This window comes from Microbacterium sp. ARD31, from assembly GCF_031844425.1.
The window spans coordinates 452,027-563,309 of the sequence record NZ_JAUZVE010000002.1 but is presented as its reverse complement, the minus strand read 5'-3'; the positions used below and the strand labels follow the sequence as shown (position 1 = coordinate 563,309).

General features: G+C 71.1%; 106 protein-coding genes, 2 tRNA genes, 1 other RNA gene and 2 pseudogenes (2 of these 111 cut by a window edge). 60 read left to right on the top strand and 51 right to left on the bottom strand.

The genetic code is table 11. The features are described from left to right. The 3 genes in view from Q9S36_RS09400 to Q9S36_RS09390 are tightly spaced (at most 35 nt apart) and all read left to right on the top strand, a layout consistent with a single transcriptional unit that may run on beyond the window. Positions 1 to 1,432, top strand: partial view of an SDR family oxidoreductase gene (locus Q9S36_RS09400; protein ID WP_311284880.1) — the 3' portion only. Its footprint begins 149 nt before the window's first position; only the last 1,432 of its 1,581 coding nucleotides appear in the window; its start codon lies beyond the left edge, outside the window; its stop codon occupies positions 1,430 to 1,432. Between the two features lie 35 nt (positions 1,433 to 1,467). Next, on the top strand, positions 1,468 to 1,944 hold the full coding sequence (locus Q9S36_RS09395; RefSeq protein ID WP_251451091.1) for a molybdenum cofactor biosynthesis protein B: 477 nt from the start codon (positions 1,468 to 1,470) through the stop codon (positions 1,942 to 1,944). Then, on the top strand, positions 1,944 to 2,369 hold the full coding sequence (locus Q9S36_RS09390) for a molybdenum cofactor biosynthesis protein MoaE (protein ID WP_396653736.1): 426 nt from the start codon (positions 1,944 to 1,946) through the stop codon (positions 2,367 to 2,369). Before Q9S36_RS09395 ends, Q9S36_RS09390 begins: the two co-directional genes overlap by 1 nt. Before the next feature lie 34 nt (positions 2,370 to 2,403). On the opposite strand, the gene Q9S36_RS09385 is transcribed toward Q9S36_RS09390, so the two are convergent. From Q9S36_RS09385 to Q9S36_RS09360, 6 genes are all read right to left on the bottom strand, one after another. Continuing rightward, positions 2,404 to 2,637, bottom strand: coding sequence for a MoaD/ThiS family protein (locus Q9S36_RS09385; RefSeq protein WP_311284879.1), 234 nt, complete (start codon positions 2,635 to 2,637; stop codon positions 2,404 to 2,406). After that, positions 2,637 to 2,969 (bottom strand): DUF6457 domain-containing protein, encoded by a 333-nt coding sequence (locus tag Q9S36_RS09380; RefSeq protein WP_311284878.1) that lies wholly within the window; start codon positions 2,967 to 2,969, stop codon positions 2,637 to 2,639. Before Q9S36_RS09380 ends, Q9S36_RS09385 begins: the two co-directional genes overlap by 1 nt. 147 nt (positions 2,970 to 3,116) lie before the next feature. Beyond that, complete coding sequence (locus tag Q9S36_RS09375) at positions 3,117 to 3,746, bottom strand: NTP transferase domain-containing protein (RefSeq protein WP_311284877.1); 630 nt, start codon at positions 3,744 to 3,746, stop codon at positions 3,117 to 3,119. Continuing rightward, positions 3,743 to 4,225: a cyclic pyranopterin monophosphate synthase MoaC gene (gene moaC / locus Q9S36_RS09370; RefSeq protein ID WP_311284876.1), complete on the bottom strand. Its 483-nt coding sequence runs from the start codon at positions 4,223 to 4,225 to the stop codon at positions 3,743 to 3,745. Before moaC ends, Q9S36_RS09375 begins: the two co-directional genes overlap by 4 nt. Next, entirely contained in the window at positions 4,222 to 5,457 is a 1,236-nt protein-coding gene (gene glp, locus Q9S36_RS09365) for a gephyrin-like molybdotransferase Glp (protein ID WP_311284875.1), read from the bottom strand. The genes moaC and glp overlap by 4 nt, the downstream gene beginning before the upstream one ends. Next, positions 5,454 to 6,551 carry a ThiF family adenylyltransferase gene (locus Q9S36_RS09360; RefSeq protein WP_311284874.1) on the bottom strand — a complete coding sequence of 366 codons (1,098 nt, stop codon included), beginning with the start codon at positions 6,549 to 6,551 and terminating at the stop codon, positions 5,454 to 5,456. The genes glp and Q9S36_RS09360 overlap by 4 nt, the downstream gene beginning before the upstream one ends. A gap of 117 nt (positions 6,552 to 6,668) precedes the next feature. On the opposite strand from Q9S36_RS09360, the gene Q9S36_RS09355 reads away from it, so the two are divergent. The 4 genes from Q9S36_RS09355 to Q9S36_RS09340 are packed head-to-tail and all read left to right on the top strand — an operon-like array spanning position 6,669 to position 9,866. Then, a complete protein-coding gene (locus tag Q9S36_RS09355; RefSeq protein ID WP_311284873.1) occupies positions 6,669 to 7,061 on the top strand; it encodes a TOBE domain-containing protein in 393 nt (130 codons plus the stop codon). Positions 7,062 to 7,084: 23 nt separating this feature from the next. Next, positions 7,085 to 7,894 (top strand): molybdate ABC transporter substrate-binding protein, encoded by an 810-nt coding sequence (gene modA / locus Q9S36_RS09350; RefSeq protein ID WP_311284872.1) that lies wholly within the window; start codon positions 7,085 to 7,087, stop codon positions 7,892 to 7,894. Further along, positions 7,891 to 8,721: an ABC transporter permease gene (locus Q9S36_RS09345; protein ID WP_311284871.1), complete on the top strand. Its 831-nt coding sequence runs from the start codon at positions 7,891 to 7,893 to the stop codon at positions 8,719 to 8,721. Before modA ends, Q9S36_RS09345 begins: the two co-directional genes overlap by 4 nt. After that, positions 8,718 to 9,866 carry an ATP-binding cassette domain-containing protein gene (locus Q9S36_RS09340; protein WP_311284870.1) on the top strand — a complete coding sequence of 383 codons (1,149 nt, stop codon included), beginning with the start codon at positions 8,718 to 8,720 and terminating at the stop codon, positions 9,864 to 9,866. The genes Q9S36_RS09345 and Q9S36_RS09340 overlap by 4 nt, the downstream gene beginning before the upstream one ends. On the opposite strand, the gene Q9S36_RS09335 is transcribed toward Q9S36_RS09340, so the two are convergent. The 5 genes from Q9S36_RS09335 to Q9S36_RS09315 are packed head-to-tail and all read right to left on the bottom strand — an operon-like array spanning position 9,850 to position 16,369. Further along, entirely contained in the window at positions 9,850 to 10,395 is a 546-nt protein-coding gene (locus Q9S36_RS09335) for a GNAT family N-acetyltransferase (RefSeq protein ID WP_311284869.1), read from the bottom strand. The two genes, Q9S36_RS09340 and Q9S36_RS09335, sit on opposite strands and share 17 nt — an antisense overlap. Positions 10,396 to 10,404: 9 nt before the next feature. Beyond that, positions 10,405 to 12,153 (bottom strand): thiol reductant ABC exporter subunit CydC, encoded by a 1,749-nt coding sequence (gene cydC, locus Q9S36_RS09330; protein ID WP_311284868.1) that lies wholly within the window; start codon positions 12,151 to 12,153, stop codon positions 10,405 to 10,407. Beyond that, complete coding sequence (gene cydD, locus Q9S36_RS09325; protein ID WP_311284867.1) at positions 12,150 to 13,841, bottom strand: thiol reductant ABC exporter subunit CydD; 1,692 nt, start codon at positions 13,839 to 13,841, stop codon at positions 12,150 to 12,152. The genes cydC and cydD overlap by 4 nt, the downstream gene beginning before the upstream one ends. Positions 13,842 to 13,900: 59 nt before the next feature. Then, on the bottom strand, positions 13,901 to 14,932 hold the full coding sequence (cydB, locus tag Q9S36_RS09320; protein ID WP_311284866.1) for a cytochrome d ubiquinol oxidase subunit II: 1,032 nt from the start codon (positions 14,930 to 14,932) through the stop codon (positions 13,901 to 13,903). 9 nt (positions 14,933 to 14,941) lie between these two features. Next, positions 14,942 to 16,369, bottom strand: a complete 1,428-nt coding sequence (locus tag Q9S36_RS09315; protein WP_311284865.1) for a cytochrome ubiquinol oxidase subunit I — start codon at positions 16,367 to 16,369, stop codon at positions 14,942 to 14,944. Between the two features lie 235 nt (positions 16,370 to 16,604). Between Q9S36_RS09315 and moaA the strand changes: the two genes are divergently transcribed. From moaA to fdhD, 3 genes are read left to right on the top strand one after another with little or no spacing between them, the layout of a single operon-like run. Further along, on the top strand, positions 16,605 to 17,669 hold the full coding sequence (gene moaA, locus Q9S36_RS09310) for a GTP 3',8-cyclase MoaA (RefSeq protein WP_311284864.1): 1,065 nt from the start codon (positions 16,605 to 16,607) through the stop codon (positions 17,667 to 17,669). 55 nt (positions 17,670 to 17,724) lie between these two features. Next, complete coding sequence (locus Q9S36_RS09305; protein WP_311284863.1) at positions 17,725 to 19,185, top strand: MFS transporter; 1,461 nt, start codon at positions 17,725 to 17,727, stop codon at positions 19,183 to 19,185. 23 nt (positions 19,186 to 19,208) lie between these two features. Beyond that, positions 19,209 to 20,051, top strand: a complete 843-nt coding sequence (fdhD, locus tag Q9S36_RS09300) for a formate dehydrogenase accessory sulfurtransferase FdhD (RefSeq protein WP_311284861.1) — start codon at positions 19,209 to 19,211, stop codon at positions 20,049 to 20,051. Positions 20,052 to 20,121: 70 nt separating this feature from the next. Here the strand turns inward: fdhD and Q9S36_RS09295 are convergent, their stop codons facing one another. After that, positions 20,122 to 20,703 (bottom strand): Dps family protein, encoded by a 582-nt coding sequence (locus Q9S36_RS09295; RefSeq protein ID WP_251451054.1) that lies wholly within the window; start codon positions 20,701 to 20,703, stop codon positions 20,122 to 20,124. A 451-nt stretch (positions 20,704 to 21,154) separates the two neighbouring features. Between Q9S36_RS09295 and Q9S36_RS09290 the strand changes: the two genes are divergently transcribed. The 5 genes from Q9S36_RS09290 (at position 21,155) to Q9S36_RS09270 (ending at position 26,497) form a co-directional block, all read left to right on the top strand. After that, positions 21,155 to 21,718, top strand: a complete 564-nt coding sequence (locus Q9S36_RS09290; protein WP_251451048.1) for an NYN domain-containing protein — start codon at positions 21,155 to 21,157, stop codon at positions 21,716 to 21,718. A gap of 2 nt (positions 21,719 to 21,720) precedes the next feature. Then, a complete protein-coding gene (locus tag Q9S36_RS09285) occupies positions 21,721 to 22,515 on the top strand; it encodes a hypothetical protein (RefSeq protein ID WP_311284860.1) in 795 nt (264 codons plus the stop codon). A gap of 111 nt (positions 22,516 to 22,626) precedes the next feature. Beyond that, positions 22,627 to 23,292 carry a deoxyribose-phosphate aldolase gene (gene deoC, locus Q9S36_RS09280; RefSeq protein ID WP_311284859.1) on the top strand — a complete coding sequence of 222 codons (666 nt, stop codon included), beginning with the start codon at positions 22,627 to 22,629 and terminating at the stop codon, positions 23,290 to 23,292. A 60-nt stretch (positions 23,293 to 23,352) separates the two neighbouring features. Beyond that, positions 23,353 to 25,740: a phosphoketolase family protein gene (locus Q9S36_RS09275; RefSeq protein WP_311284858.1), complete on the top strand. Its 2,388-nt coding sequence runs from the start codon at positions 23,353 to 23,355 to the stop codon at positions 25,738 to 25,740. 10 nt (positions 25,741 to 25,750) lie between these two features. After that, positions 25,751 to 26,497: a sulfurtransferase gene (locus tag Q9S36_RS09270; RefSeq protein WP_311284857.1), complete on the top strand. Its 747-nt coding sequence runs from the start codon at positions 25,751 to 25,753 to the stop codon at positions 26,495 to 26,497. A 58-nt stretch (positions 26,498 to 26,555) separates the two neighbouring features. On the opposite strand, the gene Q9S36_RS09265 is transcribed toward Q9S36_RS09270, so the two are convergent. Beyond that, on the bottom strand, positions 26,556 to 28,535 hold the full coding sequence (locus Q9S36_RS09265) for a 5'-nucleotidase C-terminal domain-containing protein (protein WP_311284856.1): 1,980 nt from the start codon (positions 28,533 to 28,535) through the stop codon (positions 26,556 to 26,558). Between the two features lie 261 nt (positions 28,536 to 28,796). Here Q9S36_RS09265 and Q9S36_RS09260 point away from each other — a divergent pair, with 261 nt between their 5' ends. Together Q9S36_RS09260 and Q9S36_RS09255 are read left to right on the top strand one after the other, a co-directional pair. Continuing rightward, on the top strand, positions 28,797 to 29,729 hold the full coding sequence (locus Q9S36_RS09260) for a diacylglycerol kinase family protein (protein WP_311284855.1): 933 nt from the start codon (positions 28,797 to 28,799) through the stop codon (positions 29,727 to 29,729). 53 nt (positions 29,730 to 29,782) lie between these two features. Continuing rightward, positions 29,783 to 30,283, top strand: a complete 501-nt coding sequence (locus Q9S36_RS09255; RefSeq protein WP_311284854.1) for a GNAT family N-acetyltransferase — start codon at positions 29,783 to 29,785, stop codon at positions 30,281 to 30,283. 7 nt (positions 30,284 to 30,290) lie between these two features. Here the strand turns inward: Q9S36_RS09255 and Q9S36_RS09250 are convergent, their stop codons facing one another. The 3 genes from Q9S36_RS09250 to Q9S36_RS09240 form a co-directional block, all read right to left on the bottom strand. Next, positions 30,291 to 31,025, bottom strand: a complete 735-nt coding sequence (locus tag Q9S36_RS09250) for a DUF2071 domain-containing protein (RefSeq protein ID WP_311284853.1) — start codon at positions 31,023 to 31,025, stop codon at positions 30,291 to 30,293. A gap of 16 nt (positions 31,026 to 31,041) precedes the next feature. Continuing rightward, positions 31,042 to 31,260, bottom strand: a complete 219-nt coding sequence (locus tag Q9S36_RS09245) for a DUF2945 domain-containing protein (protein ID WP_311284852.1) — start codon at positions 31,258 to 31,260, stop codon at positions 31,042 to 31,044. Between the two features lie 139 nt (positions 31,261 to 31,399). Then, positions 31,400 to 31,603, bottom strand: coding sequence for a cold-shock protein (locus tag Q9S36_RS09240; protein ID WP_251451530.1), 204 nt, complete (start codon positions 31,601 to 31,603; stop codon positions 31,400 to 31,402). Between the two features lie 619 nt (positions 31,604 to 32,222). Between Q9S36_RS09240 and Q9S36_RS09235 the strand changes: the two genes are divergently transcribed. From Q9S36_RS09235 to Q9S36_RS09220, 4 genes and pseudogenes are all read left to right on the top strand, one after another. Further along, positions 32,223 to 34,016, top strand: a complete 1,794-nt coding sequence (locus tag Q9S36_RS09235; RefSeq protein ID WP_311284851.1) for a glycoside hydrolase family 15 protein — start codon at positions 32,223 to 32,225, stop codon at positions 34,014 to 34,016. Continuing rightward, positions 34,006 to 34,917 (top strand): SMP-30/gluconolactonase/LRE family protein, encoded by a 912-nt coding sequence (locus tag Q9S36_RS09230; RefSeq protein WP_311284850.1) that lies wholly within the window; start codon positions 34,006 to 34,008, stop codon positions 34,915 to 34,917. The genes Q9S36_RS09235 and Q9S36_RS09230 overlap by 11 nt, the downstream gene beginning before the upstream one ends. A gap of 1 nt (position 34,918) precedes the next feature. Then, the gene (locus Q9S36_RS09225) at positions 34,919 to 35,719 is read left to right on the top strand and encodes an SDR family oxidoreductase (RefSeq protein ID WP_311284849.1); all 801 of its coding nucleotides are present in this window, start codon (positions 34,919 to 34,921) and stop codon (positions 35,717 to 35,719) included. A gap of 87 nt (positions 35,720 to 35,806) precedes the next feature. After that, positions 35,807 to 36,392 (top strand): annotated as a pseudogene (locus Q9S36_RS09220) (SDR family oxidoreductase). A gap of 54 nt (positions 36,393 to 36,446) precedes the next feature. Here Q9S36_RS09220 and msrA read toward each other — a convergent pair. Beyond that, complete coding sequence (gene msrA / locus Q9S36_RS09215) at positions 36,447 to 36,995, bottom strand: peptide-methionine (S)-S-oxide reductase MsrA (protein ID WP_311284848.1); 549 nt, start codon at positions 36,993 to 36,995, stop codon at positions 36,447 to 36,449. Between the two features lie 201 nt (positions 36,996 to 37,196). Between msrA and Q9S36_RS09210 the strand changes: the two are divergent. Further along, positions 37,197 to 37,661 (top strand): annotated as a pseudogene (locus Q9S36_RS09210) (Pr6Pr family membrane protein); the annotation flags it as partial. Positions 37,662 to 37,702: 41 nt separating this feature from the next. Here the strand turns inward: Q9S36_RS09210 and Q9S36_RS09205 are convergent. From Q9S36_RS09205 to Q9S36_RS09190, 4 genes are all read right to left on the bottom strand, one after another. After that, positions 37,703 to 38,320: a hypothetical protein gene (locus Q9S36_RS09205; protein WP_311284847.1), complete on the bottom strand. Its 618-nt coding sequence runs from the start codon at positions 38,318 to 38,320 to the stop codon at positions 37,703 to 37,705. Next, positions 38,317 to 39,144 (bottom strand): endonuclease/exonuclease/phosphatase family protein, encoded by an 828-nt coding sequence (locus Q9S36_RS09200; protein ID WP_311284846.1) that lies wholly within the window; start codon positions 39,142 to 39,144, stop codon positions 38,317 to 38,319. The genes Q9S36_RS09205 and Q9S36_RS09200 overlap by 4 nt, the downstream gene beginning before the upstream one ends. Next, complete coding sequence (locus Q9S36_RS09195; RefSeq protein ID WP_311284845.1) at positions 39,141 to 39,935, bottom strand: glycosyltransferase family 2 protein; 795 nt, start codon at positions 39,933 to 39,935, stop codon at positions 39,141 to 39,143. The genes Q9S36_RS09200 and Q9S36_RS09195 overlap by 4 nt, the downstream gene beginning before the upstream one ends. 72 nt (positions 39,936 to 40,007) lie before the next feature. Continuing rightward, the gene (locus Q9S36_RS09190; RefSeq protein WP_311284844.1) at positions 40,008 to 40,916 is read right to left on the bottom strand and encodes a hypothetical protein; all 909 of its coding nucleotides are present in this window, start codon (positions 40,914 to 40,916) and stop codon (positions 40,008 to 40,010) included. 88 nt (positions 40,917 to 41,004) lie between these two features. Here Q9S36_RS09190 and Q9S36_RS09185 point away from each other — a divergent pair, with 88 nt between their 5' ends. Then, positions 41,005 to 42,450, top strand: a complete 1,446-nt coding sequence (locus tag Q9S36_RS09185; protein WP_311284843.1) for a cryptochrome/photolyase family protein — start codon at positions 41,005 to 41,007, stop codon at positions 42,448 to 42,450. 38 nt (positions 42,451 to 42,488) lie between these two features. On the opposite strand, the gene Q9S36_RS09180 is transcribed toward Q9S36_RS09185, so the two are convergent. Then, positions 42,489 to 42,674, bottom strand: a complete 186-nt coding sequence (locus Q9S36_RS09180; protein WP_311284842.1) for a hypothetical protein — start codon at positions 42,672 to 42,674, stop codon at positions 42,489 to 42,491. A gap of 217 nt (positions 42,675 to 42,891) precedes the next feature. On the opposite strand from Q9S36_RS09180, the gene Q9S36_RS09175 reads away from it, so the two are divergent. Next, positions 42,892 to 43,476 (top strand): PadR family transcriptional regulator, encoded by a 585-nt coding sequence (locus tag Q9S36_RS09175; RefSeq protein WP_311284841.1) that lies wholly within the window; start codon positions 42,892 to 42,894, stop codon positions 43,474 to 43,476. A gap of 36 nt (positions 43,477 to 43,512) precedes the next feature. Further along, positions 43,513 to 45,204, top strand: coding sequence for an AarF/UbiB family protein (locus tag Q9S36_RS09170; RefSeq protein WP_311284840.1), 1,692 nt, complete (start codon positions 43,513 to 43,515; stop codon positions 45,202 to 45,204). Positions 45,205 to 45,274: 70 nt separating this feature from the next. On the opposite strand, the gene Q9S36_RS09165 is transcribed toward Q9S36_RS09170, so the two are convergent. Both Q9S36_RS09165 and Q9S36_RS09160 read right to left on the bottom strand, forming a co-directional pair. After that, the gene (locus tag Q9S36_RS09165; protein WP_311284839.1) at positions 45,275 to 45,523 is read right to left on the bottom strand and encodes a helix-turn-helix transcriptional regulator; all 249 of its coding nucleotides are present in this window, start codon (positions 45,521 to 45,523) and stop codon (positions 45,275 to 45,277) included. Position 45,524: 1 nt separating this feature from the next. Continuing rightward, positions 45,525 to 46,010, bottom strand: a complete 486-nt coding sequence (locus Q9S36_RS09160; protein ID WP_311284838.1) for a DUF2975 domain-containing protein — start codon at positions 46,008 to 46,010, stop codon at positions 45,525 to 45,527. A gap of 84 nt (positions 46,011 to 46,094) precedes the next feature. Between Q9S36_RS09160 and Q9S36_RS09155 the strand changes: the two genes are divergently transcribed. Genes Q9S36_RS09155 through Q9S36_RS09140 form a run of 4 tightly spaced genes read left to right on the top strand, consistent with a single transcriptional unit; the run spans position 46,095 to position 48,713 of the window. Continuing rightward, positions 46,095 to 46,829: an aminoglycoside 3'-phosphotransferase gene (locus Q9S36_RS09155; protein WP_311284837.1), complete on the top strand. Its 735-nt coding sequence runs from the start codon at positions 46,095 to 46,097 to the stop codon at positions 46,827 to 46,829. Beyond that, positions 46,829 to 47,275 (top strand): DUF3054 domain-containing protein, encoded by a 447-nt coding sequence (locus tag Q9S36_RS09150; protein WP_311285075.1) that lies wholly within the window; start codon positions 46,829 to 46,831, stop codon positions 47,273 to 47,275. The genes Q9S36_RS09155 and Q9S36_RS09150 overlap by 1 nt, the downstream gene beginning before the upstream one ends. Continuing rightward, the gene (locus Q9S36_RS09145) at positions 47,272 to 48,126 is read left to right on the top strand and encodes an aminoglycoside phosphotransferase family protein (protein ID WP_311284836.1); all 855 of its coding nucleotides are present in this window, start codon (positions 47,272 to 47,274) and stop codon (positions 48,124 to 48,126) included. Before Q9S36_RS09150 ends, Q9S36_RS09145 begins: the two co-directional genes overlap by 4 nt. Continuing rightward, on the top strand, positions 48,123 to 48,713 hold the full coding sequence (locus Q9S36_RS09140) for a GyrI-like domain-containing protein (RefSeq protein WP_311284835.1): 591 nt from the start codon (positions 48,123 to 48,125) through the stop codon (positions 48,711 to 48,713). The genes Q9S36_RS09145 and Q9S36_RS09140 overlap by 4 nt, the downstream gene beginning before the upstream one ends. 14 nt (positions 48,714 to 48,727) lie before the next feature. Here Q9S36_RS09140 and Q9S36_RS09135 read toward each other — a convergent pair whose 3' ends face one another. Then, a complete protein-coding gene (locus Q9S36_RS09135; RefSeq protein ID WP_311284834.1) occupies positions 48,728 to 50,368 on the bottom strand; it encodes an IS1096 element passenger TnpR family protein in 1,641 nt (546 codons plus the stop codon). Positions 50,369 to 50,550: 182 nt separating this feature from the next. On the opposite strand from Q9S36_RS09135, the gene Q9S36_RS09130 reads away from it, so the two are divergent. Both Q9S36_RS09130 and Q9S36_RS09125 read left to right on the top strand, forming a co-directional pair. Continuing rightward, positions 50,551 to 51,837 carry a M18 family aminopeptidase gene (locus tag Q9S36_RS09130; RefSeq protein WP_311284833.1) on the top strand — a complete coding sequence of 429 codons (1,287 nt, stop codon included), beginning with the start codon at positions 50,551 to 50,553 and terminating at the stop codon, positions 51,835 to 51,837. A 15-nt stretch (positions 51,838 to 51,852) separates the two neighbouring features. Beyond that, a complete protein-coding gene (locus Q9S36_RS09125; protein ID WP_311284832.1) occupies positions 51,853 to 53,415 on the top strand; it encodes a DUF222 domain-containing protein in 1,563 nt (520 codons plus the stop codon). Between the two features lie 7 nt (positions 53,416 to 53,422). Here the strand turns inward: Q9S36_RS09125 and Q9S36_RS09120 are convergent, their stop codons facing one another. Next, positions 53,423 to 54,004: a DUF2510 domain-containing protein gene (locus tag Q9S36_RS09120; protein WP_311284831.1), complete on the bottom strand. Its 582-nt coding sequence runs from the start codon at positions 54,002 to 54,004 to the stop codon at positions 53,423 to 53,425. Positions 54,005 to 54,057: 53 nt separating this feature from the next. Here Q9S36_RS09120 and Q9S36_RS09115 point away from each other — a divergent pair, with 53 nt between their 5' ends. The 3 genes from Q9S36_RS09115 to Q9S36_RS09105 all read left to right on the top strand — a co-directional run bounded on the left by Q9S36_RS09115 (position 54,058) and on the right by Q9S36_RS09105 (position 56,468). Further along, positions 54,058 to 54,837 (top strand): CoA pyrophosphatase, encoded by a 780-nt coding sequence (locus tag Q9S36_RS09115; RefSeq protein ID WP_311284830.1) that lies wholly within the window; start codon positions 54,058 to 54,060, stop codon positions 54,835 to 54,837. Positions 54,838 to 54,858: 21 nt separating this feature from the next. Then, entirely contained in the window at positions 54,859 to 55,203 is a 345-nt protein-coding gene (locus Q9S36_RS09110; RefSeq protein WP_251450970.1) for a DUF2200 domain-containing protein, read from the top strand. A 62-nt stretch (positions 55,204 to 55,265) separates the two neighbouring features. Beyond that, entirely contained in the window at positions 55,266 to 56,468 is a 1,203-nt protein-coding gene (locus Q9S36_RS09105; RefSeq protein WP_311284829.1) for an FAD-dependent oxidoreductase, read from the top strand. A 31-nt stretch (positions 56,469 to 56,499) separates the two neighbouring features. Here the strand turns inward: Q9S36_RS09105 and Q9S36_RS09100 are convergent, their stop codons facing one another. Then, a complete protein-coding gene (locus tag Q9S36_RS09100) occupies positions 56,500 to 57,465 on the bottom strand; it encodes an LLM class F420-dependent oxidoreductase (protein WP_251451529.1) in 966 nt (321 codons plus the stop codon). Positions 57,466 to 57,695: 230 nt separating this feature from the next. Here Q9S36_RS09100 and Q9S36_RS09095 point away from each other — a divergent pair, with 230 nt between their 5' ends. After that, complete coding sequence (locus Q9S36_RS09095) at positions 57,696 to 58,187, top strand: metallophosphoesterase (RefSeq protein WP_311284828.1); 492 nt, start codon at positions 57,696 to 57,698, stop codon at positions 58,185 to 58,187. Between the two features lie 34 nt (positions 58,188 to 58,221). On the opposite strand, the gene Q9S36_RS09090 is transcribed toward Q9S36_RS09095, so the two are convergent. The 3 genes from Q9S36_RS09090 to Q9S36_RS09080 form a co-directional block, all read right to left on the bottom strand. Beyond that, positions 58,222 to 59,178 carry a lytic transglycosylase domain-containing protein gene (locus Q9S36_RS09090; protein ID WP_311284827.1) on the bottom strand — a complete coding sequence of 319 codons (957 nt, stop codon included), beginning with the start codon at positions 59,176 to 59,178 and terminating at the stop codon, positions 58,222 to 58,224. A 233-nt stretch (positions 59,179 to 59,411) separates the two neighbouring features. Then, positions 59,412 to 60,686, bottom strand: a complete 1,275-nt coding sequence (locus Q9S36_RS09085; RefSeq protein WP_311284826.1) for an RNA polymerase sigma factor — start codon at positions 60,684 to 60,686, stop codon at positions 59,412 to 59,414. A 41-nt stretch (positions 60,687 to 60,727) separates the two neighbouring features. Continuing rightward, positions 60,728 to 61,147 (bottom strand): YciI family protein, encoded by a 420-nt coding sequence (locus Q9S36_RS09080; RefSeq protein ID WP_311284825.1) that lies wholly within the window; start codon positions 61,145 to 61,147, stop codon positions 60,728 to 60,730. Between the two features lie 123 nt (positions 61,148 to 61,270). Here Q9S36_RS09080 and Q9S36_RS09075 point away from each other — a divergent pair, with 123 nt between their 5' ends. From Q9S36_RS09075 to Q9S36_RS09065, 3 genes are read left to right on the top strand one after another with little or no spacing between them, the layout of a single operon-like run. Beyond that, positions 61,271 to 61,636, top strand: coding sequence for a bleomycin resistance protein (locus Q9S36_RS09075; RefSeq protein ID WP_311284824.1), 366 nt, complete (start codon positions 61,271 to 61,273; stop codon positions 61,634 to 61,636). Beyond that, entirely contained in the window at positions 61,633 to 62,346 is a 714-nt protein-coding gene (locus Q9S36_RS09070; RefSeq protein ID WP_311284823.1) for an NAD-dependent deacylase, read from the top strand. Before Q9S36_RS09075 ends, Q9S36_RS09070 begins: the two co-directional genes overlap by 4 nt. A gap of 57 nt (positions 62,347 to 62,403) precedes the next feature. After that, positions 62,404 to 63,102: a hypothetical protein gene (locus tag Q9S36_RS09065; protein ID WP_311284822.1), complete on the top strand. Its 699-nt coding sequence runs from the start codon at positions 62,404 to 62,406 to the stop codon at positions 63,100 to 63,102. Here Q9S36_RS09065 and Q9S36_RS09060 read toward each other — a convergent pair. Both Q9S36_RS09060 and Q9S36_RS09055 read right to left on the bottom strand, forming a co-directional pair. Beyond that, a complete protein-coding gene (locus Q9S36_RS09060) occupies positions 63,063 to 64,373 on the bottom strand; it encodes a glycosyltransferase (protein WP_311284821.1) in 1,311 nt (436 codons plus the stop codon). The two genes, Q9S36_RS09065 and Q9S36_RS09060, sit on opposite strands and share 40 nt — an antisense overlap. Further along, positions 64,370 to 66,550: a glycosyltransferase gene (locus tag Q9S36_RS09055; RefSeq protein ID WP_311284820.1), complete on the bottom strand. Its 2,181-nt coding sequence runs from the start codon at positions 66,548 to 66,550 to the stop codon at positions 64,370 to 64,372. Before Q9S36_RS09055 ends, Q9S36_RS09060 begins: the two co-directional genes overlap by 4 nt. Before the next feature lie 157 nt (positions 66,551 to 66,707). Between Q9S36_RS09055 and Q9S36_RS09050 the strand changes: the two genes are divergently transcribed. Further along, complete coding sequence (locus tag Q9S36_RS09050) at positions 66,708 to 67,892, top strand: polysaccharide pyruvyl transferase family protein (protein ID WP_311284819.1); 1,185 nt, start codon at positions 66,708 to 66,710, stop codon at positions 67,890 to 67,892. A 9-nt stretch (positions 67,893 to 67,901) separates the two neighbouring features. On the opposite strand, the gene Q9S36_RS09045 is transcribed toward Q9S36_RS09050, so the two are convergent. The 3 genes from Q9S36_RS09045 to Q9S36_RS09035 form a co-directional block, all read right to left on the bottom strand. Further along, on the bottom strand, positions 67,902 to 68,918 hold the full coding sequence (locus Q9S36_RS09045; RefSeq protein ID WP_311284818.1) for a CNNM domain-containing protein: 1,017 nt from the start codon (positions 68,916 to 68,918) through the stop codon (positions 67,902 to 67,904). Beyond that, positions 68,915 to 70,342 (bottom strand): hemolysin family protein, encoded by a 1,428-nt coding sequence (locus Q9S36_RS09040; protein ID WP_311284817.1) that lies wholly within the window; start codon positions 70,340 to 70,342, stop codon positions 68,915 to 68,917. The genes Q9S36_RS09045 and Q9S36_RS09040 overlap by 4 nt, the downstream gene beginning before the upstream one ends. A gap of 149 nt (positions 70,343 to 70,491) precedes the next feature. Then, a complete protein-coding gene (locus Q9S36_RS09035) occupies positions 70,492 to 70,857 on the bottom strand; it encodes a helix-turn-helix transcriptional regulator (protein WP_311284816.1) in 366 nt (121 codons plus the stop codon). A 3-nt stretch (positions 70,858 to 70,860) separates the two neighbouring features. On the opposite strand from Q9S36_RS09035, the gene Q9S36_RS09030 reads away from it, so the two are divergent. Continuing rightward, the gene (locus Q9S36_RS09030; RefSeq protein ID WP_311284815.1) at positions 70,861 to 72,231 is read left to right on the top strand and encodes an FAD-binding oxidoreductase; all 1,371 of its coding nucleotides are present in this window, start codon (positions 70,861 to 70,863) and stop codon (positions 72,229 to 72,231) included. Between the two features lie 26 nt (positions 72,232 to 72,257). Here Q9S36_RS09030 and Q9S36_RS09025 read toward each other — a convergent pair whose 3' ends face one another. The 4 genes from Q9S36_RS09025 to Q9S36_RS09010 all read right to left on the bottom strand — a co-directional run bounded on the left by Q9S36_RS09025 (position 72,258) and on the right by Q9S36_RS09010 (position 74,850). After that, the gene (locus Q9S36_RS09025; protein WP_311284814.1) at positions 72,258 to 73,286 is read right to left on the bottom strand and encodes an LLM class flavin-dependent oxidoreductase; all 1,029 of its coding nucleotides are present in this window, start codon (positions 73,284 to 73,286) and stop codon (positions 72,258 to 72,260) included. Positions 73,287 to 73,357: 71 nt separating this feature from the next. Continuing rightward, positions 73,358 to 74,020, bottom strand: coding sequence for a hypothetical protein (locus Q9S36_RS09020; protein WP_311284813.1), 663 nt, complete (start codon positions 74,018 to 74,020; stop codon positions 73,358 to 73,360). Further along, a complete protein-coding gene (locus tag Q9S36_RS09015; RefSeq protein WP_311284812.1) occupies positions 74,004 to 74,468 on the bottom strand; it encodes a MarR family transcriptional regulator in 465 nt (154 codons plus the stop codon). Before Q9S36_RS09015 ends, Q9S36_RS09020 begins: the two co-directional genes overlap by 17 nt. 4 nt (positions 74,469 to 74,472) lie before the next feature. Continuing rightward, a complete protein-coding gene (locus Q9S36_RS09010) occupies positions 74,473 to 74,850 on the bottom strand; it encodes a hypothetical protein (RefSeq protein WP_311284811.1) in 378 nt (125 codons plus the stop codon). A gap of 78 nt (positions 74,851 to 74,928) precedes the next feature. On the opposite strand from Q9S36_RS09010, the gene Q9S36_RS09005 reads away from it, so the two are divergent. Beyond that, complete coding sequence (locus tag Q9S36_RS09005; protein ID WP_311284810.1) at positions 74,929 to 75,402, top strand: GyrI-like domain-containing protein; 474 nt, start codon at positions 74,929 to 74,931, stop codon at positions 75,400 to 75,402. A 7-nt stretch (positions 75,403 to 75,409) separates the two neighbouring features. Here the strand turns inward: Q9S36_RS09005 and dinB are convergent, their stop codons facing one another. Then, positions 75,410 to 76,606, bottom strand: a complete 1,197-nt coding sequence (dinB, locus tag Q9S36_RS09000; RefSeq protein ID WP_311284809.1) for a DNA polymerase IV — start codon at positions 76,604 to 76,606, stop codon at positions 75,410 to 75,412. Between the two features lie 103 nt (positions 76,607 to 76,709). On the opposite strand from dinB, the gene Q9S36_RS08995 reads away from it, so the two are divergent. Beyond that, positions 76,710 to 77,387: a GNAT family protein gene (locus Q9S36_RS08995; protein ID WP_311284808.1), complete on the top strand. Its 678-nt coding sequence runs from the start codon at positions 76,710 to 76,712 to the stop codon at positions 77,385 to 77,387. Here the strand turns inward: Q9S36_RS08995 and Q9S36_RS08990 are convergent. Beyond that, a complete protein-coding gene (locus tag Q9S36_RS08990) occupies positions 77,350 to 78,573 on the bottom strand; it encodes an MFS transporter (RefSeq protein WP_311284807.1) in 1,224 nt (407 codons plus the stop codon). The genes Q9S36_RS08995 and Q9S36_RS08990 overlap by 38 nt on opposite strands. Positions 78,574 to 78,689: 116 nt before the next feature. Here Q9S36_RS08990 and arsA point away from each other — a divergent pair, with 116 nt between their 5' ends. Next, the gene (gene arsA, locus Q9S36_RS08985) at positions 78,690 to 80,453 is read left to right on the top strand and encodes an arsenical pump-driving ATPase (RefSeq protein ID WP_311284806.1); all 1,764 of its coding nucleotides are present in this window, start codon (positions 78,690 to 78,692) and stop codon (positions 80,451 to 80,453) included. On the opposite strand, the gene Q9S36_RS08980 is transcribed toward arsA, so the two are convergent. Next, the gene (locus tag Q9S36_RS08980) at positions 80,428 to 81,321 is read right to left on the bottom strand and encodes a helix-turn-helix transcriptional regulator (RefSeq protein WP_311284805.1); all 894 of its coding nucleotides are present in this window, start codon (positions 81,319 to 81,321) and stop codon (positions 80,428 to 80,430) included. The genes arsA and Q9S36_RS08980 overlap by 26 nt on opposite strands. A gap of 126 nt (positions 81,322 to 81,447) precedes the next feature. Here Q9S36_RS08980 and Q9S36_RS08975 point away from each other — a divergent pair, with 126 nt between their 5' ends. Beyond that, the gene (locus Q9S36_RS08975; protein ID WP_311284804.1) at positions 81,448 to 82,434 is read left to right on the top strand and encodes an aldo/keto reductase; all 987 of its coding nucleotides are present in this window, start codon (positions 81,448 to 81,450) and stop codon (positions 82,432 to 82,434) included. Positions 82,435 to 82,440: 6 nt separating this feature from the next. Here Q9S36_RS08975 and Q9S36_RS08970 read toward each other — a convergent pair whose 3' ends face one another. Together Q9S36_RS08970 and Q9S36_RS08965 are read right to left on the bottom strand one after the other, a co-directional pair. Further along, positions 82,441 to 83,001, bottom strand: coding sequence for a GNAT family N-acetyltransferase (locus Q9S36_RS08970; RefSeq protein WP_311284803.1), 561 nt, complete (start codon positions 82,999 to 83,001; stop codon positions 82,441 to 82,443). An 83-nt stretch (positions 83,002 to 83,084) separates the two neighbouring features. After that, positions 83,085 to 83,169, bottom strand: a tRNA-Ser gene (locus tag Q9S36_RS08965). A 203-nt stretch (positions 83,170 to 83,372) separates the two neighbouring features. Between Q9S36_RS08965 and Q9S36_RS08960 the strand changes: the two genes are divergently transcribed. Beyond that, positions 83,373 to 84,821: a dicarboxylate/amino acid:cation symporter gene (locus tag Q9S36_RS08960; protein ID WP_311284802.1), complete on the top strand. Its 1,449-nt coding sequence runs from the start codon at positions 83,373 to 83,375 to the stop codon at positions 84,819 to 84,821. A gap of 266 nt (positions 84,822 to 85,087) precedes the next feature. On the opposite strand, the gene Q9S36_RS08955 is transcribed toward Q9S36_RS08960, so the two are convergent. Genes Q9S36_RS08955 through Q9S36_RS08945 form a run of 3 tightly spaced genes read right to left on the bottom strand, consistent with a single transcriptional unit; the run spans position 85,088 to position 89,682 of the window. Continuing rightward, complete coding sequence (locus Q9S36_RS08955; RefSeq protein WP_311284801.1) at positions 85,088 to 87,370, bottom strand: DUF3488 and transglutaminase-like domain-containing protein; 2,283 nt, start codon at positions 87,368 to 87,370, stop codon at positions 85,088 to 85,090. Next, on the bottom strand, positions 87,357 to 88,664 hold the full coding sequence (locus Q9S36_RS08950) for a DUF58 domain-containing protein (RefSeq protein ID WP_311284800.1): 1,308 nt from the start codon (positions 88,662 to 88,664) through the stop codon (positions 87,357 to 87,359). The genes Q9S36_RS08955 and Q9S36_RS08950 overlap by 14 nt, the downstream gene beginning before the upstream one ends. A gap of 7 nt (positions 88,665 to 88,671) precedes the next feature. Then, a complete protein-coding gene (locus Q9S36_RS08945; protein WP_396653735.1) occupies positions 88,672 to 89,682 on the bottom strand; it encodes an AAA family ATPase in 1,011 nt (336 codons plus the stop codon). A gap of 229 nt (positions 89,683 to 89,911) precedes the next feature. Between Q9S36_RS08945 and Q9S36_RS08940 the strand changes: the two genes are divergently transcribed. The 9 genes from Q9S36_RS08940 to recR all read left to right on the top strand — a co-directional run bounded on the left by Q9S36_RS08940 (position 89,912) and on the right by recR (position 101,909). Then, positions 89,912 to 90,370 carry a hypothetical protein gene (locus Q9S36_RS08940; protein ID WP_311284799.1) on the top strand — a complete coding sequence of 153 codons (459 nt, stop codon included), beginning with the start codon at positions 89,912 to 89,914 and terminating at the stop codon, positions 90,368 to 90,370. Further along, the gene (locus Q9S36_RS08935) at positions 90,370 to 92,052 is read left to right on the top strand and encodes a DUF5671 domain-containing protein (RefSeq protein ID WP_311284798.1); all 1,683 of its coding nucleotides are present in this window, start codon (positions 90,370 to 90,372) and stop codon (positions 92,050 to 92,052) included. The genes Q9S36_RS08940 and Q9S36_RS08935 overlap by 1 nt, the downstream gene beginning before the upstream one ends. A 23-nt stretch (positions 92,053 to 92,075) precedes the next feature. Next, positions 92,076 to 92,172, top strand: an RNA gene (gene ffs, locus Q9S36_RS08930) — signal recognition particle sRNA small type. 72 nt (positions 92,173 to 92,244) lie between these two features. After that, positions 92,245 to 94,377, top strand: a complete 2,133-nt coding sequence (gene pta, locus Q9S36_RS08925) for a phosphate acetyltransferase (RefSeq protein WP_311284797.1) — start codon at positions 92,245 to 92,247, stop codon at positions 94,375 to 94,377. Beyond that, complete coding sequence (locus Q9S36_RS08920) at positions 94,374 to 95,594, top strand: acetate kinase (RefSeq protein ID WP_311284796.1); 1,221 nt, start codon at positions 94,374 to 94,376, stop codon at positions 95,592 to 95,594. Before pta ends, Q9S36_RS08920 begins: the two co-directional genes overlap by 4 nt. A 102-nt stretch (positions 95,595 to 95,696) precedes the next feature. Beyond that, entirely contained in the window at positions 95,697 to 96,482 is a 786-nt protein-coding gene (locus Q9S36_RS08915) for an HAD-IA family hydrolase (RefSeq protein WP_311284795.1), read from the top strand. Next, positions 96,479 to 98,992: a glycosyl hydrolase family 65 protein gene (locus Q9S36_RS08910; protein ID WP_311284794.1), complete on the top strand. Its 2,514-nt coding sequence runs from the start codon at positions 96,479 to 96,481 to the stop codon at positions 98,990 to 98,992. Before Q9S36_RS08915 ends, Q9S36_RS08910 begins: the two co-directional genes overlap by 4 nt. 64 nt (positions 98,993 to 99,056) lie before the next feature. Continuing rightward, the gene (locus Q9S36_RS08905) at positions 99,057 to 101,312 is read left to right on the top strand and encodes a DNA polymerase III subunit gamma and tau (RefSeq protein ID WP_311284793.1); all 2,256 of its coding nucleotides are present in this window, start codon (positions 99,057 to 99,059) and stop codon (positions 101,310 to 101,312) included. 3 nt (positions 101,313 to 101,315) lie between these two features. Continuing rightward, positions 101,316 to 101,909 (top strand): recombination mediator RecR, encoded by a 594-nt coding sequence (recR, locus tag Q9S36_RS08900; RefSeq protein WP_251450824.1) that lies wholly within the window; start codon positions 101,316 to 101,318, stop codon positions 101,907 to 101,909. A gap of 20 nt (positions 101,910 to 101,929) precedes the next feature. On the opposite strand, the gene Q9S36_RS08895 is transcribed toward recR, so the two are convergent. Then, positions 101,930 to 103,324, bottom strand: a complete 1,395-nt coding sequence (locus Q9S36_RS08895) for a threonine/serine exporter family protein (protein ID WP_311284792.1) — start codon at positions 103,322 to 103,324, stop codon at positions 101,930 to 101,932. 181 nt (positions 103,325 to 103,505) lie between these two features. On the opposite strand from Q9S36_RS08895, the gene Q9S36_RS08890 reads away from it, so the two are divergent. Genes Q9S36_RS08890 through Q9S36_RS08865 form a run of 6 tightly spaced genes read left to right on the top strand, consistent with a single transcriptional unit; the run spans position 103,506 to position 110,187 of the window. Further along, positions 103,506 to 104,789, top strand: a complete 1,284-nt coding sequence (locus Q9S36_RS08890) for an aspartate kinase (RefSeq protein ID WP_251450822.1) — start codon at positions 103,506 to 103,508, stop codon at positions 104,787 to 104,789. Positions 104,790 to 104,845: 56 nt separating this feature from the next. Further along, complete coding sequence (locus Q9S36_RS08885) at positions 104,846 to 105,922, top strand: aspartate-semialdehyde dehydrogenase (protein WP_311284791.1); 1,077 nt, start codon at positions 104,846 to 104,848, stop codon at positions 105,920 to 105,922. Positions 105,923 to 105,973: 51 nt separating this feature from the next. Further along, positions 105,974 to 107,407, top strand: a complete 1,434-nt coding sequence (gene mqo / locus Q9S36_RS08880) for a malate dehydrogenase (quinone) (RefSeq protein WP_311285073.1) — start codon at positions 105,974 to 105,976, stop codon at positions 107,405 to 107,407. A 35-nt stretch (positions 107,408 to 107,442) separates the two neighbouring features. Further along, the gene (locus Q9S36_RS08875; protein ID WP_311284790.1) at positions 107,443 to 108,096 is read left to right on the top strand and encodes a thymidine kinase; all 654 of its coding nucleotides are present in this window, start codon (positions 107,443 to 107,445) and stop codon (positions 108,094 to 108,096) included. A 59-nt stretch (positions 108,097 to 108,155) separates the two neighbouring features. Further along, entirely contained in the window at positions 108,156 to 108,875 is a 720-nt protein-coding gene (locus Q9S36_RS08870; RefSeq protein WP_311284789.1) for an FCD domain-containing protein, read from the top strand. Between the two features lie 13 nt (positions 108,876 to 108,888). Continuing rightward, positions 108,889 to 110,187 carry an alpha-hydroxy acid oxidase gene (locus Q9S36_RS08865; RefSeq protein ID WP_251450815.1) on the top strand — a complete coding sequence of 433 codons (1,299 nt, stop codon included), beginning with the start codon at positions 108,889 to 108,891 and terminating at the stop codon, positions 110,185 to 110,187. A 28-nt stretch (positions 110,188 to 110,215) separates the two neighbouring features. On the opposite strand, the gene Q9S36_RS08860 is transcribed toward Q9S36_RS08865, so the two are convergent. From Q9S36_RS08860 to Q9S36_RS08850, 3 genes are all read right to left on the bottom strand, one after another. Continuing rightward, positions 110,216 to 110,989 (bottom strand): HAD-IIB family hydrolase, encoded by a 774-nt coding sequence (locus Q9S36_RS08860; RefSeq protein WP_311284788.1) that lies wholly within the window; start codon positions 110,987 to 110,989, stop codon positions 110,216 to 110,218. Between the two features lie 66 nt (positions 110,990 to 111,055). Next, positions 111,056 to 111,129, bottom strand: a tRNA-Pro gene (locus Q9S36_RS08855). A 17-nt stretch (positions 111,130 to 111,146) separates the two neighbouring features. Then, positions 111,147 to 111,283, bottom strand: the end of a protein-coding gene (locus Q9S36_RS08850) for a hypothetical protein (RefSeq protein WP_311284787.1). The gene runs 1,417 nt beyond the window's last position; only the last 137 of its 1,554 coding nucleotides appear in the window; the start codon falls outside the window, past its right edge; the stop codon is at positions 111,147 to 111,149.

Below are 111,283 nucleotides of genomic sequence, written 5' to 3'. Positions count from 1 at the left end.
CGTGCGGGTCCTCGCCCGCGACCCCGCCCGCGTCGCGGCGTTCTCCTGGGGCGCCGACGTCGAGATCGAGGAGGGATCCGCCGACGACGTCGAAGCGGTCGCGGCGGCCGTGGCCGAGGTCGACGTGCTGTTCTACCTCGTGCACTCGATGGCCGCCGGGCGCGGGTTCGAGGACGCCGATCTGCGGGCCGCCCACACCGTCGCGAGCGCCGCCGCGTCGGCTGGGGTGGGCCGGATCGTCTACCTCGGCGGCCTGCACCCGGACGGTGTCGACCTGTCGCCGCACCTGCGCTCGCGGGTCGAGGTGGGCGAGGTCTTCCTCGCCAGTGGGGTGCCGACCCTCGTGCTGCAGGCCGGTGTCGTGATCGGGTCGGGCTCGGCGTCGTTCGAGATGGTGCGTCACCTCACCGACGTCCTGCCGTACATGCCCGCGCCGAAGTGGGTGCGCAACCGCATCCAGCCGATCGCGGTGCGGGACGTCATGCACTACCTCCTCGGAGCCGCCCGCGTCGATCCCGACGTCAACCGCGCCGTCGACATCGGCGGACCCGATGTCCTGCGCTACGGGCAGATGATGAACGGCTACGCCGTCGAGGCCGGGCTGCACCAGCGTCCCATCGCGTCGCTGCCCGTCTTCACGCCGAATCTCGCCTCGCACTGGGTGAACCTCGTCACCCCCATCCCGCGGTCGATCGCGCGTCCTTTGGTCGCATCGCTGCAGAACGAGTGCGTCATGAAGAACCACGACGTGGACGCGCTGATCCCGCAGCCCGCGGACGGGCTGACCCCGTACCGCCGGGCGGTGCAGCTGGCCCTGCGCCGGGTGCGCGAGGATGCGGTCGAGACGAGCTGGGCCGACGGCGAGGTCCTGGGCGTCCCGAGCGATCCGCTCCCGAGCGACCCCGACTGGGCGGGCAAGGTCGTCTTCGTCGACGCGCGGACGGCGTCGACCCACGCGCCGGCCGAGGCCCTGTGGCGGGTGATCGAGGGCATCGGCGGCGAGAACGGGTGGTATTCATCGCCCGTGCTGTGGGCGATCCGCGGCTGGATGGACCGGCTCGTCGGCGGCATCGGACTGGCCCGCGGACGCCGCAGCCGCGACCGTCTCACCGTGGGCGATGCGCTGGACTTCTGGCGGGTCGAGGCGCTGGAGCCCGGCTCGTTCCTGCGCCTGCGCGCCGAGATGAAGGTGCCGGGGCTGGCATGGCTCGAACTGCGCGCCTCGCCCGAGAACGGCGGCTCGCGATACGAGCAGCGCGCGGTGTTCTTCCCCACCGGACTGGCCGGGCGACTGTACTGGATGGCGGTGGTCCCGTTCCACGGCTTCGTCTTCGCCGGCATGGCGAACCGCATCACCGCCGCGGCCGAGCAGCTGGCTGAGGACGAGGGGACGTCGACGGCGCCGGATGCCGTCGCGACGGCATCCGAGTGAGCACCGTGCCCGGGGTCGGGCTCTAGGGTGGAAGGATGCCGCACACCGCAGCCGTCGTGACCGTGTCGGACCGGTCGGCGGCCGGTGAGCGTCCGGACTCCAGCGGGCCGATCGCCGTGGCGGCTCTGCGCGCGGCAGGGTTCGCTTGCGAGGACGCGCTCGTCGTCCCGGATGGCGCCGACAGCGTCGAGCGGGCGCTGCAGGCACTCGCCGCCGGCGGCGCGCGGGTGATCGTGACCACCGGGGGCACCGGGGTCGGTCCGCGCGACCAGACCCCCGAGGGGACGCTGCGCGTCATCGACCGCGAGCTTCCCGGCATCGGCGAAGAGCTGCGCAGACGGGGCGTGAGCGAGAAACCCGCGGCGATGCTGTCGCGCGGCGTGGCGGGGATCGCCGCCCGCAGTCTCATCGTCAACCTGCCGGGGTCGACCGCGGCCGTCCGCTCCGGGATGCCGGTGATCCTCGCCGTCGCCGGTCACGTCATCGATCAGCTGGACGGGGGAGACCACTGATGCCCGTGCGCGTGGCCCGCATCTCGAACGACGCGCTCGAGCTCGACGCCCACATCGCAGCCGTCGAGGATCCCGCAGCGGGCGCCGTGACGACCTTCGTCGGGCGTGTTCGCGACCACGACCCCGACGCGCAGGGCGCGGTGGTCGCCCTGGAGTACTCCGCCCACCCGGATGCCGAGACCGCACTCGCGCGGATCGCCGAGCGCGCCATCGGCGACACCGACGCTCTGGTCGCGGTGAGTCATCGTGTCGGGCGACTCGCCGTCGGGGATGCCGCGGTGGTGATCGCGGTGGCCTCGTCGCATCGGGCGGAGGCGTTCGAGGTCTGTCGCGCGGTCATCGAGACGATCAAGACCGACCTGCCGGTGTGGAAGCGCCAGGTCGAGGCGGACGGCTCGACGGCGTGGAAGGGCCTCGGCGGCTGAATCGCGGCCCCGCGGGAGGCGCGGTCGGGTCGGCTCAGCCGCCCGCGAACGGGGGCAGGACGTCGACGACGTCGGTCGCCGCCAGGGCGGTGTCATCGGCGACGCGCTCGCCGCCCACGAGCACGGCGCAGCGCGGCAGGATGCCGCCGAGCTCCGGATGCTCGGCGGCGACGGCCCGCCGCAGCTCGCCCAGGGTCGTTTCGTCGCGCGACTCCTCGTCGCGACCCACGGCGTCTTCCGCCGCGGCGAAATAGCGGACGGTGGGCATCAGGCGATCCCGCCGATGCCGGGCTCGGGGTCTTCGGCGGCAGACTCCGCGGGCGGGGTGTCGACGTGGTCCACCGTGCCGGCAAGCGCGACCACCGCGGCGAGGGCGTCGCGGATCGCAGCGTCGTCGCCCCCACGCAGGCCCGCCGCCAGGCCGGCGGCGAACGCGCCGACGGGGGCGGCCGGCCGGGCGACGGCGGTGGCGACGTCGCGCGCCAGATCCAGGATGCCGGTCACCGGCACCTGCGCGGGGTCCAGGTCGAACCGCTCGCGGAGCGCGTCCGCCCACGCGTCGAGGGCTTCGGGGGGAAGGGTGCGGGACTGCTCGCTCATGATGTCTTCTCCGACCGGTTGCGGCTCGTGGCGCGGCGCGCCGGCCGCGTCATGATGATCTCACGCGCGGGCGCGGATCTCACGCGGGCAGGGATCTCATGCGCGCGGGGGTCTCACGGCAGCGGCGATGTCACGGCAGCGGCGATGTCACGGCTCCGAGGCGCCGAAGCGTCGGGCGTCGTCCCACGTGTCGATGTCATCGGTCAGGTCGGGCGCCCGCACCACGGTGATGGCCAGATCGGCCATGAGCTCTCGGACGGCGGCGTCGCGACCGTCGTCGGCGAGGGCGGATGCCGCGTCCTGCAGCGACCGGGTGCGATACATCCCGATGAGCCACTGCGGTCGGCTGCCGGCGTCTCCGAGGCACACCCCGTCCGCGTCGGCGGGGAGCAGACCACGGTCGGCCGACAGTCGCGCGACGGCATCGGTCACGCGGGGGAGGTCGGCGCCGACCAGCAGCGTCCAGCCGGGGGCGATACCCGAGGCCGCCCACTCGCGCAGCGCCGCGACGACACCCGCCGCCGGCCCGCCGAAGGGCGGATCCTCGCGCACCCAGTCGACCTCGAGTGCCGGGTCGAGCATCGGCCCGACCACGGTGACGGGCTTGGCCCCCGCGTCCAGGGCCGCGTCGACGGCCGCGCCCAGCAGGGTGCGACCGTGGACCACCAGCTGCGGCTTCGCCGCACCGCCCATACGCGACGCCCGACCACCCGCCAGCACGATGGCGCCGAGCGCCTCATCCGCGGCCGTGTGCCCCGTCGCCGTCCGTGCCGTCATGCGGGATCCTCGCCCGGGCGCACCCAGTCGCCGCTCTTGCCACCGGTCTTGGCGATGATGCGGACGCTCTCGATGGAGGTCGCCTTGTCGAGGGCCTTCACCATGTCGACCACGGCGAGCCCCGCGACCGTCACGGCCGTGAGCGCCTCCATCTCGACGCCGGTGCGGTCGGCGGTGCGGACGGTCGCCTCGATCGCGACGCCGGTGTCCTCCACCTGCAGGTCGACCACGGCGCCGTGGACGCCGATGACGTGTGCGAGAGGAAGCAGCTCGGGCGTGCGCTTGGCCGCCTGGATGCCCGAGATGCGGGCCACGGCGAGCACGTCGCCCTTGGGCACGGTCCCGTCCCGAAGCGCGGCGACGACTTCGGGTGCGCAACGGACGAATGCGCGGGCGGTCGCCGAGCGGACCGTGGGCTGCTTCAGGGTGACGTCGACCATGCGGGCGTGGCCCGCGGCATCCAGGTGGGTGAAGCTCATGAGATCAGCATGACATCGACCAGGTCGCCGGCTCCGACCATCTCGACCTCGGCGGGGACCACCGCGTACGCGTCGGCGCGCCCGAGTCCGCCCGCCAGGTGGGACCCTCCCGACGTCGCCGGCACGGCACGCCAACCCGCCGGATCGCCGCGATCGATCGAGACGGGCAGGTACTGACGGCGCCCGGGCGGCGTCCGCCAGCCGCGGGCGGCGGGGATGCGCAGCATCGGGCGGGCGAGGGTAGACCGTCCCTGCGCGGCGAGCAGAGCCGGCCGCACGAAGACCTCGAACGAGACGGCGGAGCTGACCGGGTTGCCGGGAAGCCCGAAGAGCAGGGTGCCGTCGTGCAGGGCCCCGAAGCCCTGCGGCTTGCCCGGCTGCATGGCCACCCCGGCGAACGACATGGCGCCGGCGAGCGATGTCTTGACCACCTCGTAGGCTCCGGCGCTCACGCCCCCGGAGAACACCACGACGTCGGCCCCGAGCTCCTGCGCCTGCGCGACGACCTCGGCCGGACCGTCGCCGTCGTCGGTGACGGTCGTGCGCAGCACGATCTCGGCGCCGCACTCGACGGCGAGACCGGCGAGCAGTTCGCCGTTGGACTCGGGGATCTGACCGCGCTCGAGCGGTCGGCCCGGCGGTACGAGCTCCGACCCGGTCGAGACCACCACCACCCGCGGGCGTCGCGACACCCGCACCCGGTCCACCCCGGCGGCGGCCGCGGCGGCGCGCTGCAGCGGGCCGAGCAGCACACCCGGGGGCAGGACCTCGTCGCCGGAGCGGGCGTCCTCGCCGCGGCGGCGGATGTGTGCGCCGGATGCGCGCGGTGCGCGCTGCACGTCGATCCGGTCGAGCGAGTCCGCCAGCCCCCGCGCGGTGTCTTCGAAGGGCACGATCGCGTCGGCATCGGTCGGCACGGGCGATCCGGTCATGATGCGCGCGGCCTCGCCCGTCGCCAGAGCGGGATCGTTCCCCGTGCCCGCCGGCAGATCCGCCACGACGCGCAGCGGGACCGGCGAACCCGGGGCTGCTGCAGCGACATCGGTGAAGCGCACGGCGAACCCGTCCATCGCCGAGTTGTCGAACGCCGGCAGGTCGACGCGGGCCCGCACGCTCTCGCGGAGCGTCAGACCGGCGGCGTCCGCCACCGCGACCTCGATCGCGTCGACAGAGCGCACACGGCCGAGCACGTCCTCGAGGTGCTCCTCGACCGTGCGCAACGGCGAGCTCATGCGCGCACGCCCCGTCCGCCGTGCGCGCCCTCGGCGGCATTCCATGCGCGCATCCCCCCGGCGAGGACGGATGCCGGGATGCCGGCTGCGCGAAGGGCCTCGGCCGCGCGACGGGCACGCATGCCGACCTCGCACACGATCACGAGGTCCTCGGCGCCGGCGAGCGCGCGGGGATCGGCCAGCAGCCGACCGAGAGGCACGTGGCGGGCGCCGGCGATCATCCCGGTCGACACCTCGTGGTCCTCCCGGACGTCGACGATCGTGGCACGCGCGAGGTCCACGCTCTCGGGCGTCACCTGGGGGACGGGCTGGACGGCGGCGGGGCGCACGCTCGTCCGCCGCAGCGCCACCTCGCGCTGACGGGCGCGCAGGCCGTCGATGACGAGCACGCGGCCCAGGAGCGGCTCTCCGATACCGGTGATGAGCTTCACCGCCTCCATCGACAGCAGCGATCCCACCTGCAGGCACAGCGCGCCGAGAACCCCGACCTCCTCGCAGGTCGGGACCTCGCCGACGCTTCCGGGCGGGTACAGGTCGGCGAGCCGCACGGGGGCCTCGCCCGCCGGCGGCGACGACCAGAACACCGTCACCTGTGCGTCGAACGCCTGAACGGTGCCCCACACCAGCGGCACGCCGAGTTCCTCGCAGGCCGCCGCGACCGCCTCACGGGTGTCGAAGGTGTCGGAGCCGTCGATAACGAGGTCGGCCCCCTCGAGCAGACGTCGAGCGTTGGAGGGCGAGAGCCGTTCGCGGACGCCGTGGACGAGCGTGTCGGACAGGTCCGCTGCCGCCCGAGCAGCACTGGCCACCTTCGGTTCGCCGGAGTCCTCGCGTCGGTGGATGACCTGACGCTGCAGGTTGGAGATCTCCACCACGTCGTCGTCGATGACGGTGAGGACGCCCACGCCGGCCGCCGCGAGGGCCAGGACCACGGGCGAGCCGATGCCGCCCGCGCCCACGACGGCGACGTGCGCGGCGGCGAGCCGTCGCTGCCCGAGGTCGCCGACTCCGGCGAGTGATCGGTGACGCGCCGTGCGGGCGCGCTCGGCCTCGCTCAAGGCGGCGACGGGCTCGACGAGCGGCGGCAGCGGCATCCTCCCAGGCTACCGCCGCGGCCTGGAGGCAGCGCGGCCGCTGACGCACCGCGCAGCGACCGCAGATGCGGTCGATGAAGCGGGTCAGCGCCGCAGATGCGGTGATACGGTGACGACATGGCGAGCTACAAGATCGCGCACGCCGCGCGGCTTCTCGGAGTGAGCGACGACACCGTGCGGCGGTGGGTGGACGCCGGCATCCTCCCCGTCACGCAGGCGAGCCCGGCCGAGATCCCCGGCGAGGCGCTCGCGGCCCGCGCCGTCGACCTGGCAGCCGACGGCGCCGACTCCTCGGACGCCCTCTCGAGCGCCCGCAATCGCTTCACCGGCCTGGTCACGCGCGTGCAGCTGGACGGGGTGATGGCGCAGGTCGACATCCAGTCCGGTCCCCACCGCATCGTCTCGCTCATGTCCGCCGAGGCGGTGCGCGAACTGGGCCTCGAGGTCGGCGCGCTCGCCGTCGCCGTCGTCAAGGCGACGACGGTCATCGTGGAAACACCGAGACCCTGAGTCCGCGAACCCCTCGGCTCCGAATGACTTCCGTGCGACATTCCTCCTCCCTGCGACCGCTTCTCGCGGCGCTGACGGTGGCCGCATCCGTCGCCGTCGGCGGGTGCGCCGCCGCCGGCGATCCGGATGCCGCGACCGGCGCGCCGACCGGGAGTGGGCTCTCGGGCGAGCTCACCGTCTACGCCGCGGCCTCACTGGGCGGCGCGTTCGATGAGATCGCCGCGCGTTTCGCCGAGCGGCATCCCGGGCTGGAGGTGCGCCCCATCGTCTACGACGGCTCGACGACCCTCTCGACGCAGATCCTCGCCGGCGCCCCCGCCGACGTCTTCGCCGCGGCGGACGAGGCCGCGATGGGCGTCGTCGTCGACGCCGGTCTCGCGTCGACCCCCACCGTGTTCGCCGCCAACACGCTGGTGATCGCGGTGCCGTCGGGCAACCCCGCCGGCGTGACGGCGCTCGAGGATCTCGCGCGTCCCGCCACCACCGTGGTGCTCTGCGCGCCGGAGGTGCCCTGCGGCGCCGCATCCCGGCGACTGCTCGACCGGCAGAACGTCGACGTCTCGCCGGCCAGTGTCGAGCAGAACGTCACGGCTGTGCTGACGAAGGTCGCCAGCGCCGAAGCGGACGCCGGTCTGGTGTACGCCACCGACATCGCCCGTGCGCGCGGTGTCCGGGCCGTTGCAGCCGAGGGGGCCGACCAGGTCGTCAGCCGCTATCCGATCGCCACCCTCGCCGACGCGGGGAACCCTGCGGCCGCTGCGGCCTTCGAGGACTTCGTGACCGGCCCCGAGGGGCGGCGCGTGCTCGCCGACGCCGGATTCGGGGCGCCATGAGTCTCGTGACCTCGACGCGCGCCGGCACGGCGCCGGCGAGCGGTTTCGTTCCGCGCATCCTCGCCCTCCCCGCGCTGCTCGGGCTGGCACTGCTCGTCGTTCCGCTGATCGCCCTGCTGAGCCGGGTCGAGTTCTCGACGCTGTGGCGGGACGTGACCTCGCCCGAGGCGCTCGCGGCGCTGGGCCTGTCGCTGCGGACCGGGCTGATCGCGACGGGCCTGTGCGTCCTGCTGGGCGTTCCGCTCGCGCTCCAGATGGCACGGATGCGGGCGCGGGGAGCCGCCGTGGTGCGCGCCCTCGTCACCATCCCCCTCGTGCTGCCTCCGATGGTCGGCGGCGTCGCCCTGCTGTTCCTGTTCGGACGTACCGGCTGGGCGGGTGCCGCTCTGGCGGAGTGGGGGATCCGTGTGCCGTTCACCACCTTCGCGGTCGTGCTGGCGCAGACCTTCGTCGCCCTTCCGTTCCTCGTCCTCGCCCTCGAGGGGTCGCTGCGAGCCACGGGGATCGGGTTCGAGCAGACGGCCGCAGCGCTGGGGGCGAGCCGGTGGACGATCCTCCGCCGCGTGACGCTGCCGCTGGCCGCACCGGGGCTCGTCGCCGGAGTCGTGCTGTGCTTCGCGCGCGCCATCGGAGAGTTCGGGGCGACGGCGCTGTTCGCCGGCAACGCACCGGGGGTCACGCAGACCATGCCGCTCGCCATCTACACCGCGTTCAACGGCGCGGGTGTGTCGCAGGGCACCGCCGTCGCGCTGTCGCTCCTGCTGCTCGTCGCCGCCGTCGCCGTGCTGGTGCTGGTGCGGGCATGGCGGGCGGAGGCGCCGCGGTGACCGGGCAGTCGCTCGACGCGCGGGTGACCGTGCATCGCCCGGGCTTCGATCTGGATGCCGCGATCGCGGTGTCCGCGGGCGAGACCGTCGCCGTGATGGGCCCGAGCGGCGCCGGCAAGTCCACGCTCCTCGCGACGCTCGCGGGGCTGGAGCGGCTGCACGCCGGACGCATCCGCGTGGGGGAGCGCACCCTCGACAGCGCGTCACGACCCCGGGTGCGGACCTCGCCCGACCGCCGCGGCGTCGTCCTGCTCGGTCAGGAGCCCCGTCTGTTCCCGCACCTCACCGCCCTCGAGAACATCGCCTTCGGTCCGCGTGCGGCCGGCACCGCGCGCACCGTGGCCGAAGCCGACGCCGACGAGTGGCTGTGGCGCGTCGGCCTCGACGGACTCGGCGCGCGGCGTCCGGTGCAACTGTCGGGTGGACAGCAGCAGCGCGTCGCCCTCGCCCGGGCGCTGGCGACCTCGCCGGCCGTGCTGCTCCTCGACGAGCCGCTCACCTCGCTCGACATCGAGACGGCCGCCGAGATCCGGGCCGTCCTGCGGGATCAGCTCAGCGCGACGCGCACCACCGCGGTCGTCGCCACGCACGACGCCGTGGACGCCGTCGCCCTGGCATCGCACCTGGTGGTGCTCGAGAGCGGTCGGGTGACCCAGTCCGGCTCGGTGCGCGAGGTCCTGGCCGCGCCCGAGACGAGGTTCGTCGCCGCTGTGGCAGGCCTCAACCGCGTGGTCGGCGCGGTGCGGGACGGGGTGTTCACCGCCGACGACGCCGAGATGTCGATCGCGGTCGGGCCGGCGTCCGGTGGGCGCGACGGGCCGGCCGTCGCGGTGTTCCGGCCATCGGCGACCGACATCGCGCGGGCCGACGCCGCCACCTGGACGGCGGCTCTGCGGCTGCCCTCGCCGACCGCGCCGGGCGAGTGGCTCGCGCGCGTCGTGCGGCTGGAGCCGACGCCGGCCGGTGTCCGGGTGCGCACGGCCGCACCCGATGTGGCCGTGGATCTGCCGGCGGACGGAGCGGCCGCTCTCGACCTCGCTCCCGGGACGCCCGTGCACGTGCGTGTCGGGGCGCGCGACGTGCGGGTGGTGGCAGCCCCCGGGGGGCCGACCGCCGCCGAGACCGGCGCTATCGCACGCGGCTGAGCGAGGTAGTCCGGCGTCGTTCGTGCAGCGTGTACCGGCGGCCGTCGGCGCCGGTGCGGTGATCGACGAGCACCCCGCCGTCCTCACTCCAGCCGTTCCGCTCGTAGAAGGTCGCGGCGCGTGCATTCCCCTCGAGCACCCACAGGTGCGCGTCGGTGAAGCCGGCATCCCGCAGTCCGCGCTCGGCCGCCGACAGCAGGGCCGCGCCGACCCCGGTCGACCAGTGGGAGGGGAGGGCGTAGAGGGCGAACAGCTGACCGCTGCCGGGACGCTCCTCGTCGACGGAAGGGCCGTACGCCGCCCATCCGACCACGCCGCCGTCGAGCTCGGCCACCAGCTCGGCCCCGCGCGGGTCGGCGTGCGTGCGGTCCCAGACGTCTCGCCGACGAGCCGCCTCGCGCTCCTCGTCCATGTGCGCGAGCACCTCGTCGTCGATGAGGCCGTCGTAGGCGGCACGCCACGTCGTCACACGGACGTGGGCGATCGCCGCCGCGTCGTCGCGGACGGCGGTGCGCACGGTGAGGGTCATCCGACGATGCTAGCCAGCGGACCCCGCCGCGGGCGTGGCCGTGGGCGCAGACCGGACGTGCCCGTCCTCGATGCGCACGACGCGGTCGACGAGGCCGTCGGGCGGCGCGACGTGGGAGATCAGCACCACGGACTGCTCCGGGCCGACCGCGGTCAGAAGGTCTCGCAGCAGGGCGTCCGCCGCGGCCGGGTCCACGCCGGCCGTCGGCTCGTCCAGCACGAGCACCGGGAAGTCGCGCAGAAGCGCCCGAGCGAGGGCCATGCGCTGCGCCTGCCCGCCTGAGACGAGGGCCCCGCGCTCGCCGACCCGCGCATCCAGACCACCGCGGTCGCGAAGCCACGCCCCCAGTCCCACCCGCTCGAGTACGGCCATGAGCTGCTCATCGGTCGCGGTGTCGCGGGCGAACAGCAGATTTTGGCGGATGTCCTCGTCGAAGAGCATGGGGTGCTGCTCGCACAGTCCCACCGTCAGCCGGACGTCGTCCGCGGCGAGAGCGGCCACATCGGCCCCTCCGATCTCATATCTGCCGTCGACGTCGAGGAAGCGCACCAGCGCGTGAGCCAGTGTCGTCTTGCCGGCGCCGCTCGGTCCCTCGACCAGCACGCGCTCGCCCGCCCCGATGCGCAGTCCGTCGACCACGAGAGAGGGTCGCGGCTGGGCCGCGCCCGGATCGCCCGGCCAGCGGATGACCGCTTTCTCGATGCGGAGGCCGTCGCCGAGCGGCGGCGCGAGCCCGGTGGGCGCGGGCCCGCGAGCCACGAGCTCGGCCGGCACGTCGTCGGGTACGGCATCGGCGACGCGCGCGGCGGCCGAGCGCACCTGGCGCCAGGCCGAGGCCGCGAGGGGGACGGCGGCGAACACCTCGAAGACCGCGATCGGCACGAGCACGGCGACGGCGAAGGCGGGGGCGCTGACAGTGCCGTCGGATACCTGGGGTGCGACCACCGCGATCGCCGCGATCGAGGCCGCGCCGGCGAGGAGCGACACGACGGCGGCCGTCCCCGCCTGCGCCGCCGTGCGACGGATCACGGCTCTGCGGAGCGCGGCATCGGCGTCGCGGATGCGACCGGTGCTGGTCTCGGCCGCGCCGTAGGCCTGCAGCACATCCAGACTCGCGAAGTGGTCGAGGACGGCGTCGGCCAGGCGGCCGCGGAGGGGAGCGATCGCCCGTTCCCACCGGGCGCCCGATGCCCAGCCCCACACGGTCGCCGCCGCGGCCGCCGCGGCGAGGCACGCCAGGAGAGTCAGTGCGGCCGGCACCGAGACGAAGCCGACGAGTACCACGGCGCCCACCGCGACCGCAGCCGAGGCTGCGAGTGGCTGCACGACGCGCAGCGGCAGGTTCTGCAGTTCGTCGACGTCGTCGACGAGGGTGCCCAGAACGGATCCGCGGCGCGTGCGGGCGAGGCCGTCGGGCGCGAGGGGGACGAGCCGGCGGACGAGATCGCCCCGGGCGGCAGCCAGGCGCCGGAGTGCGGCGTCATGCCCGCTCAGGCGCTCGAGATAGCGGAAGACCGCGCGCGACAGGGCGAAGAAGCGCACGCCGACCACGGCCGCGGAGAGGAACAGGACGGGAGGCTGCTCACTGGCCCGCACGATGAGCCAGGCGCTCACCGCCAGCAGGGCGACCGCCGAGGCTTCGGAGGCGAAACCGCTCGCGAGCGCGGGCCACAGCCGGCGGGCCGGCGGGAGCGCCCGACGCAGCACAGCGCGCTCGCGGGCGCGGGAGGAAAGAATCGAGGGCTCGGAACGAGTCATGCCGGAACCTCCGCCGGCTGCACCGGCACGACCGTGTCGGCGATGTCGCGCGCGGTCGCACGGTGAGAGACCAGCAGGACGATCGCGCCGGCATCCGCCAGGCCGCGCAGCGATGTCCACAGCCGCCGCTCCGTGGCGGCGTCCAGCGCCGAACTCGGCTCGTCCAGCGCCAGGACCGGCGCGCGACCCCGCAGATGCCGGTAGATCGCCCGCGCGACGGCCACGCGCTGCGCCTGACCGCCCGACAGCCCCGTCCCCTGCACACCCAGGTGCCGTCGGGGGTCGATGCCGTCCGCGCAGGCCAGTGTCAGCGCTCGGAGGACGAGGGACTCGTCGACCTCGGCATCGCCCAGCGCGACGTTCTCGCCCACGGTCCCGGCGATGAGGCCCGGATGCTGACCGGCCCACGCGAGCCAGCCCGCCGGTGCCAGCCCGCCCACCTCGGCGCCGCGCCATCGCGCCGATCCGTCGTAGGCCGCCGCGCCGCGGAGCGCGGCGAGCACGCTCGACTTGCCCGCTCCGCTGGCGCCCTCGATGAGCACCAGCTGACCCGGAGCCGCGTGCAGATCGACGGGGCCCAGGACGCGGTGGCCGCGCCGCACCCGCAGTCCGTCGACGGCGAGTGTCCGCTCTCCCGTCGCTCCCGACGGCGAACCGGTCCCGGTGGTGTGGAGTGGGCGCGCGCCGTCGGCACGCGCGGCGTCGAGGACGCCGAAGACATCCTCGGTGGCGGCGACCCCTTCGGCGGCCGCGTGGAACTGGACGCCGACCTGGCGCAGCGGCAGGTACGCCTCGGGGGCCAGGAGCAGCACGAACAGACCCACCGTCAGGGCGAGCGAACCGTCGATCAGCCGGAAGCCGATCGAGACGGCCACGATCGCCACCGATATGGACGCCAGGAACTCCAACGCGAATCCCGACAGGAACGACACGCGCAGCACCTTCATCGTCTCGCGTCGATAGCGATCGGTGACGGCCTCGATAGAGGCGGCCGCGCGATGCTGGCGCCCGAACACGGTGAGGGTCGCCAGGCCCTGCACGGTGTCGGCGAATCGGGTCGCCAGGTGCTGCAGCGTGCGCCACTGCCGGTGCTGGACCGCGCGCGTGGCGAGGCCGATGAGAACCATGAAGATCGGGATGAGGGGGAGCGTCAGAGCGACGGTGAGCCCCGAGATCCAGTCCTGCCACCACATCACCAGCACGAGCAGCGGCGTCGCCACGACGGTCTGCACGAGTTGGGGCAGGTAGCGGCCGAAGTAGGCCTCGAGGGCGTCGAGTCCCCGGCCGGCCGTCACCGCGAGGCCGGCTGTGCTGCGACGGGCCAGCCAGTCGGGCCCGAGCGCCCCGACCGCGTCGACGAGGCGTGAGCGCAGTTCGGACTGCACGCGCGCCGCGGCGCGCGCCGCCACCCACTCCCGCGCCCACAGCAGCACCGCGCGCGCCGCGACGGCGACCGCGAGGAGCGCCAGCGCGCGGGCGATCTCGCCAGGAGGAGCCGCGTCCACGACACCGACCAGCGCCTGCGTGAGCAGCCAGGCGATCGCGACGATCGTGGCCGTCTGGGCCAGGGCGACGAGCGCGATCGCCGCGAAGAAGCCGCGCGAGGCGCGAGCGTAGCGCAGCAGTCGCGGGTCCACCGGCCGCACACGCTCGGGGCGCGCGCCGGTCGCGGCATCCGTTTCGATCATCGCTTCTCGACCCTATCCGCCACGCGCGCCTTGATCCCGGCGCGACCGGAGACCGGTGCTCAGTGGGCGGCCGCGCCGGCCTTCTCGATGTGTGTGCGGGTGACGCGCTTGCGGAAGACCCAGTACGTCCAGCCCTGGTACAGCAGAACCAGCGGGAGGAAGATCACCGCCGCCCAGGTCATGATCGTGAGCGTGTAATCGGTGCTGGAGGCGTTCTCGATCGTGAGGGAGAACGCCGGGTCGGTCGACGACGGCATGACGTTGGGGAACAGCGCCAGCCACAGGGTCAGCACCGCCGCCACGATCGTCGCCGCGCCGAAGCCGAAGGCCCAGCCCTCACGGTCGCGCATGTTGAACACGAGCGACATGATCAGGGTCACGGCGGCGATCGCCGCGCACGCGATGACCCCGGCGATGAGCGGGGCTCCCGCGCCGACGGCGTTGAAGACGGTCCACACGAGGAAGACCGCGGCCACCGCGACGGCGGCGAGACCGGACGTGCGCGCCAGCACGCGGGCATCCGTGTGCACCTGCCCGTCGGTCTTGAGCGCGACGAAGTAGACGCCGTGGGTGAAGAAGAGCAGCAGGGTCGTCAGCCCGCCGAGGATCGCGTACGGGTTCAGCAGGGTCAGCAGGGTGCCGGTGAACTCGAACTCCGCGTCGATCGGCACGCCCTGCACGATGTTGGCCACCGCGACGCCCCAGAGGAAGGCCGGCACCGCCGAGCCCACGATGATCATGAGGTCGAATCGCTTCTTCCAGCGGAGGTCGTCACGCTGATGGCGGTACTCGAAGGCCACGCCGCGCGCGATGAGGGCGAGCAGGATCAGCAGCAGCGCCAGGTAGAAGCCGCTGAAGAGCGTCGCGTACCACTCCGGGAAGGCGGCGAACAGGCACGCGCCCGCGACGATCACCCATGTCTCGTTGAGGTCCCACACCGGCCCGATCGTGTTGATGATCTGACGGCGCGACACCTCGTTGCGGCCGAGGAAGGGCAGCGACATGCCCACGCCGAAGTCGAAGCCGTCGAGGACGAAGTAGCCGACGAAGAAGACGCCGACGATGAAGAACCAGACGTATGCGAGATCCATGGCCGTCTCCTAGTAGACCGTCGTCGGGGTGTCTTCGATCGCGCGTGAACGCGGATCGGGGTCGTCGGGGCCGGGCAGCGGATCCGGGCCCTGCTGGGCGGCCTTGAGGATGAGGCCGAATTCCACCACGGCCAGGGCCGCGTAGACGAGCGTGAAGGCCACGAGCGAGATCAGCACCGTCCAGCCGGGGACGTTCGGCGAGACGCCGTCCTCGGTGAGCATGAGGCCGAAGACGATCCAGGGCTGTCGGCCCATCTCGGTGAACACCCACCCGACGAGGCTGCCGAGCAGCGGCAGCGGAGCGGACCAGATCGCGATCCGCCACATCCAGCCGGCGACGGGGCGGGTCGCCTTCTTCCGCGTGACCCAGAGCCCCGCCACGGCGATGAGGGCCGCCGCGCCGCCGAGACCGATCATCCAGCGGAAGGACCAGTAGGTCACCCACACGATGGGCATGTAGTCCACGCCCGCACCGAACTGCTCGCTGTACAGTGCCTGCAAGTCGTTGAGTCCCTCGACGCAGCCGTCGAGCGAGTGGGTCGACAGCAGGGACAGCAGGTAGGGCACGCGCAGCGACCAGATCTCCTCGGAGCCGTCGGGGGTGCCGAGCGAGAAGATCGAGAACGACGCGTCCGCCCCGCACGCGGTGTTCCACATCGCCTCGGCGGCCGCCATCTTCATCGGCTGGGTGGCCACCATGACCAGGCTCAGCTGGTCGCCCGACAGTGCCACGCCGGCGAACGAGACGAGCATGCCCCACAGCCCGAAGCGCAGCGACGAGCGCATCGTCTCGAGGTGCTGCCCGCGAGAGAGGTGCCACGCCGAGACGGCGATGACCACGGCGGCCGAGAACATCCACGCCGCGAAGATCGTGTGCGGGAACGCCGCCAGCACGACCGGGTTGGTGAGCACCGCGCCGAAGTCGATGAGTTCGGCCCGTCCGCCGTCCGCGGCCATCTGGTAGCCGACCGGGTTCTGCATGAACGCGTTCGCGGCCAGGATGAAGTACGCCGACAGGGTCGAGCCGAGCACCACCATCCAGATCGACGCGAGGTGCAGGGCGCGGGGGAGCTTGTCCCACCCGAAGATCCACAGCCCGATGAAGGTCGCTTCGAAGAAGAAGGCCATGAGGCCCTCGAATGCCAGGGGTGCGCCGAACACGTCGCCCACGAAGCGCGAGTACGCCGACCAGTTCATGCCGAACTGGAACTCCTGCACGATGCCGGTCACGACGCCCATGGCGAAGTTGATGAGGAAGATCTTGCCGAACAGGCGTGTCAGGTGCAGCCACTTCACGTCGCCGGTGCGGTGCCACACGGTCTGGAAGATGGCGACGACCAGCGCCATGCCGAGGGTGAGCGGCACGAACAGGTAGTGATACAGGGTCGTGAGACCGAACTGCCAGCGGGCGAGCAGTAGCGGGTCCAGCAGCTCCACGTGCGGTCTCCGATCGGTCGAGCGATCCTGTGGTCAGGCCACAGAATACCATGTGGTCTGACCACGTGGTAGGGCGAGAGGGGAACGAGCCGGAGGGCCGGTTCGTTCCCCTCCACGATCGCAGTCACGGCGAGCCGGATCCGGCCGTTTCGGGGGACTTTGGTCCCGCGGCGACAGCGGCGGGTAGCCTCGAAGACATGGTGCTCGAGACCCCCGAACGCCGCGGCGGCCCCGCATGACGGCCGTCCCGGTGGTGATCGGGGTGCGAGCGGATGCCGCCCCCCGTCGTCAGGGCGACGCATCCGGTGCCCTGGTCGACACCTTCGGCCGCGTCCACCGCGACCTGCGCATCTCGCTGACCGACCGCTGCTCGCTCCGATGCACCTACTGCATGCCCGAACAGGGGAACGAGTGGCTCGCCCGCTCCAGCATCCTCACCGTCGATGAGATCGTCGAGGTGGCGCGGGTGGCCGCAGCCGCCGGGATCACCACGTTCCGCCTCACCGGCGGCGAGCCGCTGCTGCGCACCGACATCGTGGACGTGGTGCGGCGTCTGGCCTCGCTGGCCGGTCCCGATGGCCGGCCCGTCGAGCTCGCGATGACGACCAACGGCATCCGGCTGGGTGACGTGCTCCCCGACCTCATGGCCGCGGGGCTGAGACGGGTCAACATCTCCATCGACACCCTCCGGCGCGACCGCTTCCACGAGCTCACCCGTCGTGATCGCCTGCCCGAGGTGCTCCAGGGGATCGCGGCGGCCGCGGCATCCGGGCTCTCGCCGCTCAAGCTCAACGCCGTCGCCATGCGCGACGTCAACGACGACGAGCTCGTCGACCTCGTCGCCTTCGCGATCGCCCACGACGCGCAGCTGCGGTTCATCGAGCAGATGCCGCTGGACGCCGGGCACACCTGGGACCGCGCCCGCATGGTCACGCGCGACGAGATCCTCGCGACGCTGTCCACGAGGTGGGACCTCACGGCGGTCCCCGGACGGGGCGGCGCGCCGGCCGAGCGGTGGACGCTCGACGGCGGACCCCACACCGTCGGCATCATCGCCTCGGTCACGGCACCGTTCTGCGGCGACTGCGACCGCCTGCGACTCACCGCCGACGGGCAGCTGCGCAACTGCCTCTTCTCGACCACCGAATACGACCTGCTGCCCACCTTGCGGGCGCCGCACGCTGACGGCGACATCGATCGGATGCTGCGCGCGTGCGTCCGGGGAAAGCTTCCGGGGCACGCGATCAACGACCCGTCGTTCCTGCAGCCGGCGAGAGGGATGAACGCCATCGGGGGCTGAGGAATCCGTCGGATTCGCGCCCTCGCGGCTGTGAATCACGGCAGAGTGGTCAGCGATGACCTCCACCGCCACCCCCACCGGCACGATCAGTCTCAGCCATGCGCAGCGGTGGCGCGCGTACTGGGTGTGCGTGAGCGTGGCCGCAATCACCATCCTCGACATGTCGAAGGTCAACGTCGCGCTGCCCTCGATCGAGCAGGCGCTGGGCGCGGGCTCCACGGAGCTGCAGCTGATCGTGTCCGGGTACGTGCTCACCTTCGGCCTCGTGCTCGTCCCGGCCGGGCGGCTCGGCGATCAGCGCTCCCGGCGCGCGCTCTTCATCATCGGGCTGTCGCTGTTCACGGTGACGAGCCTGCTGTGCGCCATCGCGACCTCGCCGCTGCTGCTCATCGCCGGCCGTCTGCTGCAGGGCGTCGCCGCCGGCATCCAGATGCCCCAGGTGATCGGCCTCACGCAGCAGCTGTTCCAGGGCGAGGAGCGCGGGCGCGCCTTCGGGCTGTTCGGAGCGACCATCGGGATCGCCACCGCGTTCGGTCCCACCCTCGGCGGCCTGCTCATCGCGGTCGGCGGCGACACCGACGGCTGGCGACTGGTCTTCTGGATGAACGTGCCGCTCGGCGTCCTCGCCATCGCCGCCGCGATCTGGGTCCTGCCGCGCACCCGGGAGCGCGCGAGTGCCCCGCTCGCCCTCGATCCGGTCGGTGTCGTGCTGTTCGGGCTCGCCGTGCTGGCGTTCCTGTGGCCCTTCCTCTTCACCACCGGCGCTCCCACCGACGACCCGCGGCGGTGGTGGCTGCTCGCGGCCTTCGCCGCGTTCGCGGTGGCGTTCTTCGTGTGGGAGCGGCGGTACGCGCGGGCGGGTAAGGCGCCGCTCGTGCCTTTCGGGCTCTTCCGCATCTCGTCCTACCGGAACGGCACCCTGCTGCAGACGGCCTACTTCACCGCAGCGCCGGCGATGTTCCTGCTCACCACGCTCTTCCTGCAGCAGGGCGTGGGGCTGGCCGCCGTCTACGCCGGGATGGTGACCATCGGCTTCGCCCTCGCCAGCGCGGTCTCGTCGTGGATCGGCGGGAACCTCGTCGGACGCTACGGGCGCCCGGTGGTCGTGTGGGGGCTCGTGGCGATCCTGCTCTCGGTCATCGGCCTGGCCGTGTGCGCGGTCGTCCTTCCCGCCGAGGTCGTTCCGTGGGCGATGGCGGCGGTGATGACGGTCGGCGGCTTCGGCGGCGGTCTCGTCATCGCGCCGAATCAGACCCTGACCCTGCAGGACATCCCGGTGCGCCAGGGCGGCATCGCCGGATCGGTCGGCCAGCTCGGCCAGCGCATCGGCGCCGCGGTCGGCACGGCCATCGGCCTCTCGCTCTTCTACTCCACGATCTACGCCGAAGCGGGGGAGGAGCGGTACGTCGTCTTCCACGATGCCTACGGGTACGGCATGATCGCCGTCGGCGGATTCCTCGCCGTCGCGCTGGTGGTCGGGATCGTCGACCTCGTCGGGCGCAAGCGCCACGAGTGAGCGCGCGGCGTTAGCCTCGGGGGATGGGTCGCATCACCGCTCGACGTCCCGTGGTGAAGATCACCCTGGGGGGCGAGCCGGTGCGCCGCAGCGACACCCTCGCCGTCGAGGAGCCGCTGGAGCTGCGGGTCGGCGGTGTTCCCCTCGCAGTCACGATGCGCACCCCCGGCGCCGACGTCGACCTCGCCGCGGGCTTCCTCGTGTCGGAGGGGGTGCTCACGCGCGCCGAGCAGTTCCGCGCCGCGGTCCACTGCGGTGGGCCCGGCACCGGCGGCGAGGCCAACACCTACAACGTGCTCGACATCGGCCTCGCCCCCGGCGTTCGCCTGCCAGACGCGGTGACGACGCGGGCTTTCTACACGACGAGTTCGTGCGGGGTGTGCGGCAAGGCGTCGATCGACGCCGTCGAGACGGTGTCGCAGTTCGACGTCTCGACGGATGCCGCCACGGTCACCGCGGACTTCATCGCGTCGCTGCCCGATCGGCTCCGCGCGGAGCAGGCGGGGTTCCGCACGACCGGTGGCCTGCACGCGGCGGCGCTCTTCGATGCCGCGACGGGGGAGCTGCTCGTCGCGCGGGAAGACGTCGGACGGCACAACGCGGTGGACAAGGTCGTCGGATGGGCGCTGCGCGAGGATCGGCTGCCCCTCGCCGGCACGGTGCTGCAGGTGTCGGGCCGGGCGAGCTTCGAGCTCGTGCAGAAGGCCGTGATGGCCGGCATCCCCATCCTGTCGGCCGTCTCGGCGCCCTCGTCGCTGGCGGTCGAGCTCGCGGCGCGGTCGGGCCTGACCGTCATCGGGTTCGTGCGCGGGGAGACGATGAACGTCTACACCGCCGCCGAACGGGTTCGTTCCGACGGGGCGTGAGGCGCGCCGGGAACAGCACGACGCCGCTCGCGACACGAAGTCGCAAGCGGCGTCGAGAGAGCGCCTGGGATCACCGCTGAGGCGTGCGGTTCTCCGCGCTCACCATCCACGACAGCTGCTCGAGGCGCTCCAGCACGGCGTGCAGGATGTCGGCGCTGGTGGGGTCTTCGTCGTCGACGTCGTCATGGACGTCGCGGCACGTGTGGACGACGGCGTCGAGCCGTTCGGTCATGAGGTCGACGACCTCGCTGGTGTCGATCTCGCCCTGGGGGAACTCCGGCAGGGTCGTCGTCTCGGCGACGGTGTCGCTGCGGCCGTCGGGAAGCGCGTGCAGAGAGCGCATCCGCTCGGCGACGGTGTCGCTGAACTCGCGAGCGGCTTCGATGATCTCGTCGAGCTGGAGGTGGGTGTCGCGGAAGTTGCGTCCGACGACGTTCCAGTGCGCCTGCTTGCCCTGCAGCGAGAGCTCGATGAGGTCGACGAGCACCTTCTGCAGGCTTTCGCCGAGCTCCTTCGACGCGGTGAAGCCGGATTCGGCGTTCTGCTCGTCGGTCAGCTCGGCTCCGGTGCCGCCCTTCGCGGGGCGCCGGCGGTTGCGTGCCGGGGTGGCGGTGCTCTTCGCAGTCGACTTCTTCGCGGTCGTGGTGGCCATGGTGGCTCCTTCCCGTTCAAGCGTGTGGCTCGTGGATGTGCGAGCAGGATCGACCGTACGCGGCACCGCGGGCGCGGGCGCGGGCCTTGCACGCCGCCTCCGCGAGTGCTACGCGCGGGCGGACGGGCGGCGTCGACACCGAGTGCTACGACGAAAACCTGCCGCGCGCAACCCCTTGGCGCGACCGGAACGGGTGCGGGACGGTGACCGCCGCGATTCCTGTCACTCGGACCCGAGGCGGCCGCCCTCATCTACCGCGCTCGCGCCTATTCGGCGGACGGGCAGCCGGTGCTCTCGGCCGCGATGTCGAGTGTCTACGTGCGGCACGAGGGCGCCCTCCGGCTCGCGCTCTACCAGCAGTCGCACGAACTCGCCGCCTGACGGTGCGCGGGCGCCGTCGCGGCCTAGGCTGGTCGCAGGCCGTACCGCGCGGCGAGGTGGGCAGGGTGAGATGACAGGCGACGACGACGGCGTCACATGGGTGCTGGTGGACGGCGAGAACATCGACGCGACCCTCGGGTCGTCGATCCTGGGACGTCGCCCCCAGCCCGAGGAGCGCCCCCGCTGGGACCGTCTCATCGCCTTCGCGGCCCGCAGATGGCAGCAGCATGCGCAGGGGCTGTTCTTCCTGAACGCCTCCAGCGGCATCCCGATGTCGTTCGTGCAGGCGCTCAAGGCGATGGACTACCGGGTGGTCCCGCTGTCGGGAGCACCCGATGAGAAGGTCGTCGACATCGCCATCCAGCGAACGCTCGCGGCCCTGCGCGAGCGCGGCGGCGACGTCATCCTCGTCAGTCACGACGGTGACTTCCTCGACGACCTCGGCGCGCTCGTGGGCGCGGACCGTCGGGTCGGGCTGCTGGCGTTCAACGAGTTCCGCAACGTCGGCTACGCGGCGCTTCCGGGCATCGAGAAGTTCGACCTCGAGTTCGACGCGGGGGTCTTCGACGCCCCGCTTCCACGCGTGCGCGTGATCCCCATCGACGAGTACGACCCGAGCAGCTTCCTGGGCTGATCATGGTGCTGCCTCCTGTCTCGCCCGGCATGTCGGCGGACATCGGCGGCCCCGACGGACACTCCTACGGGGCGGTGCTCCTGCGCTCGGAGGCGTCGCATCCGATCGCCGCGTCCGGTGCGGATGCCGCACCGGACGTGGCGGGGATCCTGCACGGACTCCGCTTCTCGGGCTGGGTGGCACCCCCCGACCGGGGCTGGACGGTGATCCTCGGAGACCCGGGCGCGGGCGTCGTGGCGCGGGGGCGCCGCGGGATCGTCGAGGTCGCGGGTGCGATCGCCGCCGCCGTCGCCGGTCCTGTCGTGGCGGTGCAGGTCCGGCGCGACCGTCAGCTCGGCATCGTGGCGTGGCTCGACGGCGTCGAGATCGCCCGATACTGCAGCGATCCGTCCGTCGAGCCCGGCGCCGACCGCGAGGTGCTGTCGGATCCGGTCGGCGAGGACGACGCCGAGGCGCTCGCCACCGCACTCGGACGCTCCGCCGCCGCCGAGGAGCTGCGGGCGCTCCTGGCCGAGGAGCTCGATCCTGACAGCGTGTTCGAGTCGGAGCGGCTGCGATCCGTGCTGCGGGTGATGGGCATGCCCGAATGGCTGGTGGCCGCAGGCTCGCTGCCGCACGACATACCGACCGGCCCGCGCGCGGCCGAGCTGACCCGGCTGCGCGCCGGCGAGACCGGGCCGGCGGCACTCGCGGCCCACGGTCTGATCAAGAAGGGGCGCCGGCGCCACGCGCCGCCGCCGATCATCGACGACCCGCCTCGTCAGAACGACGGTGGAATGGATCCCTGGCTGCTCTAGCGGCGTCAGGATGTGCTCAGGTGCATCGGGCAGAATGAAAGGTCGTGCCGCGTTTCGAACGCGGCGTTCCTTCGTCTCTGACTTCCCATCGCACTTCGTCCCTGGAGGACCATGTCCATCGCACACCTCGCACGCGCCGTCGACCACACGCTGCTCAAGCCCGAGGCCACCCGCGGCGACATCGCCGCCGCGGTCGCAGAAGCTGCGGAGCTCGGCGCCTACAGCGTGTGCCTGTCGCCGACGGCGCTTCCGGTCGAACTGCCCGAAGGTCTGAAGCTGACCGTGGTGTGCGGCTTCCCGAGCGGCAGGCACCACTCGGAGATCAAGGCGGCCGAAGCCCGTCTCGCGGTCGCGCAGGGCGCAGACGAGATCGACATGGTGATCGACATCGCCGCCGCCATCGACGGGCGGTTCGACGCGATCGAGGCGGACATCCGCGCGGTGCGCGAGGCCGCCCCCCGGCCGGTGGTGCTGAAGGTGATCGTCGAGTCCGCCGCGCTCGACGACGAGGCCCTCGTGGGCGCGTGCCGGGCCGCCGAGGCCGCCGGGGCGGACTTCGTCAAGACCTCCACCGGCTTCCACCCCGCCGGCGGCGCCACCCTCCACGCCGTGGAGCTGATGAAGCGCACCGTCGGCGACCGCCTCGAGGTCAAGGCCTCGGGCGGCATCCGCACCCTGGCCGATGCCAAAGCCATGGTCGCGGCGGGCGCCACGCGACTGGGACTGTCCAGCACGCGCGCGATCGTCGGCGACCGCGTGGCGGTCGGCGGCTACTGAACCGGTCGCGCCTGCGCAAGCCCGTCGTCGCGCGCGGGACGCTCGCGTAGCGTGAGCGCCATGACGGCGAACGACTTCTCGACCGAGCGCCCCATCGACGACGAGACCGTCGACGCCCTCGATGCGTGGTGGCGGGCGGCGAACTACCTCTCGGTCGGCCAGATCTACCTGCGCGACGACCCCCTGCTGCGCGGATCCCTCACGCGGGAGAAGATCAAGCCCCGGCTGCTCGGCCACTTCGGCACTGTTCCCGGGCTCACTCTCGTGTACGCGCATATGAACCGCGCCATCCGCGAACGCGACCTGGACGCGCTGTACATCGCCGGGCCCGGCCACGGCGGACCCGCGATGGTCGCGGCGGCATGGCTGGACGGCACCTACACCGAGCGCTACCCGGACGTCGGCCGCGATGAGGAGGGGATGCGGCGACTCTTCGGGCAGTTCTCCTGGCCGGGCGGCATCCCGAGCCATGCGGCGCCCGAGACGCCCGGCTCCATCCACGAGGGCGGTGAGCTCGGGTACTCCCTCTCGCACGCCTACGGTGCGGCGTTCGACAACCCCGATCTCACCGTGGTGTGCGTGGTCGGCGACGGAGAAGCCGAGACCGGACCGGCGGCCACCGGCTGGCACGGGAACAAGTTCCTCAATCCCGTCACGGACGGAACAGTCCTGCCGATCCTCCATCTGAACGGCTGGAAGATCGCGAACCCCACGCTCCTCGACCGCATCCCCGATGACGAGCTCCTGCAGCTGTTCCGCGGTTACGGCTACGATCCGCTGCTGGTCGAGTTCGCGGCATCCGATGAGCCGGACCGGATCCACCGGACGCTCGCGGGCGTGCTCGACCAGACGCTCGACCGGATCGCCGCTCTCCGCGCGGCCGCCCGCGCGGGGGACGAGATCCGTCCGCGCTGGCCGATGATCATCCTGCGTTCTCCCAAGGGCTGGACGGGACCGGTCGAGGTGGACGGCGATCCCGTCGAGGGCACGTGGCGCGCGCACCAGGTGCCGCTCGATCAGGTGCGCGACGACATCGCCCATCGCGAGATGCTCGAGGCGTGGCTGCGGTCGTATCGTCCGCGCGAGCTCTTCGACGATGCAGGAGCGCCGGTGTCGTCGATCGCGGCGCTCGCTCCCGAGGCCGGCAGGCGGATGAGCGCTTCGCCGCACACCGTCGGGGGTGCCCGGCGTGATCTGACCGTGCCGTCTGTCGAGCGCTTCGGGTTCGACGTCGACCCGACCGCACGCGGATCCTCGGATGCCGGGTCGACGGGTGTCCTGGGCCGCATGCTCGCTGCGGTCATCACCGACAACCCCTCCGATTTCCGTCTGTTCGGGCCGGATGAGACCGCGTCGAACCGTCTCGCCCCGGCCGTGTACGAGGCCACCGCAAAGCAGTGGCTCGGCGAGATCCGCCCCGTCGACCGCGACCTCGCCCCGCGCGGCCGGGTCATGGAGGTCTTGAGCGAACACCAGTGCCAGGGCTGGCTCGAGGGTTACCTCCTCACCGGTCGCCACGGCCTGTTCACCACCTACGAGGCCTTCGTGCACATCGTCGACTCGATGTTCAACCAGCACGCCAAATGGCTCGAGGCCGCTTCGCAGGTGCCGTGGCGGGAGCCGATCCCGAGCCTGAACTATCTGCTCTCGAGTCACGTCTGGCGGCAGGACCACAACGGGTTCACCCACCAGGATCCGGGGTTCCTCGACGTCGTCGTCAACAAGAGTCCCGACGTGGTGCGGGTCTACCTGCCGATCGACGCGAACACGCTGCTGGTCACGGCCGACCACTGCCTGAGGTCGAGGGGGTACGTCAATGTGGTCGTCGCGGGAAAGCAGGAGCAGCCCCAGTGGCTGACCCTCGACGAAGCCCGCCGTCATGCCGAGCGGGGTCTCGGTGTCTTCGACTGGGCCGGCTCCGAGGTCGCAGGCGAAGCGCCGGACGTGGTCCTCGCCGCCGCCGGCGACGTTCCCACGCTCGAGGTGCTGGCCGCCGCGGCGCTGCTTCGCGAGGGGGCGCCCGAGCTGCGCGTGCGGGTGGTGAACGTCCTGGACCTGATGCGACTGCTCCCTGAGGACCGGCATCCGCACGGACTGACGGACGACGACTACGACGCCGTCTTCACTGCGGACAGGCCCGTGATCTTCGCCTTCCACGGCTACCCCGCCCTCGTCCATCGGATGACCTACCGTCGCCGCGGACACGACAATCTGCACGTGCGCGGCTACCTGGAGCGCGGGACGACCACGACCCCGTTCGACATGGTGATGCTCAACGATCTGGACCGGTACCGGCTCGCCGCCGACGCGATCGATCGGGTGCCGGGAGCCCGGGAGCGACATGCCGCGTTCCGGGACGAGCTCGAGCAGCGGCGCGATCGGGCGAGGGCGCACACTCGCGCGCACGGCGAGGACATCCCCGAGGTCGCGCAGTGGCGGTGGTCCTAGGCTGGTGGCCGTGCTCTCCGTCCTCAACATCTCGGCCTACCTGTTCACGCATCTGGATGACGTCGCCGCGCAGCGTGCGATCCTGCGGGAGCGTGCCCTCGAGCGTTCGTTGAAGGGCACGATCCTGCTCGCCGAAGAGGGGATCAACCTCTTCCTCGCTGGTGAGGCCGATGCGGTGCGGGGCTTCGTCGCCGACCTGCGCGCCGACGAGCGGTTCGCGGCATTGACGACCAAGGAGAGCTGGTCCGAGGCGCAGCCCTTCCGCAGGATGCTGGTCAAGGTCAAGCGCGAGATCATCCGCATGGATCATCCGACCATCCGCCCCGAGGCGGGCAGGGCACCCGCCGTCGATCCGCTCACGCTCAAGCGCTGGCTCGATCAGGGTCACGATGACACAGGGCGCGAGGTCGTGCTGGTGGACACCCGGAACGCCTTCGAGGTCGACGCCGGCACGTTCGCGGGCGCCCACGACTGGCGCCTCGAGCGCTTCACCCAGTTTCCGGATGCCGCGACCGCCCACCGCGGCACGCTGACGGACAAGACCGTCGTGAGCTTCTGCACGGGCGGCATCCGGTGCGAGAAGGCCGCGCTGTACCTGCGCGACGCGGGGATCGACGCGTGGCAGCTCGACGGCGGCATCCTCGGCTATTTCGAGCAGGTCGGTGGAGACCACTTCGCGGGAGAGTGCTTCGTCTTCGACGAGCGCGAGCTGCTCACGCCCGAACTCGCGCCCGCCGGGAGTGCACCCGGCGCCTGAGACGCGGAACGGCCCCGGGCGGGAGCCCGGGGCCGTTCCGATCCTGAGGGGGGTCGACTCAGCCGGTCACGTTCAGCGTGAACGACGTGGTCGTGCCGGTCGAGGGCACCGTCAGCTCGAACGTCGTCGGCCCGCTCGCGGTGTCCGGCACCGAGAAGCTGACCGTCGCCGTGCCCACCTCGTCGGTGGTCGGCGTGTACGAGGTGTCGATGCCGGCCGATCCCAGCACGGCGCCGCCGAGCGAGACGACGGCGGTGTCGGCGTCGGTCTCGTCACGGGTGAAGTCCAGCGACGAGAAGTCGACCGTGACCGACGACCCTGCCGCGACCGTGGTGCCGCCGTCGACGTGAACGCCCACGGCCCGCTGCGTGAGGTCGGGCGTCGCCGTCTCGAACGTGTCGAACCAGTCCACCATCGACTCGAGGTCGATCTTTCCGCTGTCGGCCTTCGCCGTACCCGCGCGGAAGACGGTGAAGTTGTCTCCGCCCGACGCCAGGAACGAGTTGGCGCCGACCGAGTAGACCTGGTCTGCCTGGATCGCGACCCCGTCGAGCCACATCTGGGTGATGCGGCTGCCGGCGGCGGCGGTCGGGTCGTACGTGTAGCGGAACTCCGAGTTGACGCCGAGCTTGAGGAACGGACGCGACGCCGAGGCCGGCTGCCACTGCTGCTCGAGCACCTGGCGGATCTGGTCGCCGGTGAGGTTCATCGACACCAGGGTGTTGGCGAACGGCTGCACCGCAGCCGCCTCCGCGTACGTGACATCGCCCGAGGCGATGTCGGCACGCAGGCCGCCGGGGTTCATGAACGTGATCTGCACGTCGCGGGTGCCCTCGGCGTTGAGCGACCACTTCTGCACGTCGGCGACGAAGTTGCCGAGCGTGGATTCGCCGCCGCGGTTCTCGGGGAAGTCCGTCACGGTCGCCGGGTCGGCGAAGACGGCGCGGCCGAAGCTCGCGGCGGCGTCGCCGAGCACGACGCTGCCGAGCTCGTCGGCGATCTCCTTGGCCTCGGCCACCAGAGGCTCGAGCGCCGGGTCGGGCTCGAAGTGGTAGCCGATCACGTCGCCGCGGGCGTTGCGGATGGCCATCGTGTAGATGGTGTTCTCCATCGAGGTGATCGCCTTGGCCTTGCGGTCGTAGACGATCTCCATGTTGGAGAAGCGCTCGCCGTACTGTCCCGACGAGATGACCGGACGGTCGTCGATCACCAGGTTGTACGCCAGGTGGGTGTGGCCCGAGACGATGGCGTCGATGTTGTCGCTGGCGTTGTTCACGATCTGCCCGAAGCGCGTCTCGGGGTCGGTAGCCGACTCGACGGTCGGCTCGGCGGCGCCCTCGTGGACGAGCAGCACGACGATGTCGGCCTCGCCGTTGCTGCCCTTGCCGTCGCTCAGTTCCGCGGCGACCCGGTTGGCCGCATCGACGGGGCTGCCGACGGTGATGTCCTCGATGCCGGCCGGCGCGACAAGAGAGGGCAGTTCATCGGTGACGGCGCCGACGAAGCCGACGCGCACACCGTTGACCTTCTCGATCCAGTACTCCGGCAGGGCGGGCTCCATCGTGTCCTTCAGGTACACGTTCGCCCCGACGTATTCCCAGTCGGCCAGCGGCATGACCCGGTCGGTGAGGTCGGCGAAACCGCGGTCGAACTCGTGGTTGCCCACCGCACTGACGTCCAGCCCTGCGAGGTTGAGTGCCTCGATCGTCGGAACGTCGTCCTGGATGAACGAGGTGAACGTCGACGCGCCGATCATGTCGCCGGCGGCGGCGAACAGCGTGTTCGGGTTCTCGGCTCGCAGCTCGTTGACCGCGCCGGACAGGCGCGCGATGCCGCCTGCCGTTCCCGACTCCTCGATACGACCGTGGAAGTCGTTGACGGTCACCAGATTGATCTCGACCGTGCGGCCGTTCGCGGGAGGGTTCTTCGGATCCTTCGGGGCCGCCTGAGCGGCACCCACACCGCCCAGGGTGAGCGCGAGGACCGTGGCTCCCGCGAGTGCTCCGGCGGCGACGCGGCCGCGCGTTCGTTGCTGCATTCCGTTGTCTCCTCTGCAAGACGGATGCCGGCGGCCGACGGATCGCCGATCGTCCGGTGTCGCACGTGCCGACCTCGGGTTCGAGCGGGCACGGGATCGAGCCTATGTTCGGGCTGTGCGGCAGGGAAGAGTCCGCCGACGTTCCCCGGTCCGCTCATCATGAGAGTTCCTTCATCTGCGTGCATGCCGTCATCCGGATGCACAGTCGGACACGGTGCGCCAGTGCTTGCATTCCCTGCGGCCGAGCCCGAGAGTGAGCGCATGACTTCAGCGAGTGTCGGGATCGTATGGAACCCGAGCAAGATCGATCAGGACGAACTCCGCGACGCCGTGGACAGCGTCGACCCGGATGCCGCGGCCACCGCCCAGTGGTTCGAGACCAGTGTGGAGGACCCGGGGCGCGGAGCCGCCGAGGCGGCCCTGGCAGCAGGGTGCGACCTGGTGCTGGTGGCCGGCGGTGACGGGACCGTCCGTGCCGCGGCCGAAGCGCTCGCCGGGAGCGGCGTGGCGATGGGGATCGTGCCGCAGGGCACGGGGAACCTGCTCGCCCGCAATCTCGACGTACCCCTCGGCAATGTCAGGAAGGCGCTCGAGCGCGCTCTCGATCCGGGCCAGGAGCGCACGATCGACATGGGGTGGGTCGAGATGGACAACGGAGAGCCTGAGCGGGCCTTCACCGTGATGGTCGGCTTCGGGCTCGACGCGCAGATGCTGTCCGAGACCGACGACGACCTCAAGGACAAGGCCGGGTGGCTCGCGTACGTCGAGGCCATCGGGCGTGCGGTATCGGCATCCGAGGTCGTGGACGTGACGATCACGCTGGACGACGGCGAGCCGCAGCAGCTCAGCGCCCACACCCTTCTCATCGGCAACTGCGGAACGCTGCAGGGCGGCGTCGCGCTGCTGCCGGATGCGCTCTTCGACGACGGTCGGCTCGACCTCCTCGTGGTGAGCGCCGAATCGCCGGCCCAGTGGCTCGAGACCCTCAAGACGTTCGTGTGGGACAACGGCGTGCGCAAGCTCTTCGTGCAGGACGCCTCGGCGGTCAGTTCCGACACCGCCGTGCACCTGAGCGGGGAAGCGGTCCGCGTGGACTTGCCCAAGCCCATCCTGTTCGAGATCGACGGCGAAGAGGTCGGCGAGATCTCGCGGTTCGCGGTCCGCCTGGAACCGGGCTCGCTCACCGTGCGCTGATCGCTCGGAGGCTCGGAGGCTCGGAGGCTCGGAGGGCTCGCTACGCTCGTGCGATGACCCTTCGAGTCCTCTCCGACGGCGCGGTGCTGCGCGCAGCGCGCCCGGGCGATGAGCCCGGCATCCTCTCGTGCATTCAGGCCCTGGCCGACTACGAGCGCGAGCCCGACGCTGTCGAGAACACGGCCGACGACCTCACGCGTACGCTCTTCGGCGCCGACCCCAAGGCGTTCACCCACGTCGTCGAGCGGGACGGCGCGGTCGTCGGCATCGCCATCTGGTTCCTCACGTACTCGACCTGGACGGGCACGCATGGCATCTGGCTCGAGGATCTATACGTCCACGACGAGCAGCGCGGGCGCGGGTACGGCAAGGCGCTCATCGCCTCGCTGGCCGAGGTCTGCGTGGAACGCGGCTATCGGCGCCTGGAGTGGACCGTTCTCGACTGGAATGCGCCCTCCATCGCCTTCTACCGGTCGATCGGGGCGGACCCGATGGCGGAGTGGACCACGCAGCGCCTGAGCGGTGACGCGCTGTCCGCACTCGCGGCGGGCTGACCGGTGCTCAGATCGTCTCGCCCCGTCCGAATCGTGACGACACCCCGGGACTGAACAGCACCGAGTCGGGCGCTCGCGAGGTGACTCCGGGAAGCCCCGCGGCGGCGCACAGATCGTCCCGCAGGCTGTCGACCCGCGCGGGATGGAGCACCCAGGGCTCGTGCTCGTTGGGCAGCCAGCGGGTGCGCCCCAGGCGGCTCTCGAACAGACCCCAGCGCGCGGTGAGGAACCGAGCCGTGTCGTCGTCGACGACCTGCGAGGGATCGACCGTGACAGCCAGTCGGAAACCCGGTCCGAGCTGGTCCGGGCGCACCGCGATTCGGCGGGAGGCGTACTCCCAGCCGCCGGGGAGTGGTCGCTGCGCGGTGCGTGCCCACATATAGGGGAGGGAGAACACCGCACGAGCGGCCAGCACCGCGGGGAGGCTCGCTGCCTCGAGCGAGCGGAACACCACACCGCGACGGCCGCGTGAGTCCACGGCGTACAGGCGGACGTTCACTTCGGTGAACGAGCCCCACCTCGTCATCGCCGGGAACGGCCCGATGCGGGCGTCGCGAAGCTCGAAGGCGATCAGCCCGACCCAGCTGGTTCCGTCGTGGACGTCGGGCGCCAGGCCCGGCGGCAGCAGGGGAGCGACCGCTTCGGGTGGCACCCGCCAGTGGACGAAGGCGACATCGCGCCAGCCCTGGGCGGCGACCACACCCCCGCGCAGCGGAGGGGCCGAGGTCGAGATCACGTCCATGACCCGATCGCCCGGGTCAGTCGCTCTTCAGCTTTCGCAGCGACGCACCCTTGTGGGCTGCGCGCCGACCGCTCTTCTCGGACTCCACGATGAACGACGGCTCATCGTCCGAGGCGGTGAACGTCTGACCCTCGAACTCGAAATCCCTCGTCCGGCGCTCGACGACCTCGCCCTGCGTGCGTCCCTGCGGTGTTCCCCAGCTGACGCGGTCGCCCTTCCGGAGGTTCTCGGTCATGATCTGCCCTCGCATTTCTTCGGATGCCGCAAGAGTAGATCCGCGGCGGGCGACGTGGCCGGGCTTGACAGCGAGTGCGGACGCGCGAAAGCCGGGGCAGCGCTGCGGCTGCCCCGGCTTTCGCGGTGGAACGTGTGGGTCAGAGCGGCCGGATGTTGGCTGCCTGCATGCCCTTGGGTCCGCGCTCGGCGTCGAACTCCACCTTCTGGGTCTCACGGAGTTCCTTGAAGCCGTCGCCGGCGATCGCGCTGAAGTGCGCGAAGAGATCGGCCGAGCCGTCGTCGGGTGCGATGAACCCGTAGCCCTTCTCGGAGTTGAACCATTTCACGGTGCCAGTGGCCATCGTGTCTTTCCTTCTACTTTTCGGGCCGCCTGAGCGACCGGGGGTGCCGCGCCGACGTGTGCGGAGCGGACGTGTGATGTGCGGTGCGCCGGCCGGAACCGGAGCCACGCGGGTGGTGGATGCCGCGACCGCCGCCGAGGCGAGTTCGCGGGAGTCGTAGCGGCCGAGAGCGTCGCCGCGGGCGCTGTGCGCCTGGTAGCCGTCGGGCTCGACGGCGATGAAACCGGCGTACTCGCCGGCCAGGGTGGCGACGAACACGTCGTCGTCGGCCTGACGCCAGTCGAGCGTCGGCCGGGACGAGCCGGTGATGGGGGTGGTGACGAGTGTCAAAAGAGCTTTCAGCAGGAGTCGCAGGCGAAAGGCGATGTCACGTTCGCTGTGCGGAAGTCGGTGGTTTCTATAGGGAGCCGCGATCTGCGGCGGGCGTCCGGCGGTCTGCTTCTCCACAATGAGGCAGAAAAGTATCGACGCGTGCGGCCCGAAGGGCGAAACCCACCCTAGCACGTCCTCCCGGGTGGTCGATGCGCGGGCCAGGTTCGCCGACTCCGTCCGCGTTGTCAACCCTCGGCGTCGACGCCCTGCGGCGCCCACACTGGAGGCACAGCGCTAGGAGCCCCACGTGACCTCTGATCCCATCGAGTCCTACGCCCCCATCGGGGACGGTCGGACCGTGGCTCTCGTGGGCCGTGGGGGCCGTATCGACTGGCTCCCGCTTCCGGAGCTCACCTCCACGCCCGTGTTCGCGCGGCTCCTCGACGACGAGACCGGTGGATACGTCGAGCTCGCCCCCGTCGAGGAGCACACGGTGAGCCGCAGGTACCTGCCGCGCACCAATGTGCTCGAGACCGAGTTCACGACCGCCGGCGGCCGGGTCACCGTGACCGATGCGCTCGTGTCGGGGGTGGCGGGGCGCCTGCCGTGGGCGGAGCTGGCCCGCCGCATCGACGGCGTCGAGGGCAGCGTGCGGATGACCTGGGCCGTGCGCCCGGGAACCTCCTTCCACACCGGAGCGCCCTGGATCGAGCAGACGCCGCACGCCGCCATCATCCGCTGCGGGCACACCGCGCTGGCCGTGGTCGGTGACGGGCACGGTCCGAAGCCGCCCGAGCCCGACGGTCCGGGAGGACCGGTTCTGGCCGGCGAGTTCGAGACGCGGCCGGGGACCCGCCACGTGCTGGTGCTCGTCTCGACGCACCGCGAGCCGCTGCACCTGCCCGACCCGCTCAACGTCGACGTGGGCATCGACCGGACCGTGGAGAACTGGCGGCACTGGTCTCGCGTCTTCTCGTACGACGGACCGTGGGCGCGCCACGTGCAGCGCAGCGCCCTCGTGCTCAAGCTGCTCATCTACAGCCCCACGGGGGCGATCGCCGCCGCGGCGACGACGTCGCTTCCCGAGAATCCGCGGGGCGGCAAGAACTGGGACTACCGCTTCGCGTGGGTGCGGGATCTCGCCTACACGACCGAGGCGCTCGTGCGATTCGGCCTGCGCGAAGAGACGCATGCGGCGCTGTCGTGGATGCTGCGCACGATCGGCGAGCAGGGGCCGGAGCTCCACGTGATGTACACCCTCCAGGGCGATCTCGTCCCCGCGCCGCAGCAGTACGAGGTTCCCGGGTGGAACGGCATCCCTCCGGTGGTGACCGGGAATCCCGCGAACCGGCAGCTGCAGCTGGGCGTCTACGGCGACCTGATCGCCATCTGCCGGACCTACGTGCAGGCGGGCAATCTGCTGGATCCCGCGACCGCGCGCATCCTCGTCGATGTCGCCGACCGCACCTGCGATGTCTGGCGCAACCCCGACTCCGGCATGTGGGAACTGCCCGAGATCGCGCACTACACCTCGTCGAAGATGGGGTGCTGGAAGGCCCTCGACGATGCGGCCGCGCTCGCCGACGCGGGGGTCATCCCCGGAAGCGCCGACCGGTGGCGCGCCGAGCGCGATCGCATCCGCGCCTGGATCGACGAGCACTGCTGGTCCGAGGAGCTGGGGGCATACGTCGCCATCGCCGGCGGGACCGACCTCGATGCCTCCGTCCTGCTCCATGCGCCCACCGGGTTCGACCGCGGAGAGCGCATGTCGCGGACGATCGATGCCATCACCGCCGGGCTCGGCGCCGGCGCGCTGGTCTACCGCTACACCGGCGTCGAGCGCGAGGAGAAGACCTTCGTCGCGTGCGCGTTCTGGCGCGCGCACGCCCTGGCGTGCGTGGGACGCCACGACGAGGCGCTCACCCTGATGGACGAGCTTGTCGGCATGGCCAACGACGTCGGTGTGTACGCCGAGATGATCGACGAGCACGACGGATCGGCGTGGGGGAACACGCCCCAGGCGCTCAGCCACCTCGCCTTCATCAACGCGGTCTTGACCATCCGCGAACTCGTACCGGAGGAGAAGCTCCATGGCCGCTGACCTGTTCCGCGACACCCGCGGGATCCTGATCGAGAGCATCTGGTGGGATGCCCGCACCGACGAGGTCGTGTGGGTCGACATCACCGCCGGCACGATTCACCGCGGGCGCTGGGACGGAGCCGTCGACGGGAGCGATGATCGCGTCATCGAGCTGCCGCCGCCCGTGAGCGCCGTCCAGCCTGCGACCGGCGGTGGATACGTCGCCGCCCTCAAGGACCGGGTGGTCCTGCTCGACGCCGCCGGCGGCATCACGCGCGATCTCGCCGCACTCCCGCACCGGCACGACGGCATTCGCCTGAACGAGGGCAAGGTCGACCCGTTCGGGCGCTTCGTCGTGGGCGCGATGGACCTCAGCGCCGACGATCCGGATGCCGGGCTCTACGCCGTCGGCGCCGACGGCTTCCCGCGCACCCTCCTAGGCGGGTTCGGCATCACCAACGGGCTGGAGTGGAACGACGACGGCTCTGTCATGTTCGTCACCGACACCATGACCCGCACCGTCTATCGCGGTGCGTACGGACCCGATGGCGACCTCGGCGAGCTGGAGCCGTTCCTCGTCGGGCGGATGAGCGACGGGCTCGTCCGGGCGGCCGACGGCTCGTTCTTCAACGGCATCTACGGCGACGGCGTGGTCGTCCACTGGGGAGCGGACGGCGGCGTGCTCGGCGAACGGACGATCCCGGTGCCGAACGTCACGTCGGTGGCGTTCGCCGGGCCGGCGCTCGACGTCCTTCTGGTCGGCACGGCCCGCGAGAACCTCTCGGAGGACGCGTTGTCGCAGCATCCGCTCTCGGGTGGCATCTTCCGCCTCGACACCGGCGCAACCGGACTCCCCGTCCACACCTTCGGTGAGGACCACTCCGCTTCCGACGACGACCTGCACGACAGCAAGGAGAACTGACATGGACCTCGGCATCACCGGAAAGAAGGCGCTCGTGACCGGCGGCGACTCCGGCATCGGCTGGCACACCGCCCGCATGCTCCTCGACGAGGGGGCGACGGTCGTGATCAGCGACCAGGATCAGGAGTCACTGGATGCCGCGGCCGCCGAGCTGCGCGCACCCAAGGGACGGCTTCACGCCTTCGCCGCCGACATCACCAGCCTGGACTCGCTGTCCGCCCTGCACGAGCAGGTTCAGCAGGCGGTGGGCGACATCGACATCCTCGTGCAGTCCGCCGGCGTCACCGGTGCCCAGGGACTCTTCCACGAGATCACCGATGAAGGATGGACCAAGACCATCGACATCGACCTGCTCGGCCCGGTGCGTCTCGTGCGGCAGTTCCTTCCGTCGCTGCGCAAGGGCGGGTGGGGGCGACTGGTCTTCCTCGCGTCCGAGGACGCCGTGCAGCCCTACGACGATGAGCTTCCCTACTGCGCCGCGAAAGCGGGGATCCTCGCCCTCGCGAAAGGGCTGTCGCGCTCGTACGCCCGCGAAGGCCTCCTCGTGAACTGCGTGTCGCCCGCGTTCATCCACACGCCGATGACCGACGCCATGATGCAGAAGCGGTCGAAGGAGCTCGGCGTCTCGACGAAGCAGGCGATCGCGTCGTTCCTCGACGAGGAGCGGCCCTACATGGAGCTGAAGCGCCGCGGCGAGCCCGAGGAGGTCGCGGCGGTCGTCGCGTTCCTGTGCTCCGGACTGGCGTCGTTCGTGAACGGATCCAATTACCGCGTCGACTCCGGCTCGGTCGCGACCATCTGAACCCGGAGAGGGTCCGACTCGACCCGACCGACCGATCGATCGATCACCCACCGACCATCCGACCACACCCACCCACGAGAAGGAATCATGACCCGCGACCAGTACACCTTCACCGACCCGGCGAAGCTCTACGCCGACATCGAGCCCGAGAAGCAGGAGATGCCCGAGCCGGGGCTCGACGCCGACCTCTCGCCCCGCGCCGATCTGGGCGAGAAGTCCTACCGGGGCACCGGCCGGCTGGCCGGCCGCAAGGCCCTCATCACCGGAGGCGACTCCGGCATCGGAGCGGCGACCGCGATCGCGTTCGCCCGCGAGGGTGCGGATGTCGCGCTGTCCTACCTGCCCGAAGAGGAGGAGGACGCGCAGCGGATCGCCGGGATCCTCCGCGACGCGGGCGCGACGGTGCTGACCCTCCCCGGTGACCTCAAGGACGCCGCCTACTGCCGCGACCTCGTCGCCTCGACCGTCGAGGGTCTCGGCGGACTGGACATACTCGTCAACAACGGCGGGAAGCAGACCCGAGAAGCTGGAGTCGTTCGGCGAGCAGACGCCGCTCGGCCGGATGGGACAGCCGGCAGAGCTCGCTCCCGCCTACGTGTTCCTGGCGTCGGCGGAGTCCAGCTACGTGCTGGGCGAGACGCTCAACGTCAACGGCGGGATGCCCACGCCCTGACGAGGAGGCGGCGCGCGCGCCCCGCGATCGCTTCGGCGACCGCGGGGCGCGTCGTCACGCGGTCGCCGTCTTGTCGCGTGCCGGAAGCACCCATCCCGCGCGCGGGAAGTGGCAGGTGTACCCGTTGGGGTAGCGGATCAGGTAATCCTGGTGCTCGGGCTCGGCCTCCCAGAACGGTCCGGCCGACTCGATGGTCGTGACCGCCTTGTCGGGCCACAGCCCCGACGCGTCGACGTCGGCGATGGTCTCGCGTGCCACGCGCTCCTGCTCGGGGGACAGGGGGAAGATCGCCGACCGGTAGCTGGAGCCGATGTCGTTTCCCTGGCGGTTCAGGGTCGACGGATCGTGGATCTGGAAGAAGAAGGCCAGGATGTCGCGGTAGGACGTCTGGGCGGGATCGAAGACGATCTCGACGGCCTCGGCGTGACCGGGATGATGGCGGTAGGTGGCGTGGTCGTTCGAGCCGCCCGTGTAGCCGACGCGGGTGTCCACCACGCCCGGCTGACGGCGGATCAGGTCCTCCATGCCCCAGAAGCAGCCGCCCGCGAGGACGGCGGTCTCCATGCCGGGGACCTGAGTGACGGTGCCGGTGTCGGTGCTCATTGTGTGCTCCTTCTGCGGTGCGGAGATTCCAGTTTCGCCGATCGTCGCGGAGCCGGGGCCGTGGTGAGCCTCTATCGTCATGTCGTGGCCATCCCGTTCCGTCCCGTCGCCCTCGCCTTCCGCGCCGTCGCGGTCGTGGTGGTCGCGACGGGTGTCATCCGACTCCTCGATCTGTTCACGCCCGACCCGAGTTGGCGAACGATGCTGTACTTCACCGCGGTGACGAACGTCATCGTCCTGGTGTGGCTCACGATCGTCGCCGTCGCCACCGCGCGTGATCTGGTCCGCCGCGGGGCGCGGGGACTGACCAACCCCTCGCCGGAGTTCCACGGCGCGGTGCTGATGGCGGTCACCGTGACGATGCTCGTCTACACCGTCGTGCTCGTCCCCACGCTCACCCAGGACCCGACGTACGAGGCGTACACGCTGACCGACTCGCTCGTCCACGTGGTCGCCCCGGTGCTGGTGGTGCTGGACTGGCTGCTGTTCACCCCGAAGGGGCGCATGCGCTGGCGCGACCCGCTCCTGTGGGCGCTGCTGCCGCTCGGCTACCTCGCGTTCGCCTTCGTCTTCGGTGCGCTGGGCGGGGAGTTCGAGCCCGGGGTCTCGTATCCGTATCCGTTCATGGACGTGGCGACGCTTGGGGTGGGCGGGGTCGCACTGTGGATCCTGGGGCTCGCGGTCGCGCTGGAGCTCGTGGGATTCGGCTACGTGGCGATCGACCGCGCGCTCGGTCGGCGCTCGCGCGACGCCTCCGGCTCGCGCAGCGACGCCGACGCCAGCAGCACACCTGCGCACACGGCGCCGAGTCCGCCCACGGCCATGTCGCCGATCGTGTCGGAGTAGGCCACGAAGATGTCGTCGGTGATGAAGGCCCAGCCCACCCACTCGACCATCTCCCATACGGCGCTGACCGCGAGCCCGAGGACCACCGCCAGCACCACGGGTGCCCGGCGCGGCGTGTCCGGCGCGCGGGGCGGAGCCACCACGCGCAGGTCGGCCAGACCGAGATACGCGACGACGGCGATGACGCCGGTGCACACGAAGTGGATGAGCAGGTCCCACCCGACGACGGTGGTGTAGAGGTCCAGCACGTTGCTCCACGCGGCGACGAGGACCGTGATCCCGTAGAAGATGTCGAACCACGCCCGTACGCCGAGGAAGCGCGGCACGAGGAGCGCCGGAAGCGACAGGGCGAGCACGCCGACGTGGGTGGGAGTGCCCCAGACCGCGACCGCCAGAACGCTCACGAGGCCGAGGACCCGAACGAGGTCGGCGGCGTATTCGCCGGGGGTGCCCGGTGGCCGCAGGAAGTTGCGCCTCATGGATTCGTCCGTTCGCGTAGCTGCACGATCGCCTGGACCGGCAGATGGTCGGAGGGCCACCCTCCGAGAGCCCGGCGGGTGTTGATGCCGATGCCGCGGACGCGGACCTCCGCGGTGGCGGCGATCCAATCGATGCGCCCGGTGCCGGCCCGCGGTCGACGATACCCGCCGAAGGTGCCCCATTCGCTCGTCAGCCGCCGCTCGGCGCTGGTCCACGCGTCGCGCAGGACGTCGTCGGCGAACAGCTCGTCCAGCGCCGTGGTCCCCGGCCGGTCGTTGAGGTCGCCCGTCACCAGGGCGGGCAGGGCGGCCGCCTGCACGAGGCCGCGCACGTGGGCGGCGCCGCGCGCGCGGGAGCGCCGCGAGAACGGGTCGAGGTGGGTGTTGAAGACGGCGAAGCGCGTCCGGGTCTCTCGGTCGCGGAACACCGCCCGCACGACGATGCGGGGAATCAGGTTGCCCCATGTGCGCGAACCCGGTTCGTGCGGGCGGTCCGACAGCGCGGTCTGGGACCACTCCATCAGCTCGAGCCGGCCCGCGTCGAAGAACACCGGGCAGCCCTCGCCGGCTCCGTCCGCACGCCTCCCGCGTCCGATCCGCTCGTACCGATCCCCGAGGGCATCCGAGATCGCGTCAGCCTGATCGGGCAGCGCCTCCTGAACCCCCAGCAGGGTGGGGAGCTCATCGCGCAGCAGCGACTGCAGCCGCGGCCGACGCCGGTGCCAGCTGTCCGCGGGCGGCCACGTGCGCCGCAGTCTGCGCCGCACGTTGAAGGTCATGACGTGCAGGTCGGGGGCGATGACCGGTCCGATGAGGGCGCTCACGACACGCCGCCTCTCGACCGGCGCGCGCGCGCCCGCATCCGTCGCATCCCGTGCCGCGACCAGCGGATCGGAGGAAAGTCGGCGGGCCAGTGCACCAGAACGCTCCGCCAGCCCGCGGCGCTCCGCCGCGCGAAGGACCGGGCGCTCGCGAACGGGCGCATCGACATGCCCATGGTCCTGGCCGGGACGAGGCGGATGCGCGCGTACTCGCCGAGGTGGAACGCCAGGTCGAGGTCGTCATGCACGCGCGGGTCGTCGCGGTGCACGCGCTCCCGGATGCCGCGCCACAGGGTTCGCCGCATGCCGAGGTTCGATCCGAACAGCGGCAGGTGACCGAGGGCGGCGGCCGTCGTGCCGGCGTACGCGCCGAGGTAGATCACGGCGAGGGGAGTGCGCAGCCACGTCGGGCCGTCGATGAAGCGGGCACCGCCCGTGAACGCGCCGACGTCCGGGCGGCGCTCGAAGGCGGCGACCATGTCCGCCACCCACGTGGGTGAGGGCACGCAGTCCGCGTCCAGCCGCAGGATCAGATCGCTGCGGGCGTGGTCGTAGCCGTGCGACGCGGCGGCGGGGATGCCGGGGCGGGCGCAGTGCTCCACGCGGGCGCCGGCCGCCCGGGCGACGTCGGGTGAGGCATCCGAGGAATCGTTGTCGACGACGATGATCTCGTCCGGAGCGAGGGTCTGCGCGTGCAGGGCGCGGAGGCATCGGCGCAGCTCGGTGTCGTCGTCCTTCACCGGGATCACGACGGACACGGTCATCCGTGTGCCCGGCGGGGCTGCTGCGGTCACGGTTCTCCTCTCGGGCTGCCTCTGCGCCACGGTAGCGGGCGCGCGGGGGAGGGCCCGCGCCTTGACGCGGTGCTACCGGGCCGGTATCGCGCGGCGCCGCAGCACGGCACGGATGACCAGCCCGATGGCGGCGACGACGAGCGTCGCGACCACGGGACGCAGGGCGAGTTCGGGGGTCAGCAGCGCCATGCGGAAGACGCCCAGTCCGTAGTCGGCGAGGTCGCCGGGTGAGCGCAGCAGCACGCGGGTTCCCAGGGCGTTCGCGATCCCCGTCACCAGCGCGGGAGCGATCCACACCAGGGCGACCGAGACCAGTGCGGCCAGCACGCGTCCGACGGTGTTGAGGCCGGCCCACGCGATGGCCGCTCCGGTGAGGATCGGGGCGATCCACGGCAGGAGCGGCATCACCGCCGCGAACGCGTCGTGGCCGAGACCACGGCTGAGGACGGCGCCGAGCCACGCGCCGGTCGCGATCGCCGCGACGGCGAGTCCCAGCAGGGCGCCGGCGCGCGGGGCTCGTGCGATGAGGATCGTGACCGTCATCCCGACAAGGACCGACAGGGACGTGCCGACGACCAGGCCTGCGAGGTACAGCGTCGATTCGAGGCGGTCCTGGAGGCCGTCGCGGACGACGAGCGCCGTCTGGACGGTCGCGGTCACCTGGACCAGCAGGATGCCGGCGAGGAGCAGTGTGAGCCCCCACCCGCGCACCCGCAGGGCACGACCGGCGATGCCGGCGAGGGCCGACCCGACCACCAGGTACGCGAAGACCTGGACGACCGTGTACTGGCTGAAGGGGAGGAGCACGACGGGCATCTGCGCGGCGGTCGCGGTCTCGGCCCACAGGTTCTGCAACGGCAGGCGGGCGCCGGTCAGCCACCACGGGGCCAGCGCGATCGCGGCTGCGGCGACACCGAGGGGGAGGAGGGCCCACGCTCCGACTCGAGGGTCGTCCTCGGTCCGCGTCCGGGTTCTGATCACGGCTTCTCCTCGCCTCGTCGCGGGCGGGGCCAGCATAGATCGTGCGCAGCTCGAACCCCCCGCGCACCGCCGGTGCGAGGATGAGGGGATGAAGGCCGCGCTGGTGCTCGCGACGCAGCTGTTCGACCGGCATCCGGCCGAGGACGATCCCGACATCGACGTCTTCGTCCTCGTCGAGTCGGCGGCGGTGTTCGACCGGCGGCCCTATCACTCGCACAAGATCGTGCTGCTGCTGGCCGGCATGAGGCACGCCGCGGCGCGGCTCGAGGCGGCCGGTCGACGAGTCGTGCGCGTGCCGCTCGGCGACGGGGCGGGATTCGCCGAGGGCCTTCGCGGAGTGCTCCGGCGCGAGCGCGTCGAAGGGCTCGCGTGGATGAGCGCCACCGATCGCGACGTCGATGCGCGCCTTCGCCGCATCTGCGCCGACGAGGGCGTGGCAACGCGCGTGTACGCCGACGAGCTGTTCCTGACCCCGGCGGACGATGTCGACCGGTGGTTCGCCGAGCACCCGGGTGCGCGCATGGAGGACTTCTACCGGTGGCAGCGCCGTCGCACCGGCATCCTGATGGACGGATCGAGCCCGGTGGGCCGCCGCTGGAACTTCGACGCCGACAACCGCGAGCCGCTGCCTCGGACCGGGGTCGCCGTCCCGGCGCTTCCCGAGGTGCCGCGCGACGAGATCGTGCGCGGCGCGATCGCCGAGACCCGGGCGATGTTCGGCGACCACCCGGGCGACCCCGAGGACTTCTGGCTGCCGGTGACGCCCGAGCGGGCGCGATCATGGCTCACGGCGTTCGTGCGCGACCGGTTGGCGTCGTTCGGGCGGTACGAGGACGCCATGAAGGCCGACGAGCCCTTCCTGTTCCATTCAGTCCTGAGCCCGCTGCTCAACGTCGGGCTGCTGCGCGTGGAGGAGGTGGTGGATGCCGCCACCGCCCACGCCGGGGACGTCCCGCTCGCCTCGCTCGAGGGGTTCATCCGCCAGATCATCGGATGGCGCGAGTACATGCGCGGGGCGTACCGTGCGTGGCCCGCGCTCGAAGGGGCCAACCACTTCGCCCTCGCGCGTGAGCTGGAACCGTGGTGGTACACCGGACAGGGGATCCCCGACGAGGTGCCCGTCCCGGTCAGGACCGTGCTCGAGCGCGTGCACCGCTGGGGGTACGCGCATCACATCGAGCGGCTCATGGTACTGGGCAACTGGTTCCTGCTGCAGGGCTACCACCCGCGCGAGGTGTTCGACTGGTACAGCGCGCTGTTCGTCGACGCGTACGAATGGGTGATGGTCCCCAACGTGCAGGGCATGAGCCAGTATGCCGACGGCGGGCGGGTGGTGACGAAGCCCTACATCTCGGGCGGTGCCTACCTGCAGAAGATGGGTTCGTGGTGGAGGTCGGCGCAGGAGGCGCGGGATTCGGTCTTCACCGACGCGTACTGGAGATTCCTCGACGAACACGAGGACGCGCTCGTGGGCAATCCCCGGCTCACGATGCCCCTGGCGCAGATGCGACGGCGGCGCGAGCAGGAGGGATGACGTCGACGGGGTCGTCGCCCGTCGACGTCACCCCGTCCTCAGATCGACGGTTCGTCGGGGCTCGGTGCGAGCGGCTCCGAGGGCGACGGCGCCGATGGCTCCTCGGGGGAGGGGGCGAGCGGCTCTTCGGGCTCGGGGACGATCGGCTGGCTCGACTCCGGCTCCACGCCTTCGTAGCCGGTGGAGTCGGGGGCGTCGGGCGAATCGCTGGGAAGGTGGCTCATGATGCTCCTCGATCGCGGTGGTGATGGGTGGTTCCAAGCCTGCGCGCGTCGGGCTTGCGTCATCACCCCCTTGACCGGGGACGCCCCGGCACGATAGCCCCTCGCGGCTGCTGAGAACGCGGTGTGAAAGAGAGCGGATACCTTGTGTGGCGGCATCCCGAACGATATATCGGTAACTATCGCTTGCGTTGTGCGGGCGGATCGCGAGGAGGACATCATGAACGCATCGGACACCGGCAACCCGTTCGGTCCGCGGCACCGGGGCGCGGGGCGACCCGGCGGGGCGAGCGGATTCCCCGGAGCGGGCCTGTGGGAGGCCATGGACCAGCTGTGGGGCGGCTTCGAGCAGAAGTTCACGGGGCGGATGGGTCGCGGCGACGTCCGCTCCGCCGTCCTGTCGCTGTTGAAGGAACAGCCCATGCACGGGTACCAGATCATCCATGAGATCGAGCAGCGCAGCGACGGCATGTGGAAGCCGAGCCCCGGCTCGGTGTACCCGACCCTGCAGATGCTCGCCGATGAGGGTCTGATCGTCGCGGAGGAGTCGGCGGGGAAGAAGACCTACTCGCTCACCGAGGCCGGTCGCGCCGAGGCGGAGCAGGCCGAAGACGGTTCGGCGCCGTGGGAGATGCCGGGGATGCGCGAGGCGTCGCGCGCGACCGCGCTGCCGAAGTCCGGGGCGAAGCTCGCCCAGGCGGCCGCGCAGGTGGCGAAGGCGGGCTCGCCCGAGCAGGTGGCCGAGGCTGTGGCGGTGCTGGACGAGGCGCGGCGTAAGCTCTACTCCATCCTCGCCCAGGGCTGAGGGATGCCGTCGGAACGTCGGCATCAGGGAGATTCGATGTCCGACGCCGACGGTTCCCGCGCGCGCTATCGCCGCATCATGCGCTTCGCGATGCGGTACATGGCGCAGGCGTGGTGGTACGAGCTGTTCCTGCCGCGCATCGGGCTGGAGCGCTTCTCGGCCCTCGGTCGTCGGCGACGCCTGCAGGGGATCGCCCGCAACTTCCACGGCCTGGCGCTCGGCCTCGGCGGTCTCATGATCAAAGTCGGCCAGTTCATGTCGTCGCGGCTGGACGTCCTCCCGCCCGAGATCACGAAGGAGCTCGAGGGGCTGCAGGACGAAGTCCCGCCCGTCGACTTCGCGGCCATCCGGGCGCACGCCGAGAGCGAGCTCGGGATGCCGCTCGATCGCGCCTTCGCGTTCGTCGACCCGGTGCCCCTTGCGGCCGCGTCGCTCGGCCAGGCCCACCGGGCGCGCCTGCTGCCCGCCGACGCCGCCGACGCCGGATTCGCCGACGCCGTCGTCAAGGTGCAGCGACCGGGGATCGACCGGATCGTGGACGTCGACCTGGCGGCACTGCGGAAGGTGGCCGGATGGCTCCATCGCGTCCACGTCATCCGTCAGCACGTGGACCTGCCGACCCTCATCGAGGAGTTCGCGGTCACGAGCATGGAGGAGATCGACTACCTGCACGAGGCGCGCAACGCCGAGCTGTTCGACGCGAACTTCGCCGGGGACGGCAGAGTGGCGGTGCCCGATGTCGCGTGGGAGCGGACCACGCGCCGCGTGCTGACGCTCGAGGACGTCACCGCCATCAAGATCAACGACATCGACGCGCTGCGGGCGGCGGGGATCGACCCGGGCGAGGTCGCCACGGCGTTCGCCAATGTGATGTTCGACCAGCTCTTCGTCGACGGGTACTTCCACGCCGACCCGCATCCCGGCAACATCTTCGTGACACCGGTGCCGGATGCCGCGCCCGGCGCCGCGGGATGGCGGTTCAGCTTCGTCGATTTCGGCATGATGGGCGAGGTTCCCGACCGCCTCCGTCACGGTCTGCAGCGCTTGATCATCGCGGTGGCCGCGCGCAACAGCCGGCAGATGGTCGAGGGCATCCGAGATGTGGGCGTGCTCCTGCCCACGGCGGACGCCGCGGAACTCGAACGAGCGCTCTCCGCGCTGTTCGCCCGGTTCGGAGGGATGGGGTTCGCCGAGCTGCAGCGGGTCGACCCGCGCGAGTTCCGGGACTTCGCCACGGAGTTCGGCGACGTCGTGCGGTCGCTGCCCTTCCAGCTGCCCGAGAACTTCCTCCTCATCATCCGCGCCGTCTCGCTGACCTCCGGAATGTGCAGCTCACTGCAGCCGGAGTTCAACATGTGGGATGCGGTGGAGCCGTACGCTCAGCAGCTCATCCGCGACGAACGCGGCAGCTTCGTGCAGTCGATCGGGCGCGAGGCGGTGTCGTTCGCGGGCGTCGCCGCTCGGCTTCCCCGCCGGCTCGACGACCTGGTGTCGCGAGTGGAGGAGGGGCGCCTGCAGGTCGACACCCCGCGATTGGATCAGCGGCTGCGCGGGCTGGAGCGCATGAGCCGCCGCGTCGTCTCCGCCGTGCTGTTCGCGGGACTCCTCATCGGCGGTGCGGTGCTGCGGCCCGAGGAGCCCGTGACCGGCACGGTGCTGATGGCGGCCTCGGTGCCCCCGCTCCTCCACGCCCTGTTCGCCGGGTTCGCCGGACGCCCGCGAGGATGACCGAGAGCCGGGCGTGCGGTGCGGTGCGGGTGCGATGCGGTGCGGGTGGTGCGGTGTGGGTGCGGTGCGGTCAGTCAGCCGTCGGCGTGGCGCGCTCGGGGCTGCGGTCGGCGTCGGCGGGCTCCCAGCGCAGGACATCGCCGGGCTGGCACTCCAGCACTTCGCAGATGGCGTCGAGGGTCGTGAAGCGCACCGCCTTGGCGCGGCCGTTCTTGAGCACCGCGAGATTGGCCGGGGTGATGCCGATCCGATCGGCGAGGGCGCCGACCGACATCTTGCGGCGGGCGAGCATGACGTCGACGTCGACGACGATCGGCATGTCAGATCACCTCGTCGAGTTCGCTGCGAAGGGTGCGAGCCTCGTTGTCGCGCTCGATCGCCTGGCGCAGGAGGGCCTTCATGACCACGACGAGCAGGGCCATCCCGCCCAGGACGAGCGCGGCGCCGCAGATCAGGCCGACGACTCCCGGTGCGACGTCCCCGGGAGCCAGGAGCACGGCGAGGGCGAAGGTGAGGACGGCTGCGGTCGCGATCGACCCGATGATCACGTCGACGTAGCGGAACGTCGAGACCGAGAACACCGACCCGCGGCTCACCCGCGTGAGCAATTGCCATACGCAGATCGCGAAGACCTGCATCGTGGCCACGCCGAGGACGGCGATGGTGACGAACGCGATCCGGCCCCACAGCGCCTCACCCTCGAGGTCGTACCAGAGCAGCGGGACGATGACGGTCTGCACCAGGAGCGATCCGAGAACGGCGAGCACGATGATGATGCGAAGGGTGAGGATGGTGGCTTTGCCCATGACGACTCCTATCGAAGAACGTGTGCAATCTATCGTTATTCGATAGTTTGGGCAAGATGGCCGCCTGTTGGGCAGGATGAATAGATGAGCATCCCCGCCGCCGGCGCCCCGGTTCCCGCACGCGTGCGAGAACTCGCCGCAGGCGCGACGCTCGAGCCGGTATGGCGCAACGAGCTCGGCGGCGTCACCTTCCGCGCCGAGGGTCGCGACGGCATCCGCTTCATCAAGCACGGTCCGAAGAACCTCGAGACCACGAGCGCGGGCGAGGCTGAGCGTCTGTCGTGGGCACGGGAGTACACGCCCGTGCCGCGCGTGATCGAGGCCGGCGCTGACGAGACCCACGAATGGCTGGTGACGGTGGCCTTGCCCGGCGCGAGTGCCGTCGCTCCGCGGTGGGTCCGAGACCCGGCCACCGCAGTGCGGGCGATCGGACGCGGTCTTCGCGCGTTCCACGATCGGATGCCGGTAGCGCAGTGTCCGTTCGACTGGCGGGTCTCGGCGCGGACGGCGGCGGCGGAGGTCCGCGGCATCCGTGTGCCGGACGACCTGCGCGTTCCTCCCGCGGAAGAGCGCCTCGTCGTGTGTCACGGCGATGCGTGTGCGCCGAACACCCTCATCGCCGACGACGGTTCGTGGGCGGGGCACGTCGACCTGGGTGCTCTGGGGGTCGGCGACCTCTGGGCCGACCTCGCCGTGGCCGCCATGAGCACGGTCTGGAACTACGGCCCGGGGTGGGAGGAGGCGGTCGTCGACGCCTACGGCGTGCCGATGGACGCCGAGCGGATGACCTACTACCAGCGATTGTGGAACGCCACGTGATGCGGCTCGACCCGGCAGCCCGGGGGGCTGACCCACGCGCGGGATCGCCCTCCTCCGCGCGGACCATCGCGGGGGCGTATGTCGCTGACGTCGCCCTGGTGACGCTCTTCGCGGCGACCGGTCGGGCCAGCCACCGGGAGGACGTGATCGGCGGGCTGATGGTCACCGCCTGGCCGTTCGCCGTCGCACTGACGGTCGGGTGGCTCGTCACGCGAGCGTGGCGGCATCCGTTCGCGCCCCTGCGCACGGGGGCCATGCTGTGGGTCGTGACGGTCGCGGGCGGCATGCTGCTGCGCGTCGTGAGCGACCAGGGCGTGCAAGCGGCATTCGTGACGGTTGCGGCGACCGTGCTCGGTGCTCTCCTCATCGGGTGGCGCGCGGTGGCCACGCTCGTCGTCCGTCGACGTAGACGCCGCGGTTCGCGCCGGTCGGTCGGTCGTCGATGACGTGGGACGGCGGGCTGCTGGCTCCCGCACAGTCGGCGATCGTTCGCGGGTGGCTCGGTGCGCCGACCCTCATCGAGGATCATTCCTGGGGGCTGGTCGACACCGTGGTGCTGCACGTCCGCGCCTCGGACGGCAGTGACGTCATCGTGAAGGCGGGTGGGCGCGACAACCACCACATCCGCCGCGAGATCCGTGCGCACGCGCGGTGGACCGCACCGCTGGTCGCGCTGGGCCGCACCGGACGGATGCGCCACGCGAGCGACGAGGCGAATGCGCTCGTGCTCGACCGGCTGCCCGGCGTGCTCGTCGAGGGGGCGGCATCCGAACACGACGTCGCGCTGCACGCGCAGGCCGGTGCGGTGCTGCGCGCCCTGCACGACCAGGAACGTCACGTCGACGACGCGTACGAACGCCACGTCACCGCGAAGGCCCGGGCGTGGCTGGACCGTGAGCACCGCATCGCCCCCGCCCTCGAGAAGACCGTGCGGCGCCTGCTGGAGGGATACCGGCCGCGTGCGGTGGAGGTGGTCCCGACCCACGGCGACTACCACCCGCGCAATTGGCTGGAGGACGGCGGGGAGCTCCGCGTCATCGACTTCGGTCGATTCGATCTGCGCCCCGCCGCCACCGACCTGTGTCGACTGGCCACCGGCCAGTGGCGTCGCGACACGCGCCTGGAACGGGCGTTCCTCGAGGCGTACGGTGAAGATCCGCGGGATGGCGAGGTGTGGCGCATGGACCTTCTGCGCGAGGCCGTCAGCACGGCGGTATGGGCGTATCTCGTCGGCGATCGCGCTTTCGAGCAGGAGGGACATCGGATGCTCGACGAGGCGGTGGGCCTCTTCCGATGAAGGTCGATCTCAAGAAGCAGATCGCGGCGTACTCCGCGCGGCGCGGGGTGTTCGACGTGGTGGACGTGCCCTCGCTCACGTACCTGATGGTCGACGGGCACGGCGATCCCAACGGCACCGCGTTCGCCGTGGCCACAGCCGATCTCTTCTCGGTCGCGTACAAGCTGAAGTTCCTCAGCAAGCGGGAGCTCGACCGCGACTACGTCGTCATGCCGCTCGAGGGGCTGTGGTGGTCCGACGACATGGCCAGCTTCTCGACCGCCCGTGACAAATCGGCATGGTCGTGGACCCTGATGAACCTCGTGCCCGAGTGGGTCGACGAAAAGCTCGTCGAGCGCGCCCGCACGGCGGCGGGTGTGTCTTCCGACCGTGTCCGGTGCGAGCAGTACGCGGAGGGCCGGGTCGTCCAGACCCTCCACGTCGGTCCGTTCGACGATGAAGGACCCGTCCTCGAGCAGATGCATCGCGAGGTCATCCCCTCTCGCGGACTCGCCCTCGCCGGCCGACATCATGAGATCTACTTCAGCGACGTGCGCCGCACGGATCCGGCCAAGCTGCGCACGATCCTGCGGCAACCGGTCCGCTGAGGCGCGGCCCGTCCTCACCAGAGCCCGCCGCCGAGACCACTGCCGTGCCCGTGGCGGGGTGCGGTGCGGGGGCGCAGCGCCGCACGTGCGAACTCGCGCAGAGCCGACGAGACCAGCCATGAGCCGTCGTCTGCGCGCTCCAGCCCGAGCAGATTCAGCACACCGATGAGCTCGTCGGCCTCGCGCAGCATGACGGCCTGCGCTTCGTCGGCCGAGACGACGGAGTCCGTCGACGCCCGCCGAAGCGCGCCCGCTCGCCATGTCGGGGGGCTGTCGAGGCCGACCCAATCCGCTCGAACCGCGGCGCTGCGCAGATCGCCGTACTCCGCGAGTGACGCGACAGTTCGTGCGCCCTCCGTCGACGCCGCGGTGGCGGCATCCTGGATGGCCTGCGCGACGACGTCGTGCCAGGTCGAGCCGTCGATGGGCGGGCAGTCGCACCGCGCGTCGCAGTCGTCGTCCGCGTCGCTGTACCCGCGGTTCCCGTACGGTCCCCACGCGCCGCGGTCGTGGCGCCCGGCCAAGACGAGGGTGCGTGCGACGCGATCGAGCCCGATGGCGGGGTCGGAGAGGCTGCCGTCCGCGATGGCCAGCAGGAGCAGGTCGGCGGCGCGCCACCCGGCGCCGCACAGCCGCAGGCTCTCGGCGAGAAGCGACCACAGCTCGGTGGCCGAGCCCGATGCGGACAGGAAGGACTTCTTCACCACGAGCCGTCGACTGCGCACGTACATCAGGCGCATCCTGCGAGCGGCGGCGAAGAGCGCCCGCACGTGCGCCTCGGTGCACGACAGCGCTGCCGAGCCCTCCCGCACCGCGTCCGGGTCGACCGCGCCGTCGATCATCGGGATGCCGGTTGCGCCGGCGCGGCCGAGGATCCACCGGAACCCTCGCGTGAGCCGTTCCGCTTCGTCCTCCGTGACCACGGGCGGAAGGTGCAGCCCGGCGTCGTCGATGTGCGCGCGCACGCCCGGTCTGGCGAGGCGGGGGAGCGCCTGCACGACGTGGTCGAGCGCCGTCGGAACGACCTGCTCGGCGGGAACCAGGCCGGTGAGTGCGGCGTCGATGCGGCGCTGCGCCGCGTCGAGGTCGACGACGTCGGGAGCGTAGGAGCCCCACGGGCCGACGGTCCAGGCCAGCCGCTCCCGCAGATCTTCGTGGAGCGCGTGGGAGGGATCCGCGAGTATGCCCAGGAGGACCTCGCGCTCGAACGGGCCTCGCGAGCAGGCGAACGGTTCGATCCCCTCGCCCTCTGCGACCCGGAACGGGCCCGTCGAGGCGGCGACGATGTCGCTCACGCCCGACTCGATCGCCACCGCCCAATCGCTGTTGCACGTGTGGGCGAAGACGATCGACTCGTCGCGGAAGACGTGGGCGACCCTCGCCGTGGACTCATCGACGACCGTCGGGTCGCGGAAGTCGATCATCGTCCACCGGTCGCCCCAGCGCCGGCGCTGCGGCGACCACCCCGCATGGTCGAGGTCCTCGGCGAAGACGTGGTGGCGGCACTCCGGTCCTCCGAAGAGCGCCCGCGTACCCTCTTTGAGCGTGGCGAGGGTGAGCTCGCGGTCGACCCACGCCTCACGCCACACGGACGGGCCGGTGCCGAGAAGGGTGAAGCGGAGCTTGACGACGTGTCGGAGGTCGGGGTTGCGCATGCAGCGACGCTAGAGAATCCGCCGAGGCGCGTGGACGCGCTCAGCCGAGGCTGTGGACAGACGCCGGCGGGCTGCCGCTGGGGAGGAGCCGGTGCAGCCCCGGCTCGCGATCGGTGCGCGAACGGGCTGTCGCGGCATCCGCCTACGATCGAAGCACCGCCTCACCTCTCAGGAGTCCGTCCGTGTCTGCCGCTTCCGCCTCGCTCGACCACGCCGCCGACCTCGCGGCGTTCGTCGACGCCTCGCCCTCCAGCTTCCATGCCGCCGCGGAGGTCGCCTCCCGGCTCGAGCAGGCGGGTTTCGTGCGCCTTTCCGAAGGCGAGGCCTGGCCTTCGGCCGCCGGCGGTCGTTTCGTGGTGGTGCGCGACGGGGCCGTCATCGCGTGGGTGGCACCCGCTTCGGCGACGGCGGCGACCGGAGTCCGCATCTTCGGGGCCCATAGCGACTCACCGGGCTTCAAGCTGAAGCCGAAGCCCACGACGGGTCGACTCGGGTGGCTGCAGGCGGGTGTCGAGATCTACGGGGGGCCGCTGCTCAACTCGTGGCTCGACCGCGAGCTGCGCCTCGCCGGCCGACTGGTGCTCGACGACGGAACGATGGCGCTCGCCGCGACCGGGCCGCTCCTGCGGCTGCCGCAGTTGGCGATCCATCTCGATCGCGAGGCCAACGACCACCTCGCGCTGCACAAGCAGGCGCAGACCCAGCCGGTGTGGGGCCTCGGCGAGGCCGACTCCGCCGATCTGCTGGGAGAGCTCGCCGCGGCTGCCGGTGTCGACGCGTCGCGCATCCGCGGATACGACATCGTCACGGCGGATGCTGCGCGCGGGGCCGTCTTCGGGCGGGACGACGTGTTCTTCGCCGCGGGCCGCCTGGATGACCTCGCCTCGGTGCACGCCGGGGTCGTCGCGCTGGAGCGGGCCGCCGGCAGCGGCGACGCCGAGCACATCGCCATGCTGGCCGTCTTCGATCACGAAGAGGTCGGCTCCGCGACGCGGTCGGGGGCGGCCGGACCGTTCCTGGCCGACGTGCTCGAGCGGGTGTGGCTGTCGCTCGGCGCCGACCGCGAAGAGCAGCTGCGCTCGCTCGGCTCGTCGTGGTGCGTGTCGAGCGATGTCGGACACTCCGTGCATCCGAACTATCCCGACAAGCACGATCCGGTGGTCCAGCCTGTTCTCGGCTCCGGCCCGATCCTGAAGATCAATGCCAACCAGCGCTACGCGACGGATGCCGAGGGTGCCGCTGCCTGGAATGCCTGGTGTCAGGCGGCGGGCGTGTCGACGCAGGAGTTCGTTTCGAACAACGCGGTGCCGTGCGGGTCGACGATCGGGCCGATCACCGCGACGCGCCTGGGCATCCGCACGGTGGATGTCGGCATCCCGATCCTGTCGATGCACTCCGCTCGGGAGCTCGCGGGTGTCAGCGACCTCTGGGACCTGACGCGGGTGGCGGAGGCGTTCTTCTCGGCGTGAGCTGACGCGGGTGGGGTGGTGGTTCTCGTCGAAGTGGCCCCGCGGCCGCCGGGTGCGGAATCCGCGGCCTCCGACGTCGCGTCGGCGATGTCGGAGGTTCGTTCTAATATTGAGGCCATGACATTCGATGATGCGTTCGATGCAGAGGGTACGCCTTCGTCCGCAAATCCGCCGGATCCGGTCGGCCCCGCCCCGGGGAGCTCGTCACCTCCGACAGGGGTCGCCGGTGCCGGGATGTGGCCCCTCCCCGACGAGGCGTGGTTCGACTCCGATCCGTCGGGGCTCGGCCCGGATGAGGATCAGTGGTGGGACATGGTCGCGGCCAGCGAGTTCGTGCCCGAACCGCCGGACGAGCTCGAGGTGGTCCGAGGACTGTCGACACTGCTCGCTTCGTACGCCGCCGATCGCTTCCGGGCCGTCCACGCCCTCTGCGTGGAGTGGCGGGAGGATGCCGCTCGGCACGGCCGCGGACTGACGGACGTCGTGGATCGTGCGCTGCGGCTCGAGCTGGCAGCCGGCCTCGGCATCACGGAACACGCCGCAGCGGACCTGATGACCCTCGCGGAGGCGGTGGTGGCGACCTTCCCGAGCGTCGGGGAGTCCTTGTCGAAGGCGCGGATCACCGAGCAGCACGCGAGGGTGTTCGTGTCGTTGATGTCTCCGCTCGAGCCCGCGATCTCGGCCGGCCTGGCGAAGGAGGCGCTGGCGCTGGCCGAGGCGCACCCGGTCGGTGTGTTCCGCCGTCTGCTGCGGGCGCTGATCGACCGGACACGGGTGCAGACGGCGCCGGAGCGGTTCCACGCCGCCCTGCAGGAGCGCCGGGTCTACACCGAATCGGGCGCTGACGGGATGGCCTGGCTGCACCTCTACGCTCCCGAGGTCGAGGTGCACGCCGTGCTCGGCCGGATCACCCGCACCGGCAAGGCCGTGCGCAAGAGCGTGCCCGGCGATCCCCGCTCGCTGGATCAGGTCCGGGCCGACGTCGCGCTGGATCTGCTGATCGATGGTGACACCACCGTGCTGCCGGCAGCCGCGCGGGGGATCCGCCCGCAGGTCGTCGTGACCGTCCCGGTGCTGTCCCTGCTTGACGACCGGAGCGCGACCGCCGGGGATCCGGCGGTGGTGGAAGGAGTCGGGCCGATACCGATCGCCCGGGCGCGGGAGCTGTGCGGTTCGGCCTCATCGTGGATGCGGGTGCTGACCCACCCCGAGACCGGAATGGTGCTGTCGGTCGGACGGGACAGCTACGAGCCTCCGGCGGCGCTGCGGAGGCTGGTGATGTGGCGAGCGGATCGGTGTGTGGCCCCGGGGTGCAGCATGCCCGCCTCCAGATGCGATGTGGACCACACGATCGCGTTCTCGGACGGAGGTGAGACGTCGATCGGCAATCTCGCCCCGATCTGCCGCGGGCACCATATGGTCAAGCATCACGGGGGATGGAGCGTCACCCAGCACGCCGGTGGGGTCATCGAATGGGTTTCGCCGTCCGGGCGCAGCTATCTCGTCGAGCCCGAGCGGCGGGTTCCCACCTTCCGGCCCGAACCCGAGCCCGAAGAGGTGACGCCCGCGCCCTTCTGACACACGTTCAGCCGAATCGGTAGTGGGCAGAGCTCGCGTTCACCCACGCCACGAAGTCCCGCGCCTGCGCCTCCTGACCTGCGCTGACCGGCGCGACCCACGTCTGCGCCGGCGCGCTCACGACCACATACGACTGCGACCGGGCGATGACGCGGTTGAGGGTGCGCGGGGTGATCAGTCCCGCAGGTCCGAGCAGGCGACGGTCCACGGCCGTGCGGGTGAAAGCGGGACGCCTGAGCAGCGCATCGCCCGATTCGTGCGACGCCTGAACCGCACCCACCAGCTGGCTGGCTTCGCCGAAGTGGATCCACCGGCCGTCGATGACGATGCCGGAGAATTCCCGCTCTTCACCGCTGTAGCGGACTGCGTCCGTCCACTGGCGCCCGTTCCACCACCGCGAGCGCCCGTGCTGGTCGTCGTACCACCCCGCCTGTGCGGCGGCGACGGACGGGGGACCTGCATCCGTGTGAAGGTCGATGGTCTGCTCGCGAAGGTCGATGTACTGCTCGGTCCAGCGCGCTCCGTCCCACCAGCGCTGTTTTCCTGTGCCGTCGTCGTACCACCCCGGAGCGGCCTCGGTGCCCGTCATGTTCAGAGGATAGTTCGCGGCGATACCCGTCCGGGCGGGCGTAACCTGGGGCGATGCCCGCTGAGCCGCCGCCGTCCGCCGCGCGCGAACAGCTGCAGGCGCTGGCCCGCGCCGCAGCCCGCGGTGAGGACCGACGCGGTATCGGGGCACCCGACCTTCCGCCCGCCCTCGATCCGCGCCCGGCGGCGGTGCTGATCCTGTTCGGGGTCCTCGACGCGCTGCCCAGCAGCCACCATGCGCACGAGAGGTCGGTGTCGCGCGACCTCGATGTGCTGCTGCTCGCGCGCGCGACGACGCTGCGCTCGCACCCCGGACAGGTCGCCTTCCCCGGTGGTCGTGTCGACGGCGACGAGAGCCCCGTGGCGGCAGCCCTCCGCGAAGCCCAGGAGGAGACGGGTCTCGATCCCGCCGGCGTCGACGTGCTCGGCGCCGTCGAGCCCGTCCCGCTGGCCTACTCCCGGCATCTCGTCACCCCGGTGCTGGCGTGGTGGCGGCATCCCTCGCCCGTCGGGGTCGTCGACGAAGCCGAGTCGTCCGCGGTCTTCCGTGCGCCTGTGGCCGACCTGCTCGACCCCGCGCGCCGGGGCGTCACGGTGATCCGCCGGGAGGGGCGGGAATGGCGCGGGCCCGGATTCCTCGTGCCGCGCCACGACGGTCACGGGGCGCACATCGTGTGGGGTTTCACCGGGATGCTGCTGAACGGACTGTTCGACCGGCTGGGGTGGACCGAGCCGTGGGACCGGGAACGCGAGCTGCCCCTCACCGGTCCAGGCTTCGACGAGTCCGAGCTGAGCTCGTCGCCGGGCTCGTCGGCGGGCTCGTCGACCGACTGACGGCGGAGTACGCTTGCGCTCGTGCACCGGATCTTCTCGCAGAGCTTCGCCTCGGTCTATCCGCTGTACGTCGCGAAAGCGGAGCGGAAAGGCCGGACCAAGGACGAGGTCGACCGCGTCATCGAATGGCTCACTGGCTTCGACGACCAGGCCCTCGCGCGGCACCTCGATGAGCACACCACCTTCGAGGATTTCTTCGCCGACGCCCGCCTGAACCCGAAAGCCGAACTCATCACCGGAGTCGTCTGCGGTGTGCGGGTGCAGGACATCGAGGACCCGTTGATGCAGAAGATCCGCTACCTCGACAAGCTCGTGGACGAGTTGGCGAAGGGCCGGCCGATGGAGAAGGTCCTCCGCGTCGCGTAGCCCGCGCCCGCGCGCGCCGCAACCCCTGCGATGCACGGCGGCGGCGGACGTACGGTAGCGCTATGTCCGACTCAGCGACCCATCACCGCGTCCTCGTCATCGGGGGCGGGAACGGCGGCGTCTCGGTGGCCGCCCGCCTGCGCCGCGCCGGCGTCACCGACATCGCGCTCGTCGAGCCGCGGGAGCACCACTACTACCAGCCGCTGTTCTCGCACGTCGCGGGCGGAACCGCCCGCGCGAGCATCACCGTCCGCCCGCAGCAGACGGTCATCCCGCGAGGGGTGCGCTGGATCCGGGCCGCCGTGACCGGCATCCACCCCGACGAGAATGCGGTGAGTCTGGACGACGGCTCGCGCGTCACGTACGACCACGTGATCGTGAGCCCCGGCCTCCAGAACGACTGGTCCCGCATCCCCGGTCTGGTCGAGGGGCTCGACTCGCCCACGGTCGCCTCGCACTACGAGCACGCCCTCGCGGCAAAGGCGTCGCTGCTGCTGCGCGACCTCACGAGCGGGACGGTCGTCTTCACCGAGCCCGCCGGGCCGGCATCCTGCGCGGGAGCCGCGCAGAAGCCGATGTACCAGGCATGCGACTACTGGAGAGCGACCGGGGTCCTCGATGACATCCGCGTCGTCATGGTCGTTCCCACGGACACGGTCTTCGGCATCCCCGCCATCGACCGGGAGCTCGAGCGCAGCATCGACGCGTACGGCATCGAACTGCGCACCGGCAGCGAAGTGATCGACGTGGATGCCGCAGCCGGCGCCGTCGTCATCTCGGGACCCGGCGGGGACGAACGGCTGTCGTACGACGTGCTCAATGCGGTTCCCCCGCAGTCGGCCCCCGACTGGCTCAAGACGTCGACACTGCCGCACGAGGGCGATGGGGGCGGCTTCGTCGAGGTGGACCCCGAGACCCTGCGGCACCCCCGCTACCCGAATGTGTGGGGACTCGGGGATGCCGCGGCGACGCGGAACTCCAAATGCGGGGGCGCGCTGCGCAAGCAGACCTTCGTACTGGCGAAGAATCTGTCCGCGGTCCTGCGCGGCCAGGAGCCCGCGCACCGCTACGACGGGTATGCGGTCTGCCCGTTCACCGTTTCGCGCTCGAGCGTGGTGTGGGCCGAGTTCGACGACACCGGCGCGCTGAAGCCGACGATCCCGTTCCTGCCGACGATGTATCGCGAGAACCGGCTCTCGTGGATCGCCGACCGGTACGTGCTGCCGTGGGTCTACTGGAACCTGATCCTCACCGGTCGGGTCTGAGACCCGGCGCGAGTACCGCGTCGGGCGGGGGTCACAGCTTCCGCAGCTTCTCCAGCAGGGGACCGGCGGCTTCGGCGAGGAACCGGTCCTGCAGCTCGTCACCGACCTGCACGATCGCGACATCGGTGAACCCGGCCTCGATGTACGGGCGCACGCTCTCGGCGATCTCGTCGAGATCGGGGCCGCACGCGATCGACTGGGCGACGTCCTCGGGGCGTACGAACTGGCTCGCCGCCTCGAACCCGGCGGGTGTGGGGAGGTCCGCGTTCACGGCCCACCCGCCCCCGAACCACCGGAACTGCTCGTGGGCGCGTTCGATCGCGGCATCCTTGTCGGGGTCCCATGAGATCGGGATCTGACCGATCTTGCGCGAGCCGGCGTCGTGCGCCGAATCCCACTGCTGCACGAGCTCGGCATCGGGCTGCACCGCGATGAGGTGGTCGCCGAGGGGGGCGAACATCGCGATCGACTCCTCACCCGAGACGGCGACGCCGATCTCGACCGGGGTGTCCGGCGTGTCCCAGATGCGTGCGGAGTCGACGTGGAAGTGCTGGCCCTTGAAGGTCACCAGTTCACCGGTGTGGAGGTCGCGGATGATGTCGATCGCCTCGGCCAGCATCTCCTGGCGCGTCGTGACGTGCGGCCACCCGCGTCCGACCACGTGCTCGTTCAGGCTCTCTCCCGAGCCGAGACCGAGCAGGAACCTGCCCTCGCTGAGGATCTGCAGCGTCGCCGCCTTCTGCGCGACCACCGCGGGGTGATACCGCATGGTGGGGCAGGTGACATAGGTCATCAGCTCGACGCTCGACGTGGCCTGGGCGACGGCGCCGAGCACCGTCCACGCGTACGGGGAGTGACCCTGGTCGACCAGCCACGGCGAGTAGTGATCGCTCTGCACCTCGAAGTCGAAGCCGACGTCCTCCGCCGCCTGCGCGTAGCGCACCAGCTCGCGGGGGCCGCTCTGCTCGGACATCAGGGTGTAGCCGAAACGGGTCATGCCGCGCCTCCAGTCGTCGTCGGCGCGGGTGAGCGCCTGCACGAGACGTTAGGCGAGGTGCGGGGGCCCGGGCGGGGGATTGCGGCCGGTCCCGGTGGGTGCTAGCCGGCGGGTGCTCGCCGGCGATGCTGGCCGGCGATGCTGGCCGGCGATGCTGGCCGGCGATGCTGGCCGACGGTGCTCGCCGGCTGTGCGGAGCCCCCATGGCGGCTGCGCGGGATGATGGGCGGATGACGCGACTGCTCCTCATCTCGGACACGCACATCCCCGGCCGCGCTCGTACGCTCCCCGACGCGGTGCGACGATCGGCGGATGCCGCGGACCTCATCATCCACGCCGGCGATTGGGTCGCGGCATCCGTCCTCGATGACCTGCAGCGACACGGCGAGGTCATGGGAGTGTGGGGCAACAACGACCCCGACGACCTGCGTGCGCGTCTGCCCGAGGTCGCGTATCGGGTCATCGACGGAGTGCGGTTCGCCGTCGTGCACGAGACCGGCGATGCCCGTCGGCGCGAGACGCGCATGGACGAGGCGTTCCCCGACACCGACGTGCTCGTCTTCGGCCACAGTCACATCCCGTGGGACACCACGACCCCGCGAGGGATGCGGCTGCTCAACCCGGGGTCGCCGACGGATCGCAGACGCCAGCCCCACCGCACGATGATGACGGTGCGGGTGGAGGACGCAGACGTGCGAGAGGTCGGGCTCGACACCGTGTGACGGAGCCCGACCTCTCGTGTCGTCTGCTGCGGGGTCAGTACCAGTTGACCGCCTGCGAGTGCGACCACGCGGCGCACGGCGATCCGTAGCGGCCGTCGATGTAGCCGAGCCCCCACGCGATCTGCGTCGCGGCGTTGGTCTGCCAGTCGGCGCCGGCGGTGGACATCTTGCTGCCCGGAAGCGCCTGCGGGATGCCGTACGCGCCGCTGGACGGGTTCATGGCCTGGTAGTTCCAGCCCGACTCCTTGTTCCACAGTGACACCAGGCACGAGAACTGGTCGCCGCCCCAGCCGTAGTTTCCGAGCATGCCCTGCGCGATGGCCTGAGCCTCGGCGGGGCTGGCGCCGCCGCCGGTCGATGCCGGCGCGGCGGGAGCTGCGGGAGCAGTAGGGGTGGAAGCTGAGGACTGCTCGGCGGACTGAGCCTCGGCGGCTTCCGCGGCGGCGGCTTCGGCGGCAGCTGCCTCCTCGGCGGCCTTCTTCTCGGCCGCGGCCTTGGCGGCTGCTGCGCGCTTGGCCTTGGCCTTGGCCTCCTGCTTCGCCTTCCGCTCCTTGGCGTCCTCGAAGCGCTCCTGCAGTCCGTCGACCTTCCCGTCGACCGCTGCGGTCTCTTCGGTGACCCTCTCGGTCAGGCTCGGCACGAGGGGGGCGGGCATGGTGCGCGCGGCTTCGAGGCGCTCAGCGGCGGCCTCGAGATCGCTGGTGTCGACCGTGGTCTCCACGTCGCCGACGTCCAGACCGGACTTCTCGATGACGGCGGAGATCTTCACGGATGCCGCGACGGCGGCCTCCGCATCGGCCAGAGCGCTGCGCACGTCCACCGAGATCTCGTCCGTTCCGGTGGTCGTGACGATCGGCGCCGGGTCGTCGGAGACCGTGAACGACGCGAGTGCGAAGCGGGGCTGGGTGTCGGAAGCCTCGGCCAGCGAGGCGGGGGCGAGGCTCACGCCGACGGCGGCGACGAGGCCGAGGGTGAGGCCTCCGGCGATCACCGCGGGACGCCTGCGATTGCGGCGGTCTGCAAGGCGACGAGCGCGACGGGCGGGCACAGAAGACGTGGTGGAGCGCATGTAAAACCGGGTTCCGTATAGACATTCCGCGCCTCGGGTAGGCGCAAGGCGTCCGCTTCAGCGAACACAAGTCCCCGAGTCTGCCCACCGTGTCTGGACGGTTCGTGTGCGAAACCTGGACGATCGGTGTGAGCGGCGGTGCGAAAAAGTCCCGGTCAGAGGCGCGGGTTCGTCGCGGTCGGGCCGGTGGTCACCAGACGATCGGCCTTGCGGAGCAGAACGTCCCGCTGCGAGGAGTTGCCCGTCAACGCCGCCGCCGTGCGCAGTTCCGAGCGCGCCTCGTCCACCCGGCCCAGTCGTGCGAGGAGCTCACCGCGCACGCTCGGCAGCAGGTGCGACCCTCGCAGCGCGCCCGCCTCTTCCAAGCGGTCGAGGATCGGCAGCGCATGTTCGGGACCCTGCGACATCGACACCGCGACCGCCCGATTGAGCTCGACCACAGGACCCGGCGCCACGCGCGACAGCACGTCGTACAGCAGTGCGATGCGCGCCCAGTCGGTCTCGTCGACGCTCGCCGCGACCGCGTGGCACTGCGCGATGGCCGCCTGCAGTGCGTAGGCGCGGCGGCCCGTGCCCCGCGCCGCCGCGGCGGCGTCCGACCGTGCCAGCATCCGCCCCGCTCGTGCGATCTGCCCGTGGTCCCAGCGGCGGCGATCCTGATCGGCCAGCAGCACCGGTTCGCCGTCGGGCGTCTCGCGGGCGGCGAACCGGGAGCGCTGGAACTCCATGAGCGACACGAGCGCGAGCGCTTCGGGCTCGTGCGGGAGCAGTCCGACCACGATGCGACCGAGTCGCAGCGCCTCGTCGGCAAGATCCGGTCGCACCCAGCGGGTGCCGCCTGTGGCGGCGTACCCCTCGGTGAAGACGAGGTAGACCACGCCGAGCACCGCACCCAGACGCGCCCGCCACTCCGCCGGGTCGGGCGGCTCGAACGGCACCCGGGCGGCGGCGAGCGTCTTCTTGGCACGTGTGATGCGGGCTTGCACCGTCGGCACACTGGTGAGCAGCATCCGTGCGATCTCGTCGGGGGAGAGCCCGGCCACGACGCGCAGTGTGAGCGCCACCTGGGATTCGCGGGAGAGCGCGGGATGGCAGGCGGTGAAGACCAGGCGCAGGACGTCGTCGTCGATGAGCTCCCACTCGTCGTCCGCAGCCTCGTCCAGGGTGTGCGCGATCGCCGCGTAGCGCTCATCGCGCCGCTCGCGGCGTCGCCACGCGTCGATGACGCGACGCTTGGCCACCGACGTCAGCCACGCTCCGGGGTTGTCGGGGATGCCGGCATCCGGCCACGACCCTAGCGCTTCGAGGACCGCGTCCTGTGCGACATCCTCGGCCAGGCCGAGGTCGCCGGTCATCCTGGCCACGGATGCCACGATCCGCAGACCCTCGATGCGCCAGACGGCCTCGACCGTGCGCCGGGCATCATCCATCGACGCGGCCTCTCACGGGACGGCCCCTGGTCGCTGAGCGCTCACTTCGCGTCGAGCTCGTCGCGCCACCCCTTCTCCTTCTGGATGTACTCGTTGTCGGCGAAGTCGGCGAAGTCGCTCTCATCCGTCACGCGTCGCACCTCGAGCTTGCCGCCCGGTCCGAGGGGGCACCGCTTCGCCCACTCCAGGGCCTCCTCGGCGGTCGAGGTCTCGATGATCCAGAAGCCGTTGAACAGCTCGTGCACCTCGCCGTAAGGGCCGTCGCTCACGATCGGCGCGTCGCCGCCGAAGTCCACGACGTAGCCGGGCTCGGGGGCCAGGCCGTCGCCGCTGACCATGACGCCGGCCTTCATCATCGATTCGTTGTAGGCACCCATCGCGTTGATGACGGCTTCGAAGTCCATCTCGGCGTAGCGCTCCGCGCCTTCCTGCGTCGCCCGCATGATCAGCATGTGCTTCATCGTCCTGCTCCTCGTTCGGTGGGGATCCTTCATCCCCTCTCACTATCTCGTCGAACGGCGGCGATCGGAATCGACATGGTCGACGAACTTCTCGGGGGGAATCTCCGGCGGTATCGTCTGGTCATGGCGGATCGAGCGGTGCCGAACCTGCCGTCGCGGGACTTCGACGCGACGGCGGATTTCTATGGCCGATTCGGCTTCGAGATGGACTACCGCGACGGCGGGTGGCTGATCCTCGCGCGTGGGACGCTCCGGCTGGAGTTCTTCCTCGCGCCGGAGCTCGATCCCTACTCGAGCTGGTTCATGGCGAGCATCCGCGTGGGCGACCTCGACGGCCTCTACTCCCAGATCCGCGCCGCCGGTGTCGCCGAAGCCCCGTCGGGCATCCCGCGCCTGGTCCCCGTCGCGCTGCAGGAGTGGGGCCAGCGCGCCGGCTACCTCGTCGACCTCGACGGAACGCAGCTGCATCTCATCGAGGACGCCGGGTGACGGCATCCCGGATCGTCGTCCTCACGGGGGCCGGCATCTCGGCCGAGTCCGGCATTCGGACCTTCCGCGCGGCCGACGGACTGTGGGAGGACCACCGGATCGAGGACGTGGCCAGTCCCGAGGGGTTCGCGCGCAACCCGGCGCTCGTCCATGCCTTCTACGACGCCCGTCGCCTCGCCGCCCGCCATGCCGAGCCCAACGCCGCCCACCGCGCGCTCGCCGACCTGGAACAGGCGCTGGGTGATGAGGTGGTGATCATCACCCAGAACGTCGACGACCTGCACGAGCGCGCCGGGTCGCGCAACGTCATCCACATCCACGGCGAGCTCGCCCGCGCCCGATGCACCTCGTGCGGGGCACGGCCCCGGTGGACCGAGGACCTCGCCCCGGAACCGCCCTGCCCGGTGTGCGGTGAGCGCGCGCTCCGCCCCGACGTGGTGTGGTTCGGCGAACACGTGCACCACCTCGACGAGATCTACGCCGTCGTCGAGGCCTGCCGTGAGTTCTGGGTCGTGGGCACGTCGAGTCAGGTCGCGCCCGCCTCGACGCTGCACGCGGTCGCCGCCGCGGTCGGCGCGCGGACGGCGCTGCTCAACCTCGAAGCGCACGACGACGTCACCCTCTACGACGACGTCGTGCTCGGGCCGGCGAGCGAGATCGTCCCCGCCCGCGTGAGGCGCGTGCTGGGCGCCGCGGCGGACACGTCGTAGGCTCGTTCCATCGTCGGCTCGACACCGACCGCCCCCGTCCCCCAGGAGGAGCAGCCTGTGCCCGAGCATCCCACCGACGCGCCCGCGAAGATCGTGCTGCCGTGGCGTCCCGCGCCGTCGCGTCTCGACGCGTTCGAGCGCGTCGTCCAGTGGTACGGCACGCACTTCCCGGACCTTCCGCTGGAGACGATCGACACCGACGATCAGCCGTTCGTCCTCGCCGCCTGCCGGAATGCGGCCATGCGCGCCGCGGACCCCGAGCAGGTCGTCGTGATCGGCGACGCCGACACGCTGCCCGAGCCCGCCGCGCTGCGGGCGGCCATCGCCGCCGCCCGCGACAGCGACGTCGTCCACCTGCCCTACGACGAGTACCGCTGGCTGGGTCGCGAAGGCTCGACGCAGTTCGCCGCCGGCGTGCCTCTCATCGACTGCGTGTACGACCTGGTCGAGGGCGCCTGCTCCGGCGTCTACGTGGCCACGCCGCGCACGTGGGAGCGCCACGGCGGTCAGGACGAGAACTTCCGCGGCTGGGGATTCGAGGACGCTGCGTGGTTCCTCGCCCACCAGACCCTGCTCGGAGCGCCTCCCCAGCGCCATTCCGGACGCGTCTACGCGTTGCACCACATCGGCGAGGTCCGTGCCGGCGCCGCGTACGACGCCAACGCGGCGCGCATGGAGCGCTACACAGCCGCTGTCGGCGACCCCGCCGCGATGGCTCAGCTGGTCGGACTCGTCGGAGCAGAGAGGGTCGCGTAGGCGATCTCGGGTCCCGACCGCGCCCGCTGGGCCGCGGCGATGTTCTCAAGTGCCACGCGGCCGCCCCACGCCGGATCGACGAGTTCGGCGACAGCCGAGGCGAGATCCTCCACCGACGCCGAGTTCGGATCGAGCGCTCGCCCCGCGCCGACGCGCTCGACCGCCGCGGCGCCGGCGAACTGGTCGGTCGAGAACGGCAGCACCAGCAGCGGCACCCCCTGCCCGGCCGCTTCCGTCACCGAGTTGTTCCCGCCGTGGGTGATGGTCGCGGATGCCGCGCCGAGCAGTCGCACCTGCGGCAGGTAGTCGCGGACCAGCCAGTCGGCGGGGAGGGGGCCGAGTTCGTCGGGCGACGTCACACCGGTCGCGATGGCCGCACGGACGCCGAGGCGCCGGAGTGCCGCCGCCACTCTCGCCAGCACGTCGCCGCGCACCGACAAGAAGCTCCCGAAGCTGACGTACACGAACGCGCCGGCATCGGCGATCCACGCGTCCACCTGCGCATCCGGGCGCTCGGTGCGCCGCGTCGACCCGAGGAACACGTGCGGGGGCAGCGACCGGCCGTCGCCGGCGGCGAGGGCGTCCGGGTAGTTGTACAGAACGGTGTCGCCGTGGAGCGCGAAGGCATCCGTGACGTCCTTCGCGGCGGGGTCGAGTTCTCGCGCGGCCACCGACCACTGGGTCGCGAAGCGCGCCGAGACCTCTTCGCACAGGGCGCGCAGGTCGCGCAGGTCGCTCTCGCGCGGTGTGAACGCGGCCGGCCAGGCGGGCGGGAATCCGTAGACTTCGCCGGCCACGGGCAGCGCCGACGGATGCCCGAGCACGACGTCGCCGTACGGGACGCCCGCCGTGTGCAGGGCCAGCCGCGCGCTGAATGCCAGGTGGTCGACGATGATCGCGTCGGGGGCGACACGCTCGACGACGTCGAGGGTCGCACGGGCGCGATCCACCGGCATCCACATCAGATCCGTCAGACGCTCTCGGGCCTGGTAGGTCAGCGTCTCGACCATGCCCCGCCGGGTGGCGGCGAAGAAGCCCTCGAGCGACGCGGCCTCGGCGGCCTGCTGCTCCTGCGATCGGATGACCCCCGCGTTGGCGCCCCTCCCGAGCGGCAGGTCGACGCGTGCGAAGCCGAAGTCCGACACGATCGGTTGGGTCGCCGGGCCCGTCGCCACGACGACGTCGTGGCCGTTCCGCTGCCACTCGGTCGCGAGGGTGGCGAGGGGGAGCAGGTGCGAGGCGTAGTCCGGGCTGATGACCAGGAGCGTCATGCCGGCAGACCCGCTGCGCGCACGAGCTCCTCCTCCATCGACGCCACGGTCGAATAGACGGGTGCGAGAGCGCGGGCCATGGCCTGGATGGTGAAGCGCGACGACACGACCTCGCGGGCGCGCTCGGCGACACCGTCGTCGGCCCCGCCGGCGCGATCGAGCGCCGCGGTCATGGCCTCGACCAGGCGCTCGCGATCCCACGTGGCGGCGAGGAAGCCGGTGTCACCGTGGTCGACGTAGGTCGCCGGGCCGCCGCCGTCGGGGGCCACGACGACGAGTCCCGTCGCCATCGCCTCGAGGAGGGCGATGCCGAACTCCTCCTTGATGCTCGCGCAGGCGTAGACGCCGCCGGGGGCGGCACGCCCCGGCATCCCGAATCGCGCTGCGGCGAGCCACCGCGCCGTCACATCGTTCGGGCGGTGTCCGGCGATCACGAGACCTCGCGCGGCACGCTCGGGGGTCGGGACCGCGGCTTCGATGAGGTCGAGCTGCTCGCGCTCATCGAGCGACGGCGCGTCGAGGTCTCCGCCGATGACGAGCAGATTGGCCCGCTCCGACAGGGCGGACCCCGCCCACGACTCCACGAGGGTCGCCATGCCCTTCACACGGTGCAGGCGGCCGACCGAGACGATCAGGGGCAGTTCGCGTCGCGCGGGCTCGAGCTGGTCGAGCAGCGCCGCGAGGTCCGCGAAGCCGTCCGGCGCGGGCGTGTCGCCGGCGATCGCGCGCTGCGCCTGCGCGACCGAGCGATCGACGACCTCGAGGTCGACGCCCTCCGCCACGACCGTGTGGCGCTCCTGGTGCGAGCCGATGTCGATGCCGACGAGCTCCCGCATGTCGCGGGCCAGGTCGGGGCGGGGGAAGAGGACGGTGTGCGAGGCCGATCCGGCGAGGCTCTGCACCAGCCGGATGCGGAACCAGAAGTGCTCTTTGAGATCGGCCGCGCCGAAGCCCTCGCGGGTGAGCGCCCCCGAACGGTCCATCGACTGGATGACGCTGTGGGGATCGGGAGCCACGGTGAACACCGTCGGAATGCCGAGCTCGCGCGCGACGTCCGCCGCAGCGAGGCTGCCGACATCCGCCATCCGCAGGTGGAGGACGTCCACCTGTCCGGCGGCGCGCAGAAGGCGACGGATGCCGCGACGCGCCGTCACCCGCAGCGGCCACGCCGCGGCCGACGGCGTCGGCTGGCTCCCGAGCGGCACATGCCCGTAGACGTGCCCCGACGCGGTCCCGGCCACGTCGAGCAGATCGATGCTCGCCTGCGCGACCGACCCCCGAGACATGGTGAGTACACGCTCGACGGCGGGTGATTCGTCGCTCGACGGAGCCGCCTCACCGGACGGCACGGCGAGGGCGTTGCCCAGCCGAACGAGGAGCGTCGCGATCCCGCCGTTGTCCCCGGCGCCGGCGGACGACAGGGTGGGGTCGATGTCCGCGTGCAGGAACAGCTGGGCGACGGTGAGCCCGCCCCGCACGGTGCCCGTCGCGTGCGGCGGCTCGAGGTCGATCAGAGCGAGCCGGGCGACGTCCCCGACGGGGCCACCGGTGGCCAGCAGGTCCTCGAGGTCCGCGACGACTCCGGCGTTCGCCTCGCGCTGGCCCAGCGCGGCGATGGCCGCCTCGCGCACGCGGATCGGCTCCGCGTCGTCGAGCGCGATGCGGCGCAGCGGGCGGGTCGCGACGGTTTGACGGACCAGGCCCAAGGTCTCGACGAGACGGCTGCGCGCTCCCGTCTCGCGATGCCCGGTGAGGGCGGCTTCGAGGGCCACCGCGAGCAGTTCTCCTGCGCCGGCAGACCACTTCTCGAGGGTGTGCTGCGCCAGCATCCCCGAGAATCCGCCGGCTGCGACCATGCCGATGAGTCGGGCGACGGCGGCAGTCCGGGGAAGCCCCTGGGCCAGTGACCAGGCGGCGTGCTCGCGGACGAACGCGCGATGGTCCGACAGCAGCGAGACCAGGAGCCGCCCCGCCTCTTCGTCGTGCATCTCGGCGAGCGCGTGCACCGACGCGAGCGCGGCGATGTCGTCGGCGCCGCCGAGGGCGGCCGAGAGGACGCGGAGGGTGCGGACGCTCGGGTCGCGTCCTGCTTCGAAGGCCAGGTCGTCCGCGGCGCGGAGAGCCTCGATGATCGACGGGGCCTCCACGACCCGATCCATCGCCGTCTGAATCCCCATGGCCGGTCCCTTCCGCACGCGGTCTCGCCGCATGCGAGCAGATGCGATCGTAGTAGCGGTGGGTGGCCGGGAGCATACGGTTGACAAAACCCCCGGCATCCTCACGGTCGCTCCGACCGCGAGGGGACGTGCCGCGGCGAGGCGAGAGGGAGTGGCGATGGCCGTGCTGGCGATCGGCGACATCGGCGTGGTGTCGGACATGATGCACATCGGCGACGAGGCGATGTTCGAGGCGGCGCGGGACGAGCTCGCCGCGCGCGGCGTCGACGTCGTCGGGGTGTCGTCGGCGCCGGAGGAGTCAGCCGCACGCTACGGCGTGCGCACCGTGTCCCGGATGGGCTTCGTCGGGCTCGATCGCGACGCCGCCGAGCGCCGCGCAGCACGACTCGTTGCCGCGGCGCGCGGCGAGGCAGACCTCGCCGGCGATGACCCGGCGCGCGGCGTGCTCGGCGAGCTCGACGCGGCATCCGGTCTGCTCAACGCCGGCGGCGGAAACCTCGCCTCGCGGTGGCCGGTGCACATCTACGAGCGTTCCACCCTCGCGGCGATGGCACGTGCGCGCGGCCTTCCCGTCGTCGTCAGCGGGCAGACGTTCGGTCCCGACCTCGAACCCGCCGACGCCGCGCGCGTCGCCGAACTCGTCCGCACCGCCGCGCTCACGAGCACGCGGGAGTCGGACTCGGCGGCGCTGGTCCGCGGCTGGGGGGCCGAGGCGGTCGTGACCGTCGACGATGCGTCGTTCCTGGGATGGCCGAGGCGGTCGACGGATGCCGCGGGCCCGGTCCTGGTGAGCCTGTCGGGGTGGTTCGCCCACCGCCCCGCCGACGAGGTGGAGCAGCGCATCGCCGCCGTGCTCGACCGCGCGGTCCGCGACGTCGGCCCGGTCGTCTTCCACGCGCACTTCGGTCCGCTCGGATCCGCGTCGGAGCCGTCTGGAGACACGGCGCTGCACGAACGCATCCGCGCCCGCATGAGCGAGCCCAGTCGGGTGGAGCCGACCGGCGACTCCCTCGGTGCCGCCTCGCTCGCCCGCAGCGCGCGGCTTCTGGTGACCGGTCGCTATCACCCTGCGGTGTTCGCAGCTCCGGCGGGCGTGCCGATCGTCGCGCTCGCCGCAGACGACTACACCCGCATCAAGCTCGGCGGCGCACTCGGCCATTGGGGTCAGGACACCGTGCTGGACCTCGACGACCTGGCGGACGCGGGCGCCGCCGCGGGTGCGCTGGCTCGGGCCGCCGGGTCACGCGAGACGGTGTCGGCCCGCGCCGCGGAGCGTTTCGACGCGCACCGCGCCACCGCATCCCGGTGGTGGGATGCGGTGGCGAGGACCTTCTCCCGCTGACCGGCCGCCTCAGGCGGCCGTGCTCTGGCGGGGGAGGACGCGCGCGATGATGTCGGCGATCGTGACCACACCCGTCATGCGGCCGTCGTCCATCACGACGGCCAGCTGCATGCCGCGCTCCCGCATGTCGCGGAGCACCTCGTGCACGGGGGCGGCGGGGCGGACGATGTGCGCATCCCGGCGGTGAGCGCCGACCGGAGCGTCCGCGGGTTCGAGCAGGGTGTCGCGCACGTGCACCACGCCCGGCCGCTCGTCCGCGCCGGCGAGGACGAGGATGCGCAGGTGCTTCGTCCGCGCGGCGGCCCGGCGTACATCGGCGAGCGTGGCGTCCGGGCCCACGGCCGTGGGGGCGGCATCCGGACGGACGATGTCGGCCACGGTGAGCGTCTGCAGCTCGATCGCGTGCGAGATGTGCGAGGTGATCTCGGGCTCCAGCACTCCGACCTCGGTGGAGTACTCCACCAGGTGCCGCAGTGTGTCGGCGTCGTGCCCGCCCGCCGCGGCACGTTCGACCGGTTCGATCCCGACGCGCGCGACGAGGCGGTTCGCGATGTGGTTGATCCACAGCAGCAGCGGACGGAACGGCCAGATGAACGCGCGTGCCGGCAGTCCGATGATGCGCGCCGCCAGCTCGGGGTGCGCGATGGCCCAGGACTTGGGTGCCATCTCGCCGACCACGAGGTGCAGGAAGGTGACGAACAGCAGCGACAGCGCGAACGCCGCGCCGCCGGCGAGCCACTCCGGAGCTCCCCACCCGGCGAACACCGGTCCCAGCCACGCGTCCACCGCGGGCTTGGTCACGGCGCCGAGGGCGAAGGTGCACGCGGTGATGCCCAGCTGTGCGCCGGCGAGCATCACGGTCAGCTCGTTCATGCCGCGGACGGCTGCGCGAGCCGACGCGCTCCGCTCGGCCTGCTCCTCGAGTCGGTGCCGTCGCGCCCCGAGCAGGGCGAACTCGATGACGACGAAGAACGCGCTCAGGACGATGAGCGCGGCGGTGACGACCGTCACGACGACGGGGCTCATCGCTCGCCCCCTTCCTCGTCAGGCGACCCGTGGACCTCTGGTGCCTCGATGTCCTCGTCCTCGCTGGCGGCCGCGGACTGCCTCCGCAGCGACACGTCGACCAGGCTCGGGACGTGCCGGTCGACCTCGCGGACGTCGACGTCGACGAGCGTGATCATCGGGTCGTCGTCGATGATCTCGGCGGCGGCCACCGGGAGCGCGATGGTGATGCGGTCGCCCGGCTCGGGGAAGTCCCCGCGTTCGGCGATGAGCAGCCCCGCGACGGTCTCGTAGTCCCCGCGCGGCAGATCGTGGCCGATCGCGCGCTCGACCTCGTCGAGGTGCACGTCACCGTCTATCGTCCAGGTGTCGTCGCCGTGCACATCGATGCCGGTGAAGTTGTCGCTGTCGTGCTCGTCAGTGATCTCGCCGACCAGCTCTTCTGCGATGTCTTCGACGGTGAGGATGCCGGCGAAGCCGCCGTACTCGTCGATGACGCACGCCATCTCATTGCGCGTGGCCAGCAGCTCCTCGAGTGCTACCGGCAGCGGCATGAGCGCGGGAAGGACGAGCGGTTCCCGCATGATCTGCCGGACCGGTGCCTGTTCGGGCAGGGCGGTGTCGAGCAGGTCGGTCAGGTGGATGACCCCCACGGCCTGGTCGTTCTCGCCGATCACCGGGTACCGCGAGTGGGCCTGCGCCATCAGGACCTTCGCCTCGGCGAGCGACAGATCGGGTCTGACGGCGTCGATCCTCGCGCGCGGCACCATGGCGTGCTCCACGTCGCGATCCGGGAAGTCGAGGATCCGGTCGAGCATGATCGACAGCTCCTCGGGCAGGTCGCCGCTCTGGCGGGAGTCCTCGATGATGCGCTCCAGGTCCTTCGCCGTCGCGCTGCTGTCGACGTCGTGGACCGGCTCGACGCGGATGAGCCGCAGGAGGGCGTTGGAGGACTTGTCGAAGATGACGATCAGCCACCCCAGTGCGGCGAGGTAGATGAGCGTGGAGCGGGCCAGCCACCGCGCGAGCGGCTCGGGGGCTGCGATCGCCAGGTTCTTGGGGAAGAGCTCCCCGAAGATCATCTGCACGATCGTCGCGACCGCCAGGGCGAGCACCGTGCCCACCGTCACGCTGATGGCGGCGGGGACTCCCACGCCTCCGAGGAGGACGCCGAGGGCCTCGCCGACGAGCGGCTCGGCCACATAGCCGACGAGCAGACCGGTCACGGTGATCCCGAGCTGGGCGCCCGACAGCATGAACGACGTCCGCTTCGTCACCGCCAGCGCGCGCTGTGCGGCGCGGTCGCCGCCGTCGGCGCGGGACCGCAGCCGTGAGCGGTCCACCGACATGTAGGCGAACTCCTGTGCGACGAAGTAGCCGTTCGCGGCGATGATCAGCGCGATGACGAGGAGGCCGACGAGAAGGAGCAGAATGGCGGTCATCATGGGGTCACCGCCTGCGAGGCGGGGTGTTCAGTGAAAGGGCGACTATGTTCCGGGTCGTCGGACGACGACCCGGAATGGCTGCGGCGGTTCACGGGGGGATTCCTTCGCGATAGGGGGTGCCCAGTCTAACGGCCCCGCCTCCGCCCGTCTCAGGACGCTGTTCGTGCGTACCAGCCGTCGGCGGCGACGGCGTCGCCCCACCGCGGGACGTACTGATCGAAGTAGACGCGCGAGACCAGCTCCCGCCGACTCGCGACGCCGGCCTTGTCGAAGATCGACTTCAGATGGTCCTGCACCGTGTAGGGCGAGACGTGCATCGACGCGGCGATCTCCTTCGTGTCGGCGCCGCGCAGCACCATGCCGGTGACGTCGCGCTCGCGCGCGGTGAGGCCGAACGCGTCCGCCACGAGACCGATGACCTCCTGCGGGCGGGCCTCCTCGATCGTCACCACCACGTCGCCCGCCCGATCGAGCACTCCCGAGAGCGGCGAGGCTGTGCGACCCGAGAGGAACACCCCATGACCATTCACGAGACCGCCCTTCCCGTCGTCACCGACCTGCGCGTCGCGCTGGGCGAGCGCATCGTCCTTCCCGGCGACGACGCCTGGGATTCCGCGCGCCGAGCTTGGAACCTCGCGATCGACCAGCGCCCGGCCGCGGTGGCTCTTCCGGAGTCCGCGGAGGACGTCGTCCACGTCGTGCGCGCGGCGGCCGCCGCCGGACTCCGCGTCGCACCGCAGGCCACCGGCCACGGCGCCGGCGCCCTCGCCGACACCGATCTCGCCGACACCGTGCTGGTGTCGCTGTCGCGGCTGCGCGGGGTCACCGTCTCGCCGCAGAACCGACGGGCACTCGTGCTCGGCGGGTCGCACTGGAATTACGTCGTCGAGGCCGCCGCCCCGCACGGTCTGACCGCCATGCACGGCAGCGCCGGCGACGTCGGCGTCGTCGGCTACGCGCTGAGCGGCGGGCTGTCGTTCTATGCGCGCACCCACGGATTGGCGGTGAACCACGTGCGGGCCGTTCAGATCGTGACCGCCGACGGGCGCATCGTGCGCGCCTCCGACGACGAGAACGCCGACCTCTTCTGGGCGGTGCGCGGCGGCTCCGGGGCGTTCGGCGTCGTCGTCTCGCTCGAGATCGACCTGCTGCCCTACGCGGATGTGTTCGCGGGAATGCTGCTGTGGGACGCCTCGCGCGCGGCCGAGGTCGTCCCCGCGTGGGCGGCGTGGACGCGCACTCTGCCCGAGAGCGTGTCGACCTCGATGCGCGTCATGCACTTCCCCCCGATGCCGCAGCTTCCCCCGTTCCTGTCTGGTCGCAGCCTCGTCGTCCTCGACGGCGCCTTCCTCGAACCGGATGCTGCGGCCGACGCCCTGCTGGCGCCCATGAGAGCCTTCGAGCCCGAGATGGACACGTTCGCGCGGATCCCGTCCGCGGCGCTGGTGATGATGCACATGGATCCGCCTGAGCCGGCGCCGGCCTTCTCGGAGGGGGCGATGCTCGCGTCACTGCCCGACGACGCGGTCGAGGCGTTCCTCGGGGCGTGTCGTGCGCCCGGGCTGTTCATCGCGGAACTGCGGCACGTTGGGGGCGCCGCCTCTCGTCGACCCGCGGATGCCGGGGCGGTCGGCGCGCTCGACGGCGACTATCTCGTCGTGGGCATCGCCATGGTGCCCGGCGCGGAGTTCGCCGTCGGCGCGCTCGCCGCCGTGCGCGGCGTCGTGGCGGCCACGGCCGCGTGGCATTCGCCCTCGCTCGCCCTGACGTTCATCGACGGCGGCGTGGGCCGCGAGCACGCCTTCGGCGACGCGGGCCGGCGCCTGCGCGAACTCAAGTCCGCGTGGGATCCGCGGGGCATGTTCGCCGCCGGCCACCCGGTCGACTGACAGATCGGCGAAGGCTGGCAGGGCACTCAGACGCGAGTGCCCTGCCAGCCGAGCGCGGGGGCGACGAAGCGTGCGAAGGACTCGACCAGCCGCAGGTTGAACGCGACGCCCAGCTGGCTCGGGATGGTCAGCAGAAGGGTGTCGGCGCTCTGCACGGCGGCATCCTGGCGCAGCTGCTCGACGAGTTCGTCGGGCTCGCCGGCGTAGGTCTTGCCGAATGTCGAGCGCATGCCGTCGATCACGCCGATCTGGTCGCCGTCCTGCCGCCCGCCGAAGTACATCGCATCCTCAGCGGTGGTGATCGGGAAGATCGAGCGGCTCACCGACACCCGCGGAGTGCCGGGGTGTCCGGCATCCGTCCATGCCGCGCGGAAGGCATCGATCTGCTGCGCCTGCAGCTCGTCGAACGGCCTGCCGTCCGCCTCGGTCAGCAGCGTCGACGACATCAGGTTCACACCGGTTCGCCCCGCCCACTCGGCGGAGTCGCGGTTGCCGGCGCCCCACCACACGCGTGAGCGGAGGCCGGGGGAGTGCGGTTCGACCCGCTGCATCCCCGTGCCGCCGCCGAAGGGGCTCGTCGCATCGCGCTCGGCCAGACCCTCGCCGTCGATCGCGCGCAGGAAGAGGGAGAAGTGGTCGCGGGCGAGGTCGGCGCCGCGGGGGTCCTGCGATCCCGTGTATCCGAAGGCCTCGTAGCCGCGCACCACCGTCTCGGGTGAGCCGCGGCTCACGCCGAGCGCGAGTCGTCCGCCGGAGATGAGATCGACGGATGCCGCTTCTTCAGCCAGGTAGAGCGGGTTCTCGTAGCGCATGTCGATCACGCCGGTGCCGACCTCGATGCGTTCGGTGCGTGCGGCGATGGCCGCGAGCAGGGGCATGGGGGAGGACTGCTGGCGGGCGAAGTGGTGGACGCGGAAGGAGATGCCGTCCACGCCGAGATCGTCCATGCCCTGCGCGAGGTCGATGGCCTGCAGCATGGAGTCCTGCGCCGTGACCTGGCGTCCTCCGCCGAGGGGGCCGTAGTGACCGAAGGAGAGTGTTCCGAATCGCTGCATAGTGGTGCCAACGGTACGCCGGAGAGGTCTATTCCGCTGAATGCGTCTGGTGGCCGGCCGCCGTGTCGCGGTCAGGGGATGTGCGCCCGGACGCCGTCGAGGAACGCATCCGGGTCGTCGGCCCAGATGCGGACCCTGTCGACCTCGTGCGTCCCGCCCTTGGGGTGGAGGCCGGGAAGGCGCACGAGCGTCGGGCGCTCGAGTTCGATCTCGATGTTGGTCTCGTCCTGCATCCTCACGGCGAGCTCCCGGCCGCTCGCGGTTTGGGTCACGCGTGGGGACTTCGGTTCGTCGACGCGGGGTGACCGCGATACCGATGCGATCTGATCCCAGGTCAGGGGAATGTCGAGCTCGAGGCCCTCGCGAACGCTGATCCCGGCGGGGCCGACGGTGTGCGGGCGTACGATCTGGCCGCACAGCAGTCCCACCATCCACGTGAGCCCCCAGATCCCCAGGATGAGGAAGGCGATGCGCACGGTCGGCCACCGATGGACGATGAGGTCGATGATGGGGATCTCGACCGCGGACAGCACGATGAAGATGAGGAGGATGGTCTGCACGGGGCGGTGGTAGGAGTACCCCCTCGCGCCCGGCGCAATCGCCGGCCGCCGCGCGATCGCCCTGCCGATGCTCGAGTAGATGCGCAGCTCCACCACCAGAGCTCTGCGTGCGAAGGACAGAAGCCGGCGGGTGCGGTTCGGTGCGAGGTCCTGGCTGTCAGCGGTGCGGGTCATGCGGCACCTCCTCGCGCTGCTCCTCGATCAGCTGTCGCAGGCGTGCGGTGACCGCGTCGAGTGCGCGGTCCAGGGTCTCGCGATCTGCCGCATCGACGGCCTCGGACAGTGCCGCGCTGAGGTGCGCGTGCTCGCGGGCGGTGGTCCGCATCAGTTGGGTTCCGGCCTCGGTGAGCTCCACGAGATGCGCGCGGCGGTCGGTGGGGTGCGACACGCGATTCACATGCCCGGATTCCTCCAGGGCGTCGACGAGTCCCGTGATGTTGCGCGGCGACACCCCCAGTGCGGACGCCAGCGCCTGCTGCGTGCTCGGGCCGTCGTGATGGAGCGTCCAGAGCACGGCCATTCGGGCGGGCGACAGGGGCGTGCCGGCGAAGGCGCGGGCCATGTCTCGCTGGAACAGCTCACTGACGAGAAGCAGTCGATCGAGGAGGAGCGGTTCGGGCATACTGTTACCCTACTTCACTATTACCTCGGTTCAGTAGGTCGTTCGTAGTCGCGGCTTCGGCGGGCTCGTGGGGAAACGCTGGAGTGAGCGTCCAGTCGGTCGCTTCGGCGAGACGTCGCATCAGCTCGAGGGCTTCCCTCCGGGCTGCGGCGGGGCCGGCGACGGCGTGCACGTCGATCGCGAGAGGCGGCGGCTCGCCGAACTTCGGAATGTCGATCTGGATCCAGAGGCCGTCGGCGAGGGCGATGGTCGGACTGGCTGTTCCGCCACCCCGGACGGGCGCCCCGAGAGTCCGCGAGATGACAGCGAGCGCATCGAGCTTGTCGACGGCGTCGGCCGCGACGATCGTGGCCACGGCGGCGGAGGGCGGGTCGGGGGTCATGCGCTCAGTCAACCACCGGATGCCGCCCATGGGACGTTCGTCCTCACCAGGTGGACCGAGCGGGAGGAGTGTTGCCGCATGAGCGACATCCGGATCATCGATCGTCCCGCGCAGCCCACGGCGGGAGTGAGGGAGCGCGTGCCCATGGCCGAACTCACCTCGTTCTTCTCGCGTGCCTTCGAAGAGACCATGGCCGCGCTGAGAGCCCAGGGGCGGCATCCGGTCGGACCGCCCTTCGGCAGGTACTACGGCCCACCGACGGACACGATCGACGTCGAGGCGGGCTTTCCCGTCGCCGAAGCCGTTGCTGCGGCGGGTCGCGTCCGACCCGGAACACTTCCCGGCGGCGATGTGATCGAGGCGACGCATGTCGGCCCGTACGACACGCTGGGTGAGACCTACGCCGCCATCGAACGCTTCCTCGCCGAGAGGTCTCTCGCGCCCGGCGAAGCGATGTGGGAGAGCTACCTCAGCGATCCCGGGGTCGAACCGGACCCCGCGGGCTGGCAGACCCGAGTGTGCTGGCTGGTGGGACCGACGTCTCCGGCGTGAGCCGTCGTCACTCGTGCTCCGGCAACAGGGGCGTCGACCACCCCGGATCGCGGCCGAGCTGCGTGGCGCGCGCGACCGACGCCGGTCCGAAGCGATCGCGGACCGCATCGAGGACGGTGTCGAGGCGCACGCCCTCGTCCCAGTCGATCGGAAGCTCGGGCTGCACGCTGTCGGCACGGCCGAGTTGCGAGAACGAGACCCCGATGAGGGTGATGCCTCGTTGCGCTATCTCGTCCCGGGCGCCGTCGAGCAGACGCCGTGCGACCGCGAGCAGCACCGACGTGCGGTCGGAAGCGGCCCGGATCGAGTGCGACCGGGTGGCCTTGGTGAAATCGCCGAAGCGCAGGCGCAGCACGACCGTGCGGCATACCCGGTCGTGCTCGCGCAGGCGCCGGCCCAGGCGATCGACGAGCTGCGTCAGGATCACGTCCAGCTCATCCTCGGAACGGGGCCGGCTGCCGAGAGCGCGTTGCGAGCCGATGGAGCCGCGACGCCGTGTGCCGTCGACGGGCCTCGGATCCCGCAGACGGGCGAGGGCGTGCAGGTGCGCGCCGGTCGCTTTGCCCAGCAGCCGTTCTGCGGCGGCCTCCTCGAGCTCCGACAGCTGACCGACGGTGCGGATGCCGAGCCGATGCAGCTTCTCGGCCGTCACCGCACCGACGCCCCAGAGGCGCTCTACCGGCAGCGGCAAGAGGAATGCCTCCTCGCGATCGGGCTCCACGACCAGCAGCCCATCGGGCTTGCTGACCGCGCTGGCCACCTTCGCGAGGAACTTGGTGCGAGCCACGCCGACCGAGATCGCCAGCCCCACCTCATCGCGCACCCGCTCGCGCAGTCGCACCGCGATCTGCTCGGGGGTGCCCGAGATGCGGCGGAGCCCCCCGACCTCGAGGAACGCCTCGTCGATCGAGAGGCCCTCCACGAGCGGCGTCGTGTCGCGGAAGATCGCGAACACATCGCGGCTCGCAGCCGAGTACGCCTCCATGCGAGGAGGCACGACGAAAGCATCCGGACACAGCTCGCGCGCCTGCCGCCCGCCCATCGCTGTCCGCACCCCGCGGGCCTTCGCCTCGTAACTGGCCGCGAGGACGACCCCGCCGCCGACGATCACCGGACGCCCCCGCAGCTCGGGGGCATCGCGCTGTTCCACGGACGCGTAGAAGGCGTCGAGATCCGCGTGCAGCACGGTCGCCTCTCCCCGCATCGCGCCTCCCGCCGATCGCCGATCCGAGGGGAGCCTCGCACCAACGGACGACATCGGATGCCGGCATTCCGAGTCCGCGTGCTCGACGTGCTAAAGATGCCGGATGAGCAGTCGCGCCTACCTTGCCGAGCTGTGGCCGGCGACCGGTGTCCGCATCCGTTCCGGTGACCTCGAACTGCGGTGGATCGACGACGACCTCCTGGCCTCGCTGGCCGAGGTCGCCGCACGCGGAGTGCACGATGCCGCATCGATGCCCTTCAACCACCCGTGGACGCGGGGCACGCCCGCCGAGGTGGCCCGGAGCGTCCTGGCCTTCCAATGGAGTGCGAGGACCAGGGCGACGGGCACAGGCGACCTCGCACTCGAGCTCGGTGTGTTGGTCGGCGGCGTCCCCGTGGGAGTGCAGTCGGCGTCAGGGCGCGACTGGCGCGTCTGCAGGTCGGTCGAAACCGGATCCTGGCTCGGTCGCGAGTTCCACGGGCGGGGCATCGGATCCCGCATGCGCGCCGCGCTCGCATGGGCGTTCTTCGACGGTCTCGGCGCCCGGCAGCTGACCTCTTCGGCGTTCGTCGACAATCCGGCATCCCTCTCGGTGTCCCGCCGCATCGGCTACGAGCCGAACGGCGTCGACCTGATCAACCGGGAAGGCACCGCCGTGAGGCAGCAGCGCTTCCTGCTGACGCGGGAGCGATGGGAGGAGCGGCGGCAGGATCACCTGCGGCTCCTCGGCGCCCCTGTCGAGCTCACCGGATTCGAGGCGCTGCGCGCTCACCTCGACTGACGGATGCGGCGCCGACCGCCCCGGCGGCGGCGACCGCGGCGAGGACGCCCACCGCGGCGGGAAGGCTGATCGCGCCGATCCAGCCGGCGAGCGGATACGTGATCAGGAAGCAGGCATGGGATGCCGCGAACTGCGCGGTGTAGACGAGGTTGCGGTTCGCGGGTGTGGAGGCATCTGCCAGCAACCGGGACGTGGGGGTGTTGATGAGCGAAGTGCCCGCGCCCAAGGCTGCCCAAGTGAGGAGCACCATCCACCACCCGACTCCGCTGGCGACCGTGGAGACCGTCACGCCGATGGCGAGACCGAGCCCGGTCACGACGACGACGACCCCGGCGGTCATGGTGCGGGTGACGCCGAACCGTTCGACCAGCCGGGGAATGTTCACGGCGATCAGCAGGGAGCCCACGCCGTACGCGCCGAGGGTCACCGCGACCGCCGCGTCGTCGAGGTCGAGCACGCTCTTGGCGTAGACGACCGAGTCGACCAGGACGAGCGCGGTCGCTGCGGCGACGACGATGTTGGTGAACAGCACGAACCGCAGGCTCGGAGTGCGGGCGAAGACCTTCGCGCCGACGGGCAGGCGTTGCCAGAACGTCGACGTCGCGGCATCCGAGGATTGGGGAGGGAGCCGCGCGATCAGCACGAGGAGGGCGGAGCCGGCGAAGCCGAGGGCGGTGCCGATGAACAGGTTGCTGTAGCTGATGAGCGAAAGCAGCGCTGCCGCGATGACGGGGGACAGCAGCGCCTCGAGATCGTAGGCCAAGCGCGACAGGGCGAGAGCCCGGGTGTAGTCGCTCGGTTCCGGCAGGACGCTGGGGATCAGGGACTGGAACGCGGGCGTGAACGTCGCCGACGCGGACTGCAGCACGAAGACGAGTGCGTAGATCTGCCAGGTCTCCGACACGAGCGGCAGCATCGCGGCGATCACCAGCCGGATCAGGTCGGCGCCGATGAGCACCGCTTTCTTCGGCAGACGATCCACCAGCGCCGCCACCAGGGGCGCGACGCCGACGTACGCGACCATCTTGATCGTCAGCGCCGTCCCGAGCACCGAGCCCGCCGCATCACCCGCGAGATCGAACGCGAGCAGCCCCAGCGCGACCGTCAACAGGCCCGTGCCCACCAAGGCGATCACCTGAGCGCTGAACAGCGCGCGATACGTCGGGTTGCGCAGGACCTGGATCATCGACCGCTACCTGTCTGCCGGCCGCTCGGCGGGCGTGGGTCATCTCGCCCTGCGTTTCGCGAAGAGGGACGTTCGGCCTGGAAGGCAGGCGTTGGGGAGGAGAGGATGGCCATGAGATGAACTTCCTCGAGAATGTACCCCGATTCCTTTTCTTCACAGGCAAGGGCGGCGTCGGCAAGACGTCGGTGGCGTGCGCGGCGGCGGTCCGGCTGGCCACCCGTGGACGACGGATCCTGCTCGTCAGCACCGACCCCGCATCCAATATCGGCCAGGTCTTCGGCATCGCGATCGGGAACGCCGTGACGGCGATCCCCTCGGTCGAAGGCTTGTCCGCCCTGGAGATCGATCCCGAGCAGGCGGTCGAGGCCTATCGCGAGCGCATCATCGGTCCGGTCCGAGGGCTGCTGCCCGAGACGGAGATCGCGGGCATCACCGAGAGTCTGTCGGGGTCGTGCACCACCGAGATCGCATCGTTCGACGAGTTCACCCAGCTCCTGACGGACGACGCGGCGTACGGCGAGTACGACCACATCATCTTCGACACCGCTCCGACCGGGCATACGATCCGGCTCCTGCAGCTTCCGGGATCGTGGACGGAGTTCCTCGCCGGCGGCGGTGACGCCTCATGTCTCGGGCCGCTCTCGGGCCTCGATAAGCACCGCGTCACGTACGCCGCCGCGGTGGCGGCGCTCACCGATGCGGCTCGCACGCGGTTGATCCTCGTCACCCGTCCACAGGCCTCGGCGCTCACCGAGATCGCGCGCACCTTCTCGGAACTGACCGCAATCGGTATGACCGGCGGTTTCGTCGTCGTCAACGGGGTCCTCCCCGCACGTGCCGGCGAGGAGCCGATCGCCGCCGCGGTGCGCCGTCGCGAGACCGTCGCGATGGCGGCGATGCCCGCCGGAATCGCCGATCTGCCGCGAGACGTGCTGGAGCTCAAGGCCGGCAACGTCGTCGGGATCGACGCGGTTCGCGCTTTCTTCGAGCCGGGGCCCTCGGTGAGCAGTGCCGGGGACGCGGAGCACGGGAGCGAAGACGTGCCGGATGCTCCGCTGGTGACGCTCGTCGACGAGATCGAGCGCGACGGGCACGGCCTCGTGATGTGCATGGGCAAGGGCGGTGTGGGGAAGACGACGATCGCCGCCGCCGTCGCGCTCGCCCTTGCCGCGCGCGGGCACGACGTGCTCCTGACCACGACGGATCCGGCGGCCCATCTCACCGAGACGCTGGGTGGAGCCGTCGACCGACTCACGGTCGCGCGGATCGACCCCGACACCGCGCTGGAGCAGTACCGCGCCCGGGTCATGGCTGCCAAGGGCAAGGACCTCGACGAGGAGGGCCGCGCGGCCCTGGCTGAGGACCTCATGTCGCCGTGCACCGCCGAGGTCGCCGTCTTCCAGCAGTTCTCGCGCGCCGTCCATGACTCCCGGCGCACCTACGTCGTCATGGACACCGCGCCGACGGGGCACACGCTGCTGCTGCTGGATGCCGCAGGCTCGTACCATCGCGAGATCGCGCGTCAGATGGGCGCGGCGAGCATGGCCTACTCCACGCCACTGATGCGCCTCCAGGATCCGGCGCAGACGAAGGTGATCCTCGTCACGCTCGCCGAGACGACGCCCGTTCTCGAGGCCGCCGATCTGCAGGACGATCTGGAGCGGGCCGGGATCCACCCGTGGGCGTGGGTCGTGAACAACTCGATCGCCGCGGCGCACCCGGAGTCGGCGTTCCTGCGCACCCGTGCCCGGAACGAGATCGCTCAGATCGCCCGAGTCCGTGAGCTGGCGGATCGCGTGGCCATCGTCCCGCTGCTGGCTGAGGAGCCGGTCGGCGTCGCTCGGCTGGCCGCGCTCACCGCGAGATCCCGTCGCGGATGAGAGTCCCGGGATCTGCGCTGGGTCGCGATTCCCACCAGCTGGCGAGCATCTTGAGAGCGTCGTCGGAGGTTGATCCGGGTTCGGCCGTGAAGGTCGACAGCTGCAGCCCGGGGTCGGCGGGGAGTTCGAAGGCTTCGTAGGTGAGTTCGAGGTCGCCGACGACGGGGTGGTGGATGCGTTTGATGCCGGTGCGGTGATAGCGGACGTCGTGCGCGGCCCAGAGGGTGCGGAAGGTCTGAGATCGGGTGGAGAGCTCGCCGATGAGGTCGCTGAGTCGCTTGTCGAAGGGGTTGCGTCCGGCGTCGCCGCGCATGGCGGCGACGAACTCCTGGACGACTTTGTCCCAGTCGGGGTAGAAGTCTTGCGCTGCGGGGTTGAAGAACGCGAACCGGGCGCTGTTGGGGACGGGTTCGTCGAACACGGGCGCGTAGAGTGCCCGGCCGAGGCGATTGGCGGCGACGTAGTCGTAATAGTTGTTGCGGATGATCGCCGGGGCTTCGGTGATCGCGTCCAGGAGCCGTTGGATACTGGGCCGGAGCGTGTTGCCGCCGGCTCGGCTGCGGGGCTTCCGGATGACGGGGGAGGCGTTCGCGGCGCGGGCGAGATCGTGCAGATGCGCGGTCTCGGCGTCGTCGAGTTGAAGGGCGCGCGCCAGGGAGTCCAGGACGCTGTCGGAGACGCCGGAGAGATCCCCTCGTTCGAGGCGGGTGTAGTAGTCGACGCTCATTCCGGACAGCAGGGAGACTTCTTCGCGGCGGAGTCCCGGCACGCGGCGGTTGCCGCCGAAGGCGGGGAGGCCGGCCTGGTCGGGGGTGATGCGTGCGCGACGTGTGGTCAGGAACTCGCGCACGTCGTTGCGGTTGTCCATGTCCTCGACCGTACGCCGCCCCCGGCCGACGAGGGAGGTACTGGCGGTACCGGGCACATCGCCCACTGTCATCCGGGAGGCGCATGGCGTTGGCTGGGATCACCGACAGGAAAGTGAGGACGGGCGATGCATACGAGGACTCTGGGTCAAGGGCTGCAGGTCTCGGCGATCGGGTTGGGCGCGATGGGCATGTCGATGTCGTACGGTCCGAACCCAGGTGACCGCGACGACATGATCGGCGTGCTGCGATACGCGGTTGAGCAGGGCGTGACGTTCATCGACACCGCCGAGGTGTACGGCCCGTACGTCAACGAGGAACTCGTGGGGGAGGCGATCGCTCCGATTCGCGAGCAGGTCGTGGTCGCCACGAAGTTCGGGTGGGACATCGCAGACGGCCGGATGCGGGGCACCGACTCCCGTCCCGAGCAGATCCGCCGCGTCGCCGACGCGTCGCTGCGGCGGCTGGGGGTGGAGGCGATCGATCTGTTCTACCAGCACCGGGTGGACCCTGCTGTTCCGATCGAGGACGTCGCCGGTGCGGTCGGCGAGCTTGTCGCGGCAGGCAAGGTGAAGCACCTCGGACTGTCCGAGGCCGGTCCCGGCACCATCCGTCGCGCGCACGCGGTGTTCCCGGTGACCGCGGTGCAGAGCGAGTACTCGCTCTGGACCCGCGACCCCGAAAACGGTGTTCTGCAAGCGTGCGACGAGCTCGGCATCGGCTTCGTGCCGTTCAGCCCTCTCGGCAAGGGCTTCTTCACCGGCACCCTGACGCCGGATGCCACCTTCGCGCCCGGCGAGATCCGCGCACGTGTACCGCGGTTCGAAGCGGAGAACCTGGCCGCCAACCAGGCGCTCATCGACCACGTCACCGCCCTCTCCGCCACCCGCGGTGCCACCCCCGGCCAGGTCGCGCTCGCGTGGCTGCTCGCTCAGCGCCCCTACGTGGTCCCGATCCCCGGCACCCGACGGCGCGAGCGCATCGACGAGAACGCCGCCTCGACGAGCGTCGGTCTATCCGCCGACGACATCGCCGACCTGAACGCCATCATCGACAGGCTGGGCGTCGCCGGCAACCGCTACGACGACTCCGGCATGGCCATGGTCGGACGATGACCGCGCTCAGCCCGCTCGGACAAGGTCCTTTCTGTAGAAGAGCGAGTCTCCGTGCTCGGCATCGGACTGGACACGCGATGTCTGAACGAAGTCGAGCTTCGCCATGACGCGTCGCGAGGGCGTGTTCCACTCACGGACGGTCGCCCACAGGCGGGTGTACCCGAGCGACCCGGCCCAGGCGATGATCTCTCGCCCGGCCTCGGTCGCCAGCCCCTGCCCCCACTCTTTGCGAAGGAACTCGTATGCGAGCTCGGGCTCGCCGTCTTGCCCGTGGACGTTCGCGATGAGACCGCAGTAGCCGATCGCCTCGCCGCTGTCCTTGCGGACGGCAACAAGCAGGCCCAAGGGTGCTGACCGGTCGTCACGGCGGATCCAGTCTTCAAGGTCCTCGATGCTCGGGTGGCCGTCGGATGAGATTCGGCGGTGCGGGGGAACACGAGCGTCACGCTCCATCCACAACTGCCGTTGCATGGCGGCGTCGGCCGGCAACCACCGACGCAGCACCAGCCGGTCTGTCTCGAGCACCGTCGGCCCAGACGGCACCCTCGGAGAAGTCATGTCGCCCATGGTGTCTCATCGGGCTTTCGAACGCACGGAGACCTGTGCCGTTTCGGCTACGTCGTCGCCTTGAAGACGGGGGATCGAAAGAGCGGAGGATAGGGGATTCGAACCCCTGAGGGCTTGCACCCAACACGCTTTCCAAGCGTGCGCCATAGGCCACTAGGCGAATCCTCCAGCAGCCCCGGAGGGCCGCCGGACAGTCTACCTGGTCGAAAGAGTCCCGGTGAATCGGGAATGAAACCGCTCACCGCCCTGGTTGTCATCCCGCGTCACATCGTGCCCCGGCATCCGACAATCGGCCTAGCCTCGACCGGGTCGCCTCAGCAGAGTGACGCATCGACCCCCGGCCAGCCATCCGCTGACCTCGAGAGAGAACCATGAGCTCCACCTCTTCGACCGCGCGCCCCGCCACGAGCGCCCCGCGACGCATCCTGACCTCCTTCGGCTTCCAGATCACGGCCGCGCTCGTGCTGGGCGTGGTGCTGGGTCTCCTCGCCCGCAGCATCGGCCCGGGCGCCGACGGGGCCCCCAACGCGCTCGCCGCGACCCTCGACACGGTGGGCAGCTCGTACGTCACGTTGCTGAAGCTGGCGGTCGTTCCGCTGATCTTCACCGCGATCGTCGCGAGCATCGCTCAGCTCCGGCAGGTCACCAACGCCGCACGCCTGGCGGGGCAGACCATCCTCTGGTTCGCCATCACCGCCCTCATCGCCGTCAGCATCGGCATCGTGCTGGGTGTCGTCATCCAGCCGGGCGCTCGCGTCGACCAGTCTCAGCTCGCGGTCGGCGAGCCCTCGAGCGTGGGTACCTGGTGGAACTTCCTCGTCGGCATCATTCCGCAGAACTACCTCGGCTTGACGGTGTCGACCTCGATCGACCCCGAGACCGGTGCGGCGGCGTCGAGCGTCGGCTTCAACATCCTGCAGGTGATCGTCATCGCTGTCGCGGTCGGCATCGCAGCCCTCAAGCTCGGACGCCGCGCCGAGCCGTTCCTCGAAGTCACCGAGTCCGCGCTGAAGATCATCCAGCGCGTGCTGTGGTGGATCATCCGCATCGCGCCGCTCGGCACCCTCGGCCTCATCGGCGCGGCGGTGGTGAAGTACGGCTGGGAGAAGCTGACGACGCTGGCATGGTTCGCCGGCGCCGTCTACATCGGTCTCGCTCTCGTGCTGTTCGCCGTGTACCCGATCCTGGTGCGCGCGCACGGACTCTCCATCCGCCAGTACTTCTCGGGCGTGTGGCCGGCCGTGCAGCTCGCGTTCGTCAGCCGCTCGTCCATCGGCACCCTTCCGCTGACGGAGCGGGTGACCGAGCGCAACCTCGGAGTCCCCCGTCAGTACGCGTCCTTCGCGGTGCCCCTCGGGGCGACGACGAAGATGGACGGCTGCGCCGCCATCTATCCCGCGATCGCAGCCATCTTCGTGGCCCAGTTCTTCGGCATCGACCTCTCGATCTGGCAGTACCTGCTGATCGTCATCGTCTCGGTGGTCGGCTCGGCCGCCACCGCAGGCACCACCGGCGCGACCGTCATGCTCACCCTGACGCTGTCGACACTCGGACTGCCCCTCGAGGGAGTCGGACTGCTTCTGGCCATCGACCCGATCCTGGACATGGGACGCACCGCGGTGAACGTCGCCGGCCAGGCGCTCGTACCGACCATCGTCGCCCAGCGCGAGGGGATCCTCGACCGCCGGCTCTACGACGCTCCGCGCGGCGACGTTCCGTTCGCTGACGACTCGTCCGAGGACGACGGTGCGGACCAGGACGAGGTGATCGCCGGCGCCGGGCCGGATGCGGTCGGGGAGCGCTCAGCTTCGACCCGCTAACGTGGGCACGCGCGAAATGCCGGTGTGGCGTTACGCGTGATGTTTCTGAACGAAGCGCCCCTCACCAGCGGAATCGCCTTCACCGCGCCCAGCAGCACGGCGTACGGCCTCGGATGGTCGTATGAGGCGGCAGGCACGCGGCCTTCCAGCCTGACCTGGTCGTTCACCTGCTCCTCCGGCGGAAGCGCCGGCGGCAGCACGGGAGGCAGTGGGCTGATCGCTACTGATCGCTTCACGCCGTCGACGCCCTGCGCCGCCGCCCCGGATCAGATCCGGGCGGCGGCGTAGGCCGTTCCGGGGCGGATGATGAGCGACCGTGGAGCCACCGTCGCCAACACGCGGCGCGGTCCGTCGGCCCCGGCCAGCAGCGCGCTGCGGACGGCGGATGCGGCATCCGGGACCCCCTCGCCCGCCCACATCCGTGAGCGACGCGGCGCATAGCTGGTCCGTTCGATCGCCTCGACGAGCCGTCTCATCTCGTCTGCCGGCACGCCGTGGGCATCGACCAAGCGGCTTCCCAGCGCTCGCGGCGACTCTGCGGCCGGCACCGGGATGCCGACATCGATCGCCGTCTCCTGCACCAGGATCCACGCCGCGGCCACATCACCCTCACGCGCCGCCGACAGCTGCCCGCGGCGTCGGAATTCGCGCAGGGCGGCCGGGAGAGTCAGAGCGATCAGGACGACGATGAGGACCAGCAGGGGCGGCCAACCGTCCTCGCCGGTGGTCTGCGTGCCGGTGGCTGTCCCGCCCTCGTCCGCATCCAGACCCGGGGCCGCGCCCGTGGCGCTGGCCGTCGGCGACGCGCTCGGCCCGTCCGTCTCCTCCGGGCCACCGTCCGCGTCACCGGGGCTCTCGGGTGCGGAGCTGAACGCGGTGGGGGAGCCGAGGCTGTTGGTCGGCTCGAACGCCACCCAGCCGACGCCGTCGAAGTACACCTCGGGCCACGCGTGGGTGCGGCTCGTCGACACCGAGTGGACGGTCTGCCGGTCGATGGCGTCCGTCGTCGGAGCTCCCGGGAGGTAGCCGACGACGATCCGCGACGGCATCCCCAGCGTGCGGGCCATGAGCGCGAACGCGGAGGCGTAATGGATGCAGTAGCCCTCGCGCACCTCCAGGAACCGAGCGATCGCCTCGGCGCCGCTGCCGTCGAAACCCTCCTCGACGGGCGCGAAGAGCGAATAGCGGAAGTCGCCGCCGCGGAACCACTGCTGCAGCGCGGCGAGCCGGTCATAGTCCGTCTCGGCCTCGGCGGTCACCTCGCGGGCGAGGTCACGGATGATCGACGGCAGCCCCGCCGGCACCCGCGTGGTGCTGTCCGGCTCGCCCGTCGTCGCGGAGGGAGGTCGGGATGCTTCGCGTGCCCGGATCTGCTCGAGCGTCGGACGCGGCACCTGGGTGACCACCCGGTACTGCTGTCCCTGACTGCTCGCGGTGCGGGCCACCAGCGTGCGGTTGTACGGCACCGCCCCCCACTCGCCCTGGACTCCCGTCACCTCCGTCGCCGGATACGACACCGGAAGCCACGTGGATGACAGATTGCGCACCTCGATGGTGGTCGTCTGCTCGACGGTCTCGATCCCGTCGTCGACCCCGAGGGGCCCGAACCCGTCCGGATCCGTCAGCGGCACGGTCCGGGATCGGTCGGGCAGCCAGACGTCGCCATCGAAGTCGGTGAGCGTCGTCGCACGCAGGTACGGGGGAGCCGGGGCGTCGCTGCGGACCAGCATCACCTCGACCTCGCGCGGACGCCGCAGGTCGCTGCCGAGCTGGAGCGACGCGTCGAGACCGATCCCCGTTCCGTACTCGCCGGCGCCCCCTTTGATGACCGGCTGCGGAAGGGCGGGCGTCACCACGAGGGCGACGACCACCGCGACGGCGCCGATGCCGAGAGCCGTCGCCGTCGCTCCCGTCGGCCCGGCCGTCTCGCGACCTGGACGCGGAGGCGCGAGAGGTTCGCGCGACCTCGTCTCGGCGCGTACGAGATACAGGATCGCCGCGGCCAGCAGGACGAAGGCCGACACATCCGGTTCGACCGGCACCGCGATCGCCGGGATCAGCGAGACCACGATCAGGGCGATCGCGGCCACGAGCGGCATCCGGGCGGTCAGGACGACGTGGTCCACCACGATGGTGAGCAGCCCCGCGGCGCCCACGATCAGGAATCCCAGCGCCGATGTCGCCTGCATGGGAGCGACACCTTCCACGATGTCCTCCATGGCGGCATCCAGCAGCCGGGGTACGAGTTGCACCGAGTCGACCGTGGGGATGACGCCGAACAGCGAGTCGTCTCGAAGGAACACCACACTCATGAAGGCGACCCACAGGACCGCCTCGATGAGGCTGACGGCCACCGCGGGAAGACGCAGGCGCCGCGCGGCGAAGCCGGCGATCAGCAGCGCCGTGATCATGACCACCGTTCCCAGCAGCCATGCACCCGGCGTCACGACCCGCAGCAGCGGCATGAGCGACGCCAGCAGCGCCACGAGGACGCCGACGGTCAGACTGCGCTCGCCGCGACGGCGAGCACGCGGCTCAACGGAGGACATGATCGGTACCCAGGCGGTCGGCTGCGTGCTGTCCGGGCGGGCGCTGCTCGGTGACCCGGTGGTCGGTGCCTCCGTGGACGACCGACGACCAGACGTCCACGAGGTCGGCGTCCGGATCGAGTCTGGCTGCGTGCCAGCCGTCGCGCGCAGCCAGATCGAGCGCGTCGCCGATCGGCGCCACCGCGAGCAGGACCGCTGTGGCCGCGTGGTGCACGATAGGCCCGAGTGCGTCGACGTCCGAGGGGTCGAGCCGCCCGACGATGACGACCACGGGGCCGGTCAGCGTGCCCGCGAACACCTGCGCCAAGCGCCCCAGCGTGTCATCTCGCCTTGCCGTGAGCACGGCGAAGTCGGTGGCGAGATGATCGATCTCGGCGACCTCGCCGCCGTCGATCCTCGCGGTCAGAAGCGCGCCGTCGCTGTCGGCGATGTCGACGCCGTACCCGTCGCGAACGAGCCGGGCGGCGACCGACACGCACGCGGAGACCGCAGCCTCGAACCCGTCGTCGCCGCCGGGTGCGCTCATCGCGTCGGGCGACCAGCGCAGGACGCCGCGATCCAGGATCACCGTCGCTTCGGGCGTGGATTCCTGCTCCTCCTGACGCACCATGAGCTGGTCCCGGTGCGCCGTCGCCCGCCAGTGGATGCGCCGCATGGAGTCGCCGGGCGCGTACGCGCGCGGCGACAGATTGTCGGAACCCTGGCCGAGCTGCTCGTTGGTGACGTGCAGCATCCCCCCGGTCTCGCCGGCGAGGTTCGGCAGCGCCGACAGCTCCACGACGGCCGGTGCCACCGTGACACGGGTGCGGGCGCCGAGCACGATGCTGCGGCGGACGAGCCCGAACGGGTCGCCCACCCGCACGTGCAGAGGGCCGATCGCGTGCACGCCGCGGTGGACGCCGCGCACGTGATACGTCAACTCGACCGTCCGTTCCGCGCCGCGAAGGCCCGAAGAGAGTGCGGGGAACACCCCGCGCGCGTCGCCGGCCAGCCCGTGGGGAAGGGAGTCCTGCCACGTGCCCGCCGCCGTCGGCATCGCGCTTCGCGCACCCACCTGCACCGTCACGTCGGCTCCGCCGCCCACCGGTACGGTGTCGGGCTGCAGGGCGCGCTCGACGCTGTCGGTGCGCTGAGTCAGGTAGAGGGCGACCAGGCTCGCGGCCACGGCCGCCACCAGCAGCATCCCGAAATAGATGAGTTCCACCAGGCCCAGCTCGCTCGCCCCGATGAACGCCGCGGCCGCGAGCGCGATCGCCCCGGTGCCCCGGGGAGTGAACGGCCACAGGCGTTTCATGATCGGGTCACTGACGCGACGCGACCGGGACCCGCACGCCCGCGATGATGCGATCGAGGACGCCCGTGACGGTCTCGGATGCGCTGCGTCCGCGCCCACCCCCGGCCGTCCGCGTGGGGATGAGGCGATGCGCGAACACCGGCACGAGCAGGGCCGACAGGTCGTCGGGGATGACGTAGCCGCGGCCGTCGAGCGCCGCCCACACCTTCGCCGCCCGCACCAGCTGCAGGGTGGCGCGGGGGCTCGCCCCGAGGCGGAGGTCGGGATGCACGCGGGTGGCGTGGGCGAGCGCGACGGCGTACTCCTCGACCGCGGGGGCCACGTGGATCGCGCGGGCCCACGCGATCATGTCCGACACGATCTCGGACGTGACCACCGGGGTGAGCTGGTCGAGCGGGTTCGTCGTCTCGCGCTGGCGGAGCATGAGCGCCTCGGCCTGCGCGTCGGGGTAGCCCATCGACAGGCGCATCATGAAGCGGTCCCGCTGCGCTTCGGGAAGAGCGTACGTGCCCTCCATCTCGAGCGGATTCTGAGTCGCGACCACCAGGAACGGCTGCGGCAGCGGGTGGGTGTGGCCGTCGACGGTGACCTGGCCCTCCTCCATGGCCTCCAGCAGCGCGGACTGGGTCTTGGGGGAGGAGCGGTTGATCTCGTCGGCGATGACGATGTGAGCGAAGATCGCCCCGCGCTTGAACTCGAACTCGCGGTCGACGGGGTTGAACACCGAGACCCCGGTCACGTCGCCCGGAAGCAGGTCGGGGGTGAACTGGATGCGGCGGACCGTGGCGTCCACCGAGGCCGCGAGCGCTCGGGCGAGCATCGTCTTCCCGACGCCGGGGACGTCCTCGATGAGCAGATGCCCCTCGGCGAGGAGGCAGACCAGCGCACCGCGGACCGCGTCGGGCTTGCCGTCGATCACGCGACCGACGGAGTCGAGGATGCCGTGGGTGCGAGCCAGGAATGCGTCCGCCGTCAGGGGGGTTCGCACCCCGGCATCCGTCGTCGCGGTATCAGTCACGGTGACCTCCCCGGTCTTCCCCACAGGCGGACCGAGGGTCGAGCCGACCTCGGGCGACTTCGCCCACCCCGATCGTAACAACGCACGTGCAGCGGTGGGCCGGGGGCGCGAACGCGGCGGTGGGGCGGGTGCCCCGACGCCGGGTGGCCCGCAGCGCCGGCCGGAACGAGCGCGGCGTGCCGGGGCTTTGGTCCCGCGCGGCCCGGGGCGCCGGGTGGATGATGGCGGCATGAGCGAAGATGCCCGGCGTTCCCGCCTCGTCATGATCGCGCTGCTGGCGACGGTGGCTCTGGTCGTGGTCGTCGCCCTGATCGTGGTGTTCACCCGCGGCGGCGCGGCGCAGTTTGACGAGGACACTCCCGAGGGGGTCGTCCAGCGATACAGCCAGGCGGTGGTCGAAGGCGACACCCGGACCGCGCTCGAGTACCTGCCGCCCGATGTGGCGGAGTACTGCGAGCGGGTGACTCCGGGCACCGAGGATCGCCGCGTGACGCTGCTGCAGACCACCGAGCGCGACGACAGCGCGCGCGTCGAGGTGCTCATCGCGACGGTGTACGGGACGGGGCCGCTCGGCAGCGACGAGTACGAGACCGAGGGCGTGTTCGAACTGGTGGCCGCCGACGGCGGCTGGCTCATCGAGACCGCCCCGTGGGAGCTGGCGATCTGCTTCGATTCGGCGGCGCAGTGATGTCCGGCATCGTCCCCTCGGATCCGGCGCCCGAGCCGGCGGCGCAGCCCGGGGCCACGCCGGTGCCCGCCCCGGTCGCCGCCCCGACCGGGCGCGCGCAGTCCGCGGTTCGTCGCGTCCTGGTCTACGTCATCCTGTTCGCCCTCGTGATCGTCACCGCGAACGGCCTGGCGGGGCTTCTCGAGATGCTGTTCTCGACCGGCAGGGTGCTCTCGGGCGGCGACGACCTGCTCGCCCGCTCGCTCGCGTTCACCTTCATCGGCGGACCGCTCCTCGGTGTGCTGTGGTGGTGGCAGCGTCGGCGCTTCGCCGACCCGGCCGAGCGCTCGTCGCTCATGTGGGCGCTGTACCTCGCGGCCATGTCGACGGTGTCGCTCATCGTGGCCACCGTCGCACTCGCGCAGACGGCCACCGACGCGATCGACGGGCGGTGGCAGCCCGGCCCGCCGGCGTTCGGGCTGGTGTGGGCGGGCGTGTGGCTGTGGCACCGGTGGATGCGGCGCAGCGCCCGCACCGCGCCCACGCGTCTTGCGACCGTGCCCGTCGTCCTCGGCGCGGTGTACGGCGTCGCCGTCGTCACGGCCGGCGCGGTGAACGCGCTCGCGACCCTCCTCGAGCAGGCCCTCGGCGGTGTCACTCCGGGGCTCGTCGGGACGACCAGCTGGGGCGTGAGCGTCGCGCAGGCGCTGGTGTGGACGGCGATCGGGGCCCTCGTGTGGTGGGTGCACTGGCACCTCGACCGCGCGAAGGACGCACCCGGCCCGTTCGCGGCCGTGATGCTCGTCGTGGTGATCGCGGTCATCGCCGCGATCACCCTCTTCGCGGTCGGCACGCTGCTGTTCGTGCTCCTGCGCGCGCTGTTCGACACCGATCCGCTCGGCGAGATCCTGCGTCCGGTCGACACCGCGATCGCCGCGGCGCTCATCGGGGGAGTGGTGTGGGCCTTCCACGGTCAGGTGCTGGCCACCCGTCCGGCGCGCACCGGTCGCATCGCGCGACTGATGATCTCGGCGGTCGCGCTCGTGGGCGCCGCCAGCGGCTTCGGCGTCGTCGTCAACGCCCTCCTCGCCACGGCGAGCGCCTCGCTCGTCGACGACGACCCGCGCACGCTCCTGCTCGGGGGTCTCGCGGCGCTCGCGGTCGGCTTCCCGGTGTGGTGGATCGCGTGGCGGCCCACGCGCCCCGTTCCCGACGAACACGCGGCCGGCACGGCGCGACGCGTCTACCTGGTCGCCGTGTTCGGTGCCAGCGCGATCGTGGCGATCGTGACGCTGCTGCTCATCGGCTACCGCCTGTTCGAGCTGCTCCTCGGCAGCGGAGGCGGGTTCATCGAGCGGGTCCGCGCGCCGTTCGGGCTGCTGAGCGCCACCGCCCTCGTGTTCGCCTACCACTTCGCCATCTGGCGGCGGGATCGCCGGGTCGTCCGCGCGACCGCGCCGCGGGTCGCGGTGGGACGCATCGTCCTCGTCGCGACCGACGCGCCCGCCGACCTCGCCCAGCGGCTGCGCACCGACACCGGGGCCGCGCTCACCGTGTGGCGGGCGGCGCCCGCCGTCGCAGGAGGCGTGGACGAGAGCGTCCTCGCACGGCTGCACGAGCAGCTGGCGGGTGTCGAGGCGTCCCGTGTCCTCGCGCTCGTCGAGCCGGACGGGGCGGTGCGGATGGTGCCGCTTTCGGAGTGAGACCGACGACGGGTTACACTGGTGGCAGCTCTCCGCGAGGCGGCATCCAGGCCAACTCCCCCAGGACGGAAACGTAGCAAGGGTAACCAGGCTCTGCCGGGTTCGCGGAGAGTCTTAATTTCCGGCCTGTGAATGTCCCCACCGGGCCCGCGCACCCGCCGCCGGTCAGGCGCCCGCGTCTAGGCTGGCTGCGTGGCGCAGAGCATCTTCATCACGTCGGCCGAAGGACACTCCGGCAAGTCCACCGTCGCGCTCGGCGTCCTCAGCACACTGGCGCACGCGACGCCGCGGGTGGGTGTGTTCCGCGCGATCGCGCGCTCGACGGAGGAGCGCGACTACGTCCTCGAGATGCTCCTCGAACACGACGGCGTCGACCTCGAGTACGACGAGTGCGTCGGCGTGAGCTACGACGACGTCCGACATGATCCGGATGCCGCGCTGGCGACGATCGTGGAACGCTACAAGGCCGTCGAGGCGCAGTGCGATGCCGTGGTGATCCTCGGCAGCGACTACACCGACGTCGGAAGCCCCGCCGAGCTGGCGTACAACGCCCGCATCGCCGCGAACCTCGGGGCCCCCGTGCTGCTGGTCCTCGGCGGCCGGGCCGTCCAGGGGCAGCCCGAGCAGCTCGGCTCTTCGATCCCGCGCACCGCCGCGCAGATGGGGCAGATCGCCGATCTCGCACTGTCAGAGCTCGCGCACGGTCGTGCGGAGCTGTTCGCCGTCGTGGCCAACCGCGCCGACGAGGCGGTGCTCGACGAGATCGTGGCCGCCATCGCCGCGTCGGTCGAGGCCGCCCGGGGCGGACGGGGGGTTCCGGTATGGGCCATCCCCGAAGACCGCTTCCTGGTGTCGCCGTCGATGCGCGACATCATGCGCTCGGTCGACGGCGAGCTGATCGGCGGCGACCCCGAGCTGCTGACCCGCGAGGCGCTCGATGTCGTCATCGCGGGCATGTCGATGGTCAACGTGCTCCCGCGCCTGCTCGAAGGCGCCGTGGTCGTGATCCCCGCCGACCGCTCGGAAGTGCTGCTGGCCACGCTCCTCGCCAACGCCTCCGGTACCTTCCCGTCGGTGTCGGGCATCGTCCTCAACGGCGGTTTCGAGCTGCCCGAGCCCGTCGTCCGACTCCTCGAGGGCCTCGGCTCGAACGTCCCGATCATCACCACCGCCTACGGCACCTACGAGACGGCGGTGCGGGTGATGAACACCCGCGGACGCCTGGCGGCGGACTCCCAGCGCCGCTACGACACGGCGCTGTCGCTGTTCGAGAACAGCGTCGACGCCGACGAGCTGCTGCGCGTCCTCGGCGTCGCGCGGGCCACCGTCGTCACGCCGCTGATGTTCGCCTACCAGCTGGTCGAGCGCGCCCGCGCCGACCGCAAGCGCATCGTCCTCCCGGAGGGCGGTGACGATCGTGTGCTGCGCGCCGCGGCGACCGTGCTCAAGCGCGGCATCGCCGACCTCGTGATCCTCGGCGAGCCCTTCGAGGTACGCGCCCGCGCGATCGAGCTCGGCGTCGACATCCAGGCGGCCGAGGTGCTCTCGCCCTTCGACGCCCCGCACGTGCACCGGTTCGCGGACGAGTACGCGCGCCTGCGCGCCCACAAGGGCGTGACCGTCGAGAAGGCGGCCGACACGGTGACCGACCTCTCCTACTTCGGCACGCTCATGGTGCACATGGGGCTGGCCGACGGGATGGTCTCGGGCGCTGCGCACACGACCGCACACACCATCCGCCCCGCGTTCGAGATCATCAAGACCAAGCCCGGCGTCTCGGTCGTCTCCAGCGTCTTCCTCATGGCGCTCGCCGACCGCGTGCTCGTCTACGGAGACTGCGCCGTCGTTCCGGATCCGACCGCCGAGCAGCTGGCCGACATCGCGATCTCGTCGGCCGCGACCGCGACCCAGTTCGGCATCGAGCCGCGTGTGGCCATGCTGTCGTACTCGACGGGGGAATCCGGGTCCGGCGCCGACGTCGAGAAGGTGCGAGCGGCCACCGCGCTCGTCCGCGAGCGCGCCCCGGAGCTCCCCGTGGAGGGCCCCATCCAGTACGACGCCGCAGCCGACGTCGCGGTCGCCGCGGCGAAGATGCCGGGGTCCGCGGTCGCCGGGCGGGCGACGGTGTTCGTCTTCCCCGACCTCAACACCGGCAACAACACCTACAAGGCCGTGCAGCGCTCCGCGGGTGCCGTGGCCATCGGACCGGTCCTGCAGGGGCTGAACAAGCCCATCAACGACCTGTCGCGCGGCGCTCTGGTCGACGACATCGTCAACACGATCGCGATCACCGCGATCCAGGCTCAGGGAACGGCATCCGAATGACCCCCGTCCTCGTCGTGAACAGCGGCTCGTCCTCCTTCAAGTACCAGCTGATCGACATGGACGCGGAGACCGTCCTCGCCTCGGGGCTGGTCGAGCGCATCGGCGAGGGCACCGGCCGTGCCACCCACACGGTGCCGGCCCCGGCCGGGGGCGAGGCCGCGTACACGGACGCCACCTACACCCGCGAGCAGCCGATCGCCGATCACACCGCCGGGTTCGCCGTCATGCTCGAGGCCTTCGCCCAGGACGGGCCGTCGCTCGACGACAGCCCGCCGATCGCCGTCGGCCACCGCGTCGTCCACGGCGGCGCGCGCTTCTTCGAGCCGACGCCGGTCACGCCCCTGGTCGAGATCAACATCGACGAGCTGAGCGTGCTGGCTCCGCTGCACAACCCCGCAAATCTCGCCGGCATCGCCGCGGCCAGGAAGGCGTTCCCCGACGTCCCCCACGTCGCGGTGTTCGACACGGCGTTCCACCAGAGTCTCCCCCCTGCGGCCTACACCTACGCGATCGACGCCGAGCTCGCGGCATCCCATCGCATCCGGCGTTACGGATTCCACGGCACCAGCCACAAGTTCGTCAGCGAGACCGCGGCGGCGCACGTGGGGCGCCCGCTCGATCAGCTGCGGCAGATCGTGTTCCACCTCGGCAACGGCGCGTCCGTCACCGCCGTCGACGGGGGACGCAGCGTCGAGACCTCGATGGGGCTGACCCCGCTGGAAGGCCTCGTGATGGGCACCCGCTCGGGCGACGTCGATCCGGCCGTGCTGTTCCACCTCTCGCGACGGGCGGGCATGTCGATCGACGACCTCGACACGCTGCTCAACAAGCGCAGCGGCCTGCAGGGGCTCGCGGGCGTCTCGGACATGCGCGACATCGAGGCGGGCGTCGAGCGGGGGGATGCCGCGGCCGCACTCGCGTTCGACGTCTACATCCATCGTCTGCGGGCCTATGCCGGCGCCTACCTCGCCCAGCTGGGCGGCGTGGACGTGATCTCGTTCACCGCGGGGGTCGGCGAGAACTCCGCGCGCGTGCGCGCGGCCGCCGTCGAGACCCTCGGGTTCGCCGGCGTCGAGCTGGATCCGCAGCGCAATCAGGCAAAGGAGCGGGGCGTCCGGCGCATCTCGACGGACGACTCCGGCGTGGTCGTGCTCGTGGTTCCGACCAACGAGGAGCTCGAGATCGCGCGGCAGACCCTGGCCGTCGCCCGCGCGTGATCCGCGCGCGTTCTCGACGGCCCGCCACCGCGACTACGCTTGGCTCACGGCACGCTGAGGAGCCGCCCGTTCACCCGCATTCCGTCCGACGCCGGAGGTTCCGTGTCCGCTGACGCGCTGCCCGATCTGACCACGTACGACGCCGTCCTGTTCGACCTCGACGGTGTGCTCACGCCCACCGCCGAAGTCCACATGCACGCGTGGCAGACCATGTTCCAGGAGCTCTTCGAGGACTGGAGCATCACGCCCGCGTACACCGAGCGGGACTACTTCGACTACCTCGACGGCAAGAAGCGCTACGACGGCGTGGCGAGCCTGCTGCGCTCCCGCGACGTCGAGGTGCCGTGGGGCGAGCCGAGCGACCCGCCGACCGCCGATACGGTGTGCGGGATCGGCAATCGCAAGAACGCCTTCTTCGAGCGCGTGCTGCGCGATGAGGGCATCGCCCCCTACCCGGGCTCGCTCGAACTCCTCGACCGGCTCGCGGCCGCGGGCACGCCCGTGGCCGTCGTCTCGAGCTCGAAGAACGCCGAAGAGGTCCTCGGGGTCGCCGGCATCCGCGAGCGCTTCCCGGTCGTCATGGACGGCGTGATCGCCGAGCGCGACAACCTCGCCTCCAAGCCCGCACCGGACGTTTTCGTCGAGGCGGCCCGGATGCTGGGCGTCGACCCGGCGTCCTCCGCCGCCGTCGAGGACGCCCTCAGCGGCGTCCGCTCCGCCGCCGCCGGCGGGTTCGCGCTCGTGGTGGGCGTGGACCGGGGCGTCGGCGCGCAGGTGCTCTTCGACGCCGGAGCCCATGTCGTCGTCGAAGACCTGGCAGAACTCCTCCCGGCCGTGGGAACCGGCATCCGACCCTCTGTCGACCCTGACGAACAGGCACGCGCATGATCGACCGCGATCGCTTTCCCGTCGACCCGTGGAAGCTCGTCGAGACCAGCTTCTCGATGGACGACATGGGAGTCACCGAGACCCTCTTCGCCATCGGCAACGGCTACCTCGGCCTGCGCGGCAATCACCCCGAGGGCCGGTGGGCGCACGAGCACGGGACCTTCATCAACGGGTTCCATGAGACGTTCCCGATCCGTCACGCCGAGAACGCGTACGGATTCGCCGAGACGGGCCAGACCATCGTCAACGCGCCGGACGCGAAGATCATGCGCGTCTACGTCGACGACGAGCCGCTGTCGTTCGACGTCGCCGACCTGCGCGAGTACCGGCGGGAGCTCGACATGCGCGACGGCGTGCTGCGCCGGTCGCTGCTGTGGACCACCCCGTCCGGCAAGGACGTGCGCATCGAGTTCGAGCGCATGGTCAGCTTCGAGGAGAAGCACCTCGCGATGATGCGCGTCGAGGTCACCGTCCTCAACGGGGACGCGCCCGTCGCGGTGAACTGCCAGATCATCAACCGGCAGGACGGCGAAGACGTCTACGGCGGCACGCCCAGCGCATCTCGCAAGGCCGGGTTCGACCCGCGCAAGGCGGAGAAGATCGACGGCCAGCGCGTCCTGCAGCCGCAGGAGTACTGGCAGGACGGCGCCCGCACCGCGATGTCGTATCGCGTGACCGAGTCGGGCATGACGATCGCCGTGGCCGCCGACCACGTCATCGAGACCGAGAACGAGTACAACCTGCGGCGACTCATCGAGCCGGACATCGCCAAGGACGTCTTCCGCGTCGAGGCCAAAGCCGGGGTGCCGATCACGATCACGAAGTTCGTGAGCTACCACACCTCGCGCGGCGTTCCCGCGCGGGAGCTCGTGGACCGCTGCCGGCGTACGCTCGACCGGGCCGCGGCCGAGGGTGTCGAGCTGCTGCGCGAGCGGCAGCGTGCCTGGCTCGACGGATTCTGGGAGCGCTCGGACGTCGCCATCGGCGGTCAGGACGAGCTGCAGCAGGCGACACGGTGGTGCCTGTTCCAGCTCGCACAGGCCACCGCCCGCGCCGACGGGCTCGGGGTTCCCGCCAAGGGCATGACCGGCTCGGGCTACAGCGGTCACTACTTCTGGGACACCGAGATCTACGTCCTGCCGTTCCTGGCCTACACGACCCCGCAATGGGCTCGGAACGCCCTGCGCATGCGGTACCTGATGCTCCCGGCTGCACGCCGACGCGCCTTCCAGCTGAACGAGGCGGGCGCGCTCTTCCCCTGGCGGACCATCAACGGCGAGGAGGCCTCGGCCTACTACGCCGCCGGCACCGCGCAGTACCACATCAACGCCGACGTCTCGTTCGCACTGGCCAAGTACGTCCGCGCCACCGGCGACGAGGAGTTCCTGCGCCGCGAGGGTGTCGACATCGCCGTCGAGACGGCCAGGCTGTGGACGACGCTCGGATTCTGGCGCACGGTCGATGAGGTCGAGACGACCTTCCACATCCACGGCGTCACCGGGCCCGACGAGTACACCACCGTCGTCAACGACAACCTGTTCACCAACGTCATGGCCCGCTTCAACCTCCGTTTCGCCGCGCGCACCGTCCGCGAGATGGCAGAGGTCGACGGCGAGATCTACCGCGAGATGGTGGCGCGGCTGAACCTCGAGGACGGCGAGCCCGAGGCCTGGGAGCGCGCCGCCGAGGCGATGCACATCCCGTTCAGTGAAGCCGCCGGCATCCACCCGCAGGATCACGTGTTCCTCGAGCGCGAGATCTGGGACCTCGAGAACACCCCCGACGACAAGCGTCCGCTCCTGCTGCATTTCCACCCGCTGGTGATCTACCGCTACCAGGTGCTCAAGCAGGCCGATGTCGTGCTCGCCCTGTTCCTGCAGGGGAACCACTTCTCGGACGAGGACAAGCTCGCCGACTTCGAGTACTACGACCCGCTGACCACGGGCGACTCGACCCTGTCGGCGGTCGTGCAGGCGATCCTCGCGGCCGAGGTCGGGTATCAGGACCTCGCGCTGGAGTACTTCACCGAAGCGACCTTCGTCGACCTCGCCGATCTGCACCACAACGCCGCCGATGGTGTGCACGTGGCCTCGGCGGGTGGGGTGTGGACGGCGCTGGTGTGCGGTTTCGGCGGCATGCGCGACCACTTCGGCGAACTGTCGTTCGACCCGCGTCTGCCCGCGGCGTGGCCGTCGCTGTCATTCGTCCTCCACTGGCACGGCACGCGGCTCACCGTCACGATCGAGCGCACGTCGATGACCGTGACCGCCGGCGACGGCGACCCGGTCGCGTTCAGCGTGCGCGGCAAGGGCTACATGATCGGCGGCGGCGAGCAGGTCGTGGTGCCGCTCGCCGATCAGGGGCCGGTCATTCCGGGGCGCCCGTCGCTGCGTCAATTCGCGGACGTGCGTCGCGAAGACGGCTCGCACCTGTCGGCGTCCGTTCCCGCCGTCACCACGTCGATCCCGGTGATCTCGATGTCGGAGGTCGAGCACGGATCCGACACCTGAGCGGGCGCGTGCGGCCGTCCACACCTCTCGTCGCGATGTCGCGGGCACGCCGTAGGCTGGGGGAGTGACCACCGCTCTGTATCGCCGCTACCGTCCCGAGGCGTTCGGCGAGATGATCGGGCAGGCTCAGGTGACCGAGCCCCTCATGACCGCACTGCGCGGCGACCGCGTGGGTCATGCCTACCTGTTCTCGGGTCCGCGCGGATGCGGCAAGACGACGTCGGCGCGGATCCTCGCGCGCTGTCTCAACTGCGCCCAGGGGCCCACCGACACCCCGTGCGGCGAGTGCGACAGCTGCGTCGAACTCGGTCGCGGCGGGGGAGGATCCCTCGACGTGGTCGAGATCGACGCCGCCAGCCACAACGGCGTCGACGACGCCCGAGACCTTCGCGAGCGCGCGGTGTTCGCGCCCGCGCGCGACCGCTTCAAGATCTTCATCCTCGACGAGGCGCACATGGTGACCCCGCAGGGCTTCAACGCCCTGCTGAAGCTGGTGGAAGAGCCTCCCGACCATGTGAAGTTCATCTTCGCCACGACCGAACCCGAGAAGGTCATCGGCACCATCCGGTCGCGGACGCACCACTACCCGTTCCGTCTGGTTCCGCCCGCAGCGATGCTCGAGTACGTGCAGGAGCTGTGCGCGTCCGAGAAGGTCACCGTCGAGGCGGGGGTCCTGCCGCTCGTCGTGCGCGCGGGCGGCGGATCGCCGCGAGACACCCTGTCGCTGCTCGACCAGCTGATCGCGGGCTCCGAGATGACGGACGCCGGTGTGATCGTCGGCTACGAGCGAGCGGTCTCGCTGCTCGGCTACACCCACGCCGAACTCCTCGACGAGGTCGTCGACGCGTTCGCCTCGGCCGACCCCGCCGCGGCCTTCAGTGCCGTCGACCGGGTCGTGCAGACCGGGCAGGATCCGCGCCGTTTCGTGGACGATCTGCTGGAGCGCCTGCGCGATCTGATCGTCGTCGCCGCCACAGGGCAGGGTGCGTCCGCCGTGCTGCGCGGCGTCTCGGCGGAAGACCTGGCGACCATGCAGCGCCAGGCCGACGCGTTCGGCGCCACCCGCCTGTCGCGGACCGCCGACATCGTCATCGCCGCACTCGACGAGATGAGCGGAGCGACGTCCCCCCGCCTGCAGCTCGAACTCATGATCGCTCGCGTGCTCGCGCACGCCCCGGCCGCCCAGGGGGGCGCTGCTCCCGCAGCCGCGCCGGCTCCCGCTGCTGCGGCAGCCGCGCCGGCTCCTGCGGCCGCGCCGCCCGTCTCCACCCCGTCGGCGCCCGCATCGGCGGCGCCCGCCTCCACCCCGCCGGCTGTCTCGACGCCCGCCGCGGGACCTGCCCCGCAGGCACCGGTCTCGGCGGCGCCCTCTCCGCAGGTGAGTGCGGCGCCCGCGTCACCGGAACCGCCTGCTGTCGCGGTGCCGGATGCGCCCGCGCCCGCGCCGGCGCCGAGCGGCCCCGTCACCGTGCAGCGCATGCGCGACGCGTGGCCCGAAGTGCTGGCCCGGCTCGAAGACATCAGCCGCACCTCCTGGCTCATAGCGACCGGTGCGCGCGTCGCCGACTTCGACGCCGACGTCCTCACCCTCTCGTTCCAGAGCCAGAAGGACGTCGCCACCTTCAAGCAGCGCTCGGCGGGGTCGGGTCCGAGCGAGGATCTTCGCACGGCGATCCTGGCCGTGCTCGGCATCCGGGTCAAGTACCTCGCCAAGCACGAAGGCGAGGGCTCCTCCGACGGCGGCGGGGACCCGGGCGGCTCCGGAGGACCCGGCGGTCCTCCCGACAGCCCGCAGGCCCCGGTTCCCCCCGGCGACGGCCGTGGTGCGTCATCGCCTCCGGGAGAAACCGTGACGGCGGGGACGTCCGCCCCGGCTCGTTCGTCGGCCTCGACGCGGCCCTCCACTCGCGCACAGCAGACGGCGCCGGCGTCGACCGAGCCGGTCACCGACTGGGCGGTCGCTCCCATCCCCGGCGGCAACGGAGTGGCGCAGTTCGCCGTCGACGACGAGCCCGAGGATGCCGCGCCGACCGCGCGCGCGCAGGTGGCCACCCTGGCCCCGGCACGCGACGGCGTGGTGCTCGCGCCGACCGACGTCGAGAACTCGCACGTCGCCGATCCGCAGGACGACGAGGACGAGCCCGCGCCCGAGGTGCCCGCGGACGATGTCCCCGTTCCACCCGTGGTGGCGCCGCGCCTTCCGCAGACCACCACCCGCGATGACGGGGTCCAGCGCTACGGCGAAGCGGTGGTCCGGCAGGTGCTCGGTGCGCGCTTCGTACGCGAAGAGCCCTACGAGGCACCCACGAGGTTCAACTAGGCCATGTACGACGGCATCGTCCAAGACCTGATCGACGAGTTCGGACGCCTTCCCGGCATCGGACCCAAGTCGGCCCAGCGCATCACGTTCCACATCCTGCAGACCCCGAACTTCGACGTGTCGCACCTCGCGGAGCTGCTGCGCGACGTGCGCGACAAGGTGCGCTTCTGCGACATCTGCGGCAACGTCAGCGAGCAGGAGCGCTGCGGCATCTGCCGCGACCCGCGTCGCAATCCCGCGCTCATCTGCGTCGTGGAAGACGCCAAGGACGTCGCGGCGATCGAGCGGACGCGCGAGTTCCGCGGCCTGTACCACGTGCTCGGGGGAGCGATCAGTCCGATCGCGGGCGTCGGCCCCGACGACCTGCGCATCACCCAGCTGATGCAGCGACTGGCCGACGGCACCGTGCAGGAGGTCATCATCGCCACCAACCCCAACCTCGAAGGCGAGGCGACGGCGACATATCTCAGCCGTCTGCTGCACACTCTCGAGATCGCCGTCACGCGCCTCGCCTCCGGACTGCCGGTGGGCGGCGACCTGGAGTACGCCGACGAGGTCACCCTCGGCCGCGCCTTCGAGGGTCGCCGGTCGGTCTGAGCGGGGGAGATCGCGTCTCGTCAGCGGCGGACGCGCGCTCGCGTTCGCACCACCGTGCCGAGAGTGGAGCGCACCGGCTGCCCGAGGTAGATGCCCAGTGACGCCCCCACGGCGAGGCTGATGCCGATGATGGCGGCGCTGACGAGCGTGCCGAATCCGTCCAGCAGCACTGCGGGGGAGCCGTCGGCGGCCACGACGCTGAGCAGCCCGCGGAAGACGGCGGCACCGGGCACCATGGGCAGGATGGCGGCGATGGTGATGGCCACCGACGGCACGTGCAGGCGGTGGGCGAGGACGATCCCCACGAAGCTCCCGAGCAGCGCGCCGGCGCCGCTGGCCGCGGCGACATCGAAGCCGACAGCCGTGGTCGCCAGGTACCCGACCCAGGCGACGAGGCTGAGCGTCGCGCTCACCGCGACGATGCGACCGCCGGCGCCGTTGAACACGGCCACCGAGATCGCGATCAGCACGGCGCCGAGCAGTTGCAGCGGTACCGGGCCGAACGGGAGCGCGTCGTCGGGCGGATCCATCCCCACCCCCAGCACCCGGGCCGTCTCGAGGCCCGCGAGGATGCCGAGGACGACACCCAGCGTGTGCGTCATCAGCTCGAGGATCCGACCCGTCGCCGTCAGGGCGAACCCGTCGATCGCGTCCTGTGCGGCCCCGACGACCGTCAGCCCGGCGAGCATGAGCACGATGCCCGACGCGACGATGAGCGACGGCCGCAGCCCCTGCGCCGACTCCCACCCCGTGGCGGCCAGCAGCGGTGACGCCGCGGCCACCATGGTGAGCACGAACGCGCCGGCGATCTGGCTGAAGAAGTACGGCACCCGGGCACGGCCCAGCCCGAACTGCGTGAGTGCGGCGCCACCCGCCCCGAGGAAGGCGAGCAGGATGACCAGCCACGTGCCGCCGTACATGACCGCGACTCCGACGGCCAGCAGCGCCTGGGCACAGATGACCACGAGCGGCCGGTACCGGAACGGTCGGCGGCGGATCTCACGGTAGCGCTCGACCGCCTCGCCGAGCTCCATCCCGGCACCCACCTCGGCGACCAGCGCCTGGATCCGCTGCAGCTTGTCATGGTCGGGGACCGAGCCGCGCACGACCCGCATGAGGGTGATCGGACGTGCCGCACCGCTGTGGTGATGCGCCGCCGTGATGGAGTTGTAAGTGACGTCCACGTGCACCGGGTCCAGGCCGTAGGCCCCGGCGACCCGAACGATCGTGAGGGTCACCTCGCTCGCCGATGCGCCGGTGACCAGCATCGTCTCGCCGATGCGCACCGCGAGATCCAGGATGCGGGTGGCCAGTGCGTCGTCGACGACGAGCAGCGCTCGTGTCTCGTCGCCGGGCGAGCCCACCTGCACGAGACTCCCGAGCGAACCGAGGAGTCTTCGTCGGCGGGGTCCCATCATCCGATCGTAGCCACGGCCGGTGGCCGGTCGGGATCGACGCGGGCTCGGCCTGCCGTCCCGGGGCGTCACATGGCCGGCCCCGCATGACCGCATCCGTAAGATGTACCGATGGGTGCGGCATCCGGTCGCCCGCCCGTCACCACACGCGTGCCCGCCCGGGCACTTCGGGAGTCTCATCGTGGCGCTGATCGTCCAGAAATACGGCGGGTCGTCCGTCGCCGACGCAGAGAGCATCAAGCGCGTCGCCAAGCGGATCGTCGACACCCGCCGCGCCGGCCATGACGTCGTCGTGGCCGTCAGCGCGATGGGTGACACCACGGACGAGCTGCTCGACCTCGCCGGTCAGGTCGCGCCGATCCCCGCACCGCGCGAACTCGACATGCTCCTCTCCAGCGGAGAGCGCATCTCGATGGCGCTGCTCGCGATGGCCATCCACTCCATGGGCTTCGAGGCCCGGTCCTTCACCGGCAGCCAGGCGGGCATGATCACCACCGCCGACCACGGCTCCGCCCGCATCGTCGATGTGACCCCGATCCGTCTGCGCGAGGCGCTCGACGAGGGCGCGATCGTGATCGTCGCCGGTTTCCAGGGCTTCAACCGCGACACCCGCGACATCACCACGCTCGGGCGCGGCGGTTCCGACACCACCGCGGTCGCGCTGGCGGCAGCGCTCCAGGCCGACGTGTGCGAGATCTACAGCGACGTCGACGGCATCTTCACCGCCGACCCGCGCGTCGTCCCCAAGGCGCGAAAGCTCTCCGTCGTCGGCTCGGAAGAGATGCTCGAGCTCGCCGCGAACGGCGCGAAGGTGCTCTACATCCGCGCGGTGGAGTACGCCCGGCGTCATGGCGTGCTGATCCATGCGCGCTCCACGTTCAGCTCGGGCGAGGGCACTTGGGTGCTCGGACCCGGACAGACCCGTCCCAACGGTGAGGAAGAAGAGATGGAAGAGCCGATCGTCGCGGGCGTCGCGACCGACCTTGGCCAGGCCAAGATCACCATCATCGGGGTGCCCGATGTGCCCGGCAAGGCCGCCGAGATCTTCAAGATCGTCGCGAAGTCCGGCGCGAACGTCGACATGATCGTGCAGAACGTCTCGGCGGCGGCCACCGGCCGCACCGACATCTCGTTCACCCTCCCCAAGGGCGACGCGGCGATCGCGCTGAAGGCGCTCAGCGCCGACCAGTCCGAAATCGGCTTCGACAACCTGGTTCACGACGACCAGGTCGGCAAGCTCTCGGTCGTGGGCGCCGGCATGCGCACCCACTCGGGTGTCTCGGCGACGCTCTTCGAGGCGCTCAGCATCGCCGGCATCAACATCGAGATGATCTCGACGTCGGAGATCCGCATCTCGGTCGTCGTCCGCGGTGACGACCTCGCCGAGGCCGCACGCGTCGTTCACACCGCTTACGGGCTCGACGGCGACATCGACGCCACCGTGTACGCCGGCACCGGCCGCTGAGCCGCCACCACCCCAGCCTCACACCGCTTCCCCACCCCGAACCGAGGAAAAGCATCATGACCCGCATCTCCGACTCAGGACTCTCCGTCGCCGTCGTCGGCGCCACCGGCCAGGTGGGGACCGTCATGCGCGAGATCCTCGCGGAGCGCGGGTTCCCGATCCGCGAGCTGCGGCTGTTCGCGACCGCGCGCTCTGCCGGCACCTCCGTCGAGTTCGCCGGGCAGTCGATCCTCGTCGAGGACATCGCCACCGCCGACCCGACCGGGATCGACATCGCGCTCTTCTCGGCGGGTGCGACCGGCTCCCGGGCGCACGCCCCCCGCTTCGCCGAGGCCGGCGCCGTGGTCATCGACAACTCCAGCGCGTGGCGCATGGACCCCGAGGTGCCGCTGGTCGTGGCCGAGGTCAACCCTCACGCGACCGAGAACCCGCCCAAGGGCATCATCGCCAACCCCAACTGCACCACCATGGCCGCCATGCCCGTGCTGAAGGTCCTCGACGCCGAGGCCGGCCTCGAGCGGCTGATCGTCTCGACCTATCAGGCGGTGTCGGGCTCCGGCCTCGCCGGCGCTCAGGAGCTCCTCGGCCAGGTCGAGCAGGTTCTCGCCGAAGGCGACACGCTCCGGCTCGTGCACGACGGATCGGCCGTCCCCTTCCCGGCGCCCCAGAAGTACGTGGCGCCCATCGCGTTCGACGTCATCCCGCTCGCCGGTTCGATCGTCGAGGACGGCCTCAACGAGACGGACGAGGAGAAGAAGCTGCGCAACGAGTCGCGGAAGATCCTCGAGCTCCCTGATCTCCGCGTCGCAGGCACCTGTGTGCGCGTGCCGGTCTTCACCGGTCACTCGCTCTCGATCAACGCCGAGTTCGCCCGCGAGATCACGCCCGACCGCGCGCGCGAGATCCTCGCCGAGGCACCCGGAGTGAGCCTGGCCGAGGTTCCGACCCCGCTGCACGCGGCAGGCAAGGATCCGAGCTTCGTGGGCCGCATCCGCGCCGACCAGTCCGCGCCCGAGGGCAAGGGGCTCGTGCTGTTCATCAGCAACGACAATCTGCGCAAGGGCGCCGCGCTCAACGCCGTGCAGATCGCTGAGATCGTGGCCGCGCGAAAGGGCGCCGTCGCCGCCATCTAGGATGGGTGGGTGACAGAACCCGTCGACGTCGTACTCATCGGTGGCGGCATCATGAGCGCCACCCTGGGTACCCTCATCAGTGAACTTCAGCCCGACTGGAAGATCGTCGTCTACGAACGACTGAGCGACGTCGCACTCGAGAGTTCCAACGCGTGGAACAACGCCGGCACCGGTCACGCCGCCCTGTGCGAGCTGAACTACATGCCCGAGGGCAAGGACGGATCGGTCGATCCCGCGAAGGCGATCTCGATCAACGAGCAGTTCCAGCAGAGCCGCCAGCTCTGGTCGTCGCTCGTCGCCGAAGGCGTCCTCGACGCCCCTTCGACCTTCATCAACTCCACGCCGCACATGACATTCGTGCGCGGGGAGAAGGACGTCGCCTACCTCAAGAAGCGCTACGAGGCGCTCAAGAAAGAGCCTCTGTTCGCGGGGATCGAGTACAGCGAGGACTCGCGGGTCATCCACCAGTGGGCCCCGCTGCTGATGAAGAAGCGCCGGAAGGCGGATGAGCCGTTCGCGGCCACACGCGTGCCCGCCGGCACCGACGTCGACTTCGGGGCTCTCACGCGGCAGCTGTTCGCGCACCTCGAGGCCAAGGGCGCCGAGGTCATCACCAACCGCGAGGTGAAGCGCCTCAAGAAGCGCTCCGACGGCACGTGGGAGGTGCGCTGGCGCGACTCGATCGGCCGCACTCCCGGCAGCATCCGCGCGCGCTTCGTGTTCGTGGGCGCCGGCGGGTGGGCCATCAAGCTGCTGCAGCGCTCCGGCATCCCCGAGATCGACGGTTACGGGGTGTTCCCGATCGGCGGACAGTGGCTGAAGACCTCCAACCCGGCCATCGTCGCGCAGCACAAGGCGAAGGTCTACTCGCAGGCGTCGGTGGGTGCGCCGCCGATGTCGGTGCCGCACCTGGACACCCGGGTGGTCGACGGCGAGGCTTCGCTGCTGTTCGGACCGTTCGCGACGTTCAGTCCGAAGTTCCTCAAGAACGGCTCGATGCTCGACATCGTCGCCCAGGTGCGCCCGGGCAACCTGTGGCCCATGATCAAGGTGGCCATCGACAACCCGGGTCTCATCAAGTACCTCGTGGGCGAACTGCTAAAGGGGCACAAGCAGAAGGTCGACAGTCTCCGCACCTTCATGCCGACGGCCAAGGACGAGGACTGGGAGCTCCTCAACGCCGGCCAGCGCGCTCAGGTGATGAAGAAGGACCCCGACAAGGGCGGCGTGCTGCAGTTCGGCACCGAGGTCGTCACGAGCGCCGATGGGACGATCGCCGGCCTGCTGGGCGCATCGCCCGGCGCGTCGACGGCGGTGTCGATCATGCTCGGTCTGCTCAAGACGTGCTTCCCCGACCGCGTCCAGGAGTGGGAGCCGCGCCTGCGTGAGCTGATCCCCAGCTACGGCGACACGCTCAACCCGCGACCGGATGCCGCGCAGCAGGCCCTCTTCAAAACGGCCGAGAGGCTCGAACTGACCGCGTGAATCGTGCGGGTGCGCGGCTTCCGTAGACTCCTCGGGTGGCCAAACTGTACTTCCGCTACGGGGCGATGAACTCCGGCAAGTCGACCTCCCTGCTGCAGGCTGCGTACAACTACGAGGAGCGTGGGCAGCACGTCCTGCTGGCCAAGCCCGAGATCGACACCAAGGGCGCGGATCAGATCGACAGCCGCCTCGGCGTCAAGCGCAAGGTGGACTTCCTGATCGGTCCGGACGACGACCTGCGCGCCCTTTTCGCCGAGCACCGCGCCCGCGTGCGCGAGCACGCCGAGGAGGCGCTCATCCCCGAGTCGTCGGCGACCGGCGCCGCTCCCGACGTCGCATGCTTCCTCCTCGACGAGGCGCAGTTCCTCACACCGGCGCAGGTCGACGATCTGCTGCGCATCGTCGTGCTCGACGGCATTCCGGTTCTGGCATACGGCATCCGCACCGACTTCCAGACGCAGGCGTTCCCCGGCTCGCGCCGCCTGCTCGAGCTCGCGCACAGCCTCGAGGAACTGAAGACGATCTGCCGCTGCGGCGCCAAGGCGCTCTTCAACGCCCGGCTGGTGGGAGGGCGGTTCGTCTTCGACGGCGATCAGGTGGCGATCGACGAGCTCTCCAGCGATCGGGTCACATACGAGTCGATGTGCGCCGACTGCTATCTGAGGGAGTCCCGCGGCGCCCTGGGCTGACTCATCCTTGCATGGTCAGACCACATCTGGTAAATGTGGTCTGACCATCAGGGAGAGCAATGACCGCATCCACTCCGACGCCACGTGCGTGGCGCACGGTGCTCGAGAAGATCGAAGGTGACCTTCTCGAGGGCCGACTCGCGCCCGGCGACCGCCTGCCCGGCGAGCGTGACCTGTCGAGCGCGCTCGGCGTCGGGCGCTCGAGCGTCCGCGAGGCGCTGCGCGTGCTCGAGGTCATGGGTCTCATCCGCACGTCCACCGGTTCGGGCCCCAACGCCGGGGCGATCATCATCGCCACGCCTCGTGGCGGGATGTCCGCCCTCCTCAGGCTGCAGGTCGCCGCGCAGGGCTTCCCCATCGACGACGTCGTCGCGACCCGCCTCGTCCTCGAAGCCGCCGTCGTCGAGGCACTGGCCGCAGATCCGGACCGGGATGTGGAGCAGACCCGCGCGATCATCACGGCGATGGAGGCGGACGACCTCACCGCCGACGAATTCCTCGCCCTCGACGCGCAGCTTCATCTCTCGCTCGCGGACGCGTCGGGCAACGTCGTCATCGCCGCAATGATGGCCGGCCTGCGCAGCGCGATCGAGTCCTACGTCCGCACCGGCGCGGAGCGCATCCCCGACTGGGACGCCACGGCCTCCCGGCTGCGCGACGAGCATCGCGCGATCCTCGCTGCGGTGGATGCAGGGGATGCCGCCCGCGCGGCGTCCCTGGTCACCGCCCACATCACCGGCTACTACGCACACGCGGGCCTGTCCCGCGCGCACTCCTGACGAAAGGCATCCGATGGTCACCCGCCAGCTTCCCAATCCCTCCGAGCTTCTCGAGCTGATGCAGTTCAAGAAGCCCGAGCTCAACGGCAGGAAGCGTCGCCTGGACGCCGCCCTGACGGTCTCGGACCTGCGCGCGATCGCGAAGCGCCGCACCCCCAAGGCCGCCTTCGACTACACCGACGGCGCCGCCGAGGCGGAGCTGTCGCTGGCGCGCGCGCGACAGGCCTTCGAAGACATCGAGTTCCACCCGGGCATCCTCAAGCCCGCGCCGTCGGTGGACACGTCGATCGAGATCCTCGGCGGCCCCTCAGCGCTGCCGTTCGGCATCGCGCCGACCGGGTTCACGCGTCTCATGCAGACCGAGGGCGAGAGCGCGGGGGCCTCGGCCGCCGGCGCCGCCGGCATCCCGTTCACGCTGTCGACCCTCGGCACCACGTCGATCGAGGACGTCAAGGCCGCGAACCCGAACGGCCGCAACTGGTTCCAGCTGTACGTCATGCGCGACCGTGACATCTCGTACGGCCTGGCCACGCGTGCGGCGGAGGCGGGATTCGACACCCTCATGTTCACCGTCGACACGCCGGTCGCGGGTGCGAGACTGCGTGACAAGCGCAACGGGTTCGCCATCCCTCCCCAGCTGACGATCGGCACCATCATCAACGCGATCCCGCGCCCCTGGTGGTGGATCGACTTCCTGACGACCCCGAAGCTCGAGTTCGCGTCGCTGTCGACCACCGGCGGCACGGTGGGGGAGCTCCTCAACTCGGCGATGGACCCGACGATCAGCTACGAGGACCTCGAGATCATCCGCGGCATCTGGCCCGGCAAGATCGTCGTCAAGGGCGTGCAGAACGTCGAGGACTCCGTCAAGCTCGTCGACCTGGGCGTGGACGGCATCGTGCTGTCCAACCACGGCGGCCGTCAGCTCGACCGCGCTCCGATCCCGTTCCACCTGCTGCCGCAGGTCGTCCGCGAGGTCGGCAAGGACGCCACGGTCATGATCGACACCGGCATCATGAACGGCGCGGACATCGTCGCCTCGGTGGCCCTCGGTGCGAAGTTCACGCTCGTCGGTCGCGCCTACCTGTACGGACTCATGGCCGGCGGCCGCGAGGGCGTGGACCGCATGATCGAGATCCTCCGCACCGAGATCGAGCGCACGATGAAGCTGCTCGGCGTGTCGACGCTGGCGGAGCTCGAGCCCAAGCACGTCACGCAGCTGCAGCGTCTCGTGCCGGTCGCCCAGCCGTCCGCCCGTCGCGCTCCGGCTCGCAGCAAGACAGCGCCCGCCGCGGCATCCGTCAAACGATGAGCGTCACCCCGCTGCCCGTCTGCGAGGATCAGCGGGCGGGCAGTGAGGGGATGAGGGCCTCGAGGAAGACGGCGGTGTCCTCCCAGCCGTCCACCGCCTGGCACGCCACGCCCATCGCGAGAACGGGGTAGTCGTTGCCGTCCGGGTCGAGGCGGTCTCCGACGAACAGCATGTCATCGAGAGGGATGCCGGTCTGCTCTGACAGCCGGCCCATGCCGTAGGCCTTGTCGATGCCCCGGTGGGTGATGTCCACGGACGTCGAGCCGCCGGAGCGGACCTCGAGATCGGGAAGACGTGCGGCCACAGCGGCACGCAGCTCGTTCTTCTTCGAGCCCGAGGGATCCCACGCGGTCTTCGCCTGCAGCGGGGCCCGCTGGCCGAGGGCGGAGAAGGTGATCTGCGATCCGCGGTCCTCGAGGATGTCTCCCCACGTCTCGGACTCCCAGTAGCCGAGGCGCCGCGCCTCTTGCTCGACGGCGGCGAGAGCGCGCGACTTCTGGTCGTCGGTGAGGGAGTGGGCGTACACGGTGCGGATGCCGTCGGCCGAGATCCGGTAGTACTGGGTGCCGCAGGTGGGCAGGAGGTGCACCCGCTCGAGGACTGCCGGATCCGTCTCGGGCAGACGGTCCACGACCTGCGCGGTGAACTGGGCGAGCTGGCCACCGGAGATGATCGCCACCTCGACCCGCTGCGCCAGACCGATCAGCAGATCCCCGATGCGCGGGTCGATCGCGCTCTTGGAAGGCGCGAGCGTGTCATCCAGGTCGAAGGCGACGAGACGGGGCGGGGTGGTGGCGTTCACGGTCTCCCTCACGCGTGCGGTCCGGATGCGCGAGAGGCTCCGCCTTGCGGCGGAGCCTCTCTGCTGTCGGGGTGACAGGATTTGAACCTGCGGCCTCTTCGTCCCGAACGAAGCGCGCTACCAAGCTGCGCCACACCCCGCGGGCAACTCGACGAGTCTACCCGATGGGAGTGGATGCTTCGAACCGACCGCGGCGCAGGGCGAGGAGCGCGCCCCCTGTCGTCATGAGGCCGATGGCCCATCCGGCGGCCGGTCGCACCGACTCCGTGTCGACGCCGGTGGCGGCGAGTTCGG

Bases quoted from the DNA above. Each gene is read 5' to 3' on its own strand.
- Q9S36_RS09395 (WP_251451091.1), top strand. From the start codon at position 1,468: ATGCCGCACACCGCAGCCGTCGTGACCGTGTCGGACCGGTCGGCGGCC.
- Q9S36_RS09390 (WP_396653736.1), top strand. From the start codon at position 1,944: ATGCCCGTGCGCGTGGCCCGCATCTCGAACGACGCGCTCGAGCTCGAC.
- Q9S36_RS09385 (WP_311284879.1), bottom strand. From the start codon at position 2,637: ATGCCCACCGTCCGCTATTTCGCCGCGGCGGAAGACGCCGTGGGTCGC.
- Q9S36_RS09380 (WP_311284878.1), bottom strand. From the start codon at position 2,969: ATGAGCGAGCAGTCCCGCACCCTTCCCCCCGAAGCCCTCGACGCGTGG.
- Q9S36_RS09375 (WP_311284877.1), bottom strand. From the start codon at position 3,746: ATGACGGCACGGACGGCGACGGGGCACACGGCCGCGGATGAGGCGCTC.
- moaC (WP_311284876.1), bottom strand. From the start codon at position 4,225: ATGAGCTTCACCCACCTGGATGCCGCGGGCCACGCCCGCATGGTCGAC.
- glp (WP_311284875.1), bottom strand. From the start codon at position 5,457: ATGAGCTCGCCGTTGCGCACGGTCGAGGAGCACCTCGAGGACGTGCTC.
- Q9S36_RS09360 (WP_311284874.1), bottom strand. From the start codon at position 6,551: ATGCCGCTGCCGCCGCTCGTCGAGCCCGTCGCCGCCTTGAGCGAGGCC.
- Q9S36_RS09355 (WP_311284873.1), top strand. From the start codon at position 6,669: ATGGCGAGCTACAAGATCGCGCACGCCGCGCGGCTTCTCGGAGTGAGC.
- modA (WP_311284872.1), top strand. From the start codon at position 7,085: ATGACTTCCGTGCGACATTCCTCCTCCCTGCGACCGCTTCTCGCGGCG.
- Q9S36_RS09345 (WP_311284871.1), top strand. From the start codon at position 7,891: ATGAGTCTCGTGACCTCGACGCGCGCCGGCACGGCGCCGGCGAGCGGT.
- Q9S36_RS09335 (WP_311284869.1), bottom strand. From the start codon at position 10,395: ATGACCCTCACCGTGCGCACCGCCGTCCGCGACGACGCGGCGGCGATC.
- cydC (WP_311284868.1), bottom strand. From the start codon at position 12,153: ATGACTCGTTCCGAGCCCTCGATTCTTTCCTCCCGCGCCCGCGAGCGC.
- cydD (WP_311284867.1), bottom strand. From the start codon at position 13,841: ATGATCGAAACGGATGCCGCGACCGGCGCGCGCCCCGAGCGTGTGCGG.
- cydB (WP_311284866.1), bottom strand. From the start codon at position 14,932: ATGGATCTCGCATACGTCTGGTTCTTCATCGTCGGCGTCTTCTTCGTC.
- moaA (WP_311284864.1), top strand. From the start codon at position 16,605: ATGACGGCCGTCCCGGTGGTGATCGGGGTGCGAGCGGATGCCGCCCCC.
- Q9S36_RS09305 (WP_311284863.1), top strand. From the start codon at position 17,725: ATGACCTCCACCGCCACCCCCACCGGCACGATCAGTCTCAGCCATGCG.
- fdhD (WP_311284861.1), top strand. From the start codon at position 19,209: ATGGGTCGCATCACCGCTCGACGTCCCGTGGTGAAGATCACCCTGGGG.
- Q9S36_RS09295 (WP_251451054.1), bottom strand. From the start codon at position 20,703: ATGGCCACCACGACCGCGAAGAAGTCGACTGCGAAGAGCACCGCCACC.
- Q9S36_RS09290 (WP_251451048.1), top strand. From the start codon at position 21,155: ATGACAGGCGACGACGACGGCGTCACATGGGTGCTGGTGGACGGCGAG.
- Q9S36_RS09285 (WP_311284860.1), top strand. From the start codon at position 21,721: ATGGTGCTGCCTCCTGTCTCGCCCGGCATGTCGGCGGACATCGGCGGC.
- deoC (WP_311284859.1), top strand. From the start codon at position 22,627: ATGTCCATCGCACACCTCGCACGCGCCGTCGACCACACGCTGCTCAAG.
- Q9S36_RS09275 (WP_311284858.1), top strand. From the start codon at position 23,353: ATGACGGCGAACGACTTCTCGACCGAGCGCCCCATCGACGACGAGACC.
- Q9S36_RS09265 (WP_311284856.1), bottom strand. From the start codon at position 28,535: ATGCAGCAACGAACGCGCGGCCGCGTCGCCGCCGGAGCACTCGCGGGA.
- Q9S36_RS09260 (WP_311284855.1), top strand. From the start codon at position 28,797: ATGACTTCAGCGAGTGTCGGGATCGTATGGAACCCGAGCAAGATCGAT.
- Q9S36_RS09255 (WP_311284854.1), top strand. From the start codon at position 29,783: ATGACCCTTCGAGTCCTCTCCGACGGCGCGGTGCTGCGCGCAGCGCGC.
- Q9S36_RS09250 (WP_311284853.1), bottom strand. From the start codon at position 31,025: ATGGACGTGATCTCGACCTCGGCCCCTCCGCTGCGCGGGGGTGTGGTC.
- Q9S36_RS09245 (WP_311284852.1), bottom strand. From the start codon at position 31,260: ATGACCGAGAACCTCCGGAAGGGCGACCGCGTCAGCTGGGGAACACCG.
- Q9S36_RS09240 (WP_251451530.1), bottom strand. From the start codon at position 31,603: ATGGCCACTGGCACCGTGAAATGGTTCAACTCCGAGAAGGGCTACGGG.
- Q9S36_RS09230 (WP_311284850.1), top strand. From the start codon at position 34,006: ATGGCCGCTGACCTGTTCCGCGACACCCGCGGGATCCTGATCGAGAGC.
- Q9S36_RS09225 (WP_311284849.1), top strand. From the start codon at position 34,919: ATGGACCTCGGCATCACCGGAAAGAAGGCGCTCGTGACCGGCGGCGAC.
- msrA (WP_311284848.1), bottom strand. From the start codon at position 36,995: ATGAGCACCGACACCGGCACCGTCACTCAGGTCCCCGGCATGGAGACC.
- Q9S36_RS09205 (WP_311284847.1), bottom strand. From the start codon at position 38,320: ATGAGGCGCAACTTCCTGCGGCCACCGGGCACCCCCGGCGAATACGCC.
- Q9S36_RS09185 (WP_311284843.1), top strand. From the start codon at position 41,005: ATGAAGGCCGCGCTGGTGCTCGCGACGCAGCTGTTCGACCGGCATCCG.
- Q9S36_RS09180 (WP_311284842.1), bottom strand. From the start codon at position 42,674: ATGAGCCACCTTCCCAGCGATTCGCCCGACGCCCCCGACTCCACCGGC.
- Q9S36_RS09175 (WP_311284841.1), top strand. From the start codon at position 42,892: ATGAACGCATCGGACACCGGCAACCCGTTCGGTCCGCGGCACCGGGGC.
- Q9S36_RS09170 (WP_311284840.1), top strand. From the start codon at position 43,513: ATGTCCGACGCCGACGGTTCCCGCGCGCGCTATCGCCGCATCATGCGC.
- Q9S36_RS09165 (WP_311284839.1), bottom strand. From the start codon at position 45,523: ATGCCGATCGTCGTCGACGTCGACGTCATGCTCGCCCGCCGCAAGATG.
- Q9S36_RS09160 (WP_311284838.1), bottom strand. From the start codon at position 46,010: ATGGGCAAAGCCACCATCCTCACCCTTCGCATCATCATCGTGCTCGCC.
- Q9S36_RS09155 (WP_311284837.1), top strand. From the start codon at position 46,095: ATGAGCATCCCCGCCGCCGGCGCCCCGGTTCCCGCACGCGTGCGAGAA.
- Q9S36_RS09150 (WP_311285075.1), top strand. From the start codon at position 46,829: ATGCGGCTCGACCCGGCAGCCCGGGGGGCTGACCCACGCGCGGGATCG.
- Q9S36_RS09145 (WP_311284836.1), top strand. From the start codon at position 47,272: ATGACGTGGGACGGCGGGCTGCTGGCTCCCGCACAGTCGGCGATCGTT.
- Q9S36_RS09140 (WP_311284835.1), top strand. From the start codon at position 48,123: ATGAAGGTCGATCTCAAGAAGCAGATCGCGGCGTACTCCGCGCGGCGC.
- Q9S36_RS09135 (WP_311284834.1), bottom strand. From the start codon at position 50,368: ATGCGCAACCCCGACCTCCGACACGTCGTCAAGCTCCGCTTCACCCTT.
- Q9S36_RS09120 (WP_311284831.1), bottom strand. From the start codon at position 54,004: ATGACGGGCACCGAGGCCGCTCCGGGGTGGTACGACGACGGCACAGGA.
- Q9S36_RS09115 (WP_311284830.1), top strand. From the start codon at position 54,058: ATGCCCGCTGAGCCGCCGCCGTCCGCCGCGCGCGAACAGCTGCAGGCG.
- Q9S36_RS09105 (WP_311284829.1), top strand. From the start codon at position 55,266: ATGTCCGACTCAGCGACCCATCACCGCGTCCTCGTCATCGGGGGCGGG.
- Q9S36_RS09100 (WP_251451529.1), bottom strand. From the start codon at position 57,465: ATGACCCGTTTCGGCTACACCCTGATGTCCGAGCAGAGCGGCCCCCGC.
- Q9S36_RS09095 (WP_311284828.1), top strand. From the start codon at position 57,696: ATGACGCGACTGCTCCTCATCTCGGACACGCACATCCCCGGCCGCGCT.
- Q9S36_RS09085 (WP_311284826.1), bottom strand. From the start codon at position 60,686: ATGGATGATGCCCGGCGCACGGTCGAGGCCGTCTGGCGCATCGAGGGT.
- Q9S36_RS09080 (WP_311284825.1), bottom strand. From the start codon at position 61,147: ATGAAGCACATGCTGATCATGCGGGCGACGCAGGAAGGCGCGGAGCGC.
- Q9S36_RS09075 (WP_311284824.1), top strand. From the start codon at position 61,271: ATGGCGGATCGAGCGGTGCCGAACCTGCCGTCGCGGGACTTCGACGCG.
- Q9S36_RS09060 (WP_311284821.1), bottom strand. From the start codon at position 64,373: ATGACGCTCCTGGTCATCAGCCCGGACTACGCCTCGCACCTGCTCCCC.
- Q9S36_RS09055 (WP_311284820.1), bottom strand. From the start codon at position 66,550: ATGGGGATTCAGACGGCGATGGATCGGGTCGTGGAGGCCCCGTCGATC.
- Q9S36_RS09050 (WP_311284819.1), top strand. From the start codon at position 66,708: ATGGCCGTGCTGGCGATCGGCGACATCGGCGTGGTGTCGGACATGATG.
- Q9S36_RS09045 (WP_311284818.1), bottom strand. From the start codon at position 68,918: ATGAGCCCCGTCGTCGTGACGGTCGTCACCGCCGCGCTCATCGTCCTG.
- Q9S36_RS09040 (WP_311284817.1), bottom strand. From the start codon at position 70,342: ATGATGACCGCCATTCTGCTCCTTCTCGTCGGCCTCCTCGTCATCGCG.
- Q9S36_RS09030 (WP_311284815.1), top strand. From the start codon at position 70,861: ATGACCATTCACGAGACCGCCCTTCCCGTCGTCACCGACCTGCGCGTC.
- Q9S36_RS09025 (WP_311284814.1), bottom strand. From the start codon at position 73,286: ATGCAGCGATTCGGAACACTCTCCTTCGGTCACTACGGCCCCCTCGGC.
- Q9S36_RS09020 (WP_311284813.1), bottom strand. From the start codon at position 74,020: ATGACCCGCACCGCTGACAGCCAGGACCTCGCACCGAACCGCACCCGC.
- Q9S36_RS09015 (WP_311284812.1), bottom strand. From the start codon at position 74,468: ATGCCCGAACCGCTCCTCCTCGATCGACTGCTTCTCGTCAGTGAGCTG.
- Q9S36_RS09010 (WP_311284811.1), bottom strand. From the start codon at position 74,850: ATGACCCCCGACCCGCCCTCCGCCGCCGTGGCCACGATCGTCGCGGCC.
- Q9S36_RS09005 (WP_311284810.1), top strand. From the start codon at position 74,929: ATGAGCGACATCCGGATCATCGATCGTCCCGCGCAGCCCACGGCGGGA.
- dinB (WP_311284809.1), bottom strand. From the start codon at position 76,606: ATGCGGGGAGAGGCGACCGTGCTGCACGCGGATCTCGACGCCTTCTAC.
- Q9S36_RS08995 (WP_311284808.1), top strand. From the start codon at position 76,710: ATGAGCAGTCGCGCCTACCTTGCCGAGCTGTGGCCGGCGACCGGTGTC.
- Q9S36_RS08990 (WP_311284807.1), bottom strand. From the start codon at position 78,573: ATGATCCAGGTCCTGCGCAACCCGACGTATCGCGCGCTGTTCAGCGCT.
- arsA (WP_311284806.1), top strand. From the start codon at position 78,690: ATGAACTTCCTCGAGAATGTACCCCGATTCCTTTTCTTCACAGGCAAG.
- Q9S36_RS08980 (WP_311284805.1), bottom strand. From the start codon at position 81,321: ATGGACAACCGCAACGACGTGCGCGAGTTCCTGACCACACGTCGCGCA.
- Q9S36_RS08975 (WP_311284804.1), top strand. From the start codon at position 81,448: ATGCATACGAGGACTCTGGGTCAAGGGCTGCAGGTCTCGGCGATCGGG.
- Q9S36_RS08970 (WP_311284803.1), bottom strand. From the start codon at position 83,001: ATGGGCGACATGACTTCTCCGAGGGTGCCGTCTGGGCCGACGGTGCTC.
- Q9S36_RS08960 (WP_311284802.1), top strand. From the start codon at position 83,373: ATGAGCTCCACCTCTTCGACCGCGCGCCCCGCCACGAGCGCCCCGCGA.
- Q9S36_RS08955 (WP_311284801.1), bottom strand. From the start codon at position 87,370: ATGTCCTCCGTTGAGCCGCGTGCTCGCCGTCGCGGCGAGCGCAGTCTG.
- Q9S36_RS08950 (WP_311284800.1), bottom strand. From the start codon at position 88,664: ATGAAACGCCTGTGGCCGTTCACTCCCCGGGGCACCGGGGCGATCGCG.
- Q9S36_RS08940 (WP_311284799.1), top strand. From the start codon at position 89,912: ATGAGCGAAGATGCCCGGCGTTCCCGCCTCGTCATGATCGCGCTGCTG.
- Q9S36_RS08935 (WP_311284798.1), top strand. From the start codon at position 90,370: ATGTCCGGCATCGTCCCCTCGGATCCGGCGCCCGAGCCGGCGGCGCAG.
- Q9S36_RS08920 (WP_311284796.1), top strand. From the start codon at position 94,374: ATGACCCCCGTCCTCGTCGTGAACAGCGGCTCGTCCTCCTTCAAGTAC.
- Q9S36_RS08910 (WP_311284794.1), top strand. From the start codon at position 96,479: ATGATCGACCGCGATCGCTTTCCCGTCGACCCGTGGAAGCTCGTCGAG.
- recR (WP_251450824.1), top strand. From the start codon at position 101,316: ATGTACGACGGCATCGTCCAAGACCTGATCGACGAGTTCGGACGCCTT.
- Q9S36_RS08895 (WP_311284792.1), bottom strand. From the start codon at position 103,324: ATGGGACCCCGCCGACGAAGACTCCTCGGTTCGCTCGGGAGTCTCGTG.
- Q9S36_RS08885 (WP_311284791.1), top strand. From the start codon at position 104,846: ATGACCCGCATCTCCGACTCAGGACTCTCCGTCGCCGTCGTCGGCGCC.
- mqo (WP_311285073.1), top strand. From the start codon at position 105,974: ATGAGCGCCACCCTGGGTACCCTCATCAGTGAACTTCAGCCCGACTGG.
- Q9S36_RS08870 (WP_311284789.1), top strand. From the start codon at position 108,156: ATGACCGCATCCACTCCGACGCCACGTGCGTGGCGCACGGTGCTCGAG.
- Q9S36_RS08865 (WP_251450815.1), top strand. From the start codon at position 108,889: ATGGTCACCCGCCAGCTTCCCAATCCCTCCGAGCTTCTCGAGCTGATG.